General features: G+C 67.8%; 97 protein-coding genes, 1 other RNA gene and 3 pseudogenes (2 of these 101 running past the window's edge). 62 read left to right on the forward strand and 39 right to left on the reverse strand.

The genetic code is table 11. The features are described 5' to 3' along the window. Window positions 1-477, reverse strand: partial view of an FAD-dependent oxidoreductase gene (locus ACSFBE_RS12920; RefSeq protein WP_435490798.1) — the 5' end (the start) only. The gene continues 1215 nt to the left of window position 1, outside the view; 477 of the gene's 1692 nt are visible here — the first part of the coding sequence; its start codon is at window positions 475-477; its stop codon lies off the left edge, out of view. A gap of 123 nt (window positions 478-600) precedes the next feature. On the opposite strand from ACSFBE_RS12920, the gene ACSFBE_RS12925 reads away from it, so the two are divergent. The 3 genes from ACSFBE_RS12925 to ACSFBE_RS12935 all read left to right on the forward strand — a co-directional run bounded on the left by ACSFBE_RS12925 (window position 601) and on the right by ACSFBE_RS12935 (window position 4223). Then, window positions 601-1470, forward strand: coding sequence for a GNAT family N-acetyltransferase (locus ACSFBE_RS12925; RefSeq protein ID WP_435490799.1), 870 nt, complete (start codon window positions 601-603; stop codon window positions 1468-1470). 112 nt (window positions 1471-1582) lie between these two features. After that, complete coding sequence (gene ppk1 / locus ACSFBE_RS12930) at window positions 1583-3745, forward strand: polyphosphate kinase 1 (RefSeq protein WP_435490800.1); 2163 nt, start codon at window positions 1583-1585, stop codon at window positions 3743-3745. A 16-nt stretch (window positions 3746-3761) separates the two neighbouring features. Beyond that, on the forward strand, window positions 3762-4223 hold the full coding sequence (locus tag ACSFBE_RS12935; protein ID WP_435490801.1) for a SixA phosphatase family protein: 462 nt from the start codon (window positions 3762-3764) through the stop codon (window positions 4221-4223). A 46-nt stretch (window positions 4224-4269) separates the two neighbouring features. Here the strand turns inward: ACSFBE_RS12935 and ACSFBE_RS12940 are convergent, their stop codons facing one another. Then, window positions 4270-5784, reverse strand: a complete 1515-nt coding sequence (locus ACSFBE_RS12940) for a Ppx/GppA phosphatase family protein (RefSeq protein ID WP_435490802.1) — start codon at window positions 5782-5784, stop codon at window positions 4270-4272. Between the two features lie 215 nt (window positions 5785-5999). On the opposite strand from ACSFBE_RS12940, the gene pstS reads away from it, so the two are divergent. The 7 genes from pstS to phoR are packed head-to-tail and all read left to right on the forward strand — an operon-like array spanning window position 6000 to window position 12630. Continuing rightward, a complete protein-coding gene (pstS, locus tag ACSFBE_RS12945; protein WP_435490803.1) occupies window positions 6000-7049 on the forward strand; it encodes a phosphate ABC transporter substrate-binding protein PstS in 1050 nt (349 codons plus the stop codon). Between the two features lie 27 nt (window positions 7050-7076). Then, a complete protein-coding gene (gene pstC, locus ACSFBE_RS12950) occupies window positions 7077-8159 on the forward strand; it encodes a phosphate ABC transporter permease PstC (protein WP_435490804.1) in 1083 nt (360 codons plus the stop codon). Beyond that, window positions 8156-9040: a phosphate ABC transporter permease PstA gene (gene pstA, locus ACSFBE_RS12955; RefSeq protein WP_435490805.1), complete on the forward strand. Its 885-nt coding sequence runs from the start codon at window positions 8156-8158 to the stop codon at window positions 9038-9040. The genes pstC and pstA overlap by 4 nt, the downstream gene beginning before the upstream one ends. 5 nt (window positions 9041-9045) lie before the next feature. Then, on the forward strand, window positions 9046-9825 hold the full coding sequence (gene pstB, locus ACSFBE_RS12960; RefSeq protein WP_435490806.1) for a phosphate ABC transporter ATP-binding protein PstB: 780 nt from the start codon (window positions 9046-9048) through the stop codon (window positions 9823-9825). A gap of 10 nt (window positions 9826-9835) precedes the next feature. Next, entirely contained in the window at window positions 9836-10537 is a 702-nt protein-coding gene (gene phoU, locus ACSFBE_RS12965) for a phosphate signaling complex protein PhoU (RefSeq protein ID WP_435490807.1), read from the forward strand. A gap of 15 nt (window positions 10538-10552) precedes the next feature. Then, a complete protein-coding gene (phoB, locus tag ACSFBE_RS12970; RefSeq protein ID WP_435490808.1) occupies window positions 10553-11245 on the forward strand; it encodes a phosphate regulon transcriptional regulator PhoB in 693 nt (230 codons plus the stop codon). 41 nt (window positions 11246-11286) lie between these two features. Continuing rightward, window positions 11287-12630 carry a phosphate regulon sensor histidine kinase PhoR gene (gene phoR, locus ACSFBE_RS12975; RefSeq protein WP_435490809.1) on the forward strand — a complete coding sequence of 448 codons (1344 nt, stop codon included), beginning with the start codon at window positions 11287-11289 and terminating at the stop codon, window positions 12628-12630. Here phoR and ACSFBE_RS12980 read toward each other — a convergent pair. From ACSFBE_RS12980 to ACSFBE_RS12990, 3 genes are all read right to left on the reverse strand, one after another. Next, window positions 12584-13936, reverse strand: coding sequence for an MATE family efflux transporter (locus tag ACSFBE_RS12980; RefSeq protein ID WP_435491065.1), 1353 nt, complete (start codon window positions 13934-13936; stop codon window positions 12584-12586). The two genes, phoR and ACSFBE_RS12980, sit on opposite strands and share 47 nt — an antisense overlap. 14 nt (window positions 13937-13950) lie before the next feature. Beyond that, window positions 13951-15699: a hypothetical protein gene (locus ACSFBE_RS12985; protein ID WP_435490810.1), complete on the reverse strand. Its 1749-nt coding sequence runs from the start codon at window positions 15697-15699 to the stop codon at window positions 13951-13953. A gap of 85 nt (window positions 15700-15784) precedes the next feature. Beyond that, window positions 15785-16054, reverse strand: coding sequence for a type B 50S ribosomal protein L31 (locus tag ACSFBE_RS12990; RefSeq protein WP_019653042.1), 270 nt, complete (start codon window positions 16052-16054; stop codon window positions 15785-15787). Window positions 16055-16236: 182 nt separating this feature from the next. On the opposite strand from ACSFBE_RS12990, the gene ACSFBE_RS12995 reads away from it, so the two are divergent. Beyond that, complete coding sequence (locus ACSFBE_RS12995) at window positions 16237-17316, forward strand: oxidoreductase (protein WP_435490811.1); 1080 nt, start codon at window positions 16237-16239, stop codon at window positions 17314-17316. Window positions 17317-17445: 129 nt separating this feature from the next. On the opposite strand, the gene rho is transcribed toward ACSFBE_RS12995, so the two are convergent. Beyond that, on the reverse strand, window positions 17446-18711 hold the full coding sequence (gene rho, locus ACSFBE_RS13000; RefSeq protein WP_435490812.1) for a transcription termination factor Rho: 1266 nt from the start codon (window positions 18709-18711) through the stop codon (window positions 17446-17448). 176 nt (window positions 18712-18887) lie between these two features. Beyond that, window positions 18888-19220: a thioredoxin TrxA gene (trxA, locus tag ACSFBE_RS13005; RefSeq protein ID WP_435490813.1), complete on the reverse strand. Its 333-nt coding sequence runs from the start codon at window positions 19218-19220 to the stop codon at window positions 18888-18890. 142 nt (window positions 19221-19362) lie between these two features. On the opposite strand from trxA, the gene ACSFBE_RS13010 reads away from it, so the two are divergent. Together ACSFBE_RS13010 and ACSFBE_RS13015 are read left to right on the forward strand one after the other, a co-directional pair. Next, window positions 19363-20619: a TIGR03862 family flavoprotein gene (locus ACSFBE_RS13010; RefSeq protein WP_435490814.1), complete on the forward strand. Its 1257-nt coding sequence runs from the start codon at window positions 19363-19365 to the stop codon at window positions 20617-20619. A 70-nt stretch (window positions 20620-20689) separates the two neighbouring features. Continuing rightward, a complete protein-coding gene (locus tag ACSFBE_RS13015; protein ID WP_435491079.1) occupies window positions 20690-20971 on the forward strand; it encodes a hypothetical protein in 282 nt (93 codons plus the stop codon). Window positions 20972-20973: 2 nt separating this feature from the next. Here the strand turns inward: ACSFBE_RS13015 and ACSFBE_RS13020 are convergent. Beyond that, window positions 20974-21078: pseudogene (locus ACSFBE_RS13020) on the reverse strand (SDR family oxidoreductase); the annotation flags it as partial. A gap of 145 nt (window positions 21079-21223) precedes the next feature. Then, an RNA gene (gene ffs, locus ACSFBE_RS13025) (signal recognition particle sRNA small type) lies at window positions 21224-21320 on the reverse strand. A 76-nt stretch (window positions 21321-21396) separates the two neighbouring features. Between ffs and dnaX the strand changes: the two genes are divergently transcribed. The 7 genes from dnaX (at window position 21397) to ACSFBE_RS13060 (ending at window position 27526) form a co-directional block, all read left to right on the forward strand. Continuing rightward, entirely contained in the window at window positions 21397-23187 is a 1791-nt protein-coding gene (gene dnaX, locus ACSFBE_RS13030) for a DNA polymerase III subunit gamma/tau (protein WP_435490815.1), read from the forward strand. A 42-nt stretch (window positions 23188-23229) separates the two neighbouring features. Then, a complete protein-coding gene (locus ACSFBE_RS13035; RefSeq protein WP_262076774.1) occupies window positions 23230-23562 on the forward strand; it encodes a YbaB/EbfC family nucleoid-associated protein in 333 nt (110 codons plus the stop codon). A gap of 36 nt (window positions 23563-23598) precedes the next feature. Next, entirely contained in the window at window positions 23599-24192 is a 594-nt protein-coding gene (recR, locus tag ACSFBE_RS13040) for a recombination mediator RecR (RefSeq protein ID WP_435490816.1), read from the forward strand. A gap of 30 nt (window positions 24193-24222) precedes the next feature. After that, on the forward strand, window positions 24223-24612 hold the full coding sequence (locus ACSFBE_RS13045) for an MAPEG family protein (RefSeq protein WP_435490817.1): 390 nt from the start codon (window positions 24223-24225) through the stop codon (window positions 24610-24612). A 115-nt stretch (window positions 24613-24727) separates the two neighbouring features. After that, window positions 24728-25762, forward strand: coding sequence for an ABC transporter substrate-binding protein (locus ACSFBE_RS13050; RefSeq protein WP_435490818.1), 1035 nt, complete (start codon window positions 24728-24730; stop codon window positions 25760-25762). A 7-nt stretch (window positions 25763-25769) separates the two neighbouring features. Next, entirely contained in the window at window positions 25770-26684 is a 915-nt protein-coding gene (locus ACSFBE_RS13055; RefSeq protein WP_435490819.1) for an ABC transporter ATP-binding protein, read from the forward strand. Between the two features lie 5 nt (window positions 26685-26689). Then, window positions 26690-27526 carry an ABC transporter permease gene (locus tag ACSFBE_RS13060; RefSeq protein ID WP_435490820.1) on the forward strand — a complete coding sequence of 279 codons (837 nt, stop codon included), beginning with the start codon at window positions 26690-26692 and terminating at the stop codon, window positions 27524-27526. A gap of 29 nt (window positions 27527-27555) precedes the next feature. On the opposite strand, the gene ACSFBE_RS13065 is transcribed toward ACSFBE_RS13060, so the two are convergent. Both ACSFBE_RS13065 and gloB read right to left on the reverse strand, forming a co-directional pair. Next, window positions 27556-29118 carry a transglycosylase SLT domain-containing protein gene (locus tag ACSFBE_RS13065; protein WP_435490821.1) on the reverse strand — a complete coding sequence of 521 codons (1563 nt, stop codon included), beginning with the start codon at window positions 29116-29118 and terminating at the stop codon, window positions 27556-27558. Beyond that, on the reverse strand, window positions 29115-29900 hold the full coding sequence (gloB, locus tag ACSFBE_RS13070) for a hydroxyacylglutathione hydrolase (RefSeq protein ID WP_435490822.1): 786 nt from the start codon (window positions 29898-29900) through the stop codon (window positions 29115-29117). Before gloB ends, ACSFBE_RS13065 begins: the two co-directional genes overlap by 4 nt. On the opposite strand from gloB, the gene ACSFBE_RS13075 reads away from it, so the two are divergent. After that, window positions 29899-30696: a class I SAM-dependent methyltransferase gene (locus tag ACSFBE_RS13075; protein ID WP_435490823.1), complete on the forward strand. Its 798-nt coding sequence runs from the start codon at window positions 29899-29901 to the stop codon at window positions 30694-30696. The two genes, gloB and ACSFBE_RS13075, sit on opposite strands and share 2 nt — an antisense overlap. Continuing rightward, complete coding sequence (gene rnhA, locus ACSFBE_RS13080; RefSeq protein WP_435490824.1) at window positions 30693-31142, forward strand: ribonuclease HI; 450 nt, start codon at window positions 30693-30695, stop codon at window positions 31140-31142. The genes ACSFBE_RS13075 and rnhA overlap by 4 nt, the downstream gene beginning before the upstream one ends. On the opposite strand, the gene ACSFBE_RS13085 is transcribed toward rnhA, so the two are convergent. Genes ACSFBE_RS13085 through moaA form a run of 4 tightly spaced genes read right to left on the reverse strand, consistent with a single transcriptional unit; the run spans window position 31139 to window position 34759 of the window. Further along, on the reverse strand, window positions 31139-31633 hold the full coding sequence (locus tag ACSFBE_RS13085) for a Crp/Fnr family transcriptional regulator (RefSeq protein ID WP_435490825.1): 495 nt from the start codon (window positions 31631-31633) through the stop codon (window positions 31139-31141). The two genes, rnhA and ACSFBE_RS13085, sit on opposite strands and share 4 nt — an antisense overlap. Window positions 31634-31650: 17 nt before the next feature. After that, entirely contained in the window at window positions 31651-32988 is a 1338-nt protein-coding gene (gene moeA, locus ACSFBE_RS13090; protein ID WP_435490826.1) for a molybdopterin molybdotransferase MoeA, read from the reverse strand. Further along, window positions 32985-33620, reverse strand: coding sequence for a molybdenum cofactor guanylyltransferase MobA (mobA, locus tag ACSFBE_RS13095; protein WP_435490827.1), 636 nt, complete (start codon window positions 33618-33620; stop codon window positions 32985-32987). The genes moeA and mobA overlap by 4 nt, the downstream gene beginning before the upstream one ends. Further along, a complete protein-coding gene (gene moaA / locus ACSFBE_RS13100) occupies window positions 33617-34759 on the reverse strand; it encodes a GTP 3',8-cyclase MoaA (RefSeq protein ID WP_435490828.1) in 1143 nt (380 codons plus the stop codon). The genes mobA and moaA overlap by 4 nt, the downstream gene beginning before the upstream one ends. A gap of 188 nt (window positions 34760-34947) precedes the next feature. On the opposite strand from moaA, the gene ACSFBE_RS13105 reads away from it, so the two are divergent. From ACSFBE_RS13105 to ACSFBE_RS13115, 3 genes are all read left to right on the forward strand, one after another. Next, window positions 34948-35442: a hypothetical protein gene (locus tag ACSFBE_RS13105; RefSeq protein ID WP_435490829.1), complete on the forward strand. Its 495-nt coding sequence runs from the start codon at window positions 34948-34950 to the stop codon at window positions 35440-35442. A gap of 70 nt (window positions 35443-35512) precedes the next feature. Next, window positions 35513-36136, forward strand: coding sequence for a superoxide dismutase (locus ACSFBE_RS13110; RefSeq protein WP_435490830.1), 624 nt, complete (start codon window positions 35513-35515; stop codon window positions 36134-36136). Window positions 36137-36149: 13 nt separating this feature from the next. After that, window positions 36150-37055, forward strand: a complete 906-nt coding sequence (locus ACSFBE_RS13115; protein WP_435490831.1) for a ZIP family metal transporter — start codon at window positions 36150-36152, stop codon at window positions 37053-37055. A gap of 16 nt (window positions 37056-37071) precedes the next feature. Here the strand turns inward: ACSFBE_RS13115 and ACSFBE_RS13120 are convergent, their stop codons facing one another. After that, the gene (locus ACSFBE_RS13120; RefSeq protein ID WP_435490832.1) at window positions 37072-38505 is read right to left on the reverse strand and encodes an aldehyde dehydrogenase family protein; all 1434 of its coding nucleotides are present in this window, start codon (window positions 38503-38505) and stop codon (window positions 37072-37074) included. Between the two features lie 191 nt (window positions 38506-38696). On the opposite strand from ACSFBE_RS13120, the gene ACSFBE_RS13125 reads away from it, so the two are divergent. The 4 genes from ACSFBE_RS13125 to ACSFBE_RS13140 all read left to right on the forward strand — a co-directional run bounded on the left by ACSFBE_RS13125 (window position 38697) and on the right by ACSFBE_RS13140 (window position 41156). Continuing rightward, the gene (locus tag ACSFBE_RS13125) at window positions 38697-39059 is read left to right on the forward strand and encodes a hypothetical protein (RefSeq protein WP_435490833.1); all 363 of its coding nucleotides are present in this window, start codon (window positions 38697-38699) and stop codon (window positions 39057-39059) included. Next, on the forward strand, window positions 39046-39279 hold the full coding sequence (locus tag ACSFBE_RS13130; RefSeq protein WP_435490834.1) for a hypothetical protein: 234 nt from the start codon (window positions 39046-39048) through the stop codon (window positions 39277-39279). Before ACSFBE_RS13125 ends, ACSFBE_RS13130 begins: the two co-directional genes overlap by 14 nt. Before the next feature lie 219 nt (window positions 39280-39498). Further along, window positions 39499-40071, forward strand: a complete 573-nt coding sequence (locus tag ACSFBE_RS13135; protein ID WP_435490835.1) for a hypothetical protein — start codon at window positions 39499-39501, stop codon at window positions 40069-40071. 80 nt (window positions 40072-40151) lie between these two features. Further along, window positions 40152-41156 carry a Bug family tripartite tricarboxylate transporter substrate binding protein gene (locus tag ACSFBE_RS13140; RefSeq protein WP_435490836.1) on the forward strand — a complete coding sequence of 335 codons (1005 nt, stop codon included), beginning with the start codon at window positions 40152-40154 and terminating at the stop codon, window positions 41154-41156. A 31-nt stretch (window positions 41157-41187) separates the two neighbouring features. Here ACSFBE_RS13140 and ACSFBE_RS13145 read toward each other — a convergent pair whose 3' ends face one another. Continuing rightward, window positions 41188-41742: a peroxiredoxin gene (locus ACSFBE_RS13145; protein WP_435490837.1), complete on the reverse strand. Its 555-nt coding sequence runs from the start codon at window positions 41740-41742 to the stop codon at window positions 41188-41190. A gap of 21 nt (window positions 41743-41763) precedes the next feature. Between ACSFBE_RS13145 and ACSFBE_RS13150 the strand changes: the two genes are divergently transcribed. Further along, window positions 41764-43356, forward strand: a complete 1593-nt coding sequence (locus ACSFBE_RS13150; protein ID WP_435490838.1) for a phospholipase D family protein — start codon at window positions 41764-41766, stop codon at window positions 43354-43356. A 21-nt stretch (window positions 43357-43377) separates the two neighbouring features. Here the strand turns inward: ACSFBE_RS13150 and ACSFBE_RS13155 are convergent, their stop codons facing one another. Further along, entirely contained in the window at window positions 43378-45447 is a 2070-nt protein-coding gene (locus ACSFBE_RS13155; protein WP_435491066.1) for a sodium-translocating pyrophosphatase, read from the reverse strand. A 250-nt stretch (window positions 45448-45697) separates the two neighbouring features. Between ACSFBE_RS13155 and ppa the strand changes: the two genes are divergently transcribed. Further along, window positions 45698-46228 (forward strand): inorganic diphosphatase, encoded by a 531-nt coding sequence (gene ppa / locus ACSFBE_RS13160; protein WP_435490839.1) that lies wholly within the window; start codon window positions 45698-45700, stop codon window positions 46226-46228. A gap of 77 nt (window positions 46229-46305) precedes the next feature. Here ppa and ACSFBE_RS13165 read toward each other — a convergent pair whose 3' ends face one another. Both ACSFBE_RS13165 and ACSFBE_RS13170 read right to left on the reverse strand, forming a co-directional pair. Then, window positions 46306-47490 carry a GNAT family N-acetyltransferase gene (locus tag ACSFBE_RS13165; RefSeq protein ID WP_435490840.1) on the reverse strand — a complete coding sequence of 395 codons (1185 nt, stop codon included), beginning with the start codon at window positions 47488-47490 and terminating at the stop codon, window positions 46306-46308. A 10-nt stretch (window positions 47491-47500) separates the two neighbouring features. Beyond that, the gene (locus tag ACSFBE_RS13170; protein ID WP_435490841.1) at window positions 47501-48442 is read right to left on the reverse strand and encodes a DMT family transporter; all 942 of its coding nucleotides are present in this window, start codon (window positions 48440-48442) and stop codon (window positions 47501-47503) included. Window positions 48443-48619: 177 nt separating this feature from the next. Between ACSFBE_RS13170 and ACSFBE_RS13175 the strand changes: the two genes are divergently transcribed. After that, window positions 48620-48958, forward strand: coding sequence for a P-II family nitrogen regulator (locus ACSFBE_RS13175; protein ID WP_435490842.1), 339 nt, complete (start codon window positions 48620-48622; stop codon window positions 48956-48958). Window positions 48959-48977: 19 nt separating this feature from the next. On the opposite strand, the gene ACSFBE_RS13180 is transcribed toward ACSFBE_RS13175, so the two are convergent. Genes ACSFBE_RS13180 through ACSFBE_RS13205 form a run of 6 tightly spaced genes read right to left on the reverse strand, consistent with a single transcriptional unit; the run spans window position 48978 to window position 52373 of the window. After that, window positions 48978-49568, reverse strand: coding sequence for an LOG family protein (locus ACSFBE_RS13180; RefSeq protein WP_435490843.1), 591 nt, complete (start codon window positions 49566-49568; stop codon window positions 48978-48980). Between the two features lie 36 nt (window positions 49569-49604). Beyond that, window positions 49605-50006, reverse strand: a complete 402-nt coding sequence (locus ACSFBE_RS13185; RefSeq protein WP_435490844.1) for a diacylglycerol kinase — start codon at window positions 50004-50006, stop codon at window positions 49605-49607. Continuing rightward, window positions 50003-50551 carry an RDD family protein gene (locus ACSFBE_RS13190; protein ID WP_435490845.1) on the reverse strand — a complete coding sequence of 183 codons (549 nt, stop codon included), beginning with the start codon at window positions 50549-50551 and terminating at the stop codon, window positions 50003-50005. The genes ACSFBE_RS13185 and ACSFBE_RS13190 overlap by 4 nt, the downstream gene beginning before the upstream one ends. A gap of 13 nt (window positions 50552-50564) precedes the next feature. Further along, window positions 50565-51353, reverse strand: a complete 789-nt coding sequence (locus ACSFBE_RS13195) for a DUF3106 domain-containing protein (RefSeq protein ID WP_435490846.1) — start codon at window positions 51351-51353, stop codon at window positions 50565-50567. Between the two features lie 34 nt (window positions 51354-51387). Next, complete coding sequence (locus ACSFBE_RS13200; protein WP_435490847.1) at window positions 51388-51807, reverse strand: DUF3619 family protein; 420 nt, start codon at window positions 51805-51807, stop codon at window positions 51388-51390. Next, window positions 51804-52373 (reverse strand): RNA polymerase sigma factor, encoded by a 570-nt coding sequence (locus ACSFBE_RS13205; RefSeq protein ID WP_435490848.1) that lies wholly within the window; start codon window positions 52371-52373, stop codon window positions 51804-51806. The genes ACSFBE_RS13200 and ACSFBE_RS13205 overlap by 4 nt, the downstream gene beginning before the upstream one ends. A gap of 283 nt (window positions 52374-52656) precedes the next feature. Here ACSFBE_RS13205 and ACSFBE_RS13210 point away from each other — a divergent pair, with 283 nt between their 5' ends. From ACSFBE_RS13210 to ACSFBE_RS13240, 7 genes and pseudogenes are all read left to right on the forward strand, one after another. Continuing rightward, window positions 52657-54432, forward strand: a complete 1776-nt coding sequence (locus ACSFBE_RS13210; protein ID WP_435490849.1) for an acetolactate synthase 3 catalytic subunit — start codon at window positions 52657-52659, stop codon at window positions 54430-54432. A 120-nt stretch (window positions 54433-54552) separates the two neighbouring features. Continuing rightward, entirely contained in the window at window positions 54553-55044 is a 492-nt protein-coding gene (ilvN, locus tag ACSFBE_RS13215) for an acetolactate synthase small subunit (RefSeq protein ID WP_435490850.1), read from the forward strand. 24 nt (window positions 55045-55068) lie between these two features. Beyond that, window positions 55069-56103 (forward strand): annotated as a pseudogene (ilvC, locus tag ACSFBE_RS13220) (ketol-acid reductoisomerase); the annotation flags it as partial. Between the two features lie 85 nt (window positions 56104-56188). After that, window positions 56189-57013: a CDP-diacylglycerol--serine O-phosphatidyltransferase gene (gene pssA, locus ACSFBE_RS13225; RefSeq protein ID WP_435490851.1), complete on the forward strand. Its 825-nt coding sequence runs from the start codon at window positions 56189-56191 to the stop codon at window positions 57011-57013. A gap of 177 nt (window positions 57014-57190) precedes the next feature. Beyond that, window positions 57191-58894, forward strand: a complete 1704-nt coding sequence (leuA, locus tag ACSFBE_RS13230) for a 2-isopropylmalate synthase (protein WP_435490852.1) — start codon at window positions 57191-57193, stop codon at window positions 58892-58894. Between the two features lie 38 nt (window positions 58895-58932). Then, window positions 58933-60471: a 2-isopropylmalate synthase gene (locus ACSFBE_RS13235; protein ID WP_435490853.1), complete on the forward strand. Its 1539-nt coding sequence runs from the start codon at window positions 58933-58935 to the stop codon at window positions 60469-60471. Window positions 60472-60586: 115 nt separating this feature from the next. After that, window positions 60587-61741: a serine hydrolase gene (locus ACSFBE_RS13240; protein ID WP_435490854.1), complete on the forward strand. Its 1155-nt coding sequence runs from the start codon at window positions 60587-60589 to the stop codon at window positions 61739-61741. Window positions 61742-61781: 40 nt separating this feature from the next. Here ACSFBE_RS13240 and ACSFBE_RS13245 read toward each other — a convergent pair whose 3' ends face one another. Genes ACSFBE_RS13245 through aat form a run of 3 tightly spaced genes read right to left on the reverse strand, consistent with a single transcriptional unit; the run spans window position 61782 to window position 64105 of the window. After that, window positions 61782-62576: an IclR family transcriptional regulator gene (locus ACSFBE_RS13245; protein WP_435490855.1), complete on the reverse strand. Its 795-nt coding sequence runs from the start codon at window positions 62574-62576 to the stop codon at window positions 61782-61784. A 33-nt stretch (window positions 62577-62609) separates the two neighbouring features. Further along, entirely contained in the window at window positions 62610-63356 is a 747-nt protein-coding gene (locus ACSFBE_RS13250; RefSeq protein ID WP_435490856.1) for an arginyltransferase, read from the reverse strand. A 5-nt stretch (window positions 63357-63361) separates the two neighbouring features. After that, a complete protein-coding gene (gene aat / locus ACSFBE_RS13255) occupies window positions 63362-64105 on the reverse strand; it encodes a leucyl/phenylalanyl-tRNA--protein transferase (RefSeq protein WP_435490857.1) in 744 nt (247 codons plus the stop codon). Window positions 64106-64445: 340 nt separating this feature from the next. On the opposite strand from aat, the gene tagF reads away from it, so the two are divergent. The 3 genes from tagF to ACSFBE_RS13270 all read left to right on the forward strand — a co-directional run bounded on the left by tagF (window position 64446) and on the right by ACSFBE_RS13270 (window position 68137). Further along, complete coding sequence (gene tagF / locus ACSFBE_RS13260; protein ID WP_435490858.1) at window positions 64446-65192, forward strand: type VI secretion system-associated protein TagF; 747 nt, start codon at window positions 64446-64448, stop codon at window positions 65190-65192. Continuing rightward, complete coding sequence (locus ACSFBE_RS13265) at window positions 65189-65677, forward strand: hypothetical protein (RefSeq protein ID WP_435490859.1); 489 nt, start codon at window positions 65189-65191, stop codon at window positions 65675-65677. The genes tagF and ACSFBE_RS13265 overlap by 4 nt, the downstream gene beginning before the upstream one ends. A gap of 123 nt (window positions 65678-65800) precedes the next feature. Next, window positions 65801-68137 (forward strand): xanthine dehydrogenase family protein molybdopterin-binding subunit, encoded by a 2337-nt coding sequence (locus ACSFBE_RS13270; protein ID WP_435490860.1) that lies wholly within the window; start codon window positions 65801-65803, stop codon window positions 68135-68137. Window positions 68138-68143: 6 nt separating this feature from the next. Here the strand turns inward: ACSFBE_RS13270 and pobA are convergent, their stop codons facing one another. Beyond that, the gene (gene pobA / locus ACSFBE_RS13275) at window positions 68144-69325 is read right to left on the reverse strand and encodes a 4-hydroxybenzoate 3-monooxygenase (RefSeq protein WP_435490861.1); all 1182 of its coding nucleotides are present in this window, start codon (window positions 69323-69325) and stop codon (window positions 68144-68146) included. A gap of 136 nt (window positions 69326-69461) precedes the next feature. On the opposite strand from pobA, the gene ACSFBE_RS13280 reads away from it, so the two are divergent. The 9 genes from ACSFBE_RS13280 to ACSFBE_RS13320 all read left to right on the forward strand — a co-directional run bounded on the left by ACSFBE_RS13280 (window position 69462) and on the right by ACSFBE_RS13320 (window position 93217). Continuing rightward, complete coding sequence (locus ACSFBE_RS13280; protein ID WP_435490862.1) at window positions 69462-70232, forward strand: IclR family transcriptional regulator domain-containing protein; 771 nt, start codon at window positions 69462-69464, stop codon at window positions 70230-70232. Between the two features lie 13 nt (window positions 70233-70245). Continuing rightward, window positions 70246-70905, forward strand: coding sequence for a response regulator (locus ACSFBE_RS13285; RefSeq protein WP_435490863.1), 660 nt, complete (start codon window positions 70246-70248; stop codon window positions 70903-70905). Continuing rightward, complete coding sequence (locus ACSFBE_RS13290; protein ID WP_435490864.1) at window positions 70902-72257, forward strand: ATP-binding protein; 1356 nt, start codon at window positions 70902-70904, stop codon at window positions 72255-72257. The genes ACSFBE_RS13285 and ACSFBE_RS13290 overlap by 4 nt, the downstream gene beginning before the upstream one ends. A 107-nt stretch (window positions 72258-72364) precedes the next feature. Further along, window positions 72365-73831: a DegQ family serine endoprotease gene (locus tag ACSFBE_RS13295; protein ID WP_435490865.1), complete on the forward strand. Its 1467-nt coding sequence runs from the start codon at window positions 72365-72367 to the stop codon at window positions 73829-73831. Between the two features lie 286 nt (window positions 73832-74117). After that, entirely contained in the window at window positions 74118-75038 is a 921-nt protein-coding gene (locus ACSFBE_RS13300; RefSeq protein WP_435490866.1) for a LysR family transcriptional regulator, read from the forward strand. Window positions 75039-75394: 356 nt separating this feature from the next. Beyond that, window positions 75395-76051 (forward strand): hypothetical protein, encoded by a 657-nt coding sequence (locus ACSFBE_RS13305; protein WP_435490867.1) that lies wholly within the window; start codon window positions 75395-75397, stop codon window positions 76049-76051. Window positions 76052-76189: 138 nt separating this feature from the next. Beyond that, a complete protein-coding gene (locus tag ACSFBE_RS13310; RefSeq protein ID WP_435490868.1) occupies window positions 76190-79093 on the forward strand; it encodes a beta strand repeat-containing protein in 2904 nt (967 codons plus the stop codon). 184 nt (window positions 79094-79277) lie between these two features. Further along, window positions 79278-86843 (forward strand): OmpA family protein, encoded by a 7566-nt coding sequence (locus ACSFBE_RS13315; RefSeq protein WP_435490869.1) that lies wholly within the window; start codon window positions 79278-79280, stop codon window positions 86841-86843. A 50-nt stretch (window positions 86844-86893) separates the two neighbouring features. Continuing rightward, complete coding sequence (locus ACSFBE_RS13320) at window positions 86894-93217, forward strand: prealbumin-like fold domain-containing protein (protein WP_435490870.1); 6324 nt, start codon at window positions 86894-86896, stop codon at window positions 93215-93217. On the opposite strand, the gene ACSFBE_RS13325 is transcribed toward ACSFBE_RS13320, so the two are convergent. Continuing rightward, window positions 93214-93768: a Rossmann-fold NAD(P)-binding domain-containing protein gene (locus tag ACSFBE_RS13325; RefSeq protein WP_435490871.1), complete on the reverse strand. Its 555-nt coding sequence runs from the start codon at window positions 93766-93768 to the stop codon at window positions 93214-93216. The genes ACSFBE_RS13320 and ACSFBE_RS13325 overlap by 4 nt on opposite strands. 155 nt (window positions 93769-93923) lie before the next feature. Here ACSFBE_RS13325 and ACSFBE_RS13330 point away from each other — a divergent pair, with 155 nt between their 5' ends. Beyond that, window positions 93924-94655, forward strand: a complete 732-nt coding sequence (locus tag ACSFBE_RS13330; RefSeq protein WP_435490872.1) for a Crp/Fnr family transcriptional regulator — start codon at window positions 93924-93926, stop codon at window positions 94653-94655. 51 nt (window positions 94656-94706) lie between these two features. On the opposite strand, the gene ACSFBE_RS13335 is transcribed toward ACSFBE_RS13330, so the two are convergent. Further along, complete coding sequence (locus ACSFBE_RS13335) at window positions 94707-96806, reverse strand: NAD(+) synthase (protein ID WP_435490873.1); 2100 nt, start codon at window positions 96804-96806, stop codon at window positions 94707-94709. A 16-nt stretch (window positions 96807-96822) separates the two neighbouring features. After that, window positions 96823-99123, reverse strand: a complete 2301-nt coding sequence (locus ACSFBE_RS13340; RefSeq protein ID WP_435490874.1) for an ATP-dependent DNA helicase — start codon at window positions 99121-99123, stop codon at window positions 96823-96825. Between the two features lie 94 nt (window positions 99124-99217). Between ACSFBE_RS13340 and ACSFBE_RS13345 the strand changes: the two genes are divergently transcribed. Continuing rightward, window positions 99218-100396 (forward strand): HPP family protein, encoded by a 1179-nt coding sequence (locus ACSFBE_RS13345; RefSeq protein WP_435490875.1) that lies wholly within the window; start codon window positions 99218-99220, stop codon window positions 100394-100396. 52 nt (window positions 100397-100448) lie between these two features. On the opposite strand, the gene ACSFBE_RS13350 is transcribed toward ACSFBE_RS13345, so the two are convergent. Next, window positions 100449-102449: a PAS domain S-box protein gene (locus tag ACSFBE_RS13350; protein ID WP_435490876.1), complete on the reverse strand. Its 2001-nt coding sequence runs from the start codon at window positions 102447-102449 to the stop codon at window positions 100449-100451. Between the two features lie 11 nt (window positions 102450-102460). Then, the gene (locus ACSFBE_RS13355; protein ID WP_435490877.1) at window positions 102461-103198 is read right to left on the reverse strand and encodes a response regulator; all 738 of its coding nucleotides are present in this window, start codon (window positions 103196-103198) and stop codon (window positions 102461-102463) included. Between the two features lie 238 nt (window positions 103199-103436). Here ACSFBE_RS13355 and ACSFBE_RS13360 point away from each other — a divergent pair, with 238 nt between their 5' ends. After that, window positions 103437-104612, forward strand: a complete 1176-nt coding sequence (locus ACSFBE_RS13360) for a DUF3182 family protein (RefSeq protein WP_435490878.1) — start codon at window positions 103437-103439, stop codon at window positions 104610-104612. Then, on the forward strand, window positions 104609-105391 hold the full coding sequence (locus ACSFBE_RS13365) for an alpha/beta hydrolase family protein (RefSeq protein WP_435491067.1): 783 nt from the start codon (window positions 104609-104611) through the stop codon (window positions 105389-105391). Before ACSFBE_RS13360 ends, ACSFBE_RS13365 begins: the two co-directional genes overlap by 4 nt. A 31-nt stretch (window positions 105392-105422) precedes the next feature. Here the strand turns inward: ACSFBE_RS13365 and ACSFBE_RS13370 are convergent. Beyond that, window positions 105423-105620 (reverse strand): annotated as a pseudogene (locus tag ACSFBE_RS13370) (helix-turn-helix domain-containing protein); the annotation flags it as partial. Between the two features lie 20 nt (window positions 105621-105640). Between ACSFBE_RS13370 and ACSFBE_RS13375 the strand changes: the two are divergent. Next, on the forward strand, window positions 105641-105985 hold the full coding sequence (locus ACSFBE_RS13375) for an SDR family NAD(P)-dependent oxidoreductase (protein WP_435490879.1): 345 nt from the start codon (window positions 105641-105643) through the stop codon (window positions 105983-105985). Window positions 105986-106012: 27 nt separating this feature from the next. On the opposite strand, the gene ACSFBE_RS13380 is transcribed toward ACSFBE_RS13375, so the two are convergent. Continuing rightward, window positions 106013-106912 (reverse strand): LysR family transcriptional regulator, encoded by a 900-nt coding sequence (locus ACSFBE_RS13380; RefSeq protein WP_435490880.1) that lies wholly within the window; start codon window positions 106910-106912, stop codon window positions 106013-106015. Window positions 106913-107011: 99 nt separating this feature from the next. On the opposite strand from ACSFBE_RS13380, the gene ACSFBE_RS13385 reads away from it, so the two are divergent. The 5 genes from ACSFBE_RS13385 to ACSFBE_RS13405 all read left to right on the forward strand — a co-directional run bounded on the left by ACSFBE_RS13385 (window position 107012) and on the right by ACSFBE_RS13405 (window position 111484). Continuing rightward, window positions 107012-107881: an SDR family oxidoreductase gene (locus tag ACSFBE_RS13385; protein WP_435490881.1), complete on the forward strand. Its 870-nt coding sequence runs from the start codon at window positions 107012-107014 to the stop codon at window positions 107879-107881. Window positions 107882-107920: 39 nt separating this feature from the next. After that, complete coding sequence (locus ACSFBE_RS13390; RefSeq protein WP_435490882.1) at window positions 107921-108394, forward strand: AtaL-like protein; 474 nt, start codon at window positions 107921-107923, stop codon at window positions 108392-108394. A gap of 178 nt (window positions 108395-108572) precedes the next feature. Next, window positions 108573-110306, forward strand: a complete 1734-nt coding sequence (locus ACSFBE_RS13395; RefSeq protein ID WP_435490883.1) for a tannase/feruloyl esterase family alpha/beta hydrolase — start codon at window positions 108573-108575, stop codon at window positions 110304-110306. A gap of 323 nt (window positions 110307-110629) precedes the next feature. Further along, window positions 110630-110830, forward strand: coding sequence for a hypothetical protein (locus ACSFBE_RS13400; RefSeq protein WP_435490884.1), 201 nt, complete (start codon window positions 110630-110632; stop codon window positions 110828-110830). 441 nt (window positions 110831-111271) lie between these two features. Further along, entirely contained in the window at window positions 111272-111484 is a 213-nt protein-coding gene (locus ACSFBE_RS13405) for a hypothetical protein (protein WP_435490885.1), read from the forward strand. A gap of 27 nt (window positions 111485-111511) precedes the next feature. On the opposite strand, the gene ACSFBE_RS13410 is transcribed toward ACSFBE_RS13405, so the two are convergent. Next, on the reverse strand, window positions 111512-112135 hold the full coding sequence (locus ACSFBE_RS13410; protein WP_435490886.1) for a hypothetical protein: 624 nt from the start codon (window positions 112133-112135) through the stop codon (window positions 111512-111514). A 122-nt stretch (window positions 112136-112257) separates the two neighbouring features. On the opposite strand from ACSFBE_RS13410, the gene ACSFBE_RS13415 reads away from it, so the two are divergent. Further along, entirely contained in the window at window positions 112258-112491 is a 234-nt protein-coding gene (locus tag ACSFBE_RS13415) for a hypothetical protein (RefSeq protein WP_435490887.1), read from the forward strand. Between the two features lie 139 nt (window positions 112492-112630). Here the strand turns inward: ACSFBE_RS13415 and ACSFBE_RS13420 are convergent, their stop codons facing one another. Beyond that, window positions 112631-114175 carry the 3' portion of an ATP-binding response regulator gene (locus ACSFBE_RS13420; protein WP_435490888.1) on the reverse strand. It continues 228 nt past the right edge of the window, so 1545 of the gene's 1773 nt are visible here — the last part of the coding sequence; the start codon falls outside the window, past its right edge — the gene reads right to left on this strand; it ends in the stop codon at window positions 112631-112633.

The raw sequence follows: 114175 nt of genomic DNA on the forward strand, positions 1-114175 counted from the left end.
GACGTCGGCGGTGTCGGGCGGCCCCATCAGCACCGGCCCGCTGGCGCCGGCCTCGATCAGCGCCACCCGCCGCAGGATGAGCGCCCGCACCAGGCGCTCGCCGAGGTCCGCCTCGGCGATGATGAGCGCCCGCAACTGCTCCGGCGGCAGCAGCAGCGCCTCGACGTCGGTGCTCGCATGGCCGTCCACCAGCGAGGGCCGGCCCGACAGCTGGGCGATCTCCGCCATGAACTGGCCGGGCTCGTGTTCTGTGATCGGCACCACATGCCCGCGGCCGTCGCGCTGCGTGATGGCAACGTGCCCCTTCAGCAGCACGAACATGCCCAGGCCGGGTTCGCCGGCCCGGAACATGCAGTCGCCGGCGGCATAGCGCTCCAGCGTGCCGAAGCGGCGCATGCGCTGGATGTCATGCTCGCCCAGCACGGGAAACATCTGATGGCGACGGGTTTCGATTTCGACGGTCTGTGGTTCGGCCATGGCAACTCCGGTCGGGATGAACGGCATTAGACCGCGAGGCGCAGCCGTCATGTAACTGCCATCGGAGAGACACGGGACTTTCACCAAGGGTGGGGAGACTCGCTGCAACGACGAAGGGTCCCCATGCAAGAACTGCCCAATCCGATGTTCCCCCTCTCCCAACTGGGCGCGCGCCCGGCGTTCTGGCGGGCACCTCCGTCGACGCGCGTGCCGGTGGCCGTGCCCACCGCCCCGGTGGTGGTGGAGGCGCCGCGTCCGGCGGCGGCACAGGGCATCACGGTCGGCTGGGCCCGCCACCAGGACGACGTGCGCGCCGCGCAGCGCCTGCGCTACGAGGTGTTCGCCAACGAGATGGGCGCCCGGCTCACCACCACGCTCGAGCACCACGACATCGACCTGTTCGACGACTTCTGCGAACACCTGCTGGTGCGCGAAGAAGAAAGCGGCCAGGTGATCGGCACCTACCGCGTGCTGACGCCGGCCCAGGCGCGCCGCATCGGCAGCACTTACAGCGACACCGAATTCGACCTGACTCGGCTGCGCGATCTGCGCGAGCGCATGGTCGAACTCGGCCGCAGCTGCGTGCACCGCGACCACCGCCAGGGCGGCGTGATCCTGGCGCTCTGGGGTGCGCTGGCGGGCTTCATGCACCGCAACCGCCTGGACACCATGATCGGCTGCGCCAGCATCCCGATGATGCACAACGGCGTGAACAGCGGCGATGCGGCGGCCAGCATCTGGCGCCAGCTCTCGGCGACCCACATGGCGCCGATCCAGTACCAGGTGCAGCCGCGGCTGGCCCTGCCGGTGGACCGGCTGGACGGCGCGATGGATGTCGAACCGCCGGCGCTCATCAAGGGCTACCTGCGGCTCGGCGCCAAGGTGCTGGGCGCGCCTGCCTGGGACCCGGACTTCAACACGGCCGACCTGCCGATGCTGATGCGCATCGACGACCTGCCGCCGCGCTACCGGAAGCACTTCCTGGGAAATTGAGCGGCGTCACGGCCGAATGTGACATCGTCACGAAAATGTCATGAGGGCGTTCGACACTGTCATCTGTCCGCCGACAGTACAGCGCGGTGCTCCCGCGACAGAATCACCCACCATGCTCCCTTTCACGGCCACGCCACCGGCCGACACGCCGGCCGTCCCCGAGGCGCCGAGCGCGCCTTCCCTGACGCTGCTCGACCGCGACCACAGCATCCTCGCCTTCAATCGGCGGGTGCTCGACTGGGCGCAACGGCCGGAGGTGCCGCTGATCGAGCGCCTGCGCTACCTGTGCATCGTGTCGTCGAACCTCGACGAATTCTTCGAAGTCCGTGCCGCGCCGCACCTGCTGGCCGCCAGCCTGGGCGAGGCCAAGGGCGATGAGACGGTGGCCTCCTTCGAGCGCCTGTCCGAAGCCGCGCACAGCCTGGTCGACACGCAGTACGCGCTCTACAACGACGCGCTGATGCCGGCCTTCGCCGAGCATGGCGTGCAGATCATCTCGCACGGCGAGCGCAATCCGGCGCAGCGCAAATGGGTGCACGACTACTTCGAGCGCGAGGTGCGGCCGCTGCTGATCCCGGTCGGGCTCGACCCGTCGCACCCCTTCCCGCAGGTGGCGAACAAGTCGCTCAACTTCATCGTGCGTCTGGGCGGCAAGGACGCTTTCGGCCGCGAGAACCCGATCGCGATCCTGAAGGTGCCGCGGGTGCTGCCGCGCTTGATCCGCATGCCGGCCAAGGTGTCGGGCGGCAAGACGCTGTTCGTCGCGCTGTCGAGCATCGTGCGGGCGCACCTCTCGAGCATGTTCCCCGGGCGCGAGGTCGGCGACTTCTCGCAGTTCCGCGCCACGCGGCATTCCGATCTCGCGGTCGACGAGGAAGACGTGAAGAACCTGCGCACCGCCTTGCGCCAGGGGCTGGAGCACCGGCACTATGGCCAGGCGGTGCGGCTCGAGGTGTCGGCCAGTTGCGCCGAGTCGCTCGCGAGCTTTTTGCTGGCGCAGTTCAATTTGCCGCCGCAGTCGCTCTACCGCGTGCATGGGCCGGTGAACCTGGCGCGGCTCACGCAGCTGATCGACCTGCTCGACGAGCCGCAGTTCCAGGCGCTGCGCTTCGCGCCCTACAAGGCGTCGTACCCGGTCACGCTGTCGCCCGGCCAATCGTTCTTCGACCGTTTGCAGCGCGGCGACGTGCTGATCCACCAGCCCTTCGAGAGCTTCGACGGCGTGCTGACCTTCCTGCGCGAGGCCGTGCTCGACCCGCAGGTGCTGGCCATCAAACAGACCATCTACCGCACCGGCACCGACTCCGCCCTGATGGCCCTGTTGCGCGAGGCGGTGCGCCGGGGCAAGGAAGTGACGGTGGTGGTCGAGCTGAAGGCACGCTTCGACGAGGAGGCGAACATCAACTGGGCCGAGATGCTGGAGTCGATCGGCGCGCAGGTGGTGTACGGCGTGGTCGGCCTGAAGACGCACGCCAAGATGCTGTTGGTGACGCGGCGCGAGGGCAAGCGCCTGCAGCGCTACGGCCACCTCTCGACCGGCAACTACAACCCGCGGACCGCAGCGCTCTACACCGACATCAGCCACCTGACGGCCGATCCGCTGCTCACCGCCGACATGGAAGCGGTCTTCGTGCACTTGGCCAGCCAGAGCCGGTTGCCCAAACTCAACCGCATGTGGCTCGCGCCCTTCGACCTGCACCGCAATCTGGTGGCGCAGATCGATGCGCTGGGCGTTGCCGCCGCGCAAGGCGAGCCGACCCGCATCGTCGCCAAGATGAACGCGCTGACCGACGAGGCGCTGGTGCATGCGCTGGTGCGTGCCGGGCAGCAGGGCGTGAAGATCGACCTGATCGTGCGCGGCGCCTGCACCTTGCCGGCGCAAGTGCCGGGTCTGACCGACAACATCCGGGTGCGCTCGGTCATCGGCCGCTTCCTCGAGCATTCGCGCGTCTTCTATTTCCGCAACGGGCCCGACGAAGCGCTCTATCTCTCGAGCGCCGACTGGATGAACCGCAACATGATGCGGCGCGTCGAGCTGGCCTGGCCGGTGACCGACCCGGGCCTGCGCCAGCGCCTGATCGACGAGTGCCTGGTGGCCTACCTGCACGACGGGCAGGACGCCTGGGACCTGGGTGCCGATGGCGTGTACCGCCGCGTCCAGGGAGACACCCATCCGGGCGAAGAGGGCGCATCGCGCCGCATCGAGGCGCACGGGGCGCAGACCGCACTGATGGGCCGCTATGCCTCGCGCGGGTTGGCCACACGCGCTCAATGACTGGAGGACTTTCGCGATGGACTTGATCTTCTGGCGTCATGCCGAGGCCGAGGACTGGACCGAGGGCTGCGACGACATGCAGCGCTCACTGACCGCGCGCGGCGAGAAGCAGGCCAAGCGCATGGCGGGCTGGCTCGACCGCCAGCTGCCGGAGGGCACGCGCATCGTCTGCAGCCCGGCGCGCCGCTGCGAACAGACGGTGCTGGCGCTCGGCCGCAAGTACAAGCTGCGCGACGAACTGGCGCCCGACGCCACGCCCGACGGCCTGTTGGCGGCGGCCGGCTGGCCGAACGGCAAGTCGGTGATGCTGCTGGTCGGGCATCAGCCGGCGCTGGGCCAGTCGATCGCCTTGCTGCTGGGCATGCAGCAGGACAGCTGCCCGGTGCGCAAAGGCTCGGTCTGGTGGATCCGAACGCGCGAGCGCGACGGCGACGTGCAGACCGTCGTCGTCACGGTGCAGGCGCCCGAGTTTCTTTAGTCGGCGCGCCGTACCAGGCGCCCGCTCCGCAGCCCCGAGGGCGGCGTCATCCGCTGATCGACATCCGCCAGCCGGTCTTCTGCCAGGCCAGCGCTTCTTCGCGCAGCAGGTGGGCCGACTGCGGATAGGCGTCCGACCAGTCGGCGCGACAACTGAGCGAGAAACTGCGCAGGTCCGTTTTCACCAGGCGCAAGGCCTGCGTGTCCGGATCGCGCCGGGCATGGCACAGGATGACGGCGAGCCGCAGGGCCACCAGCTGGGCCACGAAGGTGTCGTCGTCGAGCGCCGCTTCGAGCTTGCGCAGCTTGCCCCGGTGACCCAGCACCAGCTGGCTCAGATGGTGCAGCTCGTTGCTGGCGAAACCGGGCGCATCGGCGTTGTCGAGGATGTAGGCGCCGTGCTTGTGGTAGTCGCTGTGCGACACCAGGGCGCCGATCTCGTGCAACTGCGCGGCCCAGCCCAGCTTGCGCAGCGCGCGGCCGGCGCGGCTGGCGGTGCTGCCGCCACGGGCGGCGGGATCGAGCTGCAGGTACAGCGCCGAGGCGGTTTCGCCCACGCGCCGGGCCTGCGCCGCATCGGCGGCGAATCGGGTGGCCAGCCGGGCCACCGTGCTGGTGCGCAAATCGGCCACGCTCTCGTCGCGCTCGAGCAGTTCGTAAAGAACGCCGTGGCGCAGCGCGCCCTGGGCGATCTTCATCTCGCGGATGTCGAGCAGGTCGAACACCGCGCGCAGCACGCTGATGCCGCCGCCGATCACCGCCTTGCGGTCTTCGCGCATGCCGTCCATGCGCAGCTTGTCGACGCTGCCGGCCTTGAGCAGGCGGTCGAGCAGCCAGTCGAGTCCTTCGCGCGTCACCACGCCGGCTTCGGCACCGCTGGCCACGAGCACGTCGCCGACGGCCCCGATGGTGCCGGAGGCGCCGTAGGCAACGTCCCATTGGTCGGCGGCGTAGGTCGACAGCGCGTCGTCCAGCACCGCTTTGGCGGCCACCTCCGCGGCACGGAACGCCGGCGCGGTGAACTGGCCCTGGGGAAAGTGCTTCATCGACCAGGCCACGCTGCCCACGCGGTACGACTCCATCACCTGCGCCTCGAGGGCACGCCCGATGATCATCTCGGTGGAGCGGCCGCCGATGTCGACCACCAGGCGGCGCTCACGGTCGGACACATCGCTGTGCGGCAGCATGTGCGCCACCCCCTGGTAGATCAGGCGGGCTTCCTCGCGTCCGGGGATCACATCGATGCCGAAGCCGAGCGCGGTGCGGGCTCGCAGCAGGAATTCGTCGCGGTTGCGCGCCTCGCGCAGGGTCTGCGTGGCCACCGCCCGCACTTGCGAGCGCTTGAAGCCGGCCAGCCGTTCGCCGAAGCGGGCCAGGGCGTCCCAGCCGCGCTGCATGGCCTCGGGCGTCAGATTGCGGCTGCTGTCCAGGCCATTGCCCTGGCGCACCGTCTCCTTCAGGTATTCGGTGCGGTGGATCTGCCCGTGGTCGACGCGGCCGATTTCCAGGCGAAAGCTGTTGGAGCCGAGATCGACCGCAGCGAGAAGGGTGCCGTTTTGCATGAAGGGGAGGGGGGCGGTCGCTGGAGAAAAAGGCGGGTGCCGATGGTAGCCCGAGCGCTGGTTGCCAAACGTGACGGTTCTGTGACGGCGTCACGAACGTCCGGGGCCGGAAGCGCTGCTTTCATTGGGCGCACGGGTGTCATATCGATGTCACACAAGCTTCCTACAGTCCGCTGCAACCCGATTCGGGATTGTCCGACTTCATCAAGGAAGCTATGAAAACGACCTTCAAATTCGCCAAGTTCGCAGTGGCCGGCCTCGTGGCCGCCGCCTTCGCCCAGGCGCCGGCCTTTGCCCAGAACGTGACCGGCGCTGGCGCCAGCTTCCCGGCACCGCTGTATGCCAAGTGGGCCAGCGACTTTGCCAAGGCCACCGGCACGCAGGTCAACTACCAGTCGGTCGGCTCGGGTGCCGGCCTGAAGCAGATCGAGGCCAAGACCGTCGATTTCGGCGCCTCCGATGCGCCCCTGAAGGACGAAGAACTGCAGGCCAAGGGCCTGATGCAGTTCCCCACCGTCATCGGTGGCGTGATCCCCGTCGTGAACATTGCCGGCATCAAGCCCGGCGAACTCAAGCTCAACGGCCAGGTGCTCGGCGACATCTACCTCGGCAAGATCACCAAGTGGAACGATCCGGCCATCAAGGCGCTGAACGGTTCGCTGGCACTGCCCGATGCAGCGATCGCCCCGGTGCGCCGCGCCGACGGCTCGGGCACCAGCTTCCTGTTCACCAACTACCTGAGCAAGGTCAACGCCGAGTGGAAGAGCAAGGTCGGCGAAGGCACGGCGGTGAACTGGCCCGTGGGGACCGGCGGCAAGGGCAACGAAGGCGTCGCCGCCTTCGTGAAGCAGCTGCCGAACTCGATCGGCTACGTCGAATACGCCTACGTCAAGCAGAACAAGATGGTCTACGCGCAGCTGCAGAACGCTGCCGGCAGCATCGTTTCTCCCGACGACACGGCCTTCAAGGCGGCCGCACTGGGCGCCGACTGGAACAAGAGCTTCTACCAGGTGCTGACCAACCAGGCCGACAAGGGCGCATGGCCGATCACCGGCGCGACCTTCATCCTGATGCACAAGGTGCAGGACAAGCCCGCCAACGCGACCAGCGTGCTGAAGTTCTTCGATTGGGCCTACAAGAGCGGTGACAAGACGGCCGACGACCTGGACTACGTCCCGATGCCCGACGCCGTGAAGGCCACGATCGCCAAGGCCTGGACCGACAACATCAAGGACGCCTCGGGCAAGCCCGTCGCAGCCAAGTAAGGCTCATCGGCCCCATCGGCGCGTTGTATGAGCAGCCATCCGCTCGACGACGCGCCGCCTTCCTCATTGCCGGAGCGATCTGTGTCATCCACCTTCCCCGCCAACGCCAAAGCGCTCGACCTCGCGGCCGAGCGCACCCCTGTTTCCGCCAGTCCGCCGCCGGTCAAGCGTCCGCGCACCGGCGCCGGGACGGACCGTGTGTTCGGCATGCTCGCCAAGGGCGCCGCCTTGCTGACGCTCGCGATGCTCATCGGCATCCTGCTGTCGCTGATCGTCGGCGCCTGGCCGGCCATCACCAAGTACGGCCTGGGCTTCCTCACCAGCACGACCTGGGACCCGGTGCAGGAGGAGTACGGCGGGCTGGTGATGATCTACGGCACGCTGGCCACCTCGCTGATCGCGCTGGTGATCGCGGTGCCGGTGAGCTTCGGCATTGCGCTGTTCCTGACCGAGATGTCACCGTCGTGGCTCAAGCGCCCGCTGGGCACGGCGATCGAACTGCTCGCCGCGGTTCCGTCGATCGTCTACGGCATGTGGGGCCTGCTGGTGTTCGGTCCGATCCTGTCGACCTATGTGCAGCAGCCGCTGCAGAAGCTGCTGGCCGGCGTGCCCTACCTCGGCTCGCTGGTGTCCGGCCCGCCGGTGGGCATCGGCATCCTGTCGGCCGGGATCATCCTGGCGATCATGATCATCCCGTTCATCGCCTCGGTGATGCGCGACGTGTTCGAAGTCACGCCGCCGCTGCTCAAGGAATCGGCCTACGGCCTGGGTTCCACCACCTGGGAGGTCGTCTCCAAGGTGGTGCTGCCCTACACCAAGGCCGGCGTGGTCGGCGGCATCATGCTCGGCCTGGGCCGGGCGCTGGGCGAGACGATGGCCGTCACCTTCGTGATCGGCAACACCAACCAGCTCAATTCGCTGTCGGTCTTCGAGGCCGCCAACAGCATCACCTCCGCGCTCGCCAACGAGTTCGCAGAAGCCGGCGCCGGCCTGCACCAGGCCGCGCTCATGTACCTGGGCCTCGTGCTGTTCTTCATCACCTTCGTGGTGCTGACCCTGTCGAAGCTCCTGCTGCAACGCATGAAGAAGAGCGAAGGGACCAAGGCATGAGCACCGCAGAACGCCTGTTGAACGCCAAGACGCTCGACGAAACCCGCGCGGCGAAGTTCGCCACCCGCAAGCGGATGAACCAGATCGCCCTGACGCTGTCGCTCGCCGCCATGGCCTTCGGCGTTTTCTGGTTGGTCTGGATCCTCTGGGAAACCCTGCGCCAGGGCATCGGCGGGCTCGCGATCGCGACCTTCACCGAAATGACGCCGCCGCCCAATGAAGTCGGCGGCATTGCCAACGCGATCTTCGGCTCGCTGGTGATGGTGGCGATGGCCACTTTCGTCGGCACGCCGATCGGCATCATGGCCGGCATCTACCTGGCCGAGTACAACCCGAAGGGTTGGCTCTCGAGCGTGACGCGCTTTGTCAACGACATCCTGCTGTCGGCGCCGTCGATCGTGATCGGCCTGTTTGTCTATGCGGTGGTGGTGGCCTATTTCAAGAGCTTCTCCGGCCTGGCCGGCGGCCTGGCGCTCGCATTGATCGTGATCCCGGTCGTGATCCGCACCACCGAGAACATGCTGCAACTGGTGCCGCCTGGCCTGCGAGAAGCGGCCTACGCCCTCGGCACGCCGAAGTGGAAGGTGATCATCAGCATCACGCTGCGCGCCGCACGCTCGGGCGTGGTCACCGGCATCCTGCTGGCCGTGGCGCGCATCGCCGGCGAAACGGCGCCGCTGCTCTTCACCGCGCTGAACAACCAGTTCTGGACCTCGGACGTGACCCAGCCGATGGCCAGCCTGCCGGTGACGATCTTCAAGTTCGCGATGAGCCCGTACGAGAACTGGCAGCAGCTGGCCTGGGCCGGCGTGTTCCTGATCACCGTCGCGGTCCTGGCCCTCAACATCCTCGCGCGGGTTCTGACGCGCAGCAAACACTGAACACCATGCCCACCACACTCGCACAACCCTCGCGCTCGAAGATCTCGGTCAAGGACCTGAACTTCTACTACGGCAAGTTCCACGCCCTGAAGGGCATCAACCTCGAGATCCCCGAGAACAAGGTGACGGCCTTCATCGGCCCGTCGGGCTGCGGCAAGTCGACCCTGCTGCGGACCTTCAACCGCATGTTCGAGCTCTACCCCGAGCAGCGAGCCGAAGGCACGATCGCGCTCGACGGCGAAAATCTGCTGACCAGCAAGCAGGACGTGGCGCTGATCCGCGCCAAGGTCGGCATGGTGTTCCAGAAGCCGACGCCGTTCCCGATGTCGATCTACGACAACATCGCCTTCGGCGTGAAGCTGTTCGAGAACCTCAGCGCCAGCGACATGGACGACCGCGTCGAATGGGCCCTGAAGAAGGCCGCGCTCTGGACCGAAGTGCGCGACAAGCTGCAGCAGAGCGGTTCGGGCCTGTCCGGCGGCCAGCAGCAGCGCCTGTGCATCGCGCGCGGCATCGCCATCAAGCCCGAGGTGCTGCTGCTCGACGAGCCGTGCTCTGCGCTGGACCCGATCTCGACCGCGAAGATCGAAGAGTTGATCGCCGAGCTCAAAAGCGAGTACACCGTGGTCATCGTGACCCACAACATGCAGCAGGCGGCCCGCTGCAGCGACTACACGGCCTACATGTACCTGGGCGACCTGATCGAGTTCGGCGCGACGGAACAGATGTTCTTCAAGCCGCAGCGCAAAGAGACCGAGGACTACATCACCGGCCGTTTCGGCTAAGGAGACAGCGATGACCGAAAAGCATTTGTCCAGCCAGTTCGACAGCGAACTCAACGGCGTCTCGTCGCGCGTGATGGAGCTCGGCGGCATGGTCGAGTCGCAGATCCAGCAGGCGGTGTACGCCCTGGCGCAGTTCGACACCGAAGCCGCCGACCGCGTGATCGAGACCGAGACGCGCGTCAATGCCATGGAGATCGAGATCGACCGCGAGCTGTCGTCGATCATCGCCCGTCGCCAGCCGACCGCGCGCGACCTGCGCCTCTTGATCGCGATCAGCAAGACCACGGCGAACCTCGAGCGCGTGGGCGACGAGGCCAACAAGATCGCCCGCATGGTCAAGTCGATCATCGAAAGCGGCTCGGCCCGTGCGCTGCCTTCCACCGACCTGCGCATTGCTGCCGACCTGGCCGCAGGCCTGCTGCGCAAGGCGCTCGACGCCTTTGCGCGGCTCGACACCGCCGCGGCGCTGTCGATCTTGAAGGAAGACGACCTGATCGACCAGGAGTTCGACGGCTTCGTGCGCAAGCTGGTCACCTACATGATGGAAGACCCACGCACCATCTCGGCCAGCCTGGACCTGCTGTTCCTGGCCAAGGCCATCGAGCGCATCGGCGACCATGCCAAGAACATCGCCGAATTCATCATCTACATCGTCAAGGGCGCGGACGTGCGGCACACTTCGATGCAAGAGATCGAATCTGCGCTGCAGTAAGACCCACCAAAGCGAATGAAGAAACCACGCGTCCTGATCGTCGAAGACGAATCCTCGATTGCCGAGCTGATCGCCGTCAATCTGCGCCACAACGGCTTCGAGCCGATCTGGTCGGAAGACGGCGTGTCGGCCCAGCGCGAGATCGACGCCTTCCTGCCCGACCTCATCCTGCTCGACTGGATGCTGCCGGGGCAGAGCGGTCTGCAGCTCGCGCGCCAGTGGCGCAAGGACCCGCGCACCAAGGCGGTCCCGATCCTCATGCTGACCGCGCGCGGCGATGAGCCCGACAAGGTGGCGGGCCTGGACGCCGGTGCGGACGACTACATCACCAAGCCCTTCTCCACCCAGGAGATGCTCGCGCGCATTCGTGCGGTGCTGCGCCGCCGCGCGCCGGAGGCGGTGACCGAGCGGGTGGAGGTCGGCGAGCTGGTGCTCGACACCGCGACGCATCGCGTCACTTGGCAGGGCACGCCGCTGAAGGTCGGCCCGACCGAGTTCAAGCTGCTGGGTTACCTCATGCAGCACGCCGAGCGGGTGCACAGCCGTGCGCAACTGCTGGACAAGGTGTGGGGCGACCACGTCTACATCGAGGAGCGCACCGTCGACGTTCACGTCAAGCGGCTGCGGGAGTCGCTCGGGGCCGCCTCGCCGATGGTCGAGACGGTGCGCGGCGCCGGCTACCGCCTCACCGCCCAAGCCACCGTCTGAGCCGGCCCTTGCGCCGCGACCGCGGCGGATAATCGTTCGTCATGCCATTTCGCATCGCCACCTTCCTGATGGCCTCCGCCATCGCGGCGGGCTTGGCCGAGTGGCTGCTCGGCTGGGGTTTTGCCGGCTGGGGCGCCTGGGTCGGCGCCTTGCTCTGGCTGGCGCAGGACGCCTGGCGCGCCGGGCGCTTGCTGGCGGTGCTGCGCCGCGGCGGCGCCGGACTGCCCTCGCGCGGGCCGGGCATCTGGGGTGAACTGGCCGAGCGGGTGCGCAAGTTGCTGCGCGAGCGCGAACAGCAGACGCGCCAGGCCGAAGACCGGCTGCAGGAATTTCTCGCCGCCATCCAGGCGTCGCCCAACGGTGTGGTGCTGCTCGACGAACAGGGCCGCATCGAATGGTGCAACCAGACCGCGGCCACGCAGTTCGGCATCGATGCCGAGCGCGACCTGGCGCAGCACCTGGCGAACCTGGTGCGCGACCCGGCCTTCGTGGCCTACCTTGCGTCGTGGAACTACAGCCGCGACGTGGTGATCGACGCCACCCATGCGCGCGGCCAGGGTGGCAAGGCGCAGCGCCTGTCGGTGCAGGTGCATCCCTACGCCGGCAACCGCCGCATGCTCCTCACGCGGGACATCACCGCGGTCGAGCAGGCCGAGGCGATGCGCCGCGACTTCGTCGCCAACGTCTCGCACGAGATCCGCACGCCGCTCACCGTGTTGGCCGGCTTCGTCGAGACGCTGCAGAACCTGCCGCTGGACGCCGACGAGCGGGCCCGCTATCTCAGCCTGATGGCGCAGCAGTCGCACCGCATGGAAACGCTGGTGAACGACCTGCTGACGCTGTCGCGCCTGGAGGGCAACGCCGCACCGCCGGCCACCCAGTGGACGCGGGTGCGCGCGCTGATGGCGCAGTGCGAAGACGAAGGGCGCGGTCTGTCGAGCCGGCTGGCGCCGCAGGCCGGACACCGGCTGTCCTTCAAGGGCGAGGGCGATTCGGAGATCGCCGGCGCGCCGACCGAACTGCAGAGCGCGATGTCGAACCTGTTGAGCAACGCCATCCGCTACACGCCCGGCGGCGGTGAGGTCACGGTGACCTGGCGGCTGCTGCCCGACGGCCGCGGCGAGTACGCGGTGCGCGACAGCGGCCCGGGCATCGCGGCCGAACACATCCCGCGGCTCACCGAACGCTTCTACCGCGTCGACCGCAGCCGCTCGCGCGAGACCGGGGGCACCGGGCTCGGGCTGGCGATCGTCAAGCACGTCGCGCAGCGCCATGGCGGCGAACTGCGGATCGAGAGCACGGTCGGGCAGGGCTCGCGCTTCGCGCTGATCTTTCCGGTCATGCGGGTGCGGCCGGCACGGGTCGCTGCGGGCGCGCTCGCCTGAGCGTGTGCCACAGCAGCGCCGCGAACAGCAGCGCCGTCAGCATCAGCGCGGCGGCGCCCATGAGCCAGAAGGCGAGCGGTGATTGCATGGCCGGCCATGGTCCCAGCCCGCGGTAGGCCAGCAGGTAGCTGCCGCCCAGCCCCACGCCCCACAGCAGTCCGCAGTACAGCACCAGTGGCGCCACGGTGACGCGGAAGCAGCGCAGCACGAAGACGCAGAAGGTCTGGGTGGCATCGGCGAGGTGGTAGACCGACGCGGCCAGCAGCAGCGCGGCGGCGAGTGCAATGACCGCCGGGTCGTCCGAATAAACGCTGGCGAGCGGCCCGCGCAGCGTTGCCATCGGCAGCGCGACCAGCGCCGCGCAGCCCAGCGTCATCTCGAAGCCGCGGGCACAGGCCCGTCGTGCCAGGGTGGCGTTGCCGGCGCCCAGCCAGTAGCTCACGCGCGCGCTGGTGGCAATCGACAGCGACAGCGGCACCATGTAGGCGACGGCGGTCAGGTTCGAGGCGATCTGGTGCGCGGCCGATGCGGCAGTGCCGAGCCGGGCGATGAACAGCGCCATCAGCGTGAAAGAGGTGACCTCGACCAGCACCGACAGGCCGCCGGGCACGCCGAGGCGGGCGAAGCGGCGCAGTTGCTGCCAGTCGGGCGCTTCGATGCGTGCCCACAGCCCGTAGGCTCGGTAGAAGGCCTGCGTGCGCAGCAGCCAGGCGGCGATCGCCAGCATGCCCCAGTTGACCGCCAGCGTGGCCCAGCCACAGCCGACCAGGCCCAGCGCCGGCAACCCGGCGCCACCGAACGTGAACCAGATCGACAGCGGCACCTTGAGCGCCAGTGCGCCCATCTGCACCCAGGTCACCAACTGCGGCTTGCCCAGGCCTTGGTTGAGCGTGCTGAACAGCCGGAACAGCAGGGCCGGTGCCAGCGAGAAGGCCAGCACGCCCAGATAGGTCTCGACCTCGCCCCGCATCGCGTCGGGCACGCCGGTCCAGCGGAGCAGGGCGCCGGGCATCAGCAGCACCGCCATGCCGATCGCGATGGCACCGCCGCAGAGGTAAAGCGCCTGGCGCACCGAGCGGCCAACCTCGGCCTGCCGCCGCGCGCCGTGCAGTTCGGCCCAGACCGGGAGCAGCGCCTGCAGGCCACCGATCAGCGAGACGAAGACGCTGATGTAGATGGCAGAGCCGACCGACAGCGCCGCCAGCGCACCCTGCGCGTAGCGGCCTGCCACGATGGTGTCGGTGACGCCGAAGGCCATCACCGCGAACTGGCCGGCCAGCACCGTGCCGGCGTGCCGGGCGATCATCCGACGTTCGCTGGTCACCGGACGATGCGCTGGTAGAGAAAGATGTCGTCGCTCGCGCTGGTGGGGCGGCGGAAGGTGCCGACCAGGCGCCAGCGCGTGAAGTCGATCGCCGTGCCGGGCCGGCCGAGCGCGTCGGGGCTCACCAGCAGCCAGGGGCAGGCGGTGTCCGCCGCCTCGGCCGTTCCGGCTGGCAAGGGCTTCAGCGTGAACTGGCCATGGTGCTGCAGGGCTGCGATGTGCGGCCGCGTCAGGGCCAGGGCCGAGATGCACGGCGTCGTGCCGACCCGATCGGCAATGGCACGCACCTGCGGGGCGTAGCTCAGCGCATGGTCGAGTGCCGGCAGCCACAGCGTGGTGCCCAGCAGCCAGCACAGCGCTGCGCCGCCGCCGGGCAGCACCAGCGTCTTCCAGAGCGCAGCGCGGTGGCGGCCGGTGCGCCACCGCACCAGCCAGCCCCAGGCCAGGGTCGCGGCGATCGCGAAGACGAAGTTCAGCCAGGAGAAGGTCGGAACGAAGCCGGGCACCAGACGTGTGATGCTCGCCGCCATCTTGGGCGGTACGCCGGTCTGCATCGCGATCCAGTAGCCCCAGATGATGAAGGCCGCGCCGCTGAAGAAGAGCAGGGTGAACCAGTCGATCAGCGCCGCGGCGCTGCGGCGGAACGTCGGCAATGCGAAGGCGGCCAGGGTGGCCAGCGACGGCAGCGCCAGCAGCAGCGAGCGATCGGAGAAGTCGGTGGTCCAGGTCGCGGCCAGCGGGACCAGCGCGAACCAGAGCGGCAGCGCCACATGGCGCGCCAGCAGCTGACGGCGCCAGCGCCACAGCGTCCACAGCGCGAGGGGCCAGGCCGGCCAGGTGAACCACAGCAGCAGCTTGGCCTGACTGCGGACGTCCGCGCCCAGGCTTCGACCCTCGTGCAGCCCGGGCAACTTGATCTGCCATTTCCAGAGCCCGAGCGCCACTGCGGCGCCGAAGGCAAGCAGCGCGATGCCGGCCACCTCGAAGACGGCGGTGGAGCGGTAGAGCGGTTCGTCGTTCGAGGCCATGGCGATCTTGCGTCGGCGGTCCAGCGCGACCAGCAGCGCTGCACCCAGCCCCAGCGCCAACCCGACCGACGGCGCGCCGCTGAGCGCCAGCCCGAGCGTGCCCACTGCCAGAGCCACCGTCGCGACCAGGCGGTGATAGGGCAGTGCCGCCACCCCATAGAACAGGTAGGCGATGAAGAAGAGCTGCGCCAGCGCCGGCGTCGTCTCGTGGCCGAGTTGCGCCAGGCCGAGGCAGGCGATCAGCGCCAGCAGTGCGCCGTCGGCGATGGTGCGCGCATAGTCGGTCGGCCGCGCTTCACCTCCGAAGGCGAAAGCCACTGGCTGGGCATGGGGCGTGCGGGCCAGGTAGTACACCGCATACCAGGTGGCGGAGAAGACGCTCCACAGCAGCAGCGCGAAGACGATGCGCACTGCCAGGTCCGGGTGGACCCAGGCCGGCGCAATCTTGATCGCGAGCGCGCCGAGCCAGTAGGGGAGCAAGGCCGGCGGATCCGGCCGCAGCCCGAGCAGGACCGGGTCGAGCCAGCGCGCCAGGCCTTCGGTGCTGCGGGCCAGCTCGGCCATGTAGCCGTAGGCCGCGACATCGGCGCTCTTCCAGGGGCCGCGGCCCAGCAGCCCGGGCATCAGGTACGCCGCGCACAGCAGCAGCAGGGCCAGCCGCGGCAGGCGGCGTACAGCGCTCTGGGCAACAATGGCGGGCGTCGGCTGGGCGTTCAACAGAAGGGCGAGGCTCGATGGAAAGGAAAAAGGGCAGCGCGGTAAACCGAGCTGCCCTTTTTCCGGGTCTGCGGAAGCGGCGAGCTTACTTGGAAGCAGCGCCGGTGGTCTTGCCGAAGCGGTTGCGGAACTTCTCGACGCGGCCACCCATGTTGTCCACCGACTTCTGCGTGCCGGTGTAGAAGGGGTGCGATTCGCTCGTGGTGTCGAGCTTGAACAGGGGCAGCTCGCGACCGTCGTCGGTCTTGCCCATTTCCTTGGTGTTCGCGCACGAACGGGTCACGAACTTGAAGCCGTTCGACATGTCGACGAACAGGACTTCGCGGTAGTTCGGGTGAATGCCTTCTTTTGCCATGGTGTTTCCTTTGGGGTCGATGCGAGAGCCACACATCCGGAGCACCTGGCTCACAGACGGTTCTTGGATCATGCTGATCGAAGAACGGCAGGGCACGGCGCCCGGCTGCACTTTTCGCGAAGCCCGTGATTATCGCATACTGCCCATTTGATCAGTCAAGCCTTCCTTGGGACGCATCGCACATGGTTTTCAACCCCTTGCCGTCGACCGCGGTGCCACTGCGCGTCGGCCTGATCGGCTACGGTTTCGCCGGCCAGACCTTCCACGCGCCGGTGCTGACGGCCGTTCCAGGCCTGGAACTGGTCGCGGTCGCCAGTTCCCAGCCGGAGAAGGTGCAGGGCGACTGGCCCGGCGTGTCGGTCGAGCGCGACGCTGCGGCGCTGCTCGACCGGGCCGACGTTGACCTGGTGGTGATCGCGACGCCCAATGCCCAGCACCATCCGATTGCGAAGGCCGCGCTGGAAGCGGGCAAGCATGTGGTGGTGGACAAGCCCTTCACCCTCGATGCGGCGCAGGCGCATGAGCTGGCGGCGCTGGCACAGCAGCAGGTGCGCCTGCTTTCCGTCTACCAGAACCGTCGCTTCGATGCCGACTACCGGACCCTGCGCGACGTGCTGGCCAGCGGCCAACTGGGTCGACCGGTCTATTTCGAATCGCACTTCGACCGCTTCCGTCCGCAGGTGCGCGAACGCTGGCGCGAGCAGGCCGTGCCGGGTGCCGGGCTGTGGGTCGATCTGGGCGCGCACCTGCTCGACCAGGCGGTGCAACTCTTCGGTCGACCCGACACGCTTCAGCTGGACACCGCGGCGCTGCGCGACGGGGCCCAGGTGGAAGACCATTTTCATGCTGTTTTGCGCTACGAGGCGGGGCCGCATGCGCCGTTGCGGATCGTGCTGCATGCCACCACGCTCGCGGCCCATGCCGCACCGCGCTACATCCTGCACGGCACGCGCGGAAGCTATGTGAAGCACGGCGTCGACCCGCAGGAAGACGCGCTGCGTGCCGGCCTGCGACCGGGCAGCGACGACTGGGGCATCGACCCGCTGCCCGGTGAGCTGAAGGCGGTGGCGATCGAGAACTGGGTGCGCGAGAGCACCGTGCCCAACCGCCGCGGCAATTACGTCGACTACTACGCGGCCGTGCGCGACGCCATCCTGGGCGTCGGCCCCAACCCCGTGCCGCCGGAAGAGGCCGTGGCGTTGATGGAACTGCTCGACCTCGGCGTGCGCAGCGCCAGAGAGGGCCGAGCACTCGCGCCATAAAAAAAGCCCGTCGAAGAGACGGGCTTTCGTTGGCGGAACACCGCGGAACCGGCTTCGCCGGGCCGCTGGTGTTGCTCCCTTAGGGGGTCGGCTTGCGCGTTGTGAGCCAGCTCGGGGGGTGGGCCGTGTTCAGCCGCCTCTGCGCATCATGTCGAAGAACTCGACATTGGTCTTCGTCGCCTTCATGTTCTTGAGCATCAGCTCCATCGACTCGATCTCGTCCATGTTGTACATCAGCTGACGCAGGATGCGGGTCTTCTGCAGGATCTCGGGGGCCAACAGCAGTTCTTCGCGGCGGGTGCCGCTGCGGCTGAGCTGGATCGACGGGAACACGCGCTTTTCGTACAGGCGGCGGTCCAGGTGGATTTCGGAGTTGCCGGTGCCCTTGAACTCTTCGAAGATGACTTCGTCCATGCGGCTGCCGGTGTCGATCAGCGCGGTGCCGATGATGGTCAGCGAGCCGCCTTCTTCCACGTTGCGCGCGGCGCCGAGGAAGCGCTTGGGGCGCTGCAGCGCGTTGGAATCGACACCGCCGGTCAGCACCTTGCCCGACGAGGGCACGACGTTGTTGTAGGCACGGGCCAGGCGGGTGATCGAGTCGAGCAGGATCACCACGTCCTTCTTGAGTTCGACCAGGCGCTTGGCGCGCTCGATCACCATTTCGGCGACGTGCACGTGGCGCGCAGCGGGCTCGTCGAAGGTCGAAGCGATGACCTCGCCGCGCACGGTGCGCTGCATTTCGGTCACTTCTTCCGGGCGCTCGTCGACGAGCAGCACCATCATGTGGACGTCGGGGTAGTTGGCGCTGATCGCGTGGGCGATGTGCTGCATCATCACCGTCTTGCCGCTCTTGGGCGGCGCCACCAGCAGGGCGCGCTGGCCTTTGCCGATGGGGGCGATGATGTCGATGATGCGGCCGGTGATGTTCTCTTCGCCCTTCACGCCGTCGCGCTCGAGCTTCATCTGTTCCTTGGGGAACAGCGGCGTCAGGTTCTCGAACATCACCTTGTGCTTGTTCTGCTCCGGCGGGCCGTCGTTGACCTTGTCGAGCTTGGTCAGCGCGAAGTAGCGCTCGCCGTCCTTGGGCGTGCGCACTTCGCCTTCGACCATGTCGCCGGTGTGCAGGTTGAAGCGGCGCACCTGGCTCGGCGAGATGTAGATGTCGTCGGTGCTGGCGGTGAAGCTGGTGTCGGGGCTGCGCAGAAAGCCGAAGCCGTCGGGCAGGATTTCGAGCACGCCGTCGGCGAAGACCTGTTCGCCGGCCTTCGCGCGCTTCTTGATGATCGCGAACATCAGCTCTTGCTTGCGCATGCGGCCGGTGTTTTCGATCTCAAGGGCTTCGGCCTGCTTGAGGACTTCAGACACGTGGAGTGCCTTGAGTTCGTTTAAGTGCATGGAGCGACCCCTTGCGGGGCGGTGTCGAACGAAACGGGGGGAGGTTTCAAGTGAGGCGAGAGGTGCCTCACAAACCGGGGAACTCAAACCGGGCGAGCCGGTGAACTGCAGGAGATTATGACAGGAAAAACGAAGCGGCCGGCGTATTGCGCGCCGGCCGCTTTTCCTGTGCCCGATCAGGCGAGTTGCTGGTCGATGAAGGCAGTGAGTTGTGCCTTGCTCATCGCGCCCACCTTGGTGGCGGCGAGCTGGCCGTCCTTGAACAGCATCAGCGTCGGGATGCCGCGGATGCCGAACTTGGCGGGGATGTCGCGGTTCTCGTCGACGTTCATCTTGGCGATCTGCAGCTTGCCTTCGTAGGTGCTGGAGACTTCGTCAAGGATGGGCGCGATCATCTTGCACGGGCCGCACCACTCGGCCCAATAGTCGACCAGCACGGGCTTGCCCGACTGGAGCACGTCGGCTTCGAAGGAGGCGTCGGAGATGTGTTTGATGAGGTCGCTGGCCATGGTGTAGTCCTTGTGACGCGGGGTTGCGGTACAGCTAAAGTGCTGGGCATTGTGGCAGAAACCAAGTGTCAGCGTCCCCGGTGCGGACGCTATGGGCGCGATAGCGAAAGGCCCTTTCTCCCTCGAACTTGGATCCCCTGAAATGAACACTCGAAAGACCGTTGCCGTAATCGGTGGCGGGCCCGCCGGCCTGATGGCGGCCGAGGTCCTGAGCGCTGCCGGCGTGCAGGTCGACCTCTACGACGCGATGCCCTCGGTGGGCCGCAAATTCCTGCTGGCCGGTCGCGGCGGCCTCAACCTTACCCACTCGGAGCCCTTCGATCTCTTTGTGCAGCGCTTCGGTGATCGGCGCGCGGAGCTCGAGCCGATGCTGCGTGCCTTCGGCCCCGAGGCGTTGCGTGAATGGGCGCACGGCCTGGGCGTGGAGACCTTCGTCGGCACCTCCGGCCGCGTGTTTCCGGCCGACATGAAGGCCGCGCCGCTGCTGCGCGCGTGGCTGCAGCGCCTGCGCGCCGCGGGCGTGCGCTTTCACATGCGGCACCGATGGCAGGGCTGGGCTTCGCCCGACGAGCGTCCGAGGACGCTGCGTTTCGCCACCCCAGCGGGTGAGGTCACCGTCGAGGCCGAGGCGGTGGTGCTGGCACTGGGCGGCGCCAGTTGGCCGCGGCTGGGCTCGGACGGTGCATGGCTTCCCTGGCTCGAAGCGCGCCAGGTGGCCGTTGCGCCGCTCCTGCCGGCGAACTGCGGCTTCGATGTCGGTTGGAGTGAACACTTTGCCGCGCGCTTTGCGGGCCAGCCCTTCAAGTCGGTGGCCATCGGCTTCGTCGATGCGCGCGGCCGCCGCTTCGAGCGCAAGGGCGAATTCGTGGCGACCGCGACCGGCATCGAGGGCAGCCTGGTGTACGCGGCCTCGGCCCTGCTGCGCGACGAGATCGCGGCCACCGGCCACGCCACGCTGTCGATGGACCTGCTGCCTGACCGTTCCTTCGAGCAAGTGCATGCCGCGGTCATGCATCCGCGCGGATCACGCTCGCTCAGCAGCCACCTCAAAGGGCGGCTCGGGCTCGAGGGCATCAAGGCCAGTGTGTTGCACGAGGTGCTCGGTCGTGACGGAATGCAAGCGGGCGAAGGCCTCGCGCGGGCCATCAAAGCGCTGCCGATCCGGCTCGTGTCGGCGCGTCCGGTGGCCGAGGCGATCAGTAGCGCGGGCGGTGTGCGCTTCGAGGCCATCGATGCCGACACCATGCTGCAAGCCTTGCCACACCTGCATTGCGCCGGGGAGATGCTTGACTGGGAGGCGCCGACCGGTGGCTATCTCCTGACGGCTGCGATGGCCAGCGGAGTGGCGGCTGCGCAGGGCGTGCTGCGCCGCATGGATGTGTCGCCCTCCGCGTGCTGAGTACTTGTGGCTGACATGCATTTGTTCGAGCACCCGCACACAATCGCGGCACGAGAGGGTTCGTTGCCGCATGCATCCGCAAGTCGATATCAAAAAGATCCGAGAACAGTACTTCAACTACAGCGTCAGCACCGGTTCCGCCGATGAGCGCCATGTGCGCGAGGGGCTGCGGTCCATCGCCGAATGCCTGCACGACGCTGCCACGGCACTCAGCCACCATTTCAGCGCTGCCGTCCTCAGCTACGAGGGCCGGCACCTGGGGACCTACCGGATCGCCAGCATGGAGCACGACACGCTGGCGCTGGCCGACACACTGAAGGCGAAGCTGAAGACGGAGCGCAAGGTCGCCTGACCGCTGACGCCGCCGTCGATCGGCAGGGCCACACCGGTCAGGATGCTCGTGTCATCGCTCGCGAGGAAGGCAATCACCGAAGCAATCTCTTTCGGCTCGGCCGGACGGAATTCGCTCCATGAGAGAAAGGGGCATCGTGTGCACCGCAGGGGCGGCCCGCTTGTCGGTGGGGCATCGCATCCGCACGTTTCATGGCGAGCCACGGAGGATTCGCAGTGTGCTCGCGTCGGCTGGACACGAGATTTGGAAGAGGTTGACGAGCCTTACCCCCGGCACTGGCTACGCAGTTAGGGCTGCTTGGTTCCCCACCTGACCCGGTTGGCCGCTTCACCATGCGGGGAGGCCCGTCAGCGACGATTCTAACCCGCGCGTTTGTGCCCACGCCGCTCGGGGAATTGCACCGCGGCGGCTTTTAGAATGGGCCGATGTCCTATCTCGTGCTCGCCCGCAAATACCGGCCCCGCAATTTCGAAGAAATGGTCGGCCAGGAACATGTGGTGCAGGCACTGTCGAACGCCCTGACCACGCAGCGGCTTCACCATGCCTACCTCTTCACCGGCACCCGCGGTGTCGGCAAGACGACGGTGTCGCGCGTGCTGGCCAAGTCGCTCAATTGCCAGGGGCCGGACGGGCAGGGCGGCATCACGGCCACCCCGTGCGGCGCCTGCCAGGCCTGCCGCGACATCGATGCCGGCCGCTTCGTCGACTACACCGAACTCGACGCGGCATCGAACCGTGGCGTGGACGAGGTGCAGTCGCTGCTCGAGCAGGCTGTCTACAAGCCGGTCCAGGGGCGCTTCAAGGTCTTCATGATCGACGAAGTGCACATGCTCACCAACACCGCGTTCAACGCGATGCTCAAAACGCTCGAGGAGCCGCCCGAATACCTGAAGTTCGTGCTGGCCACGACCGACCCGCAGAAGGTGCCGGTGACGGTGCTGTCGCGCTGCCTGCAGTTCAACCTGCGCCCGATGGCGCCCGAGACGGTGCTCGAACACCTGACGCAGGTGCTGGCGGCCGAGCAGGTGGCGGCCGAGCCCCAGGCGCTGCGGCTGCTGGCACGCGCCGCCCGCGGGTCGATGCGCGATGCACTGTCGCTCACCGACCAGGCCATCGCCTTCGGCAACGGCGAGCTGCTCGAAGGCGGCGTGCGCCAGATGCTGGGCAGCGTCGATCGGGGCCATGTGTTCAGGCTGATCGACGCGCTGGCGCAGGGCGATGGCAAGACCGTCGTCGAGACCTCGGAGGTGCTGCGCCGGGACGGCCTCTCCGCAGCGTCGACGCTCGAAGAGATGACCACCGTGCTGCAGGCCATGGCCGTGCTGCAGGCGGTGCCGTCGCGGGCAGCGGCTGCCGGCAGCGACACCGATCCCGACGCCGCCGAGACGGCCCGCTTGGCCGGCCTGATGCCGCCTGACGAAACCCAACTGCTCTACAGCCTCTGCCTGCACGGCCGCGGCGAACTCGGGCTGGCGCCGGACGAGTACGCCGCGCTCACCATGGTGCTGTTGCGGCTGCTGGCCTTCAAGCCCGCCGACACGGCGACCGTGGAAAAAAAAACTCTGAATGATGCGCAGGCGGTACCGCGCGTCGTCGCGGAACCGCTGCCGCTGAAGCCGGCAGCGCCGGCCGATGCGGCCGCTGCCGCGCCACCGGGCCACCGCCTGCCGGTGCGCGAGGCTTCGAACACCGCGCCCAGGCCGATGCCGCCGGACGCGTCGGTGCAGGTGGCGCCGGCGCGTGTCCTCGCGATGCCGGTGCGCGTGCAGCCCGCACCCGGCGCGCGCGAGCAGATGCGCGACAGCGAGACTCCCGCGGCGCCCATCGTGACCAGCGAAGAGGGCGACTTCTGGTACGCCACGGTGACGCAGATGGTGACGGCCGAGGCGATCGGCGCCTTGACGCGTGAACTGGCGCTGCAGTCCCAGCTGGTCGCACGCGATGTCGACCAGTGGCTGCTGCGCGTCGAGCGCGAGTCGCTCAACCAGACATCGACGCGAGAAAAGCTGCAGGCGGCGCTCGCCGACCTCGGCCATGCGGTGAAAATCGCGATCGAGATCGGCGCCGTCGCTGACAGCCCTGCGCGCCGCAACAAGCAGGCCGCCGATGCACGCCAGCGTGCCGCGGAAGAGACGATCCGCAACGACCCCGAGGTGCAGTCGCTGATGCAGCAGTGGGACGCGCGGATCGTTCCCGGCACCTTGCGCCCGGCCTAATACCATCACCCTTTCATTCAACGAACTTTCAGGATCAACGCGATGTTCAACAAAGGACAACTGGCCGGCCTCATGAAGCAGGCGCAGGCGATGCAGGACAACCTCAAGAAGGCGCAGGAAGAGCTCGCCCACATCGAGGTCGAGGGCGAGTCCGGTGCCGGCCTGGTGAAGGTCGTCATGACCTGCAAGCACGACGTCAAGCGCATCACCATCGACCCGAGCCTGCTGGCCGACGACAAGGACATGCTCGAAGACCTGGTGGCCGCCGCCTTCAACGCTGCGGTGCGCAAGGCCGAAGAGACCAGCGAAGCCAAGATGGGCAAGCTGACCGCCGGCATGCCCGGCATGCCGCCCGGCATGAAGCTGCCGTTCTGATGACGCTGTCGCGCCGCGTCCGCGCGGGCCTGCTCCGTGGCTGCTGATACCGGTTCGCTCGACGCGCTGATCGATGCGCTGCGACGTCTGCCGGGTGTGGGCGTCAAGTCCGCGTCGCGCATGGCTTTCCACCTGTTGCAGCACGACCGGCAGGGCACGCAGCTGCTCGCACGCGCGCTGCAGGAGGCGGCCGTCAACGTGCGCCACTGCGAGCGCTGCAACACCTTCACCGAAGCCGCCGTCTGCCAGGTTTGCGCCGACCCGCGGCGTGATGCGAGCAAGCTGTGCGTCGTCGAGACGCCGGCCGACCAGGCCGCGCTGGAGCGCACCGGCGCCTTTCGCGGCTACTACTTCGTGCTGATGGGGCGGCTGAGCCCGCTCGACGGCATCGGCCCGAAGGACATCGGCCTCCAGAAGCTCTTCGATCGGGCACTCGACGGCAGCGTGAGCGAGGTCATCCTGGCCACCAACTTCACCGCCGAAGGCGAGGCGACGGCGCACGTCATCGGCGAAGCGCTGCGCCAGCGGGGCCTCACCGTCACGCGGCTCGCGCGTGGTGTGCCGGCCGGCAGCGAACTCGAATACGTCGACCTCGGCACCATCGCGCATGCGCTGGTCGACCGCCGCTAGGCGCGCGCCCCGTCCTTGGAGTCCGCACGAATGAACTTCAAGCTCACGCTGGCCTACTGGTGCGTGCTCATCGCCGCCGTGTTGCCCTACCTCTGCGCCTACGCTGCGAAGGTCGGCGCCTTCGGTCCACGCGACAACGTCACGCCGCGCGAATGGATGTCGAAGCTGAGCGGCTGGCGGGCCCGCGCCAATGCGGCGCAGGCCAACAGTTTCGAAGGCCTGCCCTTCTTCATCGGGGCTGTGGTCATCGCGCATCAGCTCGGCGCAGCCCAGGGCACGATCGACACCTTGGCGGCGGTCTACATCGCCTTGCGCATCGTGTTCATCGCGCTGTATCTGCGGGGCGCGAACGCAGCGCGCAGCGCGGTCTGGGCGCTTGCGTTCCTGGTCAATCTCGCGATCGTTTTCGCAGGGCGCTAAGCCTCTCTTTCCGTTTACGTGGAAACCCGCACGGGATGTTCCCGATGCAGCTGAGAGGAGCGCGCGCCTAAGCTCGATTCGGTCGACAAGAAACGAAGAACCTCGGGCCACACGCATGCTCCCTCGCCGCATCTTCCTGTCCGCCAGCGCATTGGCGGCGGCATCCGTCGCCATTCCTCATGTCTTCGCGCAAGCCAAGCCCGAGCGCACGAAGATCTCCATCGCGGTCGGCGGCAAGGCGGCCTTCTACTACCTCCCGCTCACCATCACCGAGCAACTGGGCTACTTCAAGGCCGAAGGTCTCGATGTCGAGATCGCCGACTTCGCGGGCGGCGCACGGGCCTTGCAGGCGGTGGTCGGCGGATCGGCCGACGTGTGCTCCGGCGCCTATGAGCACACCATCAACCTGCAGGCCAAGAACCAGCTGTTTCAGGCCTTCGTGCTGCAGGGGCGGGCGCCGCAGATCGCGGTGGGCGTGTCCACCAAGAACATGGCCGGCTATGCGAACGTGGCCGATCTCAAGGGCAAGAAGATCGGCGTCTCCGCACCGGGCTCGTCGACCAACATGGTGGCGAATCTCGTGCTGTCGCGCGGCGGCCTGAAGGCGAGCGATGTCAGCTACATCGGTGTCGGCGTGGCGGCCGGCGCCCTCACGGCCCTGCGCTCGGGGCAGATCGACGCCATCAGCAACACCGACCCGGTGATGACCATGCTGGAGCAGAAGGGCGACGTGAAGATCATCAGCGACACCCGCACGCTGAAGGGCACGCAGGATGTGTTCGGTGGCCCGATGCCGGCCGCCTGCCTCTACGCACCGGCCGATTTCATCCAGAAGAATCCGAACACCTGCCAGGCGCTGGCCAACGCGATCGTGCACGGGCTCAAGTGGCTGCAGACCGCGGGGCCGAGCGACATCATCAAGACCGTGCCCGAGACCTACCTGCTGGGCGACCGCGCGCTGTACCTGGCGTCGTTCGACAAGATCCGCGAGGCGATCGCGGTGGACGGTCTGGTGCCGGCCGACGGCCCAAAGACGGCGCTGGCCGCCATCGCCAGCTTCGACACCTCCGTCAAGGCCGACAAGATCGACCTGGCCAAGACGTACACCAACGACTTCGCCCGCCGCGCGAAAGACCGGTTCAAGGCCTGAGCGATCGATGGCCGACATTGCCGATTCTGACGACCACGCGCTCGAACTCATCGACATCAACTGCACCTTCCAGGCGAAGGACAACCCGGGCCAGCGCTACACCGCGGTGGCCGACACCACGCTGCGCATCCGCGCCGGCGAGTTCGTGTCGGTGGTCGGCCCGACCGGCTGCGGCAAGTCTACGCTGCTGAATGTCGCCGCGGGGCTGCTGGTGCCGTCGTCCGGCAGGGTGAGGGTGTTCGGTCAAGACCTCGAGGGCATCAACCGGCGCGCGGGCTACATGTTCCAGAGCGATGCGCTGATGCCGTGGCGCAGCGCGCGCGACAACGTGATGGTGGGGCTGCAGTACCGCGGCGTGTCCGACGGTGACGCGGTCGCGCAGGCCGAGGCATGGCTCGCGCGCGTGGGCCTGGCCGGCTTCGGCGACCGCTATCCGCACCAGTTGTCGGGCGGCATGCGCAAGCGCGCCGCCCTGGCGCAGACGCTGGTGCTCGACCCGGACATCATCCTGATGGACGAGCCCTTCAGCGCGCTCGACGTGCAGACCCGGCAACTGATGGAAAACGAGGTGCTCGCGCTCTGGGCGTCGCCGAGCGCAGGCCGCCGGGCCACCCCAAGGCCTGAGCTCACCCGCTCGGGGGGTGGGAGCGAAGCGCCTGGGGGCACACATGGACGGAAGGCCGTGCTGTTCATCACGCACGACCTCGACGAGGCGATCGCCATGAGCGACCGCGTCGTCGTACTTTCGGCCGGCCCCGCCACACGGCCGATCGGCGAATTCGTCATCGACCTGCCACGGCCGCGCGATGTGGCCGAGGTGCGCACGCATCCGCGCTTCGTGGAACTGCACACGCAGATCTGGAACGTGCTGCGCGACGAGGTTCTCAAGGGCTACGCGCAACAACTCAAGAAAGTGGCCTGAACTCCATGGTCACCCTCCGACCGACCGAGCGCAACGCACGCGTCTGGCAACTCGGCCTGCTCGTCGTGCTGCTCGTCCTTTGGCACCTCGCCTCGCGCAATGACCAGTTCGCCTTCTTCCTCGGCGAGCCGATCCAGGTGGCCGGGCGCATCTGGAACTGGTTCCTGCCGATCGCCGTGCCACCCAACGCGCTGTTCCCGGACGGCTTGGCCGGCAATGCAGACATCTACCGACACCTAGGGACCACGCTGCTCGAGACGGTGCTGGCCTTCGGCATCGGCACGGTGCTGGGGCTTGCCTGCGGGCTGTGGCTGGCGCTCGCGCCGACGGCGAGCCTCATCCTCGACCCCTACATCAAGGCCGCGAATTCGATGCCGCGCGTGATCCTCGCGCCCATCTTCGCGCTCTGGTTCGGCTTGGGCATCTGGAGCAAGGTGGCGCTGGCCGTCACGCTGGTGTTCTTCATCGTCTTCTTCAACGTCTACCAGGGCGTGCGCGAGGTCAGCCCGGTGGTGCTGGCCAACGCGAAGATGCTGGGCGCCAACCAGCGGCAGTTGCTGCGCACCGTGTACCTGCCGAGTGCGACGAGCTGGGTCTTCTCCAGCCTGCACACCTCGGTCGGCCTGGCTTTCGTGGGCGCAGTGGTCGGCGAATACCTCGGGTCGGCCCGGGGCGTGGGTTACCTCATCCTGCAGGCCGAAGGCACCTTCGATGTGAACACCGTGTTCGCCGGCATCGTGGTGCTCACCGCCTTCGCGCTGGCGCTCGACGCCATCGTGGGCGTGGCCGAGCGGCGCCTCATGAAGTGGCAGCCACGCAGCGGCGAGACGGAAAAGCTCTGAGCGGCGGGTGTTCGCTCGACGCTTGCTCTTCAGCGCTTGCTCTTGGCCGGCGTGCCGCCGCGCTTCTCGCGAACGATCGGCTGCTTGGCGGCAGCGCTCGTCTTCGTCACCAGGCCCTTGCGCGTCGGTGCCTTGGCGCCGACGCCGCGCGGGTTGCCGGTGCCGACCTGCGCGGCGGCGGCCGCGCGCACCGGCAGGTAGACGATCACGCTCAGCCCGCGCGGGAACACGTGGCTGGTCTTGACCTCGTTCCATTCGGCGACATTGGCCGGGCTCAGCTTGTAGCGGCGCGCGATGGCCGCCACGCTGTCGCTGCGGCCCGCCTTCACCACCGTGCGACGGGTGACGATTTCCGGCTGGAAGCTCAGGTGCCCGGTGTCGGCCACCAGCGCGGTGACGTCTTCCTGCACGCGCACGCCACGGGGCACGATCAGCGTCGAGCCGGCCTTGATGAGCATGCGCGGCGGCACCTGGTTGATGGCGCGCAGGTCGGTCTCGCTCATGCCCGAGCGTTGCGCCGCGTCGGCCACCGTCATCGTGGTGGGCACGACCCAGGCGGTCCAGCTGGCGTACTGGCCCTGGCTGTAGGCCTCGAAGTTGCGCTGGAAGACGGCGGCGTTGTCCCACGGCAGCAGGATCTGCGGCGTGCCCGCGGCCAGCAGCACCGGTTTGTGCGCAGCGGGGTTGAGCGCGCGGAAATCCTCGATGCGCACGTCGGCCAGCTTGGCCGCCAGCGTCACGTCCAGGTCGCGCGTCAGGTTGACGGTCTGGAAGTAGGGATGGTTGGCGATCAACGGCAGGTCGACGTTGTAGCGCGGCGGATTGGCCACGATGTTCTTCACCGCCTGCAGTTTGGGCACATAGCTGCGCGTCTCGGCCGGCATGTTGATGTCGGTGTAGCCGGTCGGCAGGCCGGCGCGCTGGTTCCTTGCAATGGCCTTGCCCACGTTGCCTTCGCCCCAGTTGTAGGCGGCCAGTGCGAGGTGCCAGTCGCCGAACATGGTGTAGAGGCGTTGCAGGTAGTCGAGCGCTGCACGCGTGGAGGCCAGCACGTCGCGCCGGTCGTCGCGGAAGATGTTCTGCTTCAGCGCGTAATCGGTGCCCGTTGCGGGCATGAACTGCCACATGCCGGCGGCGCGCGCGCTCGACACGGCTTGCGGATTGAAGGCGCTTTCGATGTACGGCAGCAGCGCGAGTTCGGTCGGCATGTTGCGCCGCTCGAGCTCTTCGACGATGTGGAAGATGTAGCGGTTGGAGCGCTCGGTCATGCGCTGCACGTAGTCGGGCCGCGAGGCATACCACTGCTCCTGGTCGCGCACTAGGTCGGTGTCGAGGTCGGGCATCTTGAAGCCGCGTCGGATGCGGTCCCACATGTCGACCGGCGGTGCCAGCGTGACGACGCTGCGCGAGCCGAAGCTGCCGGCCGTGATGGGGGTGAGGGCACCGCCCGGGTACACCGGGGCCGCCGAGCCGGAGGCCGCTGCGGCGGCCGTGCCGCCGGCGTTCGCCGTGTCGGTCGACGAAGGCGCGGTGCTCGCGCAACCGGTCAGGAAGAGGGTGCCGGCGACGAGGATCGCAGAGAGAAATTTCATCGGAAGTCGTTTTTCCATTGGCGCAATGCCGCGAAGACCTCGACCTGGTCCGCGGCGGCGGACAGATGGGCCCGCGCTCGCACAGCGCGGAGGACGGTGGCTTCGCGGCTGCGAAGAAAGGGATTGATGCGGCGTTCGGTGCCCAACTGCGAAGGCAGCGTCGGCTCGCCACGGGCGCGCACTGCTTCGCAGTGCGCCAGGTACTGAGTCACATCGGCGTTGCCGGGTTCCACGGCTTGGGCGAAGCGCAGGTTAGCAAGTGTGTATTCGTGCCCGCAGCAGACAAGCGTGTTGGCCGGCAGTGCTGCCAGGGCGTCGAGCGACGCCAGCATCTGGGCCGGTGTTCCTTCGAAGATGCGGCCGCAGCCACCGGAGAACAGCGTGTCGCCGCAGAAGACCAGCGGTGCGTCGATGCCCGCTGCGCCGGCCGGCAAATAGAAAGCGATGTGGCCCGCGGTGTGGCCGGGGATGTCGAGCACCTCGAAACGCAGGCCCAGTGCGTCGGCGCGGTCGCCCTGGCGCAGCGGTGTGCAGGGTTCGGGAATCGTGTCGCCCGCAGGCCCGAAGACCTGCGCGCCGGTCGCCTCGCGCAGCGCAGCGACCCCGCCGGTGTGATCCGCGTGGTGGTGCGTGACTAGAATCGCGGCCAGCTGCAGATGCGCGCGCGCCAGCGCGTCGAACACCGGCTTGGCTTCCCCGGGATCCACCACGATGGCGTGGCTTCCGTCCTGCAGCATCCAGATGTAGTTGTCGGCAAAGGCGGGCAGCGGAACAAGGGTCATGAGCGGTCAAATTATAGGTTTGCAGGATTGGTTCCAGACCCCGCCCGGCCGGTACCTGCTGGCATGGGAGCAGGCCCAGTTCGATCAGGCGGTCGCCGATGTCTTCGGCTACCACGCCTTGCAGCTGGGGCTCGGCTGCGTCGATGCCCTGCGTGCCAACCGCATGCCGCATCGCTGGCTGGCCAGCGCCGACCCTGCTGCACAAGCGCCGCGTGCGGCGCTGCTCACCGAATTCTCGGCCCTGCCGTTCCCCGCCAGCAGCCTGGATCTGGTGGTGCTGCCGCACACGCTCGAGATCAGCCCGGACCCGCATGCCACCTTGCGCGAGGTCGAGCGGGTGCTGGTCCCCGAAGGCCGCGTGGTCATCTGCGGACTGAACCCCGCGAGCCTGTGGGGCATGAGCCAACGCCGCGCGCGGCTCTATCAGCGCCTGGGTTTCGGCCAGCTGTTCCTGCCCGAGGCGGGCGACTTCATCGGCTACTGGCGCATGCGCGACTGGCTGCGGCTGCTGAGCTTCGAAGTCGAATCGGGCCGCTTCGGCGCCTACCGACCGGCGGTGCGCAGCGAGGCCTGGCTGGAGCGCTGCCGTTGGTTCGACAGCGCCGGCGAACGCTGGTGGCCGATCTTCGGCGCCGTCTATTTTCTGGTCGCGGTCAAGCGGGTGCGCGGCATGCGGCTTCTGAGCGCCGATTGGCGGCGTGCCGCGCAGCGCGCCACGGCGCCGGTGCCGATCACCGGCCGGGTGCACCGCGATCCACCCACGCATTCCACATCTTCCGAAGGAAACGGTTTTTGAACGAAGTACAGATTTACACCGACGGTGCCTGCAAGGGCAACCCCGGGCCGGGCGGTTGGGGCGCCTGGCTGAAGTCGGGCGACACCGAGAAAGAGCTCTTCGGCGGTGAGCTGGCCACCACCAACAACCGCATGGAACTGCAGGCGGTGATCGAAGGCCTGGCCGCACTCAAGCGGCCCTGCAAGGTGGTGCTCTACCTCGACAGCCAGTACGTGCGCCAGGGCATCACCGAATGGATCAAGGGCTGGAAGGCCAAGGGCTGGATGACCGCGAGCAAGCAGCCGGTGAAGAACGTCGAGCTCTGGAAGCGGCTCGACGCGCTGGTGCAGAACGGTGGCCACCAGATCGAATGGCGCTGGGTCAAGGGCCATTCCGGCGATCCGGGCAACGAGCGCGCCGACATGCTGGCCAACAAGGGCGTGCTGAAGGCGCAGGGCCGGCTCTAGCCAGCGGGCGGCAAGGGCGCCGGCGCCGGCAAGGTTTCGCCCATGCGGGCGCGGAACAACAAGGCATCCGTGGCGCGCAGCCGCCGGCTCAATTCGCGCGTGATGTTCATCTGGATCAGTGCGAATTGAGCGGCGTCGCGTTCGAACAGCCGGTAGAGATTACCGGGCGTGAGTTCGATGGCACGGCAGTCCGTGTCGGCGCGCACCGAGGCGCTGCGCGGAAAGAGGTCGATGAGCGCCATTTCGCCGAAGCAGTCGCCCGCGGCGAGTTCGCGAAGAAGGAGGGCGTTGCCCTGCCAGTGCTTCGAGACGCTGACGCGGCCGGCTTCCAGCACATACATGCACGTCGCCGGATCGCCTTCGCGAAAGAAGTACGCGCCGGCCGGCACCTCGATCACCGGCGCAGGGGCCAGCAGGAACTCGAGTGTCGCTGTCTCGATGGCGCCGAAGATCGGCATCTGCTGCATCCACTCGATCCGTGCGGCCAGCATGTGGAACCCATCGGTGCCTAGATCACGCCGTCGAACATCATCACGTCGACGGCTTCGCCCGGTGCGACGCTGCCTTGTCCATGGTGCAGCACGACCAGGCCGTTGGCCTCGACCATCGAGCTGAGCACGCCGGAGCCCTGATTGCCGGCGATGCGCACTTCGGGCAGGGCGCCAGGCACGGCACGCACATGGCCACGCTGGTACTCGGTGCGGCCCGGCTTCTTGCGGATGGCGCCGACGCTGGTGGCGCGCAGCAAGGGCGGTGGCCGACGCGCCTCGGCGTGGCAGCCCATCAGCTGCAGCAGGGCAGGGCGCACGAAGGCCAGGAAGGTGACCATCACTGCGACCGGATTGCCCGGCAGGCCGAACAGCACGGCGTTGTGTTTGGCGTTGTCTTCGGCGTGACCTTTGGCAGTATGGCCGCGTGGGATCAGCCCGACGGCCATCGGCCGTCCCGGCCGCATCGCGATGCGCCAGAACGCCACGTCGCCCAGTCGCTGCATCACGGCACGGGTGTGGTCGGCCTGGCCAACGCTGACGCCGCCGCTGGTGATGATCGCGTCGGCTTCGCATGCGGCACGGCGCAGCGTGGCTTCGAGCGTGGCCGGGTCGTCGTGCACCAGGCCCAGGTCCACGACCTCGCAGCCCAGGCGCGTGAGCAGACCGAAGACGGTGTAGCGGTTGCTGTCGTACACCGCGCCTTCGCGCGGCGCATCGCCCAGGCTCAGGATCTCGTCGCCGGTCGAGAAGTACGCGACGCGCAGCCGGCGCAGCACGGGCAGTGTGGCCAGGCCCAGGCTGGCGGCGAGGCCCAGCGCGGCGGGGCCCAGCCGGTCGCCTCTGCGCAGTGCGGCGCTGCCGGCCATCAGGTCTTCGCCGGCAAAGCGCCGGTTGTCGCCGCGGCGCAGCCCGCTGGCGGGGAAGCGCAGCGCGTTGCCATCGACCGTGCAGAACTCCTGCGGAACGACCGTGTCGAGGCCGGCCGGCATGACGGCGCCGGTCATGATGCGCAGCGCCTCGCCCGGCCCGACCTCGCCGCGCCAGGCGGCACCGGCCAGCGCGGTGCCGACGATGCGCAACTGCAGATCGCCAATCGCGTCGTCGAGCGCGGCACCATCGAAGGCGAAGCCGTCCATGGCCGAGTTGTCGTGCGGCGGCACGCTGAAGGGCGAGATCACGTCCTCGGCCAGCACGCGGCCCAGGGCGTCCCGCAGCGCCGTGTCCTCGCGCTGTCGCTGCAGGGCGGGCACGGCCGGGGCGACCAGTTGCTCGACGAATTGCTGCACGCCTTCGACGCTCAGCGCCTTCGGGTCGTAGCCGGCCAGTGCGGCGGCGATCTCGGCGATGCGGCTCATCTTGTCGGCCGGGCCTCGAGCGCCTGCAACTCGGCCAGGGTGTTGGCGTTGGCAAAGGCGTCGGCCGCGTCGCCAGGCAGGTCGAATGGCACCTGCACCGTGCGGTGCTGCGCGGTCCAGGCGTCGATCTTGCGGCCGCCCTGCCCGACGAAGCGGGTGAGGCTTTCGAGCAGCGACGTGTGCAGCAGGCAGAACACCGGCTGCGGACGCAAGGCAGCGCTGCCGCTGTCGTCGGTTTCCAGAGCGCTCACCATGGCGATCTCTGCATCGTGCTCGGCCAGGGTGCGGCTCAGGCGCTCTGCCAGGTCGAGCGGGAACAGCGGCGTGTCGCACGGCACCGTCAGCAGGTAGGGCGTTTCGCAACGCTCCAGCCCGGTCAGGAAGCCAGCCAGCGGACCCGCGTAGCTGCTGTCGGCGTCGGGCCAGACGGGCGTGCCGAAGGACTCGTAGGCCGCGAGGTTGCGGTTGGCATTCACCATGACCTCGCCGACCTGCATGCCCAGGCGCAGCACCGCGTGCAATGCGAGCGGCGAGCCGTTGAAGTTCTGCAGTCCCTTGTCGACGCCGCCCATGCGCGCGCCGCGTCCGCCGGCGAGCACCAGGCCCGTGATGTCTTGCGTGGAGATCGTCATCCGCCGATGTAGCTCATTTCGACGCGCCGCGGTGCGGCCCCGTCAGGGGTGGTGTCGGGACCGCGCAGCGCGCGCAGTTCGGAATAGCGGTCTGCGCGGCCCTGCCAGATGTGGCCGATTGCCGAGAGGATGTCTGCGTCGCTGGCGCCGGCACCGCCCAGGCCGTCGCCGCGCAGCAGCGGCCGCAGGTCGTGGCCGCGGTGGGCGAAGAGGCACAGGTACAGCTGGCCTTCGGTCGACAGGCGCGCACGGCTGCAGTCGCTGCAGAAGGCCTGCGTCACGCTGCTGATCACGCCGATCTCGCCGCCGCCGTCTTCGTAGGCCCAGCGCTGGGCGGTCTCGCCCGCTGCGCTGGCCTCGAGCGGCCGCAGCGGGAATTCGGCGGCGATGCGCGCAACCACCTCGGCCGAGGGCAGCACCTCGTCCATGCGCCAGCCGTTGGTCGCGCCCACGTCCATGTACTCGATGAAGCGCAGCACCACGCCGGTGCCGCGGAAGTGGCGCGCCATCGGCAGGATCTCGGCATCGTTCGTGCCACGCTTGACGACCATGTTGACCTTGATCGGCCCCAGGCCCGCCGCCTGCGCCGCCTCGATGCCGGCGAGCACGTCGGCGACCGGGAAATCGACGTCGTTCATGCGGCGGAACACCGTGTCGTCCAGCCCGTCGAGGCTCACCGTCACCCGCTGCAAACCGGCGGCCTTGAGCGCCGTCGCCTTGCGCACCAGCAGCGAACCGTTGGTGGTGAGCGTCAGGTCGAGCGGCCGCCCGTCGGGCGTGCGCAAGGCCGCGAGTTGCGCCACGAGCGTCTCGATGTTCTTGCGCAGCAGCGGCTCGCCGCCGGTGAGGCGGATCTTGCGCACGCCGTGTGCCGCGAAGAGCCGGGCCAGCCGCGTGATCTCCTCGAAGCTCAGCAGCGCGCCGTGCGGCAGGTACTGGTAGTCCTTGTCGAACACTTCCTTGGGCATGCAGTAGCTGCAGCGGAAGTTGCACCGGTCGGTCACGCTGATGCGCAGGTCGGTCAGCGGCCGCCCGAGCCGGTCGAGCAGCGCGCCGGTGGCGAGCACGGGCGCCAGCGGCGCCGGCGCGATGCGGCGACTGCGGCCGATGTCGGTGAGGGGGACGAAGGACTCTGTCATGACGGTGGGGAGGGCAATTTAACTGATTGCCCACCGCATCTTTGCCGGCGGGGTCAACGAGCGGTCGGGCGCCGCGGCTCCCGGGGCACGGAAGCCCGCGATTGGACGTGGCAAATAAGAATGACTATCATTTGATGGCCCGAGTACGCAAAGCTCCTTCGACGCAAAGGGTCCTAACAGGAGCCTGCATGCGTTCATTTTTCAGCGTGGCCGACGTCACGACCATGCCGCAGATCGAAGGGTTGCCGGCGTGGGAGGGCCTGATGCGCCGCGGCATCGAGGCGGCGCGGGAGGGGCGGGCCGATCGGGCCGAAGCGCTGTACTGCCGGGCGCTCGACCTCGCGCAGCGGCTGCTCGACGCGCCCGATGCGCCCCCTGCCAGCGCGGACGACCGCATCGCCGCGCTGGTCGTCTCGCACCTGAACCTCGCCGACCTCTATCGCGACGCCGACCGCATGGAAGCGGGCGTGGCACAACTCTGTACCGCACACCGGGCGCTGATGGCCTTGCTGCGCGACCGCCGCGCCGGACCGGCGCTGCAACTCGCCGCGTGCCGGCACAGCCGCGAAACGCATGCCGCGCTGGTGGCGCACCTCGACGAGCACGGCGCCCATCCGGCGGTGCTTGCGGCGCTGCGCGCGGGCTGCATGCCCTTTCCGCCGCACGGGGCCACGCTGCACTGAACGCTGCCTCCGCCCCCGGGCGCTGCGCGCGCCCGTTTTCCATCCTCACCCGTTCCGAAGGACTCCCGCCATGCCTCATGCCCTGCCTCCGCTGCCCTATGCCTACGACGCGCTCGAACCGCACATCGATGCGCAGACGATGGAGATCCACTACACCAAGCACCACCAGGCCTATGTGAACAACCTGAATGCGGCGCTCGAGGGCAGCCCCCATGCCGACGAGCCGGTGACGTCGTTGATCGCGGGCGTCGAGGCGCTGCCGGAGAAGCTGCGTGCACCGGTGCGCAACAACGGCGGCGGCCATGCCAACCACAGCCTGTTCTGGTCCGTGATGTCTCCCCGGGCCGGCGGCCGTCCCGGGGGCGAACTTGCCCAGGCCATCGATGCGGACCTGGGTGGCTTCGATGCCTTCAAAGCAGCCTTCACCCAGGCCGCGCTGACGCGCTTCGGCAGCGGCTGGGCCTGGCTCACCGTGACGAAGGACGGCCGTCTGGCGGTCGAGAGCACCGGCAACCAGGACAGCCCGTTCATGGCCGGCATCGGCTCGGGTCACACACCGGTGCTCGGCCTCGATGTGTGGGAGCACGCCTACTACCTGAAGTACCAGAATCGCCGCCCCGAGTACATCGCCGCGTTCTACAACGTGGTCGATTGGGCCGAAGTGGCACGGCGCTATGCCGCGGCCCGTGCCTGAGGAGGGTGACCCGATGGACGAGACACGATCGATGCCGGTGCGAAGTGCGCGGACCCTGCGCGAGTGGGTGGGGTGGGCCATTGTCTGCGCCGGTGCGCTCGCGCTCGTCAACCAGTTCTGGCATTTCGTGAGCGGCGACCCGGTTGTCTTCAACGCCTTCGTCGGTGGCTCCATCGCTGCACTCGCGACCGCGCTCGGCACGCTGCCGGTGCTGTTCTCGCAGAAGCTGTCGGACCGCGTGCAGGACACGCTCTTCGGCTTCGGCGCCGGCGTGATGCTCGCGGCCTGCGCCTTTTCGCTGGTGATCCCGGGCATCGAGGCGGCGCGCACCGGCGGAGCGTTCGGCGGTGGCCCGTGGGCGGCCGGTGGCGTGGTCGGCGGCGCGATCCTGCTCGGGGCGCTGGCGCTCCTGATGATGGACCGCCTGCTACCGCACGAGCACTTCATCAAAGGACGCGAAGGCCATTCGGCGCAGAAGCTGCGCCGCACCTGGCTTTTCGTCATTGCGATCGCGCTGCACAACCTGCCCGAAGGCCTGGCCATCGGCGTCGGCTATGTCGGCAACGAAGGCCTGCGCGCGAACGCGCTGGCCACCGGGATCGCCATCCAGGACGTGCCGGAGGGTCTGGTGGTGGCCGTGGCCCTGCTGGCCGCAGGCTACCGCCGTGCCTTCGCGGTGACGCTGGGCATGGCGTCGGGCCTGATCGAGCCGATCGGTGCCGTGCTGGGTGCCGCCATCGTGGGGTATTCGGCGGCGCTGCTGCCCTGGGGCCTCGGCTTTGCGGCGGGCGCGATGCTGTTCGTCATCAGCCACGAGATCATCCCGGAATCGCACCGCAAGGGGCACGAAGCCTTCGCTACCGGCGGGCTGATGATCGGCTTCGTGCTGATGATGCTGCTCGATACCGCGCTGGCCTGACCGACCCCCTGCGCGTTCAACCGTGCTTGACGGCCACGGTCTTCAGCGTCGTGAAGCCGTACAGCGCCTCGAAACCCTTCTCGCGGCCATAGCCCGAGGACTTGACGCCGCCGAAGGGCAGCTCGACGCCGCCTCCGGCCCCGTAGTTGTTGATGAAGACCTGGCCGGCGCGCACGCGCTTGGCCATACGGAACTGGCGGGCACCGTTCTCGGTCCAGACGCCGGCCACCAGGCCGAATTGCGTGGCGTTGGCCATCGCCACCGCCTCGTCTTCGCCGCTGAATGCCATCGCGGCCAGCACCGGGCCGAACACCTCTTCCTGCGCCAGCCGGTGGTCCACCGGCACGTCGCGCAGCAGGGTCGGGGCCTGGTAGAAACCGGTTTCGGGGGCCTCGTCGACCACGGCGCCCTGCGCCACCATCGGAATGCCGGCGACCTGCGCGTCGGACAGGAAGTCCCAGACGCGCTGCTGCTGGGTCTGGCGGATCAGCGGGCCGACGTCCAGGTCCATGGCGGCCGGGCCGACCCGCAGCGCCTCGAAGGCGCGGCCCAGGCGTTCGAGCACCGGTTCGTAGATGGCGCGCTCGATCAGCACGCGCGAGCCGGCCGAGCAGGTCTGGCCGGCGTTCTGCACGATGGCGTTGATCAGCACCGGGATGGCGGCGTCGATGTCGGCGTCGGCGAACAGGATCTGCGGGCTCTTGCCGCCCAGTTCGAGCGTGACCGGGCAGTGCCGCTCGGCCGCCACCTGCTGGATCAAGGTGCCGATCTTCGGGCTGCCGGTGAAGCTGATGTGGTCGATGCCTTCGTGCCGGGCCAGCGCATCGCCCACTTCGTGGCCATAGCCGGTGACGATGTTGAGGGCGCCGGGCGGAAAGCCGGCCTCGGCGGCCAGTTGCGCCACGCGGATCAGCGACAGGCAGGCGTCCTCGGCCGGCTTCACCACGCAGGCATTGCCCGCGGCCAGTGCGCCGCCGACGCTGCGGCCGAAGATCTGCATCGGGTAGTTCCACGGGATGATGTGGCCCGTGACGCCGTGTGGCTCGCGCCAGGTGAACACGCTGTAGCCGTCCTGGTAGGGGATGGTTTCGCCGTGCAGCTTGTCGCAGGCGCCGGCGTAGAACTCGAAATAGCGCACCAGGGCGAAGGCGTCGGCCCGGGCCTGCTTCACGGGCTTGCCGCAGTCGCGCTGCTCGAGCAGCGCCAATTCGTCCACATGCTCGCCGATCTTGCGCGCCAGGGCATACAGCAGGCGGCCGCGCTCGGCGGCACTCACCTTGTGCCAGACGGTGTCGAAGCAGTCGCGGGCGGCCCGCACCGCGCTGTCGATGTCGGCCGCGTTGCTGCGCTGGAGCTCGTCGAAGGCTTGGCCGTCCGACGGATCGATGACGGGCAGGGTGCGGCCGGATGCGGAGGCGACACTGGCGTTGGCGATGTAGTTGAGTTGCATGTCGATGGATAGGGCAGCGGATATGGCAGCGGATAGGGCAGCGGATACCGCAGCGCGGGGCTGCAGGGATGTCTCTGGCGTGCCGGCTGCGACGCGCGCCGGTCGCCCAATGGTAAGAGGGACGGCCGGGCGCTGCAGCACCGGCGCGGCGCGCCCCTTGCAATCGCCCGCAGCCGCCCCACATGCTCTGCATGAACGCTACACGCCTCCCCGTCTCCAAGACCAGCCTCGACGTCACCGAAAGGCTGGCCCAGCTTCTCGAACGGCTGGAGCACAGTGCCGTGCCGGTCGGTGCCGACCAGTACCGCTCGGTGGTGGTGCACCTGGTGAACGAATTCGGCGACGTGGCGCCCGGCGCCGCGCTGGCCCGCCTGCTCGACAGCTACCCCGCCGCTGCCGAGGTCTACGAGAACCTGCAGTACCAGCATGCCGGCCTGTGCCGCTCCGGCCTGGATGCCGCCATGGCCGCCGAACTGCGCGCCAAGGAAGCCATCGCCCGTGCCATGGGAGGCACTGCGCCCCGCAACCCGGACGCCGCCGATGTCCAAGCCTGACACCAAGACCGCCGTCGTGGCCGACGGCCTGCGCTACAAGTCGAAGCCCTCGGGCTCGCCGTTCCGCGCGTCGGCCTCGTTCAGCGGCGCCACCATGTCGTGCTTCATGTGTGGCAAGCACCGGCTGCGCTCCCAAATGCGCACCCGGCAGGTGCTGGGCAAATCGCAGAGCGTCTGCGCACCCTCCTGCAAGGCGCTTGCCGAGCAGGTGGACAGCTGAGCAACCGGCCCGGCCGCGTCGGATCGGCCAATTCGGCCGCGCGTGTAATTCAAACGTGTACTTGAATTCGCGCCTCGGCTGGGGTGAAATTCCCTCGACCATTTAAACCAATGGGTGCGGAAATTGCATCCGCCATTCAATTCCCGATCGAGAGGCCTCCTTGTGTTCGCGAACCGTGCATTTCTCTGACGTCCAGGCCCGGCAGCAAGGAAGATCTTCATGAGCACAGTGCGCCACGTCGTCATGCAGGTGGTCAAGCGCTCCGGTGGCGCGACCCACCATGTCGGCTTCACCATCGACGACCATTTCGTGGAGCGGCTGCGGCAGCTTCGCTCGCTGGTGCCGCCCCTCACCGCCCTCAACAAGCAGCGCGATCTGGTGATCGACAAGGTGCGGGTGCGCCTGCCCAACGCCGTCTGGCGCAGCGGCTCCCAGGTCGAGGAGCAGATCGAAGGCTCCTGCATCGTGATCGCCAATGAGGGCTTCTTCAGCTGCGGCGGCCGCGACCGCCGTACCAAGGAGAAGCTGGTGACCTACGCGTTCCCGATCGCGCGCCTGAGCGAACTTCACGCCGAACGCCCGGCGGGCGAGACGCTCTACATCCGCGATGGCGTCTTCACCAACGACGAGCCGGCGGATTCGCCGGCCGGCCGGTGGGTCGCGTCGCTGCATGAACTGGAAGAAATGCGCGTGCCGGACGTGCCGTCCGATTTCGACACGCTGCAGGGCCTGCCGCCGCTGCGCCCCGAGCCGAGCGGCCACGTCGCGACCGGCAGCTTCCGGCTCAACTGACGGCCGCGATTCCGCTCCAGTAGACTGCGCGCCCTGAAGACCGGCGCGATCTCCGCGTCGACGACGGAGACATCCTGGACATGAACCGCAAAACACTTCTTTCGATCCTGGCCGGCTCGGCCCTGTCGGCCAGCATGCTGGTTGGCGTGCCGAGCGCGGCCCAGACCGCCGCCCCGGTCGGCGCCTATCCGGCCAAGCCGATCCGGCTCCTCGTTCCCTTCCCGCCGGGCGGCGGCACCGACATCCTGTCGCGCATCGTCGGCACGCGCCTGGCGGAAGCGAACAAGTGGACGGTGGTGGTCGACAACAAGCCGGGCGCCGGCGGCACCATCGGCATCACCGAAGCAGTGCGGATGCCGCCGACCGGCTACGAGATGGTGATGGGTCAGAAGGACAACCTGGCCGTCGCGCCGTGGCTGTACAAGGGCCTGAGCTACGACCCGTCGAAGGACCTCACGGCGGTGGCGCTCGTGGCCGAGTCGCCGCTGGTGATCGTCACTGCGGCGAATTCGCCCTTCAAGAACATGGCCGACGTGATCGCCGCCGCCAAGGCCGCGCCCGACACCATCACCTACGGCAGCCCGGGCAACGGCACGACCATCCATCTGGCTGGCGAGATGTTCAAGATGGCCGCCGGCATCAAGATCACGCATGTGCCGTACAAGGGCTCGAACCCGGCGGTGATCGACACCATCAGCGGCCAGGTGGCGATGATGGTCTCGTCCATCCCGTCGGCGATCTCGCAGATCAAGGCGGGCAAGCTGCGCGCGCTGGCCGTGACCTCCGCGAAGCGCAGCGTCAGCCTGCCCGACGTGCCGACCGTCGCCGAATCGACGGCTCTGAAGGACTTCGACGTCAGTTCCTGGTACGGCATCTTCATGCCGGCGAATGTGCCCAAGGATGTGGTGGCCACGATGAACGCGGCGATCAACAAGCAGCTCGCACTGCCGGAGGTGAAGGAAGCGATCAACGCGCAGGGCGCCGAGCCCCGGCCGACAACGCCGGCGGCCTTCGCTGCCCTGGTGAAGGCCGATCACGCCAAGTGGCAAGGCATCGTCGCCGCCTCGGGCGTGAAGATGGAGTGAGCGCGCCGCAGCGCCAGGGGCCGCGCCAGCCTTACTTCTTGGTGGCCGGCAGTTCCTTCACCGCGGCGAGCACCTTCTCCACATGCTTGGCCGGATTCAGGCTTTGGTAGTAGAAGGCCACCGCTCCGGTGGGAGAGATGACATAGGAGATCCGGTTGGCATACTCGGGACGCGTCTGCATCAGCGCGTCGAAGGACTTGCTGATCTGCCGCGTCTCGTCGGAGGCGACCGGAAATTTGCCCTGGCAGGACTGGCTGGAAAACTTCGCGAGGGTCTCGGGGTCGTCGGTCGACACGCCGATGACGCTGGCGCCCACCGCCTTGAATTCTTCGATGGCCTCGGCGAAGGCATGGGCTTCGATGGAGCAGCCGGTGGAGAAGGCAGCGGGGAAGAAATAGAGGACCACCGGCCCATTTTTCAGCGCGTCGCCCAGCGAATAGGTGAAGGCTTTGCCGTCGAGCGCGGCCGGCGCGCTGAACTTTGGCGCGGCCTCGCCGATGTCCAGCGCCGCCGCGGCTGGCAATGCGGTGCCACAACAGAGCATCATCAGCGCCATGGAAATCCGTGTCCGAGCGGTCAGCGACATGTTCTCGATCCCCAAAAAACAATGACGTGCATCTTATTCCGGCAGGCCCTCGGGCGCGCCGTCGCCCGCCTTGCCCTGCTCGGGCTCGTGGCCTTGCTGACGGCCTGCGGCAGCCTGCCGGCCTTCAAGGAGATGGCGCCCACGCTCTCGCTGGCGCCCGATCCCGCGACGCCACTGGCCAAGATCGTCGCCGCCTCGACGCCGCCGGACGAGCATTCCGGCTTTCGCCTGATGCCGCTGGGCGTGTACTCGCTGGACGCGCGCATCGAACTGGCGCGCCGCGCCCAGCACTCGCTGGACGTGCAGTACTACGTGCTCGCCAACGACGGCGCAGGTGGCCTGCTGCTGCGCACCCTCAAGGAGGCGGCGCAGCGGGGTGTGCGGGTGCGGCTGCTGGTGGATGACCTCTACACCGCCAGCACGGATCAACTGCTGCTGGCCCTGACCGCCACCGCCAACGTCGAGGTGCGGCTGTTCAATCCTTTCTGCTGCGCGCGCGGCAGCCTGGCGGGGCGCTTCGCCGCCTCCGCCTTGGACATCCATCGGCTCAACCATCGCATGCACAACAAGCTCTTCATCGCCGACGGCGTGATGAGCGTGGTGGGCGGGCGCAATATCGCCGACGAGTACTTCACGCTCAACACCGCGCAGAACTTCATCGACATGGACGCGCTGGTGGTCGGCAAGGTGATCGAGCAACTCGCCAACATCTTCGATGCCTACTGGAACAGCGAAGAGGTCTATCCGATCGCCGACATCGTCACGCCCTATGCGGGGCACACCGTGATGGACAGCGACTTCGACGCCCGCGTCGGGATGGGCGCACCGCCGCCCCGGGTGATCCTGCCGCCGACCGACGTCCTGGGCTACGGCCCGATCGGCGAAGAGCTCGACGCGGGGCGCATCGGCTTGCTGTGGGGTGTGGCCGATGCGGTGGCCGATCCGCCGGCCAAGCTGCGCTACATGACGAGCGAGGAGGCCTTCGCCACCAGCGTCACGGCCCGCTTCTGGCAGCGGCTCCTCACGGCAGAGAACGAGGTGGTGCTGACGTCGCCCTATCTGGTGCCCGGCGAACGCGGCATGGCCGGCTTCAAGCAGTTGCGCGACTGGGGCGTCGACGTGACGCTGCTGACCAACTCGCTGGCTGCCAACGACGAACCGCTGGTGCACAGCGGCTATGCGCGCTACCGGGAAAGGCTGCTGAAAGAGGGCGTCGACCTGTACGAACTGAGCCCCGCACGCACCACCCGCAACAAGCGCCTGGGCGTGTTCGGCAGCTCGCTCGGGCGCCTGCACGCCAAGACGGCGGTGGTCGACAAGCGGCTGATCTTCATCGGCTCGGTCAACCTCGACCCGCGCTCGGCGACGCAGAACACCGAACTGGGCCTGGCGGTGTTCAGCCCCCAGCTGGCGCGCGAGATGCTGCGCATCATCAACATCAGCAAGCTGGAGAGCGCCTACCGCGTGCGCATCGATCCGAAGACCGGGCGGCTCGAATGGCTGTCGATGGACGAGGACAAGGAGGTCGTCCTGTACGACGAGCCGGAATCGAGCTGGCTGCAGCGGCTCTACAACAACGTCCTCGGGCCGCTGGTGCCGGAAGACCTGCTCTGACGCCGCTGCGCCGACCGCGGCTCAGCCGCCGTGGAAGCGCACCACCAGCGGCACGATCAGCAGCGCGACGATGTTGATGATCTTGATAAGCGGGTTGATCGCCGGACCGGCCGTGTCCTTGTAGGGGTCGCCCACCGTGTCGCCGGTGACGGCGGCCTTGTGGGCTTCGCTGCCCTTGCCGCCGTGGTGGCCGTCTTCGATGTACTTCTTGGCGTTGTCCCAGGCACCGCCGCCGGTGCACATGCTGATTGCCACGAACAGGCCAGTGACGATGGTGCCCATCAGCAGGCCACCCAGCGCCTTCGGCCCCAGCAGCAGGCCGACCAGGATCGGCACCACCACCGGCAGCAGCGAGGGGATCATCATTTCCTTGATCGCCGCGCCGGTCAGCATGCCGACCGCCTTGCCGTACTCGGGCTTGGCGGTGCCTTCCATGATGCCGGGGATGTCGCGGAACTGGCGGCGCACTTCCTCCACCACCGCGCCGGCGGCACGGCCCACGGCTTCCATTGCCATGGCGCCGAACAGATAAGGAATCAGCCCGCCGATGAAGAGGCCGACGATCACCATCGGGTCGCTCAGGTTGAAGCTGATGGCCTGGCCGTAGCTTTCCAGCTTGTGCGTGTAGTCGGCGAAGAGCACCAGGGAGGCGAGGCCGGCCGAGCCGATGGCGTAGCCCTTGGTCACGGCCTTGGTCGTGTTGCCGACGGCATCCAGTGGGTCGGTGACGGCGCGCACGCTGGCAGGCAGCTCGGCCATCTCGGCGATGCCGCCGGCGTTGTCGGTGATGGGGCCGTAGGCGTCGAGCGCGACCACGATGCCTGCCATGCTCAGCATGGCCGTCGCCGCGACGGCAATGCCGTAAAGGCCGGCCAGCGAATACGACGCGAGGATTGCGATGCAGACGAAGATCACCGGCCAAGCGGTGGAACGCATCGACACGCCCAGCCCCGCGATGATGTTGGTGCCGTGGCCGGTGGTCGAGGCCTGCGCGATGTGCCGCACCGGCTTGTACTGCGTGCCGGTGTAGTACTCGGTGATCCAGACCAGCGCGGCGGTCAGCACCAGGCCGACGGCGCAGGCGCCGAACAGCTTCATCACGCTGCCGGTGGGCGCGATCGCGTTGTCGGGAATCAGCCAGGCGGTGACGAAGTAGAACGCGATCAGCGAAAGGATGCCCGCAACGGCCAGGCCCTTGTAGAGCGCCGGCATCACATTGACCATGCCCGGCGATGCCTTCACGAAGAAGCAGCCGATGATCGACGCGATGATCGACACGCCGCCCAGCGCCAGCGGGTACAGCACCGCGTTCACCGGCGCTGCAGCGACCATCAGCGCACCCAGCACCATGGTGGCGATCAGCGTCACCGCGTAGGTTTCGAACAGGTCGGCCGCCATGCCGGCGCAGTCGCCGACGTTGTCGCCCACGTTGTCGGCGATCACGGCCGGGTTGCGCGGGTCGTCTTCCGGGATGCCGGCCTCGACCTTGCCCACCAGGTCGGCACCGACGTCGGCGCCCTTGGTGAAGATGCCACCGCCCAGCCGCGCGAAGATCGAGATCAGCGACGAACCGAAGGCGAAGCCGATCAACGGGTTGAGCAGCGAGGCCAGGCTCTTGTCCGGCGTGAGGTTGCCGTTGCCCGCCAGGAACCAGTAGAAGCCGGTGACCCCCAGCAACCCGAGGCCGACCACCAGCATGCCGGTGATGGCGCCGCCGCGGAAGGCGACGTCGAGCGCCGGGCCGATGCCCTGCGTGGCCGCCTGCGCGGTGCGCACGTTGGCCCGCACCGAGACGTTCATGCCGATGAAGCCGCAGGCGCCCGACAGCACGGCGCCGATGACGAAGCCGACCGCGGTGGTGGCATCGAGGAAGATGCCGATCAGGATGGCCAGCACCAGCCCGACGATGGCGATGGTGACGTACTGCTTGGCGAGGTAGGCCGCCGCGCCCTGCTGGATCGCCGCGGCGATTTCCTGCATGCGGGGGTTGCCGGGGTCCTTGGCCAGGATCCAGCTGCGGGCCCAGACACCATAGCCGACGGCGATGAGGCCGCAGACCATGGCGAGGACGAGAGGGGTGTTGCCGATCATTGCTTGCATCTCCATTCGTTCGTTGTGACTTGTGGAGACGAAAGCCGAACCCGGTGCGCAACGCGTACGGGTCGAGGCTTCCGTCGCGTTGCTTCCTCGAAGCCTGCGCCGCGGACGACGCAGGCCGATTGGCCAACGGGCGCAATTTACAGGCAAATGTCGGGAACCGTGTCGCCCGTGTAGGGTTCGGAAAGTAAACTGCGGGTTTCTCCGCATCCCACTCCAACTTTCAAACTACAGCGACAACACCATGTCCTTCGACAAAGTCTCCCCCGGCAAGAACATTCCAGATGCCTTCAACGTGGTCATCGAGATCCCGATGAACTCGGACCCGATCAAGTACGAAGTGGACAAGGAATCGGGCGCGCTTTTCGTCGACCGCTTCATGACAACCGCCATGTACTACCCGGCGAACTATGGCTACGTGCCGCAGACGCTCAGCGGCGACGGCGACCCAGTCGACGTGCTGGTGATCGCGCCGTACCCGCTGCTGCCTGGCGTGGTCGTGCCCTGCCGTCCGCTGGGCATCCTGATGATGGAAGACGAAGCCGGCGTCGACGGCAAGGTGCTGGCCGTGCCTACCACCAAGGTGCTGCCGATCTACAGCCACTGGAAGTCGATCGACGACGTGAACCCGATGCGCCTGAAGGCCATCAGCCACTTCTTCGAGCACTACAAGGACCTGGAAGAGGGCAAGTGGGTCAAGGTGCTCGGCTGGGAAGGCATCGAGTCGGCCAAGAAGGAAATCACCGACGGCCTTGCGAACTACGGCAAGAAGTAAAAGTCGACACGACCGGGTGGCCAAAAGGCGCCACGTGGTCGGGACGCTGGCACGCTGCGCCAGCGCGAGGCTGCCCGTCAGCCCTGGGACTTGAACGGGCTGCGCTCGTCCAAGTGCTGCATGTAGTTCTCGATGCCTTCGCCCTCGCGCTCGAGGAAGCGCTCGACCGCGTCGGCGAAGGCCGGATGTGCGAGCCAGTGCGCACTGGTCGTCTTCACCGGCATCAGGGCGCGCGCCATCTTGTGCTCGCCCTGCGCACCGCCCTCGAAGCGCTGCACGCCGTGCGCGATGCACCAGGCCAGCGGCTGGTAGTAGCAGGCCTCGAAGTGCAGGCAATCGACGCGCTCCAGCGCGCCCCAGTATCGGCCATAGGCGGCCTGCGGTGCGTCGGTACGGTCGGGTTCGATCGACAGCGCGATCAGGCTGGCGGCGATGGCTTGGCCGCCCCGCTCGGCCACGAAGAGCAGCCAGGCCTCGGGCAGGGTGTCGGCCATGCGCTGGAAGAAGTCGCGGCTGAGATAGGGCGCGTTGCCGTGCTCGCGGTAGGTGCGGGCGTAGCAGCGGTAGAAGAAGTCCCAGTCGACGGCACCGATGTCACGGCCGCGCGCCCAGCGGAAGGTGACGCCGGCCTCCGTCACCTTGCGGCGCTCCTGGCGGATCTTCTTGCGCTTGTCGTGCGAGAGGCTGGCCAGGAAGGCTTCGAAATCGGCATAGCCCGCGGTGCGGTCGCCGGTCTGGTTCGACCAGTGGAACTGCACCGTGTTGCGCAGCATCAGGCCCTGATCGGCGCAGGCGGCGATGTCTTCGTCGGCACCGAAGAGCAGGTGCAGCGACGACACCTCAGCCTGGGTGCAGAACTCGACCAGGCCCTGCACCAGCAGCGCGCGGCTGTCGGCGTCGCGGGCCAGCAGCCGGGTGCCGGGCACCGGCGTGAAAGGCACGGCGACCAGCGCCTTCGGATAGTAAGCGAGGCCGTGCTGCTCGTAGGCGTTGGCCCAGGCCCAGTCGAACACGTACTCGCCGTAGGAATGGTCCTTGAGGTACAGCGGGCAGGCCGCGATCATCGTCGTGCTGTGCCACAGCGTGGCGAACTGCGCCGTCCAGCCGTGCTCGGGCGTCGCGCTGCCGCTGCGATGCAGCGCGTCGAGGTACTCGTGCCGCATGAAGGGACTGGGCGCTGCCTGCACCGCTAGCAGTGCGTTCCAGGCCTCGGCGTCGATCTCGTCGGGGGATGCGTGGAGTCGGAGAACGGGCTGGGCCATGGGGGACGTCTCAGTGCTTTCGCGCGCCGAGGTACTCGGCAATGTAGATGCCGCCCAGCACGAGCGCCAGCGCCGTCGCGTGGTACGCCGACAGCGGCTCGCCCAGCACCAGCACCGCCAGCAGTGGCCCGAAAATCGGCACCAGGTTCATGAACATGCCGGCGCGTGCGGGACCGATCAGGTGCACCGCCTGCATGAAGGTCAGCTGCGAAATGAACGACGGCAGCAGCCCGATGAAGAAAACCAGCAGCCAGCCTTTGGGGGTCGGCAGGTACGACTGACCCATTGCGATCTCTGCGACGACGAAAGGGACAGAGACGACGGCGGCGACCGCGGCCAGCGCGGCGAAGAACACGATGGCCGGCACGGCCGGCCGTTGCCGCAGGCCGAGCGCGAAGCCGGCGTACAGCACGCAGCCGATGACGATCCACACGTCGCCGATGTTGAACTTCAACGCCGCCAGCCGCGCCAGTTCGCCCTGCGACGCGACGACTGCGATGCCGCCCATGGTCAACACGGCCCCGAGCACCTGCAGCCCGCCGATCCGGGTGCGGTAGAGAAACAGGCTGCCGATGAGCACCAGCACGGGGATGGTGCCCTGGATGATCGCGATGTTGATGGCGGTCGTGTGGTGCGCCGCGGCGTAGAACAGGGCATTGAAGCCGGTGAAGCCGAGTGCGCCCATCAGCGTGATGGAGCGCCAGTGCGGCAGCAGGCTGCGCCAGTGCGTCGCGATCTGCGTGCGGGCGGTCAGCGCCAATGCGACGCAGCAGACGCTCCAGCGCAGGCAGGTCAGCAGCATCGGTGGCACCTCGCCGACGGCCAGCCGCGCCGCGACAGCGTTGGCGCCCCAGGTGAGCATGGTGAAGACGAGCAGGACATAGGCCTGATCGCTGAACCACTGAAAACAGCTGCCGAGGAGGGAAGGAGTGCCGAAAGAACGAGCGCGCATCGCCCGGTGAGCGTACCAGCCCGGACGAGGACCTGCTTCGCGCCGGGCATCGCACAAAGGCGGTGCGCAGCGCCGGGCCGGCGCAGGGGGTTATTCGCGGCGCGTCGCGCGTCGGACGCGTCCATTGGCGTTACGCTATCGACCAATTCATTCACAAAACCGCAGGACGACAAGCCCATGAAACTCATCACCGTGATCGTCAAACCGTTCAAGCTCGACGACGTCCGCGAGGCCCTGGCCGAAGTAGGCGTGTCGGGTCTCACGGTGACCGAGGTCAAGGGCTTTGGCCGCCAGAAGGGGCACACCGAACTCTACCGGGGCGCGGAATACGTGGTGGACTTCCTGCCGAAGATGAAGATCGAGGTGGTCGTCAACGAAGGCGAGGTCGAGCGCTGCGTCGAGGCCATCGTCGGTGCGGCGCGCACCGGGAAGATCGGCGACGGCAAGATATTCGTCACCGAGGTCGAGCGCGTGGTGCGCATCCGCACCGGGGAAGAGGGCGAAGCCGCGGTCTGAGCCCGGTCCGGCCGAGTCGTCAGAGCACTTCGGACAGCCGGTCGCCGCTCGGGTGGCGTCCGATCTCGTCGACCAGCGCCTGGAGCATCGGGCCGGCCTCGGTGTCGCTGCGCACCAACCCCATCTGCCACTCGCCCATGAAGCCTTCGCGGACGCAGTTCGCGAGGAAGGCCAGCAAACCGTCGTAGTAGCCGGCGCTGTTGAGAATGCCGACCGGCTTGTCGTGATAGCCCAGTTGTCGCCAGGTCCAGACCTCGAACAGTTCCTCGAAGGTGCCGATGCCGCCCGCCAGTGCGACGAAGGCATCGGCGCGCTCGCCCATCATCGCCTTGCGCTCGTGCATGGTGTCGACCACGTGCAGCTCATCGCAGAGCGTGTTGGCCAGCTCCTTGTCGACCAGGGCTTTGGGGATGATACCGACCACGCGGCCGCCGGCCCGGCGCGTGGCCTCGGCGACGGTGCCCATCAGGCCGGTGCGGCCGCCGCCGTAGACCAACTGGCCGCGGCGTTCGCCGATCCATCGGCCCACCGCTTCGGCCATCTCGGTGAATTCGGGACGCTCGCCGGGTCGGGAGCCGCAATAAACGCAAATCGAAAAAACAGGAGTCATGGCGCGATCATGCCGTGCCCGAGTGACGCGCGTCGCTCACGGTGTGGTGACCGCGAAACGCTGCCACAGCGCGGCCAGCCAGACGCAACTGCACAGCAGGATGGAGAGCATCACTGCGGCACTGCCCAGGTCCTTGGCGTTCTTGGAAAAGCTGTGCCATTCGGGGCCGATGCGGTCGATGGCGGCCTCGATGCCGCTGTTGAGCAGTTCCACGATCAGCACCAGCACCACCGTGGCCGCCAGCAGGGCGGTTTCCACCCAGCTGCGGCCGACCCAGAAGGCCGCGGGCAGCATCACGATGGCGCAGACCACCTCCTGGCGGAACGCGGCCTCCTTCCAGCCGGCACGGAAGCCGTCGAGCGAGATGAGCACCGCGTGCCACACGCGGTGGATGCCGCGCCGTGCCTTCTGCGGGTTGACCGGCGCCGGGCGGCTCATCGGCGGCTCATGGGCCGCGAACTCACGAGTCGCGTGCCGGCCCAGGCGTCGTGCCAGAACTGCTGTTGCGGATGAAAGCGCGCCAACAGCGCCCATACGGCGACCCAGCCGGTAATCAGCAGTGCCGATTCGCTGCCCGAGAGCTTGAACGGAGCGATGGCTGCCAGCGGCGGCAGGAACCAGATCCAGCACAACAGGTAGCGCACGAAGGCGCGCCCCTGCGAGATCGGGCGGCCCAGCCGGTCGACCACGCGAATGTTCCAGGTCTTCATCGCGAGCGTCTGGCCCTTGGCCCAGAACCAAGTGAAGTACACGGCGAACACGATGAACAGGAAGGCTTGCAGCAGATGCCGGCGGGAGTCCATGGCGTCGCGCATCTGGCCCAGCGTGCTGAACAACCAGCCGGCCACGAAGACGACGGCAAAAAGCAGCATGCCTTCATAAAGCCAGCAGGCCATGCGGCGCCACAGGCCGGGCGTTGGCATCGCCGGCTCGCTGGCCGGCGCACCGCGCAGGCCAGCGGCGGCAGGAGAACTCGAATTCATCGACGAAAGGCGGTCAGGGCGCGGACGACGGCGGCTCGGTCATGCCGGCGCGGCGCGGCGGCGGGGCGGTGGGTACCGCCACCGAGGCGGGCGTGGCGGGCACCGGCGTCAGAGCCTCCACAGGAATGGAAGGTGCCGCGATCATAGGCGCAGGCGTGCCCGATGCGTTCTCGGCCGGTGGCGTCAGCTGGATGCGCGCGCTGTGCTGCCCTTTGACGGCCTGCGGGGGAACCGGCGCCAGCTTCTGCGCCGGAACCGGGCGGATCGTGGTCGCGGCGCCGGGGGGCCGCGGCGTCGCACTTTCGGCCAGGCGGCGTCTTTCTTCCGGCGTCAAGGCCTGGTAGGCCTCCCACTTGGCCTTTCGCTCGTCGACCGGGACCTGCTTGACCTCGGCGAAGTTGAAACGGGCTTGGGCGCGCTCCTGCTGACTGAGCGCGGCCCATTCGGTCATGCGGCTGTGCAGGGTTTGCTTGTCGGCGGACGACAGTTTCGAGTGGTTACGCGACAGCGTCAGCCATTTGCGCTTGTGGCCTTCGCTCAGGCCGTCCCAGTCGGCAGCCAGCGGCTGCAGCGCCTGCTGCTGCTTGGTGCTCAGGTCGCGCCAGAGCGGCTTGGCTGGTGCTTGGATCGCGGAGGCTGCGGATGATGCAGCAGGCGCGCTCGGCGTCTGAGCAGGCCCCGGTATCGCCCATGCAACGAGCATCGCGACCAGCATCGCATTGCGCAGCCAGCCCCTGGTTTGCGCGCGCTGCCACGGCAGCGGGCGGCTGCGACGGTCATCGAGGCGGGGGGTGCGTGGCATGCAGGCGCAGGGTGGCAATGGGAAAATGGAACAGTCAGCGTTTCGTGCTGTCTTCGGACTTCAGGTACTGCGCGAAGCCCGGGTCGGTGTACGCGGCCGGCGGCAGGTCGTCGGTGAGGAGCGCGGAGTCGACCTCGGCCAATTCACGGAAGCGCTGGTCCTCCTGCCAGACGCTGATGCCGACGAGCCCGACCACGAGCGCGACCAGCGGGAACACGGCACCGAAACGCGTCCACCAGACCCCCCCGAGCACTGCACTACTGCCGGAGCCGACGACCACGGCCGCCGGCCGGGCGGACTGCTTGCGCAATGCGACGGCCTGGGCGCGTGCCACGCGCAGCCGTTCGCTGACGTCGTGCGGCATGGTGTCCGCGCCGTCGGAGAGGCGCGCCGCGACACGGCGGCCAAATTGCGCCTCCATGGCGTCGTCGCTGGAAGAGATCGAGTGATTCATAGTGTTATTCCCTTGGCCTTGAGCGCTTTGCTCAGCGCATGGACGGCGCGCGAGCAGTGGGTTTTGACGCTGCCTTCGGAGCAGCCCATGGCCGCCGCGGTTTCGGCCACATCCATTTCCTCCCAGTAACGCATCAGGAAAGCCTCGCGTTGACGGCCGGGCAAGGCGGCGATCTCTTCTTCGATTTCGCGAAACACCTGCGCCCGCCGGGTGGTGTCTTCGGCACTTTCCGTCTCCCGGGAGTCCGCGGGTGAGACGAAGTTCTCGAGCAGGTCGAAATCGCCCCCGTCGTCCGCCGATGATTCGAAGTCGCTCATGTTAGAGAACAGCGCCCGGCGTGTCTTCTGCCGACGGAACCAGTCGAGCGTGCAGTTCGACAGGATGCGCTGGAACAGCATCGGCAGCTCGTTGGGCGGCTTGTCGCCGTAGTGCTCCGCCAGCTTCATCATGCTGTCCTGCACGATGTCGAGTGCCGCTTCCTCGTCCCGCACATGGTAGATCGAGCGCTTGAAGGCGCGTCGCTCCACACTCTTCAGGAAATCGGACAGTTCTTTTTCGGTGGCCAAAGAAAGGGGCGCATCGTGGCGCCGATTGAGGGTCTTTCTCCCGTGGGGGGAGCTCTTTTTGCTGCCCTGGATTATTGCATCGGCTCGGTCCGTCGCATGGCTGCCACGGGCCGTGGCCGGCGGAGTGCCATAATCCGCGCTGCAATTCACAGGCAAACGGGTCACGGTCCGGCGCAACAAATCAGTGCGCCCATGGCTTTGGCCTCAAGTCCCGACGCGGTCTCACAAGGGCTGGCAAGGGGCACCCAAGGTTTTTCGTTCCCGAAAACTCGAAAGGTTCATCATGGAAATCTCCAAGGCGGAGATCGCCTCCGCAGCTGCGGCTGCCGGCGGACAGTCGCAAGAACTCATGGGCGCGGAGGTGCTGATCAAGGCACTCCAGGCCGAAGGCGTCCAGTACGTCTGGGGCTATCCGGGCGGCGCCGTTCTGTACATCTACGACGCGTTCTACAAGCAGGACACGATCCAGCATGTGCTGGTGCGCCATGAACAGGCGGCCGTGCATGCGGCGGACGGCTATGCGCGTGCGACCGGCGAAGTCGGCGTCGCACTGGTCACTTCCGGCCCCGGCCTGACCAACGCGGTCACCGGCATCGCGACGGCCTACATGGACTCGATCCCGATGGTAATCATCTCGGGCCAGGTGCCGACGGCGGCCATCGGGCTCGATGCGTTCCAGGAATGCGACACGGTCGGCATCACCCGGCCCATCGTGAAACACAACTTCCTCGTTAAGGATCCGAAGGATCTGGCCATGACGATGAAGAAGGCCTTCCACATTGCACGCACCGGCCGCCCCGGCCCGGTGGTGGTGGACGTGCCGAAGGACGTCTCGTTCAAGAAGACGCCCTACACCGGCTATCCCGACAAGGTCGAGATGCGCTCGTACAACCCGGTGAAGAAGGGGCATGGCGGCCAGATCCGCAAGGCGCTGCAACTGTTGCTCAACGCCAAACGGCCCTACATCTACACCGGTGGTGGCGTGCTGCTGAGCAATGCCACGAACGAGTTGCGCACGCTGGTCGACATGCTGGGCTACCCGGTCACGAACACGCTGATGGGCCTGGGCGCCTATCCGGCGAGCGATCGCAAGTTCCTGGGCATGCTGGGCATGCACGGCACCATCGAAGCCAACAACGCGATGCAGAACTGCGACGTGCTGCTGGCCGTGGGCGCGCGCTTCGACGACCGGGTGATCGGCAACCCGAAGCACTTCGCGCAGAACGAACGCAAGATCATCCACATCGACATCGACCCGTCGAGCATCTCCAAGCGCGTGAAGGTCGATATCCCGATCGTCGGTGATGTGAAGGATGTACTGACCGAGTTGATTTCGATGATCCGCGAGGCGACGCAGAAGCCCGACGCCGGCGCGCTGGCCGACTGGTGGAAGACAATCGAAGCCTGGCGCAGCAAGGACTGCCTGGCCTACGACCGTGGCAACAAGGACGTGATCAAACCGCAGTACGTGGTCGAGACGCTCTGGAACATGACCAAGGACGCCGACGCGTACATCACGTCGGACGTCGGTCAGCACCAGATGTGGGCCGCGCAGTACTACCGCTTCGATGAGCCGCGCCGCTGGATCAATTCCGGTGGCCTGGGCACCATGGGCGTGGGCATTCCGTATGCGATGGGCATCAAGCTCGCGAAGCCGGAGTCGGAGGTGTTCACCATCACCGGCGAAGGCTCGGTGCAGATGTGCATCCAGGAACTCTCGACCTGTCTGCAGTACAACACGCCGATCAAGATCTGCGCGTTGAACAACCGCTACCTGGGCATGGTGCGCCAGTGGCAGGAGATCGAATACTCCGGCCGCTATAGCCACAGCTACATGGACGCGCTGCCGAATTTCGTCAAGCTGGCCGAGGCCTATGGCCACGTCGGCATGCTGATCGAGCGGCCCGAGGACGTGGAGCCGGCGCTGCGAGAGGCACGCAAGCTCAAGGACCGCACCGTCTTCATGGACTTCCGCACCGACCCGACCGAGAACGTGTTCCCGATGGTCAAGGCCGGTATGGGCATCACCGAGATGCTGCTGGGCTCCGAAGACCTCTGAGATCTAAGCGCCGGGCCTTCCGGGCCCGACTTTCGCCACTTAATTCGACGAATCTATTGCTCGCCAAGCCCGTGCATTACCGTGCGCGGGGGAGGGCGGCGAAAAGAGGAGTCTGCACCCATGAAACACATCATTGCTGTCCTGCTGGAAAACGAGCCCGGTGCGCTGTCGCGCGTGGTGGGCCTGTTCTCGGCCCGTGGCTACAACATCGAATCGCTGACCGTGGCGCCGACCGAGGACCCGAGCCTCTCGCGCATGACCATCGTGACAGCCGGTTCGGACGACGTGATCGAGCAGATCACCAAGCACCTGAATCGCCTGATCGAGGTGGTCAAGGTCGTCGACCTGACCGAGGGTTCCTACACCGAGCGCGAGCTCATGATGGTGAAGGTGCGCGCGGTCGGCAAGGAGCGCGAGGAAATGATGCGCATGGCGGAGATTTTCCGCGGACGCATCATCGACGTGACCGACAAGAGCTACACCATCGAGCTCACCGGCGACCACGGCAAGAACGATGCCTTCCTCGAGGCCATCGATCGCGCTGCCATTCTCGAAACCGTGCGTACCGGTGCCAGCGGCATCGGGCGCGGCGAGCGCATCCTGCGCGTCTAGTTTTCCAATCACACCCACCAACGAGTCAACGAAGGAGCAATCATGAAGGTTTATTACGACAAGGACGCGGACCTGAGCCTGATCAAGGGCAAGACCGTCGCGATCATCGGCTATGGGTCGCAAGGCCATGCCCACGCCCAGAATCTGAACGACAGCGGCGTGAAGGTCGTGGTCGGCCTGCGCAAGGGCGGTGCGTCCTGGCCCAAGGTCGAGAAGGCCGGCCTCAAGGTCGCCGAAGTTGCCGACGCGGTGAAGGCCGCCGACATCGTCATGATCCTGCTGCCCGACGAGCAGATCGCCAACGTCTACAAGAACGACGTGGCTCCGAACATCAAGGAAGGCGCCTCGCTCGTCTTCGCGCACGGCTTCAACGTGCACTACGGTTTCGTGCAGCCGCGCGCCGACCTCGACGTGTGGATGGTCGCCCCCAAGGCGCCCGGCCATACCGTGCGCGGCACGTACACGCAAGGCGGCGGCGTGCCGCACCTCGTGGCGGTGCACCAGGACAAGTCGGGCAAGGCGCGTGACCTGGCCCTGAGCTATGCAGCAGCCAATGGCGGCGGCAAGGCCGGCATCATCGAAACGAACTTCCGCGAAGAAACCGAGACCGACCTGTTCGGCGAACAAGCGGTTTTGTGCGGTGGCACGGTCGAGCTGATCAAGGCCGGTTTCGAAACGCTGGTGGAAGCCGGCTACGCACCCGAAATGGCCTACTTCGAATGCCTGCACGAGCTCAAGCTGATCGTCGACCTGATCTATGAGGGCGGCATCGCCAACATGAACTACTCGATCTCGAACAACGCCGAATACGGCGAGTACGTGACCGGCCCGCGCATCATCACCGACGAGACCAAGAAGGTCATGAAGCAGGTGCTCAAGGACATCCAGACCGGCGAGTACGCCAAGAGCTTCGTGCTGGAAGCCGCTGCAGGCCAGCCGGCGCTGATCAGCCGTCGTCGCATCAACGCGGAGCACCAGATCGAAGTGGTCGGCGCTCAGCTGCGCAAGATGATGCCCTGGATCATGAAGAACAAGCTGGTCGACCAGACCAAGAACTGATCGTTCTCCACGCTGTCGAGGCCACCGTTCGCGGTGGCCTTTTTCTTTCCGGCCGCACCGGATGCCTGAACTAAACTGCCGACAAATGCACGACGACACCCTTCCCGACGAGATCCAGCCACGCAAGCGCCGCAAGGGCATCTACATCCTGCCCAACCTTTTCACGCTGGCCGCGCTGTTCGGTGGTTTCTATTCGATCGTGATGGCGATGAACGCGCGCTTCGACCTCGCAGCGCTCGGCGTCTTCGCCGCGATGGTGCTCGACAGCCTGGATGGGCGCGTAGCGCGCATGACCAATACCCAGAGCGCGTTCGGCGAGCAGATGGATTCGCTGTCGGACATGGTGTCCTTCGGAGCCGCGCCGGCGCTCATCGCTTACGAGTGGTCGCTCAAAGGCCTGGGGCGCTGGGGCTGGATCGCAGCGTTCGTCTACTGCGCCTGCGCGGCACTGCGCCTCGCGCGTTTCAACGTGAACACGGGCGTGGTCGACAAGCGCTGGTTCCAGGGCCTGCCGTCGCCTGCAGCGGCGGCGCTGGTGGCGGGCTTCATCTGGCTCATGACCGAGTGGGGCAAGCGCGGCGGCGAAGTGCTCTACCTCTCGTGGATCCAGATCACCTGGATCACCTTCGCCTTCACGCTGTACGCCGGGCTGTCGATGGTGACCAACGCGCCGTTCTACAGCTTCAAGGACATCCAGATGAAGAAGAGCGTGCCCTTCGCGGCGATCGTGCTCATCGCGCTGGGCATCGCCGTGATCAACATTCATCCGCCAACGGTGCTCTTCGGCCTGTTCGTGGCCTACGGCCTGAGCGGCTACGTGGTCTATGGCTGGCGCAAGGCCAAGGGCCAGCCGGTGAGCGTGATCAGTATTTCCACTGACGAGCCGGACGAGCGCGGCCTGCACAACTGAATGCGGCCTGTGCTACATTCGCAATTCTCATGAAAAAGATTTCGCTGGCCCTACTACTCATCCCCTTCGGGCGGAGACGGTAGCGCACGCGCATCCCTCACCACGGCCCGTTCGCACCAGCAACGGGCCGTTTTGTTTGGGGTTGCTGGTGGTCCACCTACCACCGAAAGAATCGTCATGTTGAAGCAACCGCAAGCCAAGTACCGCGCCTTTGCACCGATCGGCCTGAAGGACCGTACCTGGCCCGACACCGTTCTGACCAAGGCCCCGATCTGGCTGTCGACGGATCTGCGTGACGGGAACCAAGCCTTGGTCGAGCCGATGGACATCGCCCGCAAGATGCGCATGTTCGAGACGCTGGTGGCGATCGGCTTCAAGGAGATCGAGGTCGGCTTTCCGTCGGCATCTCAGATCGAGTTCGACTTCGTGCGCAAGCTGATCGAGGAAGACCGCATTCCCGACGACGTGACGATCCAGGTGCTGACCCAGGCGCGCGACCACCTCATCGCCCGCACCTTCGAATCGCTGCAGGGCGCGCCGCGTGCCATCGTCCACCTGTACAACGCCGTGGCGCCGGTGATGCGCCGTGTGGTGCTCGGCATGGACGAAGACCAGATCGTCGAACTCGCCAGCAACCATGCGCGCATGTTCAACGACTTCGCCGCGAAGCAGCCGGCCACGCAGTGGACCTTCCAGTATTCGCCCGAAATGTTCTCGGGCACCGACGTCGTGTTCTCCAAGCGCGTGGTCGATGCGGTCACCGATGTCTGGGCGCCGACGCCGCAGCACAAGTGCATCGTCAACCTGCCTACGACGGTCGAGCATTCCACGCCGAACATCTTTGCCGACATGATCGAGTGGATGCACCGCCACCTGGCGCGTCGCGATTCCATCGTGCTGTGCGTGCATCCGCACAACGACCGCGGCACGGGCACGGCCGCCGGCGAGCTGGCCCTGATGGCCGGCGCGGAGCGCATCGAAGGTTGCCTGTTCGGCAATGGCGAGCGCACCGGCAATCTCGACTTGGTGAACGTCGCGCTCAATCTCTACACGCAAGGCGTATCGCCCGAGCTCGACTTCTCGAACATCGACGAGATCCGCGCGACGGTCGAGCATTGCAACCAGATTCCGGTGCATCCGCGCCATCCCTATGTCGGCGACCTGGTCTACACCTCGTTCTCGGGTTCGCACCAGGACGCGATCAAGAAAGCCTTCGCCGCGCGCAAGGACGGCGATATTTGGGACATGCCCTACCTCCCGATCGACCCGAAGGACGTCGGCCGCAGCTATGAGGCCGTGATCCGCGTCAACAGCCAGTCGGGCAAGGGGGGCATGGCCTACCTGCTCGAGAGCGAATACGGCATCGAGATGCCGCGCCGGCTGCAGATGGAGTTCATGCAGGTCGTCCAGAAGGTGATGGACGTCGCGGGCAAGGAGCTGACCGCGGCCGACCTCTATGCGCTCTTCGAGCGGGAGTACGGCCTGAAGACGGTGCAGGCGCTGCAACACCGGGTGCTCGAGGAAGAGGGCGAAGGCGCTGATGCATCGGTGCTGCTGCGCGGCGATCTTCCCTGGGATGGCGAGGATCGGCACATCGAGGGCCGTGGCAATGGCCCGATCGATGCCTTCATCCAGGCGCTGGCCGAGAGCACCGGGCACACGATCCGCGTGGTCGACTACCACCAGCATGCGGTTGGCGCGGGCGCCGATGCGCAGGCGGTGGCCTACCTCGAGCTGCGGGTCGACGACAGCCAGACCCTTTTCGGCGTCGGCATCGACGCGAACATCGTCTCGGCATCGCTCAAGGCCATCGTCTCGGGGCTGGAGCGGGCCCGTGCACAGGGCGCACGCAGCGCACAATCCGACACGCTGGCCGCCTGAACTGCGCGGCCGACCACAACGAAGACAAGGAACCCGCGATGACCGACAAGCTGATCATTTTCGACACCACCTTGCGCGACGGCGAACAGTCGCCGGGTGCCTCCATGACCAAGGACGAGAAGCTGCGCATCGCCAAGCAACTGGAGCGCCTGAAGGTCGATGTGATCGAGGCGGGCTTCCCGGCCAGCTCGAACGGCGATTTCGAGGCGGTGCGGCTCATCGCGAACGCGATCAAGGATGCCACCGTCTGCGGACTGTCGCGCGCCAATGACCGCGACATCTCGCGCGCTGCCGAGGCACTCAAAGGTGCCGCCAGCGGCCGGATCCACACCTTCATCGCCACCTCGCCGCTGCACATGGAGAAGAAGCTGCGCATGTCGCCCGACGAGGTGTTCGAGCAGGCCAAGCTGGCGGTGCGATTTGCCCGCAACCAGGTCGCCGACGTCGAGTTCAGCCCGGAAGACGGCTATCGCAGCGACATGGATTTCCTCTGCCGCGTGCTCGAGGCGGTGATCGCCGAGGGCGCGACGACGATCAACGTGCCGGACACGGTGGGCTACGCCATCCCCGAACTCTACGGCACCTTCATCAAGACGCTGCGCGAGCGCATCCCGAACAGCGACAAGGCCATCTGGTCGGTGCATTGCCACAACGACCTGGGCATGGCGGTTGCGAATTCCCTGGCCGGTGTGAAGATCGGCGGCGCCCGCCAGGTCGAATGCACCATCAACGGCCTGGGCGAGCGTGCGGGCAACTGCTCGCTCGAAGAAGTCGTGATGGCGGTGAAGACACGAAAGGACTACTTCGGGCTCGAACTGGGTATCGACACCCAGCACATTCTGGCGGCCAGCCGCATGGTGAGCCAGACCACTGGTTTTGTGGTGCAGCCGAACAAAGCGGTGGTCGGCGCCAACGCCTTCGCGCACGCCTCGGGCATTCACCAGGACGGCGTGCTGAAGGCCCGCGACACCTACGAGATCATGCGCGCCGAAGACGTGGGCTGGAGCAACAACAAGATCGTGCTGGGTAAGCTGAGCGGGCGTAACGCCTTCAAGCAGCGCCTGCAGGAACTGGGCGTGACCATGGCGAGCGAGGCCGACATCAACGCCGCCTTCGCCCGCTTCAAGGAGTTGGCCGATCGCAAAAGCGAGATTTTCGACGAAGACATCCTCGCACTGGTCAGCGACGAGGAGGGTTCAGGCGTTGGTGACCAGTTCGGCTTCGTGTCCTTGTCGCAGCACAGCGAAACCGGCGAGCGCCCGCACGCCCGCGTCGTGTTCACCGTGCAGGGCCAGGAGGTGACCGGTCAGTCGGACGGAAACGGTCCCGTCGACGCTTCGCTGAAGGCGATCGAGTCTCACGTCCGAAGTGGGGCGGAAATGGTCCTTTATTCGGTCAATGCAATCAGCGGATCGACGGAAAGCCAGGGCGAAGTCACGGTACGCTTGCAGAACGCCGGTCGGGTCGTGAACGGCGTGGGCGCCGACCCCGACATCGTGGTGGCGTCTGCCAAAGCTTATTTGAGTGCGCTCAACAAGTTACAGAGCCAAGCTGAGAGAGTGGCCGCACAGGGCTAGTTGTCTTGCGATCCTTTTGTTTCGTGTGAAGAAAGGGCCGCAAGTAACTGTTATTGCGTGCTTTTTTTGATTTCGATACACTGCGGGTACTTTTTTCGCCGCTGGAGAGTTCTTGATGCCTGAAGCCCGTCCCCACCGAGTTTCATCCCAGCGGGTCCGCCACGTCCTTCGCTTGCTTGCCGCCACGGTCTGTGCCGCGGCCGTCATCGTGCCGGCCGCTCATGCCGCGACCCAGCGTTCGGTGAGCCCCAAGAAGACGCAGAGCGCCGTCGACAGCAAGCGCAAGACCGCACCGGTCGCGCAGCGTGCCTCCAGGGCCGACGCGACGGAGAAGAGCGTGCGCGGCGGCAAGAACGTCGTGGCGACCATCCGCACGAAAGGTGGCAAGACCGTCGTGGCGGTCGAGCGCCGCTCCGTGGTGCGCGTCGAGCAACCCGCGCGCCTTTCGTACGGCCAACTCGCCGGTCTGCATGCCACCGACGACGCGCTCGATCTGAAGTCGAGTGCCGCGCTGGTGATCGATCAGGACACGCGTGAGGTGTTGTTCAGCAAGAATGACCACGCCGTGCTGCCCATCGCTTCGCTCACCAAGCTGATGACCGGCCTGCTGATCAGCGAAGCTCAGTTGCCGATGGACGAACTGCTGACCATCACCCAGGACGATGTCGATACCGAGAAGGGCAGCAGCTCGCGCCTGCGCATCGGCGCCACGTTGTCGCGCGGCGAACTGCTGCACCTGGCTCTCATGTCGAGCGAAAACCGTGCGGCCCATGCGCTTGGGCGCACCTATCCCGGCGGCTTGGCGACTTTCGTCAGCATGATGAACGCCAAGGCCAGGATGCTCGGCATGAAGGACACGCGCTATGTCGAACCAACCGGCCTGTCGAGCCGGAACCAGTCCAGTGCACAGGATCTGGCATTGCTGGTGAATACCGCCTCGGGCAACGCCACGGTGCGCGAACTCTCGACCTCGCCGGCCTATCAGGTCGAAGTCGGCAACCGCGTGCTGCAGTACAACACCACCAACCGTCTGGTGAAGAGCCCCGACTGGGAAATCGGTCTGCAGAAGACCGGCTACATCTCCGAAGCCGGGCAGTGCCTGGTGATGCAGGCGCGCATTGCGGGCCGCAAGGTGATCATGGTGTTCCTGGATTCGGCCGGCAAGCTCAGCCGCATCGGCGATGCCGAGCGCGTACGCCGCTGGGTCGAGGCCACGCACCTCATGTCGCCGACGCTGCAGGCGGCCTCGCAGCACGTCGCTGGCGACTGACCGACCTTCGGCCTTCGGCAGCCGCCTCGGCAGCCGCGCTTCAGCCGGCGGCTGGGGCGCTTTGGTTGAACCCCAGTGCGTTGGAGATTTCGCTGGCGGTGGCCTGCAGCTTGGGAAGCCATCCTTCATCCAGGCGGTCGGCCGGCGCCGAAATCGATAGCCCCGCGACCAGCTTGCTCTGGTCGTCGTAGATGCCGGCGGCCATGCAGCGCACGCCGAGTTCCAGTTCCTCGTTGTCCCGCGCGATGCCGTACTGGCGTGCCTTGGCGAGCTCGCGTTCCAGCATCGGCAACTGCGTGATGCTGTTGCGGGTGTGGCCGGCCAGGCCGGTGCGCGTGGCATAGCTGCGCACGCGCTGCGGATCGTCCGCCGCCAGAAACAGCTTGCCGGTGGAGGTGAGGTGCAAGGGGGCCCGGCCGCCGATGGCGCGGACCACCTGCATCCCCGAGCGCTCGCTGTAGGCACGCTCGATGTAGACGATCTCGTCGCCCTGGCGCATGCTGAGATTGACCGGTTGCTGGGTCAGCTTGTGCAGTTCGCGCATCGGTACCAACGCCGCGTCGCGCACGTTCAGCCGGCCCTTCACGAGATTGCCAAGCTCCAGGAGGCGCATTCCCAGGCGATAGCTGCCTGCTTCAGGCCGGTCGACGAAGCGGCCGACCGCCAGGTCATTCAGGATGCGGTGCGTGGTCGAGGGGTGCAGGCCGGTCTTCTCGCTGATCTCCTTGAGTGAGATCGCTTCTTCGCGCGAGGCCAGCACATCGATCAAGGCGAACATGCGCTCGATGACCTGGATGACCGGCGTGGCGGGGACGTCTGATTGTGGTTTTCTCATGGGCGCAGCGCGGGTGATGTCCGGGCTGCGATTTTACTTGGTGAAATCGCGAGACTGCCAGCGTCCGTCGACCAGCACCTCGTGCGGCGCGTAACGCGCCTTGTAGTTCATCTTCGGGCTGGCCTCGATCCAGTAGCCGAGATAGACGTAGGGCAGCCCGAGCTGGCGCGCCTGGGCGATTTGCCACAGCACGCCGTAGTTGCCGTAGCCGGCCCCTTCGTCCGTCTCGTAGAAGGTGTAGACGGCCGAGATGCCGTCATTGAGCACGTCGAGGATCGACACCATCTTCAGCGCACCGGCGCTGCCGTCGGGCTGCGTTTCACGGAATTCCACCAGACGCGAATTCACGCGGCTCTGCAGCAGGAACTGGGTGTACTGGTCGATGCTGTCGTGGTCCATGCCGCCCCCGGCGTGGCGGCCATTCTGGTAGCGCAGATAGAGCTGGTAGTGCTCTGGCATGAAGCAGAGTTTGAGCACCCGCGCCTGCAGATCGGCATGGCGTCTCACGGCGCGGCGCTGGCTGCGGTTGGCTTGGAAATCGTTGACCCGCACGCGCAGCGGCACACAGGCGCTGCAGCCGTCGCAGTAGGGCCGGTAGGTGAACATGCCGCTGCGGCGGAAGCCGTTGCGCACCAGGTCGGAGTACGCGTCGTTGTGAATCAGGTGGCTCGGCGTCGCGACCTGCGAGCGCGCCTGCCGGCCCGGCAGATAGCTGCACGGATAGGGTGCCGTTGCATAGAACTGCAACGTATGGAGCGGGAGTTCCTTGGGGTGCGTCACGTCGTCTAAAAAGGTCGCGCGGGCAGCAGTTCGGACCAGTATACGGGCTCGAAATGCCAGGCGGGGCCGGGTTCTTCGCGTGCCTTGGCGACGTGCGCAACGAAGCGCGCCCGCGGCATTTCGCTGGCCCCGAGGCTGGCCAGGTGCGCGGTGTTCTGCTGGCAGTCGATGAGTTGCACGCCGGCCCGTCGGCACAGGCACACCAGCGCAGCCAGGGCGATCTTCGATGCATCGGTGCGACGCGCGAACATCGACTCGCCAAAGACGGCGCGACCGATGCCGACGCAGTAGAGGCCGCCGACGAGTTCGCCGTCGATCCACGTCTCCACGCTGTGCGCATGGCCGGCACGATGCAATGCCCCGTAGGCCTCGACCATCGGCGGGACGATCCAGGTGCCCGACTGACCTTCCCGCGGCGCGGCAGAGCAGGCGCGGATGACGGTGCCGAAGTCATGGTCGATGCGGATCTCGCAGCGTGGATCCATGCGGAAGGCCTGCAGCACCTTGCGCAGCGAGCGGTGCAGTCGGAATGAGGCGGGCGCCAGCGCCATCCGCGGGTCGGGGCTCCACCACAGGATCGGCTGATCGTCGCTGAACCAGGGAAAGATCGCGTGACTGTAGGCGTCGAGCAAGGTCGGCACATCGAGCGCGCCGCCGGCAGCCAGCAGGCCCGGCACCGGGTCCAAAGGGCCCCAGGCCTGCGCAGGAGTGGGCATCGGGTCGCCCGGAGCGAGCCAGGGCAGGCTCATGGCGAGTATGGCGGCGGCTGCCGGCGGGGCAGGCGCCGGGACGGCAAAAAGCGAAGGTAAGCCAAAGGTTTTGTATTAACAGTCTGTCAACTATCTGGCAAGCGCGGCGTCGCAGAGTGGCCACGCCGTTGCGTCGACTTCTTCACGGAACGGCCGACTCCGGCGCTTGCATACGCTCACCGTGATCGGATCGCGCTTGTGGCGCGGGCCTGCCGCGCAAGAATAGCGGCACAACAAGATTCAGGGGGACAAAGTGACGATGCAAATTGGAACCGGAGCGAGGCCCGTTGCGAGACGGTACACCGCCTTGCCGCGCCGAGACGGCGCCTAGGGCTCGACCGTGCTGCAGCGCTTGCTTGCCTCATCGTTGATCACGCCGCCGGCCATCTGGGGCAAGTTGCCGGCCCATGCCGACTTCGTCGGCACCCGATCGAGTGCGCGGCATCGCGCCGCGTGGAGCGCATGGCTGCAGGCGCAGGGCGAGGCCGTGCTGGGGGCCGACGGCGACGCCGAGGCCCGCGCGCTGCCCACGGTTTTCGTCTTGCCGCCCGGGGCGCTGCCCTTCGCGCCGCATCGATTCGTCGTTGGCGTGGTGGCGGCCTCCTGCGACCGGTTCGGCCGGCCGCACCCGCTGGTCATCTATCACGAGGCCCATCCGAGATGGGTCGCGCGCCACTTTGCGCGGCAGGCCCGCGAGCCGAACGACTGGTTCTTCTGGTTGGCACGGATCGTCATCCGGCATGGCAGCCTGTTCGACGCCGCCGACGTGCGAACGCTGGAGCGCATGGTCCATGCCCTGTGGGGTCTGCATGCACCCACCTGGCTCGAACTCGCGACCGCCGGTCGGCAGGGTGCGCCCGCACCCGCACCGGCTCGGGTGCAGGCCCTGCTCGACCGCATGGCGGGGCCGGTACGGCAGGATGACCCGGGGCGCCGGTTCTGGGGCGTGCGCCACCTGCCCTGGACCGACTGGCCGCAGCGGCTGCGTCGGCATCCTTGCGAGTCCGTCTTCTGGCAGCAAGATGCGCGTGGGCGCTACGTGAACGCCTCGGATCGCCTCGACACGCTGTGGGGCGGGCTTTCATGACGGTGCGGGCGTCCGACACGGGCGGGAGCGGCAGCACGCCGCTCGTGCTGCGGCTGGTCCGCAGCCGCGGGTTGCAGCGTGTCGGCGCCTTCAACATTGCACCGGAGGGCTCGGGGGTGGCCACGGCGCTGCAGATCGGTGGCGTCCCCTTGTCGGAAGCGGGCATCGAAGACGCGGACCGATGCGTGATCGCGCGGCTCGACGGCCAGTGGATCCTATGCAATGAGAGCCGAGGACTGGTCTGCGCACTGAACGGCCAGCGCATCGGGCTGGGCAAGCGCCCCGCGCTCTTCGACGGCGACGTGCTCGAACTCGGGTTGTTGCGCTTCGAGATCGATGCGGCGCCCAGTGGCGGACACGGTGTCGCCGAAGCCGAACCGCCCCCTTGGGTGCAACTGGCTGGATACGATCCGTTGGGGCGGGGTGCGGCAGCCGCGAGCACCGGCTTCCTGCCGTTGGCGCAGCCGCCCGATTCCACCTGGTAGTTCGGTGCGCTGTGCCGCTCGGCTGCAAGCTCTGCAGCCAGCCCGTATAGTGGCCGCTCGACAACCCTTGCGCGCTGCGCCCTCGCCGACCCCGGCCGGCGCGCGCGTTCTGCAGGACACCGCGTGGACCACGACACTCCCTCCGATCCCCTCCGCTTCGGCAGCGGCCAGGCCGTCCGCCGGCTGGAAGACCAAGCCCTCCTGTCCGGTGCCGGCCGGTACACGGACGACGTGCAGCCCGCAGGGCTCACGCACCTGATCTTTGTCCGCTCACCCTACCCGCATGCGCGCATCGCCGCGGTCGACACATCGTCCGCGCTCGAGATGCCCGGCGTCGTCGGCATCCTGAGCGGCGCCGATCTGGCGGCCGCCGGCGTCCAGCCGATGCCTGGCACCGCGGGCTTCAAGCGACCTGACGGCGGGCCTGGCGTGTCGCCGCCGCGGCGTGCGCTGGCGCACGAACGTGTGCGATTCGTGGGTGAACCGGTGGTCGCGGTGGTCGCCGAAACGGTCGAGCAGGCGCGCAACGCGGCCGAGGCCGTGTTCGTGGACTACGAGGAACTGCCGATGGTGGTCGACCTCGCAGCAGCGGCAGCCCCGGGCGCCCCGCAGATCCTCGACGAGGCGCCCGGCAACATCGCCGCGGAAGCGCGGCACGGCAGCATCGACGCCACGACCGCCGCCTTTGCGCAAGCGAAGCACGTGGTCGCGCTCGACATCGTCAACCAGCGCGTGGTGGCGCTCACCATCGAACCGCGCGTGGTGCTGGCCGACATCGAGGAGGGCACCGGCCGGCTCAGCATCCGCATGAGCACGCAGATGCCCTCGGGCGTGCGCAACTCGGTGTGCGATGCCATCGGCCTGCCGAAGGAACAGGTGCGCGTGGTGGTCGGCGATGTCGGCGGCGGCTTCGGCATGAAGACCGGCGCCTACCCGGAAGACATCGCTGTCGCGTACTGCGCGCACGTGCTCAAGCGGCCCGTCAAATGGGTGGCCGACCGCAGCGAGGAATTCCTCTCGTCCGCGCACGGCCGTGACATTGCGTCGCATGGCGAACTCGCGCTCGATGCCGACGGCAAGATCCTCGCGCTGCGCATCCATACGCTGGCCAACGTCGGCGCGTACGCGACCGGTACCGGCGTGGCCATCCAACTGCTGATCGGCCCGTGGGTGCAGACCAGCGTCTACGATATCCGGACCGTCGACTTCCACTTCCAGGCGGTGCTCACCAACTGCGCGCCGACAGGCGCTTACCGCGGCGCCGGCCGGCCGGAAGCCATCTTCATGATGGAGCGCCTGATGGACGAGGCCGCGCGCCAGACCGGCATCGACCGCGTCGAACTGCGTCGCCGCAACTTCATCCGGCCTGAACAGATGCCGTACATCAACCCGATGAGGCAGGTCTACGACACCGGCCAGTTCGAGAAGGTGATGGACCAGGGCCTGGCGCTGGCCGACTGGAGCGGCTTCGAGGCGCGCGCTGCCGCCTCGCAGGCGGCCGGCAAGATGCGCGGCCTCGGCATCGCGACCTTCCTCGAATGGACCGGCGGCAACGTCTTCGAGGAACGCGTCACCGTGGCCGTGAAGCCCGACGGCTTCATCGAAGTCTTCTCCGCCGTGAACGCGATGGGGCAGGGCATTGCCACCTCGCTGGCGCAACTGGCGGTCGATGTCTTCGGCGTGCCGATCGAGAAGGTGCGCGTGATTCTGGGCGACACCGACCGCGGCGACGGCTTCGGCAGCGCCGGCTCGCGCTCGCTCTTCACCGGCGGCTCGGCCGTGCGGGTGGGCGCGAAGCGCACCGTCGACCAGGCGCGCCAGTTGGCGGCCAAGGAATTCGAGGCCGCCGCCGAAGACGTGCGCTACGCCGAAGGCAGCTTCACCGTGGCCGGCACCGATCTGAGGCTCGGCCTGTTCGAGCTGGCCGCCAAGCAGCCCGACGGCCAGATCTTCGTCGACTCGACCAGCACCGTGAGTGGGCCGACCTGGCCGAACGGCTGCCACATCTGTGAGGTCGAGATCGACGCGCCGACTGGCGAGGTGACCGTGGTGGCCTACAGCTCGGTCAACGACGTCGGCCGCGTGGTCAACCCGATGATCGTGCGCGGCCAACTCGACGGCGGCGCGGTGCAGGGCATCGGCCAGGCACTGTACGAGCGCGTGGTGTACGACAGCGAAACCGGCCAGCCGGTGACCGGCAGCCTGATGGACTACGCGGTGCCGCGTGCCGACGTGTCCGAGGTGATGTTCCGCACCGAGATGGACGAGTCGACACCGTGCAAGAACAACCCGCTGGGCGTGAAAGGCGTGGGCGAGCTGGGCACCATCGGCGCGACGCCGGCCATCGTCAACGCGGTGGCCGACGCCTTCGCGCGTGCCGGCCTTGCGGCACAGGCGCCGAAGCTGCAGATGCCGCTGAGTTCGGCGCGCGTCTGGCAGGCGCTGCAGGCTATCGACTGAGCAGCCTCAGAAGTCCTCGAGCGGCAGGCCGACGTAGTTCTCGGCCAGCGCCGTCGATGCTGCCTGCGAATGAACCAGATAGTCGAGCTCGGCTTCCTGGATCTTCTGGCCGAACTCGCCGGTGTCCGGGAAGCGGTGCATCAGCGAGGTGAACCACCACGAGAAGCGCTCGGCCTTCCACACGCGGCGCAGGCAGAGGTCGGAATAGCGGTCGAGCGCCAATGGAGAGCGTTCGCGGTAGAAGATCTCCAGCGCGCGGGACAGATAGCCCACATCGGCGGCGGCCAGGTTGAGCCCCTTGGCGCCGGTCGGCGGCACGATGTGCGCCGCGTCGCCCGCCAGGAAGAGGCTGCCGAAGCGCAGCGGCTCGGCCACGAAGCTTCGCAGCGGTGCAATGCTTTTTTCCAGCGACGGCCCGGTCACCAGACGCGCGCGCGCTTCGGGGTCGAGGCGTGCACGCAGTTCGTTCCAGAAGGCCTCGTCGCTCCAGCGCTCGACGCGCTCGTCGACCGGCACCTGCACGTAGTAGCGGCTGCGCGTCGTGCTGCGCATGCTGCACAGCGCAAAGCCGCGGGCCGTGTTGGCGTAGATGAGTTCATCCGACACCGGCGGCACGTCGGCCAGCACGCCCAGCCAGCCGAATGGATAGACCTTCTCGTAGAGCCGCAGGGCCGCCGGTGGCACGCTGGCACGGCTCACGCCGTGGAAGCCATCGCAGCCGGCGATGAAGTCGCAGTCGATCTCATGCGCGACGTCGCCCTGCAGGAAGCAGACGCGCGGTTGCGCGCTGTCGAAGTCGTGCAGCGCGGCGCGGTCCGCGTTGTAGAACGTGCGCAGGCCCGCAGCTTCGCGCGCCGCCATCAGGTCGCGTGTCACCTCGGTCTGGCCATACACCGTCACGCGGCGGCCATCGGTCAGGCCGTGCAGGTCGATGCGATGGCGCGCCCCCTGGAACAGCAGCTCGATGCCGTCGTGCGGCAGGCCTTCGGCCCGCGCGCGCACATCGACGCGGGCCTGTGCCAGCAGGTCCATCGTGACCTGCTCGAGCACGCCGGCGCGGATACGCCCCAGCACATAGTCGGCGCTCTGGCGCTCGACGATCACATTGTCGATGCCGGCTTCGTGCAGCAACTGGCCCAGCAGCAGGCCGGCCGGGCCGGCGCCGATGATGGCGACTTGGGTGCGCATGGGGTGTCTCCTGAAACTCGCGAACTCGCAACGACAGCGTAGGGCGCGCGGCAGGCGCGTCATCGTCGCGCAAAGCGCCAGTGTGCGATGCGCCGAACGGCTGTGCGATGATCGCGCAGCAACCGGCTGCCTCCCCATGACCATCGCCAAACCCGACTTCATCGAAGGCATCGCCAAGGGCATGGCGGTGCTCGAGAGCTTCGACACCGAGCGGCAGCGCCTCAACGCCACGCAAGCCGCCGAGCGCGCCGGCCTCACGCGCGCGGCGGCGCGGCGCCACCTGCTCACGCTGGCGCACCTGGGCTACCTCGACACCGATGGCAGTTCGTTCTGGATGTCGCCCAAGGTGCTGCGCTTCTCGGGCAGCTACCTCGCATCGTCGCGACTGCCGCGGGCACTGCAGCCCACGCTCAACCGCCTGGCCGCACAGACGCAGGAGTCCTTCTCGGCCGTCGTGCTCGACGGCGAAGAGGCGGTGATCGTTGCGCGCAGCGTGGCCTTCGGCGCGCCCACGCGCGTGCTGGCCTACGGCCTGCACCTCGGCGCGCGGCTGCCTGCGCATGCCACGTCGACCGGTCGCATGCTGCTCTCCGCGCTGAGCAGCGCGGAACTCGCGCAATGGCTCAAGGGTCGCACGCTGGCGCGGCTCACCCCGCACACCGTGACGCAGACCACGGTGCTGCGGCGACGCCTGGCGCAGGTGCGCAAGGACGACCATTGCATTGCGAACGAAGAGCACGAGCTCGGCGTGCAGGCGCTCGCCGTGCCGCTGCGCGACATGCGCGGGCGCACCGTCGCGGCGCTCAACGTCGTGCTGTCCGGTGCACACCGCAGCGATGAAACGCTGCGCCGCGACTTTCTGCCGCTGCTGTACGAAGCGGCGCGCGAAGTGCGTGCCCTGCTCTGACCGGGAGACCATCATGCGATTGCTGCTGCTCGAAGACGACGTGATGATCGGCGAAGCCGTGCTCGACCTGCTGCGGGCCGAGCAGTACGCGGTCGACTGGGTGAAGGACGGCGACGCCGCCGAGAGCGCCTTGCGCGCCCAGCAGTACGACCTGGTGCTGCTCGATCTCGGCGTGCCCAAGCGCGACGGCCTCGAGGTACTGCGCGGCCTGCGCGCGCGCAAGCAACGCATGCCGGTGCTGATCGCCACCGCGCGCGATTCGGTGCAGCAGCGCATCGAAGGGCTCGACGCCGGTGCCGACGACTATGTGCTCAAGCCCTACGACCTCGACGAACTGCTCGCGCGCATTCGTGCCTTGTTGCGCCGCGCCGCGGGCCGCGCCGAGCCGGTGTACGAGCACCTGGGCGTGAGCATCAACCCCGGCACGCGCGAGGCGTTGGTCAATGGCCAGCCGGTGATCCTCTCGGCGCGCGAGTGGGCGGTGCTCGAGCCGCTCATCGCCCGGCCCGGCCTGGTGCTGTCGCGCGCGCAGATCGAGGAGAAGCTCTACAGCTGGAAGGACGAAATCAGCAGCAACGCGGTCGAGGTGTACATCCACGGCCTGCGCAAGAAGCTGGGAGCCGACTTCATCCGCAATGTGCGGGGCGTGGGCTACATGATTCCGAAGGTATGACTCGCTCCCTGCCTTCGCTCTTCGGCTCCCTGCGCGCCCGCCTGCTGCTGTTCCTGCTGGCCGCGATCGTGCTCGCCGCGGGCGCGCAGGCGTTCGTGGCCTACCGCACGGTGCTGAACGAAGCCGACGAAATCTTCGACTACCACATGCAGCAGATGGCGATGTCGCTGCGCTCGGGCCTGCCGCCGAGTTCGGCGGTCGGCGGCATCGGCGGTATCCCAGGGGTGGAGCAGAACTTCGAGTTCGTGGTGCAGGTGTGGACGGCCGACGGCGTGCGCATCTTCGAATCGGCCGAGCAGGCCGCGCTGCCCCAGATTGCGGTGCTAGGCTTCGCCGACGTGCGCGCGCGGGGCACCACGTATCGCGTTTATTCGATGCAGACGCGCAGCCTGGTGATCCAGGTCGCGCAGGACATGGCGGTGCGCCGGCAGATGGCGCGGGCGCTGGCCGTGCGCACGGTCATGCCGGTGGCCTTGATGGCGCCCATCCTGATGCTGGTCGTGTGGTGGGTCGTCAGCCGGTCCCTCGCGCCGGTGGCGCGGGTGCGGCGCCAGGTGGCTGAGCGCCAGGCCGACGACCTGTCACCAGTCGGCGAAGAGGGCCTGCCCGACGAGGTGCGACCCTTGGTGCAGGAACTCAACCTGCTGTTCGAGCGCGTGCGCCACGCCTTCGACGCGCAGAAGCACTTCGTGGCCGACGCCGCGCACGAACTGCGCTCGCCGCTCGCGGCCCTCAAGCTGCAGGTGCAAGGGCTGCAGCGCGCGAACGACGAGGCCACGCGCACGCTGGCCACCGGCCGGCTGGCGGCGGGCATCGACCGTGCGACCCAACTGGTCGAGCAGTTGCTGGCGCTGGCGCGGCACGAGGCCAGCGTCGCTGCGGGCGCAGCGTCGGAGCCGGTCGATCTGCCCGAACTCGCGCGGCTGGCCATCTCCGATGTGGTGGCGGCGGCGCAGGCGCGGCGCATCGACATCGGGCTCGACCAGGCCGATGCGGCCACCGTGCAAGGTCACTCCGAGGCGCTGCGCATGCTGCTGCGCAATTTGCTCGACAACGCCGTGAAGTACACGCCCGAAGGCGGGCGCGTCGACCTGCGCATCGCGGCCGACAACAGCGGTGTCGAACTGCGGGTCGAGGACAGCGGCCCCGGCCTGCCGGCGGAGGAGCGCGAGCGCGTGCTCGACCGCTTCTACCGCGCCGACCCGACGCAGCCCGCGCAGCCGCCCGGCAGCGGGTTGGGCCTGGCGATCGTCAAGTCGATCGCCGACCTGCACGGGGCGAGCGTCGTGCTGGGCGCGTCGGAGCGGCTCGGCGGCCTCTGCGTTGCCGTGCGCTTTCCCCGCAACCGCTGAGCCGCACGCCGCGCGCGCGGCGCGGCGCGCGGTTTAAGCATTGCCTAAGTCTGGGCGCGCACATTCCTTTCATCGTGTTTCATCCCACACTCTCGAAAGGAATCTCCATGAACACCCGACTGACTTCGACCCAAGGCCTGGTGCTGGCGCTGGCGTCTGCCGGCGTGATCGGCGCGGTGGGCACCGGCGCCTACACCAGCGCGCGCGCCGTGGCGCCTGCACCGGTCGCGACGGCCGCTGCCGCGCCGCTGGTGACGATGCCGGACTTCTCCACCATCACCTCGCGCGACGGCCCGGCGGTGGTGAACATCAGCGTCACCGGCACGACCAAGACTTCGTTCGACGGCGCGGCCGGCATGGACCCGGACGACCCGATGGCCGAATTCTTCCGCCGCTTCGGCGGTAGCCAGATGGGCCCACGCGGCCGCCAGCAGGAACGTGAAGTGCCGACGCGCGGTCAGGGCTCTGGCTTCATCGTGAGCGCCGACGGCACCATCCTCACCAACGCCCACGTCGTGAAGGACGCGAAGGAGGTCACCGTCAAGCTCACCGACCGCCGCGAGTTCCGCGCCAAGGTGCTGGGCGCCGACGAGAAGACCGACATCGCGGTGCTCAAGATCGACGCCAAGGACCTGCCGACGGTGGCGCTCGGCAGCACCAAGGACCTGAAGGTCGGCGAATGGGTGCTGGCCATCGGCTCGCCCTTCGGCTTCGAGAACACCGTCACCGCCGGCGTGGTGAGCGCCAAGGGCCGTTCGCTGCCCGACGACAGCTACGTACCCTTCATCCAGACCGACGTCGCGATCAACCCGGGCAACTCCGGCGGCCCGCTGCTCAACACACGCGGCGAGGTCGTCGGCATCAACTCGCAGATCTACAGCCGCAGCGGCGGCTACCAGGGCGTGTCCTTCGCGATCCCGATCGACGTGGCGGTACAGATCAAGGACCAGATCGTCGCCACCGGCAAGGCCAGTCATGCGCGCCTGGGGGTTGCGGTGCAGGAGGTGAACCAGGCCTTCGCCGATTCTTTCAAGCTCGACAAGCCCGAGGGCGCGCTGGTGTCGAACGTCGAGAAGGGCGGGCCAGGCGACAAGGCCGGGCTGCGCTCGGGCGACGTGATCCGTCAGGTCGATGGCCAGCCGGTCGTCTCGTCGGGCGACCTGCCCGCCCTCATCGGCCAGCGCAAGCCCGGCAGCCAGGTCAGCCTGGACGTGTGGCGCCAGGGTGCGCGCGAGCAGATCACAGCGCGGCTCGGCGATGCGGCAGAGAAGGGCAGCACCGTCGCCAAGAACGATGAGGCGACTGACAAGGGCAAGTTGGGTCTCGCGTTGCGCCCCCTGCAACCGCAGGAGAAGCGAGAAGCGGAAGTCGAGAGCGGGCTGCTGATCGAAGACGCCGCTGGCCCCTCGGCCATGGCAGGTGTCCAGCCGGGTGACGTGCTGCTGGCCATCAACGGCACGCCCGCCCAGAGCGTCGAGCAGGTGCGCGAGGTGGCGGCCAAGGCCGGCAAATCCGTGGCGCTGTTGATTCAGCGCGGCGGCGATCGGATCTTCGTGCCGGTGCGCATCGGCTGATCGTTCGCTGTTGCCGGCTTTTAGGCGTAACCCGCCCTCCGCTTTGGAGGGCGGGTTTTTTCATGGAACTGGCCACGGCGTTAACCAGTGCACAAAACAACAATCTATCCATGCCAACTCATGCAATGTCACTTATATCGCGTGCGCTAAGAGACAAATGTGTTGAGAATGCCAGCATCGTGAGCCCAAAACGCCGACGTCGACAACGACGCGGAACAAATGGGGGTGGCGCGGCCCTGGGAGGGGGCGTGTTGCAAGGGCTCCAAGACAGTGAATAAGAAGATCCATGAAAGACTTTTCACTCGCCGACGTGCGCCTGTTCATCAAGGCCGTCGAATTGGGCGGATTGACGCTCGCCGCCGATGTACTGGATGTCCCAAAGGCATCCGCATCCCGTCAACTGCAGCGCCTGGAGGTCAACGTGGGCCACGTGCTGCTGCACCGGGGCGCCGCTCGGTTCGCCTTGACGGAAGAAGGGCGCCAGTTCTTCGAGACGGCGGTCGACATGCTCCGTGCGGTCGATCGGGCGATGTCGAGCCTCTATACCGATGAGCGCGCCCTGACCGGCCGCCTGCGGGTCGCCGCGCCGACTTATACGGGCCGCCAATTCCTGGCAATGCATTTGCCGGACTTCATGGCCGCCCATCCGCAGCTGCAGCTGTCGCTCGAGCTGGGCAACGGCCACGTCGACCTCTTCCGGGACGAGGCGGACGTGGTGCTGCGGCTCGGTCGTGAGGGTTGCGAGGAACTGGTGGCGCGGCGACTCGCCACCGTGCCGATGCTGCTGTGCGCCTCCCCGGCCTATCTGGGGCGCAGCAACGCAATCGTCACCCTGTCCGACTTGGCGGGACACGCCTTTCTGTCCGGCAGGGCGCACCGCCGGGTGGGCGAGATGACCGTGCCCACGGCGGGCCAGCCGCGCAGCGTTGCGGCTGCGACGGTTCTGCATTCCAACGACCCCGAATTGTTGCTGGACCTGGCGCGCGCCGATCGCGGCATTGCCTTGGTGCCCGGTGCATTGGCCGCGGCGGCGCTGGAAAAAGGTGAACTGGCAGCGGTGCTGCCATCCGTTCCCCTGGCGGACGAAGAGTTCAACCTGGTCTACCTGCCGGGCCGCCGCAACTCCAGAAAGATCAGGACATTCGTCGAATATCTTCTGGAGGCAACGCTGGCCGTACGGCCCTCCGGTATCGACCGAGCTTCTTAATTGTCAATTAATTGATTCTTGGGTGACTGATTCGTTGGCGAGACGCATTCACCGTTTGGGTTGTCCGAAATGGAACTTCCGGTACCGAATGCAATACAGGGCATTGCTCTGAAGAGCTTGGTACATTTGTTCACATTAAAAAAATAAGAATTTATTCGACCGGCGCAGGGGGCGGGTCGAGTCAATTCCAAAGGTCCTCAAGCGACCCGGAATTGATGGCTGAATAAAAACAAAAGTATTCAAGGGATTCCTTTCTTTTTCGAGATTGCTGCCGCGCTGCAGCCCGTGGGGGCGCGCGCGTCCGCAAACGATCGGCGGCCCGAGCCGCCGCGTGTCTTTTGAACCTGGAGCATCCAATGCCAACTACAACGTCGACTCAAGCTTCCTTCTTCTGGCGCGCCGCTGCGCCCTGGCACCGCGCCGTACGCGGCGGCGCCGGCGCTCTGCTGGTGGTGGCCTGCGCCATTCCGGCGATCGCACAGCCCGCCGCCACCACGACCAAGCCGGCCGCGGCGGCACCGTCCGCCATCGCGGTCGAACTCCAGCAACACAAGGTGGTGAAGGCCGCCGATGGCAAGGAGCAGTTGCTCGATGCCGCGTCCGTCAAGCCCGGCGACGTGCTCGAGTACACGGCTACCTACACCAACAAGGCCGGCAAGCCGGTGTCGGGCCTGGTCGCCGACCTGCCGATCCCGGAAGGGCTCGAGTACCTGCCACGCAGTGCCAAGCCGGGCGCGACCCTGGTGAAGGCGGCGGTGAAGGACGGTGAGTTCGCCGCAGAGCCACTGATGCGCAAGGCCCGGGACGGCAAGGCCGAACCCGTGCCGTACAGCGACTACCGCGCGCTGCGCTGGACGCTGGGCCAGTTGCCTGCGGGCGGCGTGGCTTCGGTCAGTGCGCGCGCCAAGGTCGAAGTCGTGGTGCCGCCGGCGCCCAAGACCGCGAGTGCGAGTGCGACGCCGCAGGCGCCGCCGTCCGCGGGCGTGTCGCCCGCAACGAACGCGCTGCGCTGACCGTGGCCTCGCTGGGTTTTCCCTTTCTCTCTTTCCTTCGACCGATGACACGCGATCCGGTGCATGCCTTTCCCACAGGAAACGCATGAGCCGGGTTCTTCATGTTCCCTTTCTTTTGACAACCGAGGAGAAAACCAAGTGAGTCCTACCCTGCCAACCCAACGCACCGGCTTCAGGCTGCGTGCGCCATGGGCCGGCGCCGCCGCATTGACGCTGGGCTTCCTGTTCGGAAGCTCGTCCGTCTTCGCGGCCGCACCGCCCGCCAATACCGTCATCGGGAACCAGGCCTCGGCCTCCTACTCGGACACCAGCGGCAACACGCAGCTCGCCACCTCGAACCTGGTGCAGACCACGGTGCAGCAGGTCGGCTCCTTCACGCTCGACGCGTTCGGCACGGTCACGACCACGGTGGTCAACACGAAGATCGGCGCCGCCGGCTCCATCGTCTACGCGCCGCACGTGCTGACCAACACCGGCAACGGCTCCGACACCTTCACGCTCGCGGTCGCCGAAGACGCCACCACGCGCTTCTCGAAGATCGAGGTCTACGCCGATGCCAACGGCGACGGCGTACCAGACGGCACCACGCCGCTGTGCTCGGTCGTGCCCTCGGCCTCCTGCAACGTGCCGGCGCAGACCGTACCGGGCAGCAACGGAATCTTCCAGTTCGTCGTCGCGTATTCGATCCCCGGCACTGCCACCACGCCGACGGCGCCGTATGCGCTCGCGACCGTGACGGCTACCGCCGGCACCCCGGCGCTCTATGCCCCGACCAACCTGGTCGCGGCTGACAAGGACCAGGTCAATCTGACCACGGTTGCGGCCTTCAACGCCACCAAGAGCATCGGCATCCCCGCCGTCGCCGGCCCCGGCGGCGCGGCGTGGCCGACGCCCGCCACCGGCGGTCCGCGTTCGTCCTCGGCGGCTTGCGCCACCACCTGGTCGGCCGGCCTGGCCTCCAGCGCGACCTGCCAGTACACGGTCTACACGCTGACCTTCAACAACACCGGCGGCGCCGCAGGCAAGTTCGCACTGTCGGACACCTTGCCCGCCGGCTACACCTACGTCGCAGGATCTGCGGTGTGGAGCAGCGCACCGGGCACGGCCCTGGGTGACGGCGCGGCCGGTGATCCGGCCGGCATCGACTTCGCGGCCAGCGGTAGCACGCTGAATGCGGTCGTCGCCTCGCTCGGTCAGAACGTGACGCAGACGATCAGCTTCGCGGTGTTGGTCAACAACACCGCGGCGATCGGCACGTCGACCACGACCAACACCGCCAAGTACAACCCGACGGATTCGCCGGCCGCCACCTCGACGGCGATCGGCACCGTGGGCTCGAGCACCAACCCGGCCGCCTACACGGTCACGGCCAGCTACGGCATCGCGGTGGGTACCAACCCGTCGACGGCTGCCACCGCCCTCGACACCGTGCCCGGCACGCCCAACGGCACGCCAGCCGACTTGACGACGCAGCCCTCGGTGGTCGCGGGCGGCAGCGTGAAGTTCGGGCAGACCGTGTTCAACACCGGCAATGCGGTCGACACCGTCAACCTGACGATCGCCAACGGCAGCTTCCCGGCTGGCACGACCTTCCTGTTCTTCGCAGCCGACGGCGTCACGCCGCTGCTCGACACGACTGGCGACGGCGTGCCCGACACCGGCCCCATCGCGACAGGCGGCAGCGTCAACATCGTGGTGCAGGCCAATGTGCCGGCGAGCGCGGTGGTGGGCACCGGCCCCTTCACTGCCGTCGTGACCGGCCGTTCGGCCGGCGACACCACCCAGATCGACGCGACGCGAGACACCGTCACGATCGTCATCGGCTCGCTGGTCGACCTGACCAACAGCGCAGCGGGTACCGGCTCCGGTTCCGTCGCGGGCGGTGACCTGGGCCCGGGCCCGAGCCCGCAGCCGACCACGACCAACACGACCGCGGCCGGTACCGGCACGATCTTCACGCTGTTCGTCAAGAACAACGACACGGTCGCCAACGGCTACAGCCTGGCGGCGAGCCAGTCGGCCAGCTTCCCCGGCACGCTGCCGGCCGGCTGGACCGTCAAGTTCGTGGCCGCCGGCAGCACCTGTACCGGTGCCGCACTCACCAGCGTGAGCGTGGCGGCTGGCTCGCAGCAGCAGGTCGATGCCTGCGTCACGCCGCCTGCGACGCAGACGCCGGTGACCGCCCAGAAGATCTACTTCCAGGTGCAGTCGACCGCGGTTGCCTCGACGGGCGTGCTCGTGAACGACGCCAAGCTGGATGCCGTGACGGTGATCGCCGCTGCGACGCTGAGCGCCACCCTGACGCCCAACAACGTCGGCCAGGTGGCCCCGGGCGGTACCGTGGTCTACGCCCACACGCTGACCAACACCGGCAACCAGAGCTGCGGCGCATACACGCTGACGGCCACGGTGCCGGCGGCCGACGCCACGCTGGGCTGGACCACCTCGATCTACCTCGACGTCAACGGCGACGGCCAGATCGATGCGGGCGACACGCTGGTGACCGGCCCGCTGGCCGGCCCGCTCGCGGTCGGCGGCACGCAGAAGCTGCTGGTGCGCGTGTTCGCACCGGGCGGTGCCAGCGCCGGCGCGACCGACCTGACGACCGTGACGGCCACCTTCACCGACCCGGCCGCCAACTGCGGCACGCCGACGGCGACCGACCTGAGCACCGTGATCACCGGCCAGATCCGCGTCCTCAAGACGCAGGCGGCCGACCTTGCCTGTGACGGCACGGCCGACGGCGCCTTCGCCGCCACGCCGCTCTCGCTCAAGCCGGGCGAGTGCATCGTCTACCAGGTCAAGGCCACCAACGAAGGCACCTCGCCGATCACCAACATCGCCATCAACGATGCGGTGCCTGCGTACACCAGCCTGACCGGTGCCACGCAACCCGCGAACCAGTGCGTTGCGACCGGCATCACCGGCACCGCATTGGCCTACGCCCAGACCGCCACCGCCGTGAGCTGCGGCAGCACCGGCAACACCGTGTCACCGAGCGGCAGCGCCACGCTGACCTTCGCCGTGCGGATCAACAACTGAAGGATGGGTGATTGAGTCGCCGGCAGACCTCGGGGTCTGTCGGCTTGTGCGAAGCGCCGCCCCAGCGGCGCGCGCTTCGCTTTTTTCCCCTGGCGCCTGGTCGTGTCACCGGCCCGGCGCCAGCGGAAAAAAGTCCCTGTGTTCACGGCACTCCGGGGGGAGGGTCGACGGAAGGTTTCTTCGCGTGCAATCTCACTCAGACTCCACGAGCCCGTGCTCGCGCCTGCACCCGCTGTTGCTGCTGCGTCGCCTCGGCGCCGTGCTCGTGCTCGGCCTGGCGGCGCTGTTCGGCATGGCCCCGGCCGGGGCCGTGCCCGCCCCGGGCGGCACCACGATCCGCAACGTGGCGAAGGCCACCTATGTGCCCGCCGGCTTCACGCAGACCGAGACCGCGAGCTCCAACGGCGTCGTCGCCAACGTGCTGCCGGTCGAGGCGTTGGTGCTCACGCAGGACCAGTCCGTGAACCGCCCGCCGGCCACGGTGGTCACGCTGAACCACCTGCTGACCAACACCGGCAACGTGCCGTCGCACTACAGCTTCGCCTTCGCCAACAACGGCAGCGGTTGCGCCGCCGACACGCTCGACCTATCGGCCCTGCGGCTGGTGCGCGACCTCAACAACAATGGCGTGGTCGATGCGGCCGACCCGGTGCTGCCGCTGGGCACCGCCGGCGCGCTGGCGCTGCAGCCGGGCGAGACGGCGTCGCTGCTGGTGCAAGGCACCATTCCCGCGACGGCCACCGGCAGTGCCTGCGTCGTGCTCGGGGCGACCACGGCGCTGCAGAGCCTGCAGGCGAGCAACCGCGACGTTGTCACCGTCGGCGACATGGCCGTCATCGCCATCGTCAAGTCGGCGAGCTACCCCGGCCACGTGGTGCCGGGTCAGACGCGCATCGACTTCGCCGTGACCGGCACCAACATCGGCGCGCGCGATGCGGTGCCCGGCAACACCGCCGCGCCCGCGGGCACGCCGGTGCTGGTGAACGGTGTGCCGACGTCCCTGGTGCTGCTGCGCGACGCGGTGCCGGCCGGCACGCAGTACCTGGTGGGAACGCTGCAGAGCACGGCGGCCGGTGCGGTGCACCTGTTCCGCCTGCCGGGCGACGCGCCTTTCAGCTACCGCACCAGCGACGACGCGGCGGCCGTCGAAGTCGCCATCGGCGTGCCGACGGCCGTGGTGCGCAACGCGTCGATCGCGATGCAGTTCGCGGTGCAGGTCAGGGCCGACCAGAGCGGCGACATCCGCAACACCGCGCAGAGCTACTACGGCGACGGCACGGGGCCGGCGGTGTCGCAGTCGAACACCGTGCTGATCAGCACCAGCCAGAGCCGCATCGGCGTGGCCAAGTCGGCGTCGGCGCCCAAGGTCAACCGCGGCACCGACGGTCAGCTCGACGGCACGGCCACGGTGCGCTTCAGCGTCGACGTGCGTAACTACGGCGCGGTGTGGCTGTATGGCGTGCAGGCGATCGACCTGCTCGAGGGCGCGGGCGCGACACAGTTCGGGAGCTACACATCCGCTGCGGTGCCGGGCGCCAACCAGTACACGGTGGTCGCCGGTTCGCTGCGCATCGCAAGCGACCAGGGCAACGGCGCGAGCGGCACCGTGGCCGTGGTCAACGGCGCGTTCACCGGCACAGCGTCGATGCAGAACCTGCTCGCGCCCGGGGCAGTGCTGCCGGTGGGCGCTCAGTTCACCGTGCAGTTCGATGTGCGGGTCAACCTCACCGGGCGCACGGGCACGCTCTACAACAGCGTGCGCGCGCAGGGCGCGCTCACGCCCGACGGCGCGCCCGTCGCCTTCGACGATTCGGTGGACGGTGCCAACCCCGACCCCGACGGCGACGGCAACCCGAACAACAACGCGGCGCCCACGCCGGTGTCGCTGCAGCTGCCGGCCTTGACGCTGGTCAAGAGCGCTTCGCTGCCACGGCGTGCGGGGCAGGGCGTCTACGAGATCGACTACCGGCTGCTGGTGACCAACACCGGCGCGGGCGTGGCGCCCAACGTGCGCGTGATCGACAACCTCAACTGCACCTTCGACATGGACAAGGCCGACGGCCAGATCGCGTCGTGGGAACTCTCGGCCGCACCGACGGTGCGCAGCGGCCTGCTCAACCCGGCCGGCAGCTTCACCGGTCGGGCCGCCTGCAACCGCCGCGCACTGGCGAGCGCCGACGCCTTCGACCTGCCGACCGAAGCGGTGCTCAGCCTCACCGACGGCAGCCGTGCGCTGTTGCCCGGCCAGAGCGAGGAGATCCGCTTCAGCGTCCGCATCACCGAGAAGCCGGCCGCCGTCGGCACGCGCCTGGTCGTGACCAACAAGGCGTGGGCTGCGGCCTTCGAGCAGAACACCATCAACCTCACGCCGGCGATGCTGGTCGCCGCCAGCGCCCACAGCGTGCAGTCGCTGCTGGCCGACCCGCAGGGCACGGTCTACAACGCGGTCACGCGCGCGCCGGTGGCCGGCGCGGTGGTCACCTTCACCCGCACGGCCTGCAGCGCGGGGCCGGTCACGCCGCTGACGGCGGCCGATATCTTCAGCGCCGCGTCGGGTGCCTACACGGTGAACGCCAACGGCAGCATCTCGATGACCACGGGGGCGGACGGCAGCTACCAGTTCTTCCTGCAGTCGCCACCGGTCACCGGCCTGTGCACCTACACGCTCGGCGTGGTGCCGCCGGTGGGCAGCGGCTATGTGTTCCCGTCGCAGCTCATTCCGGTCACGCCCGGCACCTTCGCCGCCTGCAGCCCCATCGCGCCCAATGCCGTGCCGCCGCAGGGCGCCGACCCGACGACGCATTACTTCCGCCTCAATGCGGGCTTCGATGCCGCGGGAACGGCCTGCGATGTGACGCACAACCACATCCCGCTCGACCCGGGCAACATCCTGGGCTTGGTGCTGCGCAAGGACGGCAGCAAGCGGCAGGCCGAATTCGGTGACTTCGTCGACTACGCGCTGACGGTGACGAACAAGACCGGCATGCCGATCACCGGCATCCGCTTCGACGACAGCCTGCCGCCGGGCTTCGCCTACGTGGCGAACAGTGCGCGGCTCAATGGCGCGGCCGCCGGCAACCCAGCCGGTGGCGCCGGGCCGAAGTTGGTCTTCAGCTACCCGACGCTGACGCTCGGCATCGACCAGTCGGCCATGGTGCGCTACCGCGTGCGCATCGGCGTCGGCGCGCCCACCAGCGGCGACGCCGTGAACCAGGCACGCGCGAACGCGGGCCCGCTGCAGTCGAACCTCGCGAACTGGACGGTGCGCGTGAGCGGCGGCGTGTTCTCCGACGAAGCCTTCCTGTTCGGCAAGGTCTACATGGACTGCAAGCGCGACGGCCGGCAGGAAGGCGTTGACGAGATCGGCATTCCCGGCGTGCGCCTCTACATGGAAGACGGCACCCATGCCATCACCGACATCGAAGGCAAGTGGAGTCTCTATGGCCTGAAGCCGATCACGCACGTGATGCGCGTCGACCCCACCACGCTGCCGGCCGGCGCGCGGGTGGAGGTGCTCGACAATCGCAATTCGGGCAACCCCGAGAGCCGCTTCGTCGACCTCAAGAAGGGCGAGTTCCACAAGGCCAACTTCATCGTCACGAACTGCGATGACCCTGCCGTGGCCGCCGATGTGGTGGCGCGGCGTGCGGCCATCGCGGTGCTGCCCGACACCGAGGCCGAAGCTCAGGTGCGGTTGCGCCTCGATCCCGAGAACACCATCGTGGCCGTGAACCGCTCGGTGGCCCAGCCGGCCAGTGGCCAGGCGCTCGCCAGCGGCAGCATGGGCACGACGACCACCACTTCGGCGCCGCTGATCGCCATGCCCGCCGCGGCGGCCAATGCCAGCAGCTTCGTCGGTGCCGCGGCCGGCAGCCTGAGCGGCACGCTGGGCAGCACCGCTGCATCGCCCGCCGTGCCCAGCACGCCGACCGGCAGCCTGTTCGCCGCGCTCAACGGCCTGCCGGCCACCGCGCAGTCCGCGCTCGCGCCGCGCAGCGCGCCGCTGCTGCCACAGGCCGCACCCAGCCCGATCGAGCTCGAAGCGTTGCTGCCGCAGCTTGGCGACAACACGCTCGGCTTCATCGACCTGAAGGACGGCGACACGGTGCCCACCCAATCGATCAACGTGCGGGTCAAGGGTGCGGTAGGCGTGGCGCTGCGGCTGTCGGTCGACGGCCAGGCGCTGGACGAACGGCGCGTCGGCAAGAAGACGCAACTGCCGTCGAAGGCCATCGGCGCCTGGGAATACATCGGCGTCGTGCTGCAGCCCGGCCGCAACCGCCTGACGCTCGAAGCGGTCGACGACTTCGGCAACCTGCGTGGCGGCGCGCCGCAGATCACCGTCGTCGCGCCCGACAGGCTCGGCGCCATCGACATCGCGCTGCCCGAGGTGGCGCGTGCCGACCTGCGTACGCCGGTGGTCGTCAAGGTGCGGCTGGCCGATGCGGCCGGCGTGCCGGTCACGGCACGCACGCAGCTCACGCTCGAGGCCGACCGTGGCCGCTGGCTCGACGAGGACCTGAACCCCGCCGAGCCCGGCACGCAGGTCTTCATGGACGGCGGTGCGGCCGAGTTCCGCCTGCTGCCGCCGGGCGAGCCGGGAGACGTGCGCATCCGCGTGAGCGCCGGCACCTTCGTGAAGGAGGTGCGCCTCGCGCTGCTGCCCGAGATGCGCCCGATGCTGGCCGTCGGCATCGTCGAAGGCGTGCTCGACTTCACCAAGCGGGGTGGCGTTCCGCTCGGCGCGATGCCCGCCGGTGCCGCCTTCGAGAGCGAGCTGACGGGTCTCACCGACAGCCACGACAACCACCGCGCCGCCGGCCGTGCCGCCTTCTTCCTGAAGGGCACCGTCAAGGGCGAGTACCTGCTGACCGCGGCCTACGACTCCGACAAGACGCGCGACGACCGGCTGTTTCGCGACATCCGCCCCGACGAGTTCTACCCCGTCTACGGCGACTCGTCGGTCAAGGGCTTCGATGCGCAGAGCACGCAGAAGCTGTACGTGCGCATCGACAAGAACCGCTCCTACCTGCTGTACGGCGACTTCACCACCAGCAGCAGCACCGAGGTGCGCAACCTGAGCCAGAGCAACCGGTCGCTCACGGGCTTGAAGCATGTGGTCGAAGACGCCAACGTGCGCACCACCACGTATGCCTCGCGCACCGCGCAGACGCAGCAGGTCGAGGAATTCCGCGCGGTCGGCACCTCGGGCCCGTACTACCTGAGTGCCGGTGGCGGCGAGTTCGTCGAGAACAGCGAGCAGGTCGAGATCATGGTGCGCGACCGTGGCCAGCCGAACCTCGTGCTGCAGCGCACGGCGGTCGCGCGCTACGTCGACTACACGATCGAGCCGTTCACGCGCCGCGTGCTGTTCACCCACGCGATCGCCTCGGTCGACGCCAACCTCAACCCGCAGTCGATCCGCATCACCTACGAAGTCGACAGCGGCGGACCGAAGTTCACCGTCGCCGGCACCGACGTGCAGGTCAAGGTCGGCGAGCGGTTGCAGCTCGGCGTGGTCGCCAGCACCGACGAGAACCCCGAGAACCGCCGCAAGCTCGGCGCGCTGACGGCCGTGGCGCGCCTCGGCGACAACACCACCGTGGCCGCCGAAGTGGTGCGCACCGAATCCGACGAGAAGGGCCGCGGCCACGGCGCGCGCGCCGAGCTGCGCCACCAGACCGAGCAGCTCGCGGTGGTGGCGCTCGCCAGCAAGACCAGCGAGGACTTCGACAACCCCGGCGCCAGCTTCTCGGCCGGCCGCACCGAGGCCGCCACCCGCGCCGAATACAAGGTCGACCCAAGCACCGCCGTGCGCGGCGAGCTGCTCTACAGCCAGGATGCCCTGCTCGACGGCGACCGCCGCAGCGCCACGGCCAGCCTGCAGAAGAAGCTCGCCGACGGGCTGGTGGCCGAGGTCGGCGTGCGCCATGGCCAGAGCAACACCGCCATGGGCGCCAGCGCGGGCTTCGACTACGGCCAGATCTCGACCTACAACGGCCAGCTCGGCAGCAGTGTGAACGCCAACAACGTCACCGCGCTGGGGGCCGCCGCCACGGCCAACGCCGAGCGCGAGAGCCTGACGACGCTGCGCGCGCGCCTGTCGGCGCAGATGCCCGGCCTGCCGCAGGCGCAGGTGTTCGTCGAAGGCGAGCAGGACGTGCGTGCGTCCGACCGCCATGCGCTGGCCATCGGCGGCAACGTCGCGGTGACCGACAAGACGCGCGTCTATGGCCGCTACGAACTGGTCTCCGGGCTGCAGGTGTTGGACGCCGCGCAGTCGAGCAACGTCGGCGTGCTGGGCATCGAGAGCAGCTACATGGAGGGTGGGCGCGTGTACAACGAGTACCGCCTGGCCGACACCCTCGACGGGCGCGCCGCGCAGGCCGCCACCGGCGTGCGCAACACGGTCAAGCTCACCGATCGGCTGCGCTTGACGGGCGGCCTCGAGCACACGCGCCAGATGGGCGGCTACGACAACAGCGCCAACAGCGGCAACGGCTACGCGGGCGGCCTCGGCCAGTCCACCGCCATCACGGGCGGCTTGGAATACCTCGACGACCGGGTCAAGGCCAGCGGCATCGTCGAAGGCCGCAAGGGCGACGACGCCGACACGCGGCTCGTCAGTGCCGGCGTCGGCTACAAGATCGACGCGTCGTGGAGCCTGCTGGCGCGCAGCGTGGTGAGCGACAGCGAAGGGCAGGGCAGCAACGCCGGCAACGAGCGGCATCTGCAGCGCCACCAGCTCGGCGTGGCCTACCGGCCGGTCGACACCGACGGTTGGAACGCGCTGGCCCGCTACGAGCACCGGTCGGAGCGCATCGTGGGCGCGGGCAACACCGCGGGTGCGCTGTCCGGCGGCAGCGTCTTCGGCGCCGACTACGGCAATGCGTCGCTGCCCGGCAGCACCAGCGCCGACATCGTCTCGGCCCATCTCAACTTCAACCCCGAGCGTGGCCGCGTCGTCACTGCGCGCTATGCCGCCAAGGTCTCGCGCGCCGACGACGGTGAGCTTGCCAGCCGCTACTGGGCGCACCTGGTGCAAGGCCGCTACACGCAGGACCTGAACAAGGACTGGGATTTCGGCGTGCAGGCCGGGATGCTCTTCGGCAAAGGCGGGGCACTGCAACGAACGGCGGGCATCGAGCTCGGCTACCAGCTCGCGAAGGACCTCTGGATCTCCGCGGGCTACAACGTCGTGGGCCTGCGCGACCGCGACCTGACGGCCAACGAATACACCAGCAAGGGCGCCTACATACGCCTGCGCTTCAAGTTCGACGAGACCGGGCTGGGCTTTGCACCGGCCGGCGTCGTGAGCAGCCCGGCGTCAGGACCGGCGGCAGCGTCGGCCCCGTCCGAGCTGCCGGCGGCGGAGCGCGCCCCGGCCCCGCTGCCGGTGAAGACCACCTTGCAGTCGGAGGCGCTGTTCGACTTCGGCCAGGCCACGATCAAGCCGGCGGCGTATGCCGCGCTCGACGAATTGGCCGGGCGCATCCGGGCGATCGACTACGACATCGTCATCACCATCGGCCACACCGATGCGATGGGCAGCGAGGGCTTCAACCAGACGCTGTCGGAGCAGCGGGCGGCCGCCGTGCGCGACCACCTCGTGGTGCGAGGCGTCGATGCGGCACGCGTTCGCGCCGAGGGCCGCGGCGAACGGCAGCCCGTCGCCACCAATGCGACCGCGGAAGGCCGGGCAAGAAACCGCCGGGTCGAGATCGAGGTCAGTGGACGCGACGTGAGGTGAGAGGCCGCTGCGGCCTTCGGCGAAACATTCAACCGCGCAAGCAGAAAAACATGCAAAGACTCCGCACCCCGATTCCCCACGCGTTCCGCGCGGCCGCACGACGACTGCTCATGGCGGCGTGCTGCCTCGCGTGGCCATTGGCGGTGCACGCGCAGCAAGTGTTGCAGGCCGCAACGCCGGTGAGCACCGGCGTCCTGGTGGGCTCCAATTCGGGCGTCGGCAGCCCCACCGGGTGTACCTCGGGCGGGATGCCGACCGGGTTTCCCGTCGGCATGGGCGCGCGCGAGCAACCTGCGAATGCGGGAAACTACGTTGGCGCTTTGGCGGCCTACGACGTGGAATGCGCCTCCTTCACGGTGACGGAGGGTGCCGGTGCCGCCACCATCGCGTTCGGCGCTACTTCGTCCAGCGGGTTCATCGGGCGACCGACCGATGCCTCCTATACGACCACGGGCCCGTTCCGCTGCCCGGCCGGCCAGGTGGTCTCGCGCGTCGGCGGCGCGCACCGGTTCTTCAACGGGGGGTCGGCCGGCCTCTACCCCTCCTACATCTACTACGCCTGCAGGCCGGTGGCAGTGGTCACCGGGGACTGGTTCAACCTGAACCTGAGCCTGGGTGGCGCAGTGGTGATGCTCGGGACGGCCACCGATGCGGCGACGCCGGCGCCGGGCCCGATCTCGGGAAACATCGAGGCTTGCGCCGAGTCGCCGACACGGACCTGCAACGGCATCTACGACACCGGCGGCGGTACGCTGATCGATGGCTTCTTCGGGTCGTCCAGCAATTTCCCCAACGCCCGCGTCTCGCAGACGATCAGCTTCGTCAACTACGCCTGGAGCCAGAGCACGGGGGACAGCACCCAGACCGCCACCTGGCGTCCGTCGGTGGCAGGCAACCTCTTTCATCCTTCGATCGCCAACAACAACACGCTGCGCTACCAGCAGACGTACGAGCGCTATGTGTTCTCGGGCTCGACCTACAGCGGAGGCATCGCGCCGCCTTCGGGTACCAGCACCCTCGCGTACTCGCGCACCGGCACCTGTCTCACGGCACGCACGCTCGGCGTGAACGAGGACTACACCTGCACGAACATCATCACTGGGCGGCCCGATCTGCAGGTGCGCGTGACCAACCCGGCGTCGGCGTGGACCGCCTATGGCCAGTACCAGAACGTCACCTTGACGGCCAAGAACTTCGGCTCCGCCGCCACGGGCAGCACCGACAATGCCACCGCCGTGCTGACCCTGCCGGCGGGCTGGGATGCCGGCACGCTGCCGGCGAACTGCGCCAAGGCGGGCTCTCCGGTGGTGGTGACCTGCCAGGTCAACCCGACGCCATTGGCTGCGTCCAGCGGCCCGGGGCTGATCGATGGCGGGCAGGTGGACTTCGTCATTCCCGTCACCCCGCTGGCTGGCGTGGCAGCCGGCAGCTATCCGGTCGTCAACGGCGCGAGGGTGTGCGTACAGGCCGCGACAGGTGGCAACACACACGTGTGCACCGTGCCCAACGACGCGAACCCGTTCAACGACGACGGCATCAACACGCTCGAGACCGCCACCCTGGTGGTGGCGTACCAGACGCCGCCGGCGCTGCCGCCGAGCGTGGCGACCACCGTGGTATCCAACGGCGGCGTCGGCACCTTCGGTTTCACGTCGAGCAATGGCGCCGCGCCGTTGCCGGCCTCGCTGGTGACGACGACGCCGGGTGTCGGCGTTACGGCGGCCCCGAGCATGCTGACCGCCATCAGCACCACGACCTTCCTGCAGCAGAACGCGCCGCCGGCAGGCTTCGTGCTGACCGCCATCAGCTGCACGGGCATGAGTGCCGGCGGTACCGCGACCTACAGCCTCCTCTTGCGACGCGTGACCTTCAACGCCGCGGCGACGGGCTACGGCGCCACCATCGCCTGCACGTTCACGAACACGCGGCTGGCACTGACCGTCAGCAAGGTGTCGAACGGCGGTGTCGGGACCTTCAATTTCACGGGCACCAACGGGGTGGCGGCGCATGCCGTCACGACGGCCACCGCCGGCGTGGCGGTGAGCGGCGCGCAGCAGAGTCTGACGACGGTCGGCGCTGCCACCACCGTCACTGAATCAGCGCCGCCGGGCGGCTGGCGGCTGGCGAGCATCAGTTGTAGCGGTCTGGGGGCCGGCGGCACAGCCACGCCGACCATCCCCGGTACCGGGACCGCCGGCGGCAGCGTGTTGCTCGACGCAGCAGCCACGGTCGCGGGCAGCAACATCGCCTGTACGTTCACGAACGCGAAGCTGCCGACCGTCACGGTCAGCAAGGTCTCGGTGGGCGGCACGGGAACGTTCGCCTTCACCGGCACCAACGGCATCGCTGCGCACAACGTCTCCACGGTCGTGAGCGGCACGCCCGTCTCGGGTGTCACCCAAATCCTCGCCGCGGCGGCCAGCGCGACCAATGTGGTCGAGAGTGCGCCGCCGGCGGGCTTCGTGCTCACCGGCATCGGCTGTACCGGTCTGAGCGCCGGGGGAAGCGCCACGCCCAACCTGGCGACGCGCACCGTGGCGCTGGACGCCGCCGCCACGGCGGTGGGCAGCGACATCGCCTGTACTTTCACCAACACGGCGGTTTCCACGCTCAAGCTCGTCAAGACGAGCAGCACCCCGAGCTTCGTCGTCGGCCTGCCGGCCAGCTACACCCTCACGCTCACCAACACCGGCGTGTTCGCCACGCAGGCCGTCACGATCGTCACCGACACCGTGCCGGCCACGCTGACGCTGGGCACGATGCCTGCGGGCTGTAGCGCCACGGGCCAGGTCGTCAGCTGCGGGGTGCCGGCCGGTCTGCCCGCCACGACCGGCAGTGCCTCCTTCGTGATTCCGGTGACGCCGCTGCCCTCCGCGGTGCCGAGTGTGAGCAACACCGCCACGGCCAACGGCGGCGGCGATCCGTTGTGCGTCAGCAGCGGCAACTGCACGAGCACGGTGGTCACACCGGTGCTCGCGCAACCGAGCATCACAGTGCGCAAGACCACCAGCAACGGCGCGGGCAGCAACACCTTCGGCTTTGTGCTCTCGGGCGTGACGAACCCGGCCGACAGCATCACCTTGACTGGCGCGAGCTCCACTTCGTCGGCGGTGGTGCACACCGGCACGGTCGGTACCGACGCGACGCTGACCGAGTCGAGCGTGCCGGCCGGCTGGCCGGCCACGCCGGCGGCGGTGAGCTGCCTGGACTCGGCCACGGCCACCAGCGGAAACGCGACCACCAACCTGGCCACCCTCGCGGGCAACGTCGCCACCCTGCCGGGCAGCGTGATGCGCGGGGGCGCAGTGATCACCTGCACCTTCACGAACACGGCAGCACCGATCGTCGCGCTGACCAAGAGCGCGCCGGCCACCGTGGCGCCGGGCAGCACGTTGGCCTATGGGCTGAGCCTCGTCAACACCGGGGCGATCGCGACGGGCACTTCGGTGGTGGTGCGCGAACAACTGCCGCCAGGTGTCGTCGCGAACTCGGTCGGGCTCGGTGCGGGGGTCACGGCCGCGGCGTGCGGCACCTTGCCGAGCGCTGCGGGCGCGCTGCTGAACTGCACGATGACGATCACCGGTGGCATCCCGGTCGGCGGCACGCGGTCCTTCACACTCAATGCCACGGCGCCGCTGGCATCCGCCGGGACGGTACTGACCAACTACGCCAACACCAACGTCATCGGCAGCGGCACGGCCGCCACGGCACCGGGCGCGGCCTGCGTGTCGGATGCGAGCGTGAGTTGCACCAACGCGTCGACCACCCTCGTGGCCGGTGTCGGCGCCATGGCGCAATCGGGCGTGCGCACCGTGACCGACAACCAACTGGCCAACGGCGCGGCCCAGGATGTGCTCGAAGCCGTGGTGCGCGATGCGGCGCAGAACCCGGTCGCGGGGGCGGTGGTGACCTTCGCCGCCACCGCCAACGTGGCCTTCAATGGCGGGGCCGTGGGCGCCGCAGGCACCTGCACGACCAATGCCGCGGGTCGGTGTCAGGTCACGGCCACCAGTACCGTGGTCGGCCTCAAGAGCAGCGCGGTCAGCATCGCCGCCGGCACTGTCACGGGGGCCTTCACCGACGGCGGGGATGTCTTCCACGCCAGCCCGGTGGCCTACACCTTCGTGCTGGGGACGCCGCCTACGGTCACGCTGTCGAAGACCACCACCGGCGGTGCCGCCGGGCCCTTCAGCTTCACGTTGACCAACACCGTGCAAGCCAGCGGAACGGCCACTACCGTGGCGGCCAGCACGCCGGTGCAAGTCGATGGCAATACGGGCACAGCCGGGCTGCAGAGCTTCACGTCGAACACAGTCAACACTGCGGTGACGATCACGGAAGCCGCCGTGCCGGGCTGGAACCTGGCGAGCGCGAGCTGTACCGATGCCGGTGTCGCCGTCGGCGGCCTGGGCGTTGGCGCCGCCGCGCGGACCTACACGATTCCGGCCGCCAGCGTGCAGTACGGCAAGGCGCTGCAGTGCCTGTTCACCAACGCGGCGTCGGCGACGGTGACGACGCGCAAGGTGTCGGTCGGCAACGTCGGCAGCTTCGGCTTCACCGGCGACAACGGTCTGGCCGCCCAGAGCCTCACCACGGTGACAGCTGGAACGGGCGTGGCCGGTGCCGTCCAGACGTTGACGGTTCCCGGGGTGGCCACCACGATCAACGAAGACCCGCTGCCCGCCAACTACGCGCTGACCGCCGTCGGTTGCACCGGCCTGGGCGCGGGCGGTACGGCCACGCCCGACCTGCCGAACCGCAAGGTGACGCTGGATGCCGCCGCGACAGTTGCCGGCAGCGCGATCGTCTGCACCTTCACCAACACCTACACGCCGCCGTACCCCAAGGTGCAGATCGTCAAAACCACCGTCGGCGGCACCGGCAGCAACGTGTTCGGCTTCGCGCTAAGCGGCCTGTCGGCGCCGACGGACACGATCACGGTGGTGGGGGCGAGCACGGCCAGCGGCAGCGCGACGCTTGTGGGTACCGCTGGCCTGGAAGCCTCGATCAAGGAAACGGTGCCCACCGGCTGGCCGGCCAACCCGGTGAGCGCCAGTTGCGTCGACACCGCCAGCGCCACGCCCACCGTGGCCTTCGGCACGCTGGTCGCCAACCAGCTGACGATTCCGGCGGCGAACATGGTGGCCGGCGCGGCCATCACCTGCACCTTCACCAACAGCTTCGGCTTCAGCGTCGGCGGGCGCGTTTTCAACGACAACGGCGTCGGCGCGGGCACCGCGAACGACGGCCTGATCAACGGCAGCGAGGCCGGCATCGCGGGCGTCGTCGTGCGGCTGACCAACTGCGCCGCCACGGTGCTCGCCAGCGCCGTGACCGATGGCGCCGGCCGCTACACGCTCGCCGTGCCCTTCGCCACCGCGGCAGCGGCCCCGCTCTGCGTGGAAGAGACGAACCCCGCGACGCCGTCGGCCTGGACCTCGACCGGTGCATCAGCGGGCGGCACGGCACTGCTGTCGGGCACGGTCACGACGGTGGCGGGTACCGCGTACACCTACACCCGCCTCGGCACGCCCGACCGCATCGCCTTCACCTGGAACGGCGGCGGCCCAGCGAGCCTCGACTTCGGCGATGTGGCGCCCAACACCTTCGCCACCGACGGCGCCAAGACCGGCCTGCCGGGTAGCACGGTGAGCTACCCCCACACCTTCAAGGCGCAGACCGGCGGTGTGGTGCGCTTCGGCATTCCCGGCGAAGTCGCCACGCCGACGCTGGCGGGCTGGAGCGGCAAGGTCTTCGCGGACACGGCCTGCACCGGGGCGCTGCAGGCAGGCGCCGTGCTGTTGTATCCGCCGTCGGTGCCCGTGACGGTCGTGGCCGGGCAGAGCGTCTGCCTCGTGATGCAGGAATTCGTGCCGGCCACCGCGATGAATGGCTACAGCAACAACGCCACCGTGCAGGCCAGCTTCGACTTCAGCAACGCCGGCCCGGCGCTCGGCGCGAGTTACACGGTGCACGACATCACCACCGTCTCCGACAGCGTGCTCGAGCTGAAGAAAGAGGTGCGCAATGTGACGCAGGGCGGCGCCTTCGGCATCAACAACCAGGCCAAGTCGGGCGAGACGCTGGAGTACCGCATCACCTACACGAACAACGGCGTGTCGCCCATCGGCACCCTGAGCGTGAACGACACGACGCCCAGCTACACCAGCTTTGTTGGTGCGCAGGCCGGCAGCACGCCGGCCACACTGACCGCTTGCCAAAAGACGACGCCAGTGAACCCGGTGCCAGGGCCGACGGTGGCGTGCGCCACGGCGCAGGCCGGTGGTGGGACGGGAGCGCTGAGTTGGCATTTCACGGGGGCGCTGTCACCCGGCGCGTCCGGCGCAGTGATGTTCACCGTGAAGGTCGACTAAGCAATCGTCGCAAGCAGCAGCGCCTGCAGCAGGAACCTCCGGTCACCCGCCTGGTTCACGGTGTTGCCGTCGAGCACCAGCGCCAGCGCGGGGTGACTGCCGTCGGCCAGGCCGCGGTAGACCGGCACACCCGCATGGATTACCAGTTCGGCCGCGGCGGCCGGCGCGGTGGTTCCGGCGTCGATGGCGTCGTACATGCGACCCAGCATGCGAGCGATGCGAGCGCACTCGGCAACCTCCGGCGGCGGCTCGCCGAGGCTGACCCGCGCCACGCGTACCCCGAGGTCGGCCGCGGCGTCGTGCAGCGCCGACACGGTGGCACCGCTCGCCGGCTGAAGCACGGCCAGGTTCTTTCCCTGAAGCAGCGGCAGGGCCGGGTGGCCGGCGATCGATGCCGCCTTGAGCCGGCTGGCGAGATCGAGCAGCGCTGTCGCCGCCGCAGCGTTCAGCAACGTGTCGGACGCGAGGGCGCCCAGGGCGGGAGACGGTGGATGCGAGGTCACGGCTGCGAGCGTACGGATGCCTGCGGCCACCGGGTTGACGCCCGTCAAGGCGGCGTCATCGCGGGGCACCGCGCCGCGCGGGAGCCTTCGGACACGGTTCAGACATAAAACGTCGATCACTGTTACCAACGGGGCGGTCCCGTTGTCGGTCGTGTTGCACGTGCTTCGTACGCTCCTTCCATCGACCCGCACCGGAGCCCACCATGCACGCAGACACCCCCCGCCGCACCGCCGCCGACCAACCTGCCCAGCGCATCGCCACGATGCTGCAGCTGCTCCAGGAGACGCTGCCGATGCAGAAGCGCCTGGTGCATGCCGGCGACGTGGTCTGCCAGGTCGGCCAGCCCTTTCAGTGCCTCTACGTCGTCAACGCCGGCTTCTTCAAGATGGTCAACCTGTCGGATGAGGGCCGCGAGCAGGTCGTCGGCTTGCACTTTCGCGGCGACTGGCTCGGCCTGGACGGCATCGCCACTGGCCGCTACGGCTGCGACGCGGTGGCCATGGACACCGGCGAGGTCTGGGTCATTCCCTACGACACACTGCTCGAGGCGAGCATCCGGACGCCGGCGTTGCTCAATGCGCTGCACCAGGCCATGAGCCGCGAACTGGCACGCGACCACGATTCGATGGCCTCGCTGTGCACGCTGCCGGCCGATGCGCGGGTGGCCGGCTTCCTGCGCTACTGGGCCGACGCGGTGTCGCAGCGCGGCCTGCGGGCCGACGAGATCACGCTGCGCATGACACGCGCCGAGATCGGCAACTACCTGGGCATGACGCTCGAGACGGTCAGCCGCGCGCTGTCACGCATGGCGCGCGGCGACGTGATCCGCTTCAAGGAAAAGGGCCGGCGCGACATCCAGATTCCGAAGGTGGAGGCACTGACCGCCTTCATGCAACAGGCCAAGGGCCCGTCCGCCGCGCTCGCGCTGCACTGAGCGGCTGCACCGCCAGGGGCGGATGCGCACGCTTGCAGGACGGATCGGCGCCTACCGCGCGGCGATTCGCCCGTGCAGCGGCGCGTCGGGCAGCGCAGGAACGCGCTGCAGATCGGCCAGCCAGACCTCCGCCTCGGAGTCGCTCGGCGCACGCCAATCGCCCCGCGGCGACAGCGATCCGCCGGAGCCGACCTTCGGCCCGTTGGGCACGCAGGAACGCTTGAACTGGCTGGTCTTGAAGAAGCGCCAGAGGAAGGTTTTCAGGTGACCGGTGATGTCGGCCAGGGTGTACTCGTTGTGCTCGCCCTGCAGCGCATCGGGCCAGCTACCGCGCGCGCGGTCGCGCCAGGCGCTGTAGGCCAGGAAGGCGACCTTCGACGGCCGGAAGCCGTGGCGGGTGATGTAGTAGAGGTGGAAATCCTGCAGCTCATACGGCCCGATGGTGTCTTCGGTGCGCTGACCGGGCTGCTCGGCCGAGGCGTCGGTCGACGGCACCAGCTCCGGGCTGACCTCGGTCGCCACGATGGCGCGCAGCACGTCGCTGCCGTCGGCGCGGAGGATGGCGGCGTCGGCCACCCAGCGCACCAGGTGCTTGATCAGCGTCTTGGGCACGCTCGCATTCACGTTGTAGTGCGACATGTGGTCGCCCACGCCGTAGGTGCACCAGCCCAGCGCCAGTTCGCTGAGGTCGCCGGTGCCCACCACGATCGCGCCGTGGTGGTTGGCCAGGCGGAACAGGTGGCTGGTGCGCTCGCCGGCCTGCACGTTCTCGAAGGTGATGTCGTACTGCGGCACGCCGTCGGCAAAGGGGTGGCCGAGGTCGGCCAGCATCTGTTTGCAGCTCGGGCGGATGTCGATTTCCTTGGCCTGGCAGCCGATGGCGGCCATCAGCGCATGCGCCTGCTTCAGCGTGCGGTCGCTGGTCGCGAAGCCGGGCATCGTGTAGCCGAGGATGTCGCTGCGCGGGCGGCCCAGGCGGTCCATTGCCTGCGCGCACACCAGCAGCGCATGGGTCGAGTCCAGCCCGCCCGACACGCCGATCACCACCTTCTGGATGTTGCTGGCCTCCAGCCGCTGCACCAGCGACTGCACCTGGATGTTGAACACCTCCTGGCAGCGCTCGTCGCGGGTGGCGGCGTCGGCCGGGACGTAGGGGAAGCGCTCCACGTTGCGGCGCAGCGCGCCGGGCTGCTGCGGCAGGCCGGGCAGGTCGAACTCGATGGTGCGCCAGTCGCGCAGCACAGCGGCGTGGCGCTGCGCCGAGACGCCGAAGGAGTTCTGCCGCATGCGCTCGTGCGCCAGGCGCTCGAGGTCGGTGTCGGCGGTGATCATGTGCGAGCGGTTGCTGAAGCGTTCGCTCTCGGCCAGCAGTTCGCCGTTCTCGTAGATCAGCGCCTGCCCGTCCCAGGCCAGGTCGGTGGTCGATTCGCCGATGCCAGCCGACGAGTACAGGTAGGCCGCCAGGCAGCGGGCCGACTGCAGGCTCACCAGCTTGTGGCGGTAGTCCGCCTTGCCCACGGTGATGTTCGAGGCCGACAGGTTGACCAGCACCGCGGCGCCGGCCAGTGCCGCGTAGCTCGACGGTGGGATCGGTACCCACACGTCTTCGCAGATCTCGACGTGGATGGCAAGCAGCGGCAGATTGCGCGCCTTGAAGATCAGGTCGGTGCCGAAGGGCACGCGCTGGCCGCACAGGGCGATCTCGGTCGAGATGGCACTGTCGGCCGCGGCGAACTGCCGGCCCTCGTAGAACTCGCCGTAGTTGGGCAGGTAGGTCTTGGGCAGCACCCCCAGCAGGGCGCCATCGGCCACCACCGCGGCGCAGTTGAAGAGCCGGTGGTCGGCGCGCACCGGCAGGCCGACCACGGCCACGGTCGGCAGGCCGCGCGAGGCTTCGATGACCTCGGCCAGCGCGGCTTCGCAGCCCTCCAGCAGAGCGGTCTGGTGGAACAGGTCGTCGCAGGTGTAGGCGGAAATGCCCAGTTCCGGGAAGGCCACCAGCACGGCCCCCTCGGCCGCGGCTTCGCGCAGCATGCGCACCGTCTCGCGGCCGTTGAACACCGGGTCGGCCACGCGGTTGCGCGGCACCGCCACGGCCAGGCGCGCAAAACCGTGGGTGTAGGGGTTGTCGAAGGCAAGTTCGGAGCTCATGGCGACATCGTATGCGTCATTCGACGGGCAGGGCGGCAGCGGGCGGTATGGCCTGCACATCGGCGGCGCGGCACAGGTCGATGGCCCACCAGTCCGGCAGCAGGCGACGCACCTGCGGCCGGGCGAAGCGGTCGTCGATCAGGTAGAGCACGCCGGCGTCCTGCTCGCTGCGGATGACCCGGCCGGCGGCCTGCACCACCTTGCGCAGGCCGGGGTAGAGGTAGGTGTAGTCGTAGCCCCGCGCATCGCCGAAGCGTGCATCGAGCTGCCGGCGCATCACCTCGTTCATGGCGTCGTGCTGCGGCAGGCCGAGGCTGGCGATGAAGGCACCGATCAGCCGGTCGCCGGGCAGGTCGATGCCCTCGCCGAAGGCGCCGCCCAGCACCGCGAAGCCGATGCCGCGGCCGCCAGGCCGGAAGCGCGCCACGAAGGCATCGCGTTCCGCCTCGCGCATCGCGGTGGTCTGCGACCAGATCGGAACGCCGGGGTGCAGCGCGGTGAACAAGGCCTGCGCTTGTGCCAGGAACTCGAAGCTGCTGAAGAAGGCCAGGTAGTTGCCGGGCTGGCGGGCGAACTGGGCGCCGATCAGGTCGACCAGCGGGCGCAGCGTGCGGGCGCGGTCGCGGTAGCGGGTCGACAGGTCGGTGACGATGCGCACCTGCAACTGCCGCGCCACGAAGGGCGAGTCGACGTCGAGCTCGACCGTGCGGCCTGGCAGCCCGAGCATGTTGCGGTAGAAGTCGAAGGGCGCGATGGTGCCGGAGAAGCACACCGTGGTCGATGCGGCGGCGAAGCGCGGACGGAGAAACGGGGCGGGCACCAGGTTGCGGACCGCCAGGCTGGCGGGCCCATCGCCCTCGGCCAGCGTGCTGTCGAACACCGAATGGTCGCCCAGGGCGTCGGCCAGGCGCAGGAAGTGCAGCGCGTCGAAGAAGAAGCGCTGCAGCGGCCCGTGCGCGGCCTGCGGCGCGGTGGCGAAATGCTCGGCCAGGACCCCGACCGCATCCTGCAGCGCCTGCTGCAACCGGTCGGGCACGCGTTCGTGGGCCTGGTAGGCGCTCGTCTGTGCCTTGTGCAGCGCCTGCTGCTCGCGCTGCACCCGTGCCAGCGGCGCGCGCAGCACACCGGTGGCGAGCGCGCGGGCCGCGTCGAGCACCGCGACCTGCCACTCTTCCTGCTGGCTCAGCGCGTGCAGGAAGGCGCTGCCGTCGAACCAGTAGTTGTAGTCGGCCACCACCACGTCGCTCCAGCGCACCATCTCCTGCGACAGGAAATAGGGGCACACGGCGTGCCGGCGCGCCACCTCGCGCAGCGCGTTGCCGCCGAGCCGGCCGGCAGCCACCGCATCGCTGCGCGCCGCCGGAAGCCGGTCGTAGAAGCCGCGCGCCAACGGGCAGTCGTCGCCGTGGCAGGCGCGGCCCGGGTGCTCGCACAGCTTTTCGCGGGCCGTCAGTTCGAGGATGCGCAGCGCTGGTGCGGGGCGGCCGAGCGTGTCGAGCGCCTCCAGCGCGATCGCGCGGCCCGAGGTCTTCGCGGTCAGGAAGAACAGCTTGTCGGTGCGCTGGGCGCGCCAGCCGCGCAGCAGGGGAAAGGTGGTGGCGATGGTCTTGCCGATGCCGGTGGGCGCCTGCGCGATCAGGCAGCGGCTTGCCGCGGCAGCACGCCAGACATGCTCGGCCAAGGCGCGTTGGCCGGCGCGAAAACCGTCGTGCGGGAAGGGCAGCGCATCGAGCTCGGCCTCCAGTGCGGCGCGGTGTGCGGCCTCTTGCGCGGCCCACGCCAGGTAGCGGCTGCACAGCGCCTCGAACTCGGCCCGCAGCTGGTCGCGACCGCGGTGCTCGGTGAGCAGCGTCTCCTCGCCGCTGGCGACATCGAGGTACACCAGCGCGACCTCGATGGACGCCAGCGCGTGCTGCTCGCAAAGCATCCAGCCGTAGGTGCGGGCCTGCGCCCAGGCCAGTGCCCGGTGGTTGGCACGCACGGCCGCGAAGTCGCCGCGGAAAGTCTTGATCTCTTCGACGCGGCCGCCCGCGGTGTCGTAGCCGTCGGCCCGGCCGCGCACGCGCAGACCGCCGAAGGTGGTGGACAGCGCGACCTCGCTGGCATAGCCCTCGCCGCGCCGGCCCTGCACCAGCAGGTGGCCCGCAACGCCGTCCTGTGCGCTGGGCGCGGGGGCGAAGCGAAAGTCCAGGTCGCCGGCCTTGGCACCGAAGGCACACAGTGCCCTGACCGACACGCTGTGCAGCGGTGAGGGGCGTGGCGCGTGTGACAGATCGTCGTCGGACGCGAAGCGCGGGGCGGGCGGGCGGCCTTGCATGGCTGGATAAATATACAGCACCGAGGCAATCGGCCTGGGTTGCCACGCGTGCGTGCCCGCCGGAGGGCCTGGCTGTTCGGTGACACTCCGTGCCATGCGTGATTTGCAATCCTTGTCGAACCAATCGGGTTGGCGTCGGCTGGTCGTGGGCTTCTGGCCGGCGCGCGTTCAGGTGGACGCGCGGGAGCGTTGGCGCGCGGTCGCGGGTGCCGGCTTCGGCATCCTGCTGACGGCGCTGCTCAGCCGCTGGGGCATCGGCAGCGGCGCACCGCAGCCCTGGCTGGTCGCCCCCATCGGAGCCAGCGCGGTGCTGGTGTTCGCCGTCCCCGCAAGCCCGCTGGCCCAGCCGTGGGCGGTGGTTGGCGGCAACACCCTCTCGGCGCTGGTGGGTGCGGCCTGCGCGATGCTCATCGGCGATCCGGCCTGGGCCGGCGCGATAGCGGTGGCCGTCGCGGTGGCGCTGATGTTCCTGCTGCGCTGCCTGCACCCGCCGGGTGGCGCGACGGCGCTCCTCACCGCGCTGAGCGCCAGCGGCTTTCAGTTCGCCCTCTTTCCGATGCTGGTGAATTCGGTGCTGCTGGTGCTCGCGGGTGTCGCCTACAACGGCATGACCGGCCGGCGCTATCCGCATGCCCAGGGGCGCCCGGAGACGGCCCGCACACCCAGCGGCTCGCGCTTCAGTTCGGCGGACCTCGATGCCGCACTGGCCCGCTACAACCAGGTGCTGGACGTGAGCCGGGACGACCTCGAAGGGCTGCTGCAGCAGGCCGAAGCCATTGCCTACGAGCGCAACTTCGGTGCCTTGCAGTGCCGGGACATCATGTCGCGGGAACCGCTCTCGGTGCAGTTCGGCACTGCGCTCGAAGACGCCTGGGCCCTGATGCGGGGTCGGCGCATCAAGGCCCTGCCGGTGGTCGACCGCGCCCGGCGGATCGTCGGCATCGTCACCGTCGCCGACTTCATGCGGCATGCGGACCTGGACGGCCACGACGGGCTGGGCGAGCGGCTGCGTGCGCTCATTCGCCGCAGCGGCGCTTCGCACGACGACAAGCCGGAAACCGTCGGCCAGATCATGACCCGGGAGGTGAGGGTGGCCAGCGAAGGTCGCCCGGCGGCCGAACTCGTGCCGCTGTTTTCCGAGGGCGGCCACCATCACATTCCGATCATCGATGCGCAACGGCGGCTGGTCGGCATCATCACCCAGTCCGACCTGGTCCGGGCGCTGTACCGGGCGGCGTCACCGGTCGGGGCGGGGGGGCCGGGCCGCACCTGAGTCGCGTCGTGTGTCCGGCGCCTGGCCGGAGCTGGCGCCTGCCCGATTTGCTTTAAGTGGCGCGCCGCATGCGCACGCGCACCATGGCGCGTTCCAGCGCATCGCGGGTGTAGGGCTTGCGCAGCAGTTCGCGCCCCGGTGCGGCGCCGACCAGTTCCTGCGAGAAGCCCGACATCAAGAGCACCGGCAGCTGCGGCCACTGCTGCTCGACGCGCTGCGCGAGTTCCGTGCCCTGCAGGCCGGGGCCGAGTGCGATGTCGGTCAGCAGCAGGTCGAAGGCGGCGTCGGCTTCGAGCACCGCCAGGGCCGATTCCGCGTCGGCACAGGGCACCACCGTGCAGTCGAGCGTGCGCAGAAACTGCTGCGCCACCAACCGCACTTCGGCATCGTCTTCCACCAGCAGCACCCGCAACCCGGGCGGCAGCCGACCGCCGACATCGGCCTCGGCGCCTTCGATCTCGTCCTCGTCGCCCAGGCGGGGGAGGTACAGCGTGATGGTGGTGCCCACGCCCAGCTTGCTGCGCAGGCCGATGGCGCCGCGCGATTGCTGTGCGAAGCCGTACACCGTCGCCAGCCCGAGACCGGTGCCGCGGCCGACCTCCTTGGTGGTGAAGAAGGGCTCGAAGGCGCGCTCCTGCACGATGGCCGACATTCCGCTGCCGGAGTCGGCCACGGTGATGGCGACATAGCCGTTCGCCGGAGCCTCGTGCGCCTCGGCCAGCAGCTCGGGCGGCAGTGCGTCGACATTGCGGCAGATGAAGGCGAGCGTGCCGCCCTCGGGCATGGCGTCGCGCGCATTGATGGCGATGTTGAGCAATGCGGATTCGAGCTGTACCGGGTCGGCCAGGCAGATCGCTTCTTCGGCGTCGAGCGCGATGGCGATGCGCTGGTCGAGCGTGCGCCGCAGCATGTCGGCCAGCGAGCCCACCAGCGCGGCGGCGTCGATCACGGTGGGTTGCAGCACCTGGCGGCGCGAGAAGGCCAGCAGCTTGCCGGTGAGTTCGGCGCCGCGTCGGGTGGCGCGCGTCGCGGCACCGACCAACTGCTGCGCCATCGGATCGTCGGCGAGGGCGGGGAGTTCTTCCAGCACCTGCAAGTTGCCGGAGATCACGGTGAGCAGGTTGTTGAAGTCGTGCGCAATGCCGCCGGTGAGCTGCCCGACGGTTTCGAGCCGCTGCGCATGGTTCAGCGCTTCTTCGCTCTTCTCGCGCTGCAGCAGCGTCGCCAGCAGACTGGCGAGCGAATCGAGAAAACGCAGTTCGTCGTCGCCGACGCGGTTCGGCGTGCCGCAACGCACCGCCAGCGCACCGATGGTGCGGCCCCGGTCCGACAGCGGCACCGCCATCGCGTCGCCGCCGTCGATCGCCTCGTGCGCCGGACGTCCGGTCGCGACCACGCGGCCGGCCAGCGTGCTGGCGTCGTTCGGCAGGCTGTGGCCGACGCGCTCGTCCGCTGCGAGTCCGACGCCGGACGCGATGCGAAAGCTCAGGCCGTCGGCGTCCAGCAGCAGGACCAGCGCCGATTCGCACTCGAGCGCGGCCGCCGCCATCGACGGCACCTGGACCAGCAGCGCCTGCGGATCGGGGGCATCGACCGCAAGCCGTCCGAACTGGGCCAGATGCTCCGCATAGCGGGCCCGCTGCAGCGCCTGCCGCACCCGCGGATAGCTGCCGACGTCGCGAATGGCGGCCACGACGTACGGCAGGCCTTGGTCGTGCAGCGGGCTCAGCGCGATCTCGACCATCACTTCGCTGCCATCGCGCCGCTTGGCCACCAGGTCCATCTGCGTGCCCATGGGCCGCGCGCGCGGCTGTGCACCGTAGGCATGGCGGTAGGCGGCGTGGCGCGGCCGAACAGCATCGGGCACCAGCGCATCGACCGGCAGGCCCACCAGTTCGTCCGGGCCGTAGCCGAGCAGTTCGACGGCAAAGGGGTTGGCCAGCACGACGGTGCCCTGTGCATCCACCAGCAGCAGCGCATCGGGGTAGGCGGCAAAGAGCGAGCGGAAGACCTTGCCGTCGTCGAAACCGGGGCCGAGGGATTCGGTTGGCATGGTGGCTGCGGCTAGGCCGCTTCGACCTTGGGCGCGAACAGGTAGCCCGCCCCGCGCACCGACTTGATGAGTTGCGGGCTCTCGGGGTCGCCTTCGAGCTTGCGGCGCAAGCGCCCCACCTGCACGTCGATGGTGCGGTCGAAGGGGCCGCCGTTGCGCCCGCGGGTGCGCTCGAGCAGGAAATCGCGCGACAGCACGCGGCCGGGCGCGTCGCTCAGCGCATGCAGCAGATCGAATTCGCCGCTGGTCAGCGTGACCTCGTGGCCCAGGGGCGCGGTCAGGCGCCGGGCTCCGATGTCGAGTTCCCAGCCCGCGAAGCGCTTGACCGACGGCGTGGCAGCAGGTGTCGACACTGCGGCCGCAACGGCGGCGGGCGCCGGCACGATGCGGCGCAGCACCGCCTTGATGCGGGCGAGCAGTTCGCGCAGGTCGAAAGGCTTGGTGACGTAATCGTCGGCGCCGACCTCCAGGCCCACCACCTTGTCGATGGCGTCGCCGCGGCCGGTGACGATGACCAGCCCGCACTGCCAGTGTTCGCGCAACTGGCGCGCAATGGCGAAGCCGTCCTCGCCGGGCAGGCCGAGGTCGAGCAGCACCAGGGCCGGCGGATCCTGCGGCATGAGCGCGAGCAGGTCGCGGCCGCTGTGCAGTTGGCTGACGCGGAAGCCCTGGCCCTGGAGATAGGTGGCCAGCAGCCGGGTGATGTCTTCTTCGTCGTCGAGGACGGCCAGGTGGAGAGCAGAGGTCAAGGCGGCATGTTAGCGCCTGTGCCACACCCTCTGGCCGGCATTGGGCGCTGCAAAGCGCTTTGCAGGCCTGCTCCGACAGACAAGGGGTCGGCGAGCGGTCGAAGATGGAGCAAGGGGGTTCTGAACCTCCGCTTTGTACCTGCGCATCGACGACGTCGCTTCACACGCCCGCGGTGCCACGCAGGGCCCCTTGCCGACGGTCGTTTTCGTTTTCATCGAACCTGCCGGAGCCACGACCATGACCACTGCCGCCATCCTCGTCGCCACCCCTGGCGATCCCTTCGTTCCCGCGAGTGACGCCCTCGCAGCGCAGCGCACCGGCAGTGTCGTCGCGATGTCGCGCGACGACCACGCCTACGCCAGCGTGCACGAGCATGCGACGCGGATGGCCTTCGCCGAGCGCATCGCAGCGCTCAAGGGCCTGGACTTCCGCGGCGAGTACGCACCGGGCGAACGCTACGAACGGCCGCTGTACTTCGTGCCGAGCGACACCCTCGCCGACACCCAGGAAGCGCAGGCGCTCGGCATCACCGGGCCGCACGATCTGTTCGGCGGCGTGGTGCCGCACCCCTTCGTGCTGACCAAGGCGATCACGCATCCGCTGGTGCATCCGCACGCGGCGAGGCCGACCGGCTGGTCGGACGAGTTCGCCGCGCACGTGGCCGGTGCGGTGCTCACCGGCTTCACCGCCTTTTCCCGCGAGGACGCGCGCGCTGCCGGTTGCGCGCTGCTGCGCCTGGGGGCCGTGCGGGTCAAGCCGGTGCGGGCCACCGGCGGGCGCGGGCAGGTCGTGGTGACCGACACCGACGCGCTGCTGCGCTGTCTCGATGCGATGGCGCAGGACGAACTCTCGGCGCACGGCGTGGTGCTGGAGGAAAACCTCACCGACCCGGTGACCTTCAGCGTCGGCCAGGTGGTCGTGGGCGGACTCACCGCCACCTACCATGGCACGCAGTGCCTGACCCAGGACCGTCGCGGCGAGGCGGTCTATGGCGGCTCCGACCTGTGGCTGGTTCGCGGCGGCTTCGACGCGCTGCTGGCCACGCGTCCGCCCTTCGACGTGCGTCTGGCCGTCGACCAGGCCAGGCTCTATCACGACGCGGTGGTCGAGTGCTTCGCGGGCTTCTTCACCTCGCGGCTGAACTACGATGTGGCACGCGGGCGCGGACCGCTCGGGCAGTGGCGCTCCGGCGTGCTCGAACAATCGTGGCGCGTGGGCGGCGCCACCGGCGCGGAACTTGCGGCGCTCGAATTCTTCCATCGGCATCCGGACCGTGACCGCGTGCATGTACGCTGTGTCGAGGTGCATGGCGACGCGCCAGCACTGCCGCCGGACGCCGCGGTCTACTACCAGGGCGAGGTGCCGAACGTCGGCATGCTGACCAAGTACACGCTGATCGATCCCGCATGCTGAGTACGCGCCACAACACCGTCGACATTCCGGTCGATGACCAGCACATCGCGGGCACGCTGGTCGCTTCGTCGACGACCGTTCCCGGTGTGCTGCTGGTGCATGGGTGGGACGGCAGCCAGGAGCAGTACATCCACCGTGCGCATCAGATCGCTGCGCTGGGCTGTGTCTGTCTCACCTTCGACCTGCGCGGCCACGCCCGCCATGTGGCGCAGCGCCAGGAAGTCACGCGCGAGGACAACCTGCGCGACGTGCTGTCCGCCTACGATTCGCTGGTGAGTCACCCCACGGTCGACCCGGAGTCGATCGCCATCGTCGGCAGCAGCTATGGCGGCTACCTCGGTGCCATCGTGAGTTCGATGCGGCCGGTGCGTTGGCTCGCGCTGCGCGCGCCGGCCCTGTACCGCGACGAGGACTGGGACGTGCCCAAGGGCAAGCTCGACCGCGCCGACCTCGCGACGTACCGCAACCTGCCGGTGGGTGCGGCCGACAACCGCGCACTCGGCGCGTGCGCCGCCTTTCGGGGCGACGCGCTCATCGTCGAGTCGGAGCACGACAAGACGGTGCCGCATCCGGTGATCGAGAATTACCTGGCCGCTTTCAAGCGCGTGCGCTCGGTCACCTACCGTGTCCTCTCCGAAGCCGACCACGCCCTGTCGAAGGAGGAATGGCGCCAGTCGTACGGCATCCTGCTGGTGTCCTGGATCACCGAGATGACGCTGGGCGCGCGAGGCAAGAACACCCCCGGCGGCGCACGGCCTGCGCCGCGCAGCCCGGCCTGAAAACGATCAAAAGCGGAAGTGCGTCACCGGTTCATGTTTCCATTTCATCAGCTTCCGACGGTGACCGGCGATTGGGCGTCCGGTTCGCTAACGCCTGCTCGCGCGCATATGGCGTCGGCGGCCGACCGACGTGCCGCGTGAACGCCACGCTGAACGTGCTCGCTGAGCTGTAGCCGACGCGCTCGGCGATGTGGGCGATACCCATGTCGTTGCGGCGCAGCAAGTATTTTCCTCGGCCGCGATTGGCGGGTGCTCGCCACGATTCGCACGCCGCGCGAGGATTCGTTGCCGCCTTCCGACCGTCTGCGCGTGCTGCAGCTCGACGTCATGGATCCGCACAGTATCCACAAAGCCATCGAAGCGGCGGGCCCGATCGATGTCCTCGTGAACAACGCAGGCTTCGGTGCACCCGCGCCCTTCGAGCTGACGGACATGGCCACCGTGCGCGCGCTGTTCGACACCAAGTCCACTGGCGCCGGGACACGAATGCAGAACGTGGCCGAAGCGGTGTGGCGGGCGGCGACCGACGCGTCGACGCCGCCGTACATCCCGGCCGGGGCGGATGCTGTGCAATGGGCGGCGGAGGCTGGCTGAGGCAGCGTGCGCGGTTGACTGGGCACTTCAATCCATGAACGACGCCAACTCGTCGGGCGACCCGGCAGGGAAGGCCTCTTTCAAGAAATCGAGGAATGTGGAAACGCGGCTGCTGAGCAGCCTGCGCGACGGGTACAGCGCCCAAAGCGCGATCTCCGGCCCATCGACATCACCCCAGTGCGCCAGTGTTCCCGTCGCCAGATCCCGCGTCACAAGAGACAGCGGCAGGCGTGCAGCGCCAACCCCCGCACGAACCGCGTCGCGCACCATGAACAACGAGGACAGGCGCAAGGCATGTTCCACCTCGATGCGCTTCTTTTTGCCGGAGGGGTCGGTGTATTCCCAGGAGGCCGTTGCGTCACCTGGCCCTTGTCCGCGCGCCACGGCGCGAACCGTCGCCCGCCCTGACGGCCGCCTGAGGTCGGGGCTGGCGACCACGACGAGTCGATCCCTCATGAAGATCCGTCCCACCAGCCTGGCATCCGGATCCGGGTTGACTCGGATCACCAGGTCGTAACCCTCTTCCACCATGTCGACCGCCCGGTCCTCGGTGGTGACCTCGAGCCTGATCTCGGGATAGCGCAGCGCGAACCGGGCGGCGAGCTTGCCCATGGCGGCCTGCGAGAAGAGCAATGGGGCGCTCACCCGCAGGATGCCCCGCGGCGTCTCTCCGCCGGAGGCGATTGCCGCCGCCGTCTCGTCGAGTTCGGTGAGCAGCACCGTGGTCCTTTCGTGAAGGGCGCGTCCTTCTTCGGTGAGCTTCAGAGCACGCGCTCCGCGTTCGAACAGGCGCAGGTTGAGGCCACTCTCCAAGTCGGCGACACGACGCGACAGGGTGGCTTTGGGCCGTCCCGATTCGCGGGCCGCGCGTCCGAAGCCGCCGTGCCGTGCGACGAGGTTGAAGTCAGCCAGGGCAAGCAGGTCCATGTGTTCCACCAGTGAGACGAAGCGTCTAAATATAGCGGCTAGTGGATTGATGATGGAACGAAGAAGATCTGGGCTCCTTCAACAAACCCGGAGTTTTTCATGACCATCCTCGTTACTGGCGCCAGCGGCGCAGTCGGCCGTCAAGTCGTCCAACAACTCGTCAACCGTGGCGCCCCTGTTCGTGCACTGGTCCGCGATCCCTCGAAAACCAACTTGCCCTCGGCCGTCGAGGTCGTCCAGGGCGACCTGCTGGACGTGGCGTCGCTTCGGCGCGCACTTGCCGGGGTGTCCACGCTGTTCCTGCTCAATGGCGTCGTTCCAGACGAGTTCACGCAGGCTTTGGTCGCACTCAACCTGGCGCGTGACGCGGGGATCGATCGGGTCGTCTATCTGTCGGTGATCCACAGCGACAAGTACCTGAACGTTCCCCACTTCGCGGGCAAGTTCGGCGTGGAGCGGATGCTCGAGCAGATGGGCTTCGGTGCCACCATCCTGCGGCCCGCGTACTTCATGCAGAACGACCTCACCGTGAAGGATGTCGTGACCGGCTACGGCGTCTATCCGATGCCGATCGGCAGCAAGGGCCTGGCCATGATCGACACGCGCGACATCGCGGAGATCGCGGCCCTGGAACTGGTCCGCCGAGAGCAAGCACCCGGATCGCTTCCCCTGAGCAGGATCAATCTGGTCGGCCCCGACACGCTCACGGGGTCCGACGTTGCCGGCATCTGGTCGGACGTGTTGGGTCGCCCGATCAACTACGGCGGCGACGACGGCGCTGGCTTCGAGAAGAACCTGCTGAACTTCATGCCGAGCTGGATGGCTTACGACATGCGCCTCATGAGCGAACGCTTTCTCACCGAGGGCATGACCCCGGACGCCGGTGATGTGGAGCGACTGGCGAGGCTGCTGGGCCGCCCGCTGCGCTCGTATCGCGAATTCGCCTTCGAGAACTCGGCATCGGCCTGAACTCGATCACCCAACCGACGCACACGAAGGAGTTTTCCGATGATCTACTCGACTGCCACCATTCCGGTCAACCCCGCCGGCGAAGTAACACTCACGCGTACCCAGGCATGGGCGGGCCTGGTTCTCAAGGCGCGCGACGCGAGAGAGTTCTTGCCGCCCAACCTCTGCACGAGGTGCGATGTTGTCGACGAAGGCGCTATGCACATCGTCCGCGAAGCCACCATCGGAGGCCAGGATCTGCGCGAGATCATCTGCTTCGAACCGGAGCGCAAGGTGACCTTCTTCCAAGCGACCGGTCCGCGGGAAGGCGCCATCATCAACGAGCTGTTCGAAGATGCATCCGGCCAGCTTCAACTCCGCTTCTACGGTTATCTCGGCCTTCGCGGCAAGCCCCCCGGCGGCGCTGAAGAGCAAGCAGAGCAGGCCTTGATGGACAGTGACAAGGGCTATAAAAGCGCTCTGGTGTCCACCTTAAAGCGGACCCGCGAGCTGCTCTCTCAAAGCAAGCTGTGAAAGCCCGGCGATGAGCGCAGGTCACATCGTCGCCTGAAGCGGCGTGCGCGCGACCAGAGGAGTGCTTAGCAGCTTTTTCTCGGCCTGCCGTGCCGGGTATTCACGGAGTGCTCATGCTCCCTCCGCAGGGGCGAGAACGTCAGAATACTTTTCCTGCCCGCGCAACGAAAGGAACTCCATGCGTACCGTCCTGCTCGCAGCCGCCGCAGTGCTCACCGGCTGCGGAAGCCCTCCGCCGCCCGCGATGCAGGCACAGCCCCAGGGGCAGCGCCTCGCCTGTGAATCCCTCGGCAGCGTGCGAACGGAGGCCAGCATCATCACCTCGGCACAAGTGGTGAGCGATGCCACCGCGATCGGCGGTGCGAAGGTTGATGCGAAGTTCTGCCGCGTGCAGGGCGTCGCGCGCCCTTCGTCCGACTCCGAGATCAAGTTCGAGGTGTGGCTCCCAGAAGACTGGTCAGGGCGCTTCAAACTCAATGGCACCGGCGGCTATGCCGGCGCCGTGCCCTTTGCGCGGCTGGCGCAGGATGTGGAGGACGGCTTCGTCACCGCGGGCAGCAACATGGGTCATGACGGCGGCGAGTCGGCCGCGTGGACGCTCAACCATCCCGAGAAGGTAAAAGACTGGGGGCTGCGTTCGCACTACTACGTCGCCACCGCGGCGAAGGCGCTCGCCAATGCGTTCTATGCGCGCCCCGTGCGGTACTCGTACTTCGAAGGCTGCTCCAACGGCGGCCGTCAAGCGATGATGATGGCGCAGAACTATCCGGCGCTCTTCGATGGCATCGTCGCAGGCGCGCCGTCGATGTTCTATCCGGACCTTCTCTATTGGCTGCTTTGGACCGGGAAGCAGCAGATTCCCGTGGCCGGCAAGGCTTCCGTGCTGACGGACGCCAAGCGCCTACAGATCACTCAACGCGTGCTTGCCGTATGTGATGCGAATGACGGCCTTGTCGATGGGCAGATCACCAATCCGCGAGCCTGCAAGTTCAATGTCGACACGATCGGTCCCGCTGGCGACAAGACCTTGACGGCCGAGGAGCTTGCCGTCGTGAAGGCGATGTACGCCGGCACGACCACGGAAGCCGGCGTACACCGCTCGCCTGGCGCGAAGCTTGGCTCGGAGGCCGACTGGATTCCGTTGTTCGCTGACAATGGCGGCTACGGCGCGTTCATCGAACACTTCGTCTACTCGCGCAACACGCCGAACTTCGATTGGCGGCGCGAGCTCGACTTCACGAAGAGCTACGACGAGGCGAAAGCGGCGCTGACACCGGTGACTGCGGCGCCCAGCCCGGACATCTCGGCATTCGTCGCGCGCGGCGGGAAGCTGCTTCACTACCATGGCTGGAACGACTCCGTCGTGCCGCCGGACGGGTCGATTGCGTATCTCTACGCCCTCACGCAGTTCGAGCGACTGCGCAATCTTCCCAAGGCGGACTTCGATCGCGAGATCGACAAGCTGACCCCGCAACAGGTTGCCGCAACCGGCGAGTCCCTTCTTCCCAAAGTGCGGGAGTACCACCGCCTGTTCATGCTGCCGGCGATGGGGCACTGCAACCTTGGCGGGACCGGTCCCAAGGCCATCGGCGGCGGCTCAAACGAGCCACCGCGTGAGTTCCGCACTGCCGACCATCACGTCGTGAACGCCGTGATGAAGTGGACCGAGCAAGGTGTGGCGCCGGAAAGGATCATCGCAACCCAGCTTGGCACCGACGGCAAGGTCGTGCGGCAGCGTCCGGTCTGCGCTTTTCCCGCCGAAGCCAGATACAAGGGGACGGGCGACATCAACGCGGCCGAAAACTTCCACTGCGTAACGCCCAGCGCGTCTGATCGTCCGCTGGACGCTGGCGACATGCTGCTGATCCAGAGCTCGCTGCGGCAACGGGACCTCACGCTGCCGAACCGCTAGTGAACAGCCGCCATGAGTGACAGTTCGCTTTCACGGTTGACGCCCAGACAGTTCGCGATGAGCTGAGTTCGTTGCGCGAACGCCCACGACTCAGCTACTGTGACCGCCCTGCTGCAGTGGGCCAAACATGATGCGCAAGCCGTTGATTTCACACATGGCTCCAGAGCACCATCTGTGCATCCCAACACCACAAAGATGGGAAATGTCACGAATTGTGAATCCCAACTTCTGTCTGCGGCGCCCGAGTCCGACAAGTGGGCAAAACTCCCTCGTGAGCACGAACGCGAGGGCTTACAACCGCGCATCAATTCACCGGAGGCGACATGACGGATTTTGGACGGCTGGCACTGAGCGTGAACGAACTCGAGGAGGGCGAGTTCCACTACGTGCTGATGGAGGCGGTCACGATGCCCGGCGACCTGCTGTGCTTTCGTCCGCGCGAAATGGGCGAGCGAGCCCATAGCAGTCCGATGGATGCCTGGTTTTCCGGATTGGGCGTGGTGCGGCGATTGACCAAGCGTTGAGTCGCGAGACCCGGTGACCCCAGTCCGCCGCTGACTTCCGCACCAGTTTTCCAGACCGTTGGGTCACCACCCGTCGACTGCGGGTCGGCCGCCCTACACGCGAAAGATCAACCCGAACAAGCAGGTCGCGGCCACGAGGACGAGGAGGGCGACAACGTGCCTGCCTTTGATTTTTCTGGAAGTTCTGCGTTGCATCAGGCTCCTGACGTGGACGGGCTGTGTTCTTCCTGTTCGATCGAGAGAGAGGGCAAAGGAGAGGACAGACCGGTTGAAAATCTGCCGTCAGGAACATCTTTCACAGCCCGCTGCAGGACGCGTGTAATCCTTTGGGTTTAAGCGAGGACCGATTCGGGAAAAAGCTTGTGTAGGTGTCCGTAGGACAGGAAAGGGTTCGTGACATTCGTCACGCGAACTTTCAGAGTTTGTCCGCATGATGGGCGCATGTACAAACTCGTCGCACTCCTCCTGGGCCCCGTGGCGATGGCCGTTATGGTCTACAGCTTCGGCTTTCTTTCAATCCCGGTGTGCTTCGCTCTGGCACTGGGAACGCTGCTGTTCTCGAACGGGCCAGCGGACGAAGAGTCGGTCCGCTTCGCTGCAGCGCAGAGGCGCGACCGGGCAGGTGAGCCGTCGAGCTTCATGGGCGCTCTTTAAGCGCTTCAGGGATTTGCGGCGCGGCCTTCAGGCGTACTGCAGCCCGACCGCAGGCGCGTCGCTCGCGGCCGCAGCACGCGACGGGATGCGCCGGGCATCCACCAGGCGCGCAGTGAGCTGCGCCGTCATCTCGATCAAGGCAATATCCCGCCGGCGTTCGTCATCGCTCGTACTCAAGCAGGGTGCGTAGAGCGTGCCGTAGTGGCGACCATCGGCCAACAGGACGGACACGCGAATGAAGCAGCGGGCCGCTTGGCCGAAAACCTGCCGGCAGACGGCCAGCACATAGACGTCACCTGTCGCCTGATCGTGAACGCTGCTGCGCGGGGTGGCTGCCATCGGCATCGGTGCCGTCGACCCATCCCGCAACTCGCAGATGAAGGCGGCGTCTGCACCGTGTTGCTCCTTCAGCAGCGTCAGAACCTTGCGCACCGTTTCGTCCGCCATCGGATCGCGCGACTGCGGCGTCGTCACCACCAGATCGCAGGCCATGACCTCGAGCGCCCCCAGCGGGTAATCGAAGTTGAAAGCAGAGGTGGGTGCGTCGTGGGACATGGTGATGGCTCGGTGAGGCTCGGTCAGTCGTCGAGCCTCTATTTGAAACGCGAACGGCGAATAAATGAATACCTTTGTCCTCTTGGTGGCGGACATATGTCACAAGTTGGGGGGTTGATGCGTACGAAGGTACTATCACTGCGAGCTTCGAGCGCGCAGCCGAGCCTTAGCATTCGGCGCTGCGCCTTGCGCCGTCCCGTGCCCATCGTCCTATTGCCATGCCCGACCAAGAATCCGTGCCGCCGCGTTCGTGTCCCCTGTGCGAGGAACTGCTGCGCCATACGGCGCGCGATGTGGGGCCGCACCCTGCCTTGACCTTGCGCCATGCCAAGCCCTGGGCCGAGGCGTTGGGCAAGCGCGCGGCCGGTGCGCTGGAAACCTACACCTGCCGGGAGTGCGGCAAAGAGCGCGTGCGGGATACCAGTCCGACCTATTCCGCGCGCTGGATCTAAACGCAGCACCGAACGCGAGGCCCGCGCCGAGCTGCTCGCCGTCCCGGGGCCGACGTGGCAACGGCATCGCCCTCGACCGTTCGGAACATCTTCGTCGCGTGGACTGCACTGGCGCCACGTCAGGTCACCGACCTCCGACTCAAGTGTTCGGCGCTTCGTCTGGCAACTGGAAAGCCGTCGCAAGCATTCCGATGAGCCTCTCCGGACTCACGGGCTTGACCAGATGCTGATCAAAGCCCGCCGCTTCGGCCATCTGCACGTCGTCGGGCTGTCCCCACCCGGTGATCGCCCATACCTGCAAAAGCCTGGTCGACTTGAGGGCACGGATCGCGCGGCAGGCCTCATACCCATTGAGCTTAGGCATGCCGATGTCCAGCAATGCGAGCTGTGGATCAATGGCTCGGGCTGCTTCGACAGCGGCTTCTCCGTCATAAACGCATTGCACGGTATGCCCCAGCGCTCTCAACAGCTCAGTGAGCGCATCGGCTGCGTCCTGGTTGTCGTCGGCCACCAGAATGTGCATGGCGTGAGGGCGTCGCGACGGACGCGTTGCATTCGAGGGCGACACCAAAAGAGGCAGTTGCGTCGCCAGCGGAAGACGTACGGTGAAGGAACTTCCGCGCCCGACCCCCTCGCTGAAGGCGGTGATCGAGCCGCCATGCAATTCGAGCAGGCGTCGGGTGAGGGAGAGACCGATACCGAGCCCGCCTCGGGAGCGTGAAAGTGCCACTTCCTCCTGCGAGAACATTTCAAAGATGCCCTCTAACCGGTGTGCCGCGATGCCAATTCCCTGATCGCTCAGCGTAATACGTGCTTCTTCAGGGGAATGCGCAACCGCGAGTTCGATGCTTCCACCACGGTCCATGTACTTTGCGGCGTTGTGCAGAAGGTTCATGAAAGCCTGCGCCAGGCGCGTCGCGTCGCCCTCCAGCATGAGGTCTTCAGCAGGCAAACGCAGCACGAGCTCATGCTTGAACTCGTCGATCACCGGGCGCGCGGTGTCGACGGCGTCACGCAGCACGCTCGCCAGCGACACCCGACCGCTCCGCAGCTGAATCTTGCCCTGGTTGATACGGCTCACGTCCATCAGGTCGTCGATCAGCCTGCTCATGGCCTTGACCTGCCGATCGATCAGGTCGGCGGCGCGCTCGACATGGGGTGGCGTGGGTCCTTTGAGCAGCAGCAGCCTTGCGGCATAGCCGACCGGTGCGAGCGGATTGCGCAGTTCGTGCGCAAGGGTTGCGAGGAACTCGTCCTTGCGCCGATCGGCCTCACGCAACTGTGCGTCTCGCAACTGCAAGGTGTGCGTGCGCTCCTGGACGCGTTGCTCGAGACTCTCGTTGAGGATGCGCAGCTCTTCTTCGGCAGCCGCGCGCTCGCGGACTTCCTGCAGCAATGCGCGGTTGAGCTCTTCCAGTGCCAGGCTCTTGCGGTGCAGCTCCGCAAAGATCGCGACCTTGGAGCGCAACACGCCCACGTTGAAGGGCTTGTGCAGGTAGTCCACCGCGCCGCTGCCATAACCTTCGACGACATGCTGGTCGTCGTTGTAGTAGGCGGTCAGGAAGATGATGGGCACATGGGCCGTCTTCTTGCGCTGCTTGATCAGCTGTGCCAGCTCGAAGCCGGTCATGTCCGGCATGTTGACATCGAGCACCAGAACTGCGAACTCGTGGTTCATCAATGC

This window comes from Variovorax sucrosi (assembly GCF_051216635.1).
GTDB lineage: Bacteria > Pseudomonadota > Gammaproteobacteria > Burkholderiales > Burkholderiaceae_C > Variovorax.

Excerpts from the sequence above, each read along its gene's own strand:
- ACSFBE_RS12925 (WP_435490799.1), top strand. The coding sequence starts at position 601 with ATGCAAGAACTGCCCAATCCGATGTTCCCCCTCTCCCAACTGGGCGCG.
- ppk1 (WP_435490800.1), top strand. The coding sequence starts at position 1,583 with ATGCTCCCTTTCACGGCCACGCCACCGGCCGACACGCCGGCCGTCCCC.
- ACSFBE_RS12935 (WP_435490801.1), top strand. The coding sequence starts at position 3,762 with ATGGACTTGATCTTCTGGCGTCATGCCGAGGCCGAGGACTGGACCGAG.
- ACSFBE_RS12940 (WP_435490802.1), bottom strand. The coding sequence starts at position 5,784 with ATGCAAAACGGCACCCTTCTCGCTGCGGTCGATCTCGGCTCCAACAGC.
- pstS (WP_435490803.1), top strand. The coding sequence starts at position 6,000 with ATGAAAACGACCTTCAAATTCGCCAAGTTCGCAGTGGCCGGCCTCGTG.
- pstC (WP_435490804.1), top strand. The coding sequence starts at position 7,077 with ATGAGCAGCCATCCGCTCGACGACGCGCCGCCTTCCTCATTGCCGGAG.
- pstA (WP_435490805.1), top strand. The coding sequence starts at position 8,156 with ATGAGCACCGCAGAACGCCTGTTGAACGCCAAGACGCTCGACGAAACC.
- pstB (WP_435490806.1), top strand. The coding sequence starts at position 9,046 with ATGCCCACCACACTCGCACAACCCTCGCGCTCGAAGATCTCGGTCAAG.
- phoU (WP_435490807.1), top strand. The coding sequence starts at position 9,836 with ATGACCGAAAAGCATTTGTCCAGCCAGTTCGACAGCGAACTCAACGGC.
- phoB (WP_435490808.1), top strand. The coding sequence starts at position 10,553 with ATGAAGAAACCACGCGTCCTGATCGTCGAAGACGAATCCTCGATTGCC.
- phoR (WP_435490809.1), top strand. The coding sequence starts at position 11,287 with ATGCCATTTCGCATCGCCACCTTCCTGATGGCCTCCGCCATCGCGGCG.
- ACSFBE_RS12980 (WP_435491065.1), bottom strand. The coding sequence starts at position 13,936 with ATGATCGCCCGGCACGCCGGCACGGTGCTGGCCGGCCAGTTCGCGGTG.
- ACSFBE_RS12990 (WP_019653042.1), bottom strand. The coding sequence starts at position 16,054 with ATGGCAAAAGAAGGCATTCACCCGAACTACCGCGAAGTCCTGTTCGTC.
- ACSFBE_RS12995 (WP_435490811.1), top strand. The coding sequence starts at position 16,237 with ATGGTTTTCAACCCCTTGCCGTCGACCGCGGTGCCACTGCGCGTCGGC.
- rho (WP_435490812.1), bottom strand. The coding sequence starts at position 18,711 with ATGCACTTAAACGAACTCAAGGCACTCCACGTGTCTGAAGTCCTCAAG.
- trxA (WP_435490813.1), bottom strand. The coding sequence starts at position 19,220 with ATGGCCAGCGACCTCATCAAACACATCTCCGACGCCTCCTTCGAAGCC.
- ACSFBE_RS13010 (WP_435490814.1), top strand. The coding sequence starts at position 19,363 with ATGAACACTCGAAAGACCGTTGCCGTAATCGGTGGCGGGCCCGCCGGC.
- ACSFBE_RS13015 (WP_435491079.1), top strand. The coding sequence starts at position 20,690 with ATGCATCCGCAAGTCGATATCAAAAAGATCCGAGAACAGTACTTCAAC.
- dnaX (WP_435490815.1), top strand. The coding sequence starts at position 21,397 with ATGTCCTATCTCGTGCTCGCCCGCAAATACCGGCCCCGCAATTTCGAA.
- ACSFBE_RS13035 (WP_262076774.1), top strand. The coding sequence starts at position 23,230 with ATGTTCAACAAAGGACAACTGGCCGGCCTCATGAAGCAGGCGCAGGCG.
- ACSFBE_RS13045 (WP_435490817.1), top strand. The coding sequence starts at position 24,223 with ATGAACTTCAAGCTCACGCTGGCCTACTGGTGCGTGCTCATCGCCGCC.
- ACSFBE_RS13050 (WP_435490818.1), top strand. The coding sequence starts at position 24,728 with ATGCTCCCTCGCCGCATCTTCCTGTCCGCCAGCGCATTGGCGGCGGCA.
- ACSFBE_RS13055 (WP_435490819.1), top strand. The coding sequence starts at position 25,770 with ATGGCCGACATTGCCGATTCTGACGACCACGCGCTCGAACTCATCGAC.
- ACSFBE_RS13060 (WP_435490820.1), top strand. The coding sequence starts at position 26,690 with ATGGTCACCCTCCGACCGACCGAGCGCAACGCACGCGTCTGGCAACTC.
- ACSFBE_RS13065 (WP_435490821.1), bottom strand. The coding sequence starts at position 29,118 with ATGAAATTTCTCTCTGCGATCCTCGTCGCCGGCACCCTCTTCCTGACC.
- ACSFBE_RS13075 (WP_435490823.1), top strand. The coding sequence starts at position 29,899 with ATGAGCGGTCAAATTATAGGTTTGCAGGATTGGTTCCAGACCCCGCCC.
- gloB (WP_435490822.1), bottom strand. The coding sequence starts at position 29,900 with ATGACCCTTGTTCCGCTGCCCGCCTTTGCCGACAACTACATCTGGATG.
- ACSFBE_RS13085 (WP_435490825.1), bottom strand. The coding sequence starts at position 31,633 with ATGCTGGCCGCACGGATCGAGTGGATGCAGCAGATGCCGATCTTCGGC.
- moeA (WP_435490826.1), bottom strand. The coding sequence starts at position 32,988 with ATGAGCCGCATCGCCGAGATCGCCGCCGCACTGGCCGGCTACGACCCG.
- mobA (WP_435490827.1), bottom strand. The coding sequence starts at position 33,620 with ATGACGATCTCCACGCAAGACATCACGGGCCTGGTGCTCGCCGGCGGA.
- moaA (WP_435490828.1), bottom strand. The coding sequence starts at position 34,759 with ATGACAGAGTCCTTCGTCCCCCTCACCGACATCGGCCGCAGTCGCCGC.
- ACSFBE_RS13105 (WP_435490829.1), top strand. The coding sequence starts at position 34,948 with ATGCGTTCATTTTTCAGCGTGGCCGACGTCACGACCATGCCGCAGATC.
- ACSFBE_RS13110 (WP_435490830.1), top strand. The coding sequence starts at position 35,513 with ATGCCTCATGCCCTGCCTCCGCTGCCCTATGCCTACGACGCGCTCGAA.
- ACSFBE_RS13115 (WP_435490831.1), top strand. The coding sequence starts at position 36,150 with ATGGACGAGACACGATCGATGCCGGTGCGAAGTGCGCGGACCCTGCGC.
- ACSFBE_RS13120 (WP_435490832.1), bottom strand. The coding sequence starts at position 38,505 with ATGCAACTCAACTACATCGCCAACGCCAGTGTCGCCTCCGCATCCGGC.
- ACSFBE_RS13125 (WP_435490833.1), top strand. The coding sequence starts at position 38,697 with ATGAACGCTACACGCCTCCCCGTCTCCAAGACCAGCCTCGACGTCACC.
- ACSFBE_RS13130 (WP_435490834.1), top strand. The coding sequence starts at position 39,046 with ATGTCCAAGCCTGACACCAAGACCGCCGTCGTGGCCGACGGCCTGCGC.
- ACSFBE_RS13135 (WP_435490835.1), top strand. The coding sequence starts at position 39,499 with ATGAGCACAGTGCGCCACGTCGTCATGCAGGTGGTCAAGCGCTCCGGT.
- ACSFBE_RS13140 (WP_435490836.1), top strand. The coding sequence starts at position 40,152 with ATGAACCGCAAAACACTTCTTTCGATCCTGGCCGGCTCGGCCCTGTCG.
- ACSFBE_RS13145 (WP_435490837.1), bottom strand. The coding sequence starts at position 41,742 with ATGTCGCTGACCGCTCGGACACGGATTTCCATGGCGCTGATGATGCTC.
- ACSFBE_RS13150 (WP_435490838.1), top strand. The coding sequence starts at position 41,764 with ATGACGTGCATCTTATTCCGGCAGGCCCTCGGGCGCGCCGTCGCCCGC.
- ACSFBE_RS13155 (WP_435491066.1), bottom strand. The coding sequence starts at position 45,447 with ATGATCGGCAACACCCCTCTCGTCCTCGCCATGGTCTGCGGCCTCATC.
- ppa (WP_435490839.1), top strand. The coding sequence starts at position 45,698 with ATGTCCTTCGACAAAGTCTCCCCCGGCAAGAACATTCCAGATGCCTTC.
- ACSFBE_RS13165 (WP_435490840.1), bottom strand. The coding sequence starts at position 47,490 with ATGGCCCAGCCCGTTCTCCGACTCCACGCATCCCCCGACGAGATCGAC.
- ACSFBE_RS13170 (WP_435490841.1), bottom strand. The coding sequence starts at position 48,442 with ATGCGCGCTCGTTCTTTCGGCACTCCTTCCCTCCTCGGCAGCTGTTTT.
- ACSFBE_RS13175 (WP_435490842.1), top strand. The coding sequence starts at position 48,620 with ATGAAACTCATCACCGTGATCGTCAAACCGTTCAAGCTCGACGACGTC.
- ACSFBE_RS13180 (WP_435490843.1), bottom strand. The coding sequence starts at position 49,568 with ATGACTCCTGTTTTTTCGATTTGCGTTTATTGCGGCTCCCGACCCGGC.
- ACSFBE_RS13185 (WP_435490844.1), bottom strand. The coding sequence starts at position 50,006 with ATGAGCCGCCCGGCGCCGGTCAACCCGCAGAAGGCACGGCGCGGCATC.
- ACSFBE_RS13190 (WP_435490845.1), bottom strand. The coding sequence starts at position 50,551 with ATGAATTCGAGTTCTCCTGCCGCCGCTGGCCTGCGCGGTGCGCCGGCC.
- ACSFBE_RS13195 (WP_435490846.1), bottom strand. The coding sequence starts at position 51,353 with ATGCCACGCACCCCCCGCCTCGATGACCGTCGCAGCCGCCCGCTGCCG.
- ACSFBE_RS13200 (WP_435490847.1), bottom strand. The coding sequence starts at position 51,807 with ATGAATCACTCGATCTCTTCCAGCGACGACGCCATGGAGGCGCAATTT.
- ACSFBE_RS13210 (WP_435490849.1), top strand. The coding sequence starts at position 52,657 with ATGGAAATCTCCAAGGCGGAGATCGCCTCCGCAGCTGCGGCTGCCGGC.
- ilvN (WP_435490850.1), top strand. The coding sequence starts at position 54,553 with ATGAAACACATCATTGCTGTCCTGCTGGAAAACGAGCCCGGTGCGCTG.
- pssA (WP_435490851.1), top strand. The coding sequence starts at position 56,189 with ATGCACGACGACACCCTTCCCGACGAGATCCAGCCACGCAAGCGCCGC.
- leuA (WP_435490852.1), top strand. The coding sequence starts at position 57,191 with ATGTTGAAGCAACCGCAAGCCAAGTACCGCGCCTTTGCACCGATCGGC.
- ACSFBE_RS13235 (WP_435490853.1), top strand. The coding sequence starts at position 58,933 with ATGACCGACAAGCTGATCATTTTCGACACCACCTTGCGCGACGGCGAA.
- ACSFBE_RS13240 (WP_435490854.1), top strand. The coding sequence starts at position 60,587 with ATGCCTGAAGCCCGTCCCCACCGAGTTTCATCCCAGCGGGTCCGCCAC.
- ACSFBE_RS13245 (WP_435490855.1), bottom strand. The coding sequence starts at position 62,576 with ATGAGAAAACCACAATCAGACGTCCCCGCCACGCCGGTCATCCAGGTC.
- aat (WP_435490857.1), bottom strand. The coding sequence starts at position 64,105 with ATGAGCCTGCCCTGGCTCGCTCCGGGCGACCCGATGCCCACTCCTGCG.
- ACSFBE_RS13265 (WP_435490859.1), top strand. The coding sequence starts at position 65,189 with ATGACGGTGCGGGCGTCCGACACGGGCGGGAGCGGCAGCACGCCGCTC.
- pobA (WP_435490861.1), bottom strand. The coding sequence starts at position 69,325 with ATGCGCACCCAAGTCGCCATCATCGGCGCCGGCCCGGCCGGCCTGCTG.
- ACSFBE_RS13280 (WP_435490862.1), top strand. The coding sequence starts at position 69,462 with ATGACCATCGCCAAACCCGACTTCATCGAAGGCATCGCCAAGGGCATG.
- ACSFBE_RS13285 (WP_435490863.1), top strand. The coding sequence starts at position 70,246 with ATGCGATTGCTGCTGCTCGAAGACGACGTGATGATCGGCGAAGCCGTG.
- ACSFBE_RS13290 (WP_435490864.1), top strand. The coding sequence starts at position 70,902 with ATGACTCGCTCCCTGCCTTCGCTCTTCGGCTCCCTGCGCGCCCGCCTG.
- ACSFBE_RS13295 (WP_435490865.1), top strand. The coding sequence starts at position 72,365 with ATGAACACCCGACTGACTTCGACCCAAGGCCTGGTGCTGGCGCTGGCG.
- ACSFBE_RS13300 (WP_435490866.1), top strand. The coding sequence starts at position 74,118 with ATGAAAGACTTTTCACTCGCCGACGTGCGCCTGTTCATCAAGGCCGTC.
- ACSFBE_RS13305 (WP_435490867.1), top strand. The coding sequence starts at position 75,395 with ATGCCAACTACAACGTCGACTCAAGCTTCCTTCTTCTGGCGCGCCGCT.
- ACSFBE_RS13320 (WP_435490870.1), top strand. The coding sequence starts at position 86,894 with ATGCAAAGACTCCGCACCCCGATTCCCCACGCGTTCCGCGCGGCCGCA.
- ACSFBE_RS13330 (WP_435490872.1), top strand. The coding sequence starts at position 93,924 with ATGCACGCAGACACCCCCCGCCGCACCGCCGCCGACCAACCTGCCCAG.
- ACSFBE_RS13335 (WP_435490873.1), bottom strand. The coding sequence starts at position 96,806 with ATGAGCTCCGAACTTGCCTTCGACAACCCCTACACCCACGGTTTTGCG.
- ACSFBE_RS13340 (WP_435490874.1), bottom strand. The coding sequence starts at position 99,123 with ATGCAAGGCCGCCCGCCCGCCCCGCGCTTCGCGTCCGACGACGATCTG.
- ACSFBE_RS13345 (WP_435490875.1), top strand. The coding sequence starts at position 99,218 with ATGCGTGATTTGCAATCCTTGTCGAACCAATCGGGTTGGCGTCGGCTG.
- ACSFBE_RS13350 (WP_435490876.1), bottom strand. The coding sequence starts at position 102,449 with ATGCCAACCGAATCCCTCGGCCCCGGTTTCGACGACGGCAAGGTCTTC.
- ACSFBE_RS13360 (WP_435490878.1), top strand. The coding sequence starts at position 103,437 with ATGACCACTGCCGCCATCCTCGTCGCCACCCCTGGCGATCCCTTCGTT.
- ACSFBE_RS13380 (WP_435490880.1), bottom strand. The coding sequence starts at position 106,912 with ATGGACCTGCTTGCCCTGGCTGACTTCAACCTCGTCGCACGGCACGGC.
- ACSFBE_RS13385 (WP_435490881.1), top strand. The coding sequence starts at position 107,012 with ATGACCATCCTCGTTACTGGCGCCAGCGGCGCAGTCGGCCGTCAAGTC.
- ACSFBE_RS13390 (WP_435490882.1), top strand. The coding sequence starts at position 107,921 with ATGATCTACTCGACTGCCACCATTCCGGTCAACCCCGCCGGCGAAGTA.
- ACSFBE_RS13395 (WP_435490883.1), top strand. The coding sequence starts at position 108,573 with ATGCGTACCGTCCTGCTCGCAGCCGCCGCAGTGCTCACCGGCTGCGGA.
- ACSFBE_RS13400 (WP_435490884.1), top strand. The coding sequence starts at position 110,630 with ATGACGGATTTTGGACGGCTGGCACTGAGCGTGAACGAACTCGAGGAG.
- ACSFBE_RS13405 (WP_435490885.1), top strand. The coding sequence starts at position 111,272 with ATGTACAAACTCGTCGCACTCCTCCTGGGCCCCGTGGCGATGGCCGTT.
- ACSFBE_RS13410 (WP_435490886.1), bottom strand. The coding sequence starts at position 112,135 with ATGTCCGCCACCAAGAGGACAAAGGTATTCATTTATTCGCCGTTCGCG.
- ACSFBE_RS13415 (WP_435490887.1), top strand. The coding sequence starts at position 112,258 with ATGCCCGACCAAGAATCCGTGCCGCCGCGTTCGTGTCCCCTGTGCGAG.